We start from the raw sequence: 114,283 nt of genomic DNA on the forward strand, positions 1-114,283 counted from the left end.
ATGTGATCGCCGAACGCTTACTCGGACTACCACGAGGAGATCGCTGACATGAGGTTCCTCCTCGAAGAAGAGCACCACGACCTGGCCGCATCCATCGACTCGATGCTGGCCAAGGCCGATCTTCCCGGCGTCATCCGCTCGTGGAATGACGGCGACACCAAGCCCGGCGAGGTCGTGTGGTCCAAGCTGGCCGAGACCGGTGTCAATGCCCTGCTCATCGGTGACGAACACGGTGGTATCGGCGCAGGCGCCGTCGAGATGGTCGTCGCGGCGCAGCAACTCGGCCGCCATGCCGTACCCGGACCCGTTGCCGAAACCATTGCTGCCGTGCCGATTCTGCTGGCTGATGCCGGCGCCGTCGACCGGTTGGCAGCCTTGGCCGAAGGTGAACTCGCCACCGTCGCCTTTCCTCCGCTGGTGCCGTACGCGGTCGATGCCGCGATCGCCGGGCAGGTCTACGTGGTCGGCGACGGCATTCTCAGCACCGGCGTCGCCAGCAACCCAAGGCCGTCGGTCGATCTCGCGCGCACACTCTCGTCCGTGGACGTCGATACGGCAATCGGTCCGGTCGATCCCGGTCGCGGCTTCGACTTCGGCGCTCTGGCCACTGCCGCCCAGCTGATCGGGTTGGCCGATACGATGCTCGAACTCACCGGCGAGTATGCCAAGACCCGCAAGCAGTTCGGCCGGGAGATCGGCTCGTTCCAGGCGGTCAAACACCACCTGGCCAATGTCGCTGTTGCAGTGGAGATGGCCCGACCGCTGATCCACGGTGCCGCGCTGTCGCTGGACGGTCAGGTTCCCGATCCGCAGTTCGCCTCTCGGGATGTCTCGGCGGCGAAAGTTGCTGCCGGGCAAGCGGCCTACCTCGCTTCGCGGATCGGACTGCAGGTCCTCGGCGCGATCGGTTACACCCAGGAACACGACCTGTCGTTGTATCTCACCAAAACGCGAGCGCTGATCACGGCCTGGGGTACTCCGGCCGTTCATCGCGCGCGGGTACTGGAGGCGATCACCGCATGAGCATCTACTCCCCCGGTGTCGACACCGAAGAACAGGCAGCACTGCGTGATTCGGTAGCGAGCCTGCTCCGGCGAAGCGGTGATTCCGCCGCGGTACGGTCGGCGATGGAATCCGAAGGCCGAACCGATCGGGCGCTGTGGACCACACTCTGTGAGCAGATCGGCGTCGCCGCACTGTCGATCCCCGAAGAATTCGACGGTATCGGTGCCTCACTGACCGAGACCCATGTGGTGCTCGAAGAACTCGGTCGCACACTGTCTCCGGTTCCGATGCTCGGCTCGGCGGTTCTGGCCACCCAGGCCCTGCTCCTCAGTGCGGACACCGACGCCTGCGCCGCCACACTCCCCGCCCTCGCGTCCGGCGAGAAGACTGCGGCACTGTGCTGGGCCGATGCCGACGGATGGAATCGGCCGGGCGTCGAGGCAAGCGCCGGTATCTTGTCCGGCGCTGCCCACTATGTACTCGACGGTGAAACAGCCGACGTCCTGGTGGTTTTGGCCCGCAGCGGCAGCGTCGTCACCCTGCATGTCGTCGATGCCACCGCGGACGGCATCAGCCGTTCGCCGCGCCCGACGATGGATCCCACTCGACCGTTGACCAGCATCACCTTTGACGACGTCGACTCGACCGCCATTCCTACACCGGCTGATCTGGTGGACAGGCTGCGCGCGATCGCATACGTCGCACTGAGTGCCGAACAGGTCGGCGCTTCACGCGCAGCGCTCGATCTGACGGTGGAATACACCAAGTCCCGCAAGCAGTTCGGACGTGTCATCGGATCGTTCCAGGCGCTGAAGCACCGGATGGCCGACATGTATGCGCTCACCGAGATCGCACATTCGATCTCATACGCAGCTGTCGATGCACTCTCATCCGGTTCCGACGAAGCCCTCGACCTGGCCGCCGCGGCGCGCGTGTACTGCTCGGATGCGTTCTCACACATCGCAGGCGAGACCATCCAGCTACACGGCGGGATCGGCATCACGTGGGAACACGATGCCCATCTCTACTTCAAGCGAGCACACGGCAGTGCCCAACTCTTCGGTCTGCCGCATGAGTCACTACCTCGTTTGGCCACCGCAGCCGGCCTCTGAACTCCCTGCCGTTACCGCCGACCGAGCTCTTGCGACCAGCGGTCGTCAGGGGCCCGGTCAGCGGGACTGTAGACGCACCTTGGCGCGTTGAACGTGCTGCTCGTCCATCGGCGGCTCGACGATCTGCTCGGCGCCGGGACGTAGGCCGGCGATGGCAAGCGCAAGGTGCCGCCGCCACGCGGTATCGCTGACGCCCCTGGTGGTTTCGATGACTCCACGCAGCGCCCAGAAGATGACGTCCACGTCCGACTCTGCGGCGTCCTCGCGGATACGTCCGTGTTCTTTCGCCGATGCCAGGAGCTCCGATGCGATCCGCCGGTACTCGTTCTTGAGCGCCGTGGTCTCGTCGTCGTTCCACATGCGCGAGATGCAACCCCTGTGCGATGCCTGGATCTCGCCGGTCCCGTACATGACCTGTTCGAGACCCGAGCCGTCGGTCACGTCGAGGGCCTTGGTGGCGATCGCGACCAGATCGCTCAACAGCTGCCGAACGAGTTCGCTGATCAGTGCATCCTTGGTGGGAAACCGGCGATATAGCGTGCCGGTTCCGACTCCGGCAACCCGTGCGATCTCGTCGACGCTCGCGTCGAGGCCGCGTTCGCTGAAGACGGTTGCCGCCGCGTCCAGCAACCGTTGTCTGTTCTCGGCAGCGTCGCGCCTGAGCACTTTGTCACCGCCGGATGCCTCACGAACACTCACATCGGACCTCACTCGGATTTGTCGCCCGCCAGAGTACCGCCGGCAACCATTGCAAGCTCGGGATGCGAGAGTTCGGCAGTGTCTTCGAGATGGGTCGTCTTGTTTCGCTTCACCGCCGGGATGAACAGCGCGGCAACAGCCGCCAGACCGCCTGCGATCCCCAGCATGACAAATCCGTTCGTGTAACCGGATTCGGTCGGGACGCCCGCCGACGATGCGCCCGCAGCGACAACGCTGGCCATGAATGCCGCGCCCAACGATCCGCCGATGGTGCGGATGTTCGCATTCATTCCGCTGGCGACGCCGGTTTGGTGCGGCGGCACAGCGGCGACAACAACATTCGACATCGCCGCAAAGGCCAGCCCGAACCCGATCCCGTTGACGGCCATCGCCACGTAGATGTCGATTTCGGCCGAATGAAGAAAGGCGATCATGAAGTAGGACGTCGCGCTGATCAGCGATCCGACGATCAGAAGATTCTTGGAGCCGAAACGAGCTGCCAGACGGCCCGAGAAGAGCCCGACGGTAAACATGCCGACCGCGTTGGGCAGCAACATCAATCCCGATTCCGTGACGGTCGCACCGAATCCATACCCTGCCGAGCTGGGTGCCTGCAGGAACTGCGGCAAGAAGCCGAGTCCGGCGTACATCCCGATGCCCATCAGCAGTGCAATCAGGTTCGCAGCCCACACACTGCGGATTCGCATCATCGTCATGTCGATCAGCGGATTCGATGAGCGGGATTCGGCGATGATCCAACCGGCCAGCACAGCGGCCGCGGCCACCAGCATGCCGATCACCTTCGCCGATCCCCAACCCCACGAGGGCGCCTGACTCACGGCGAGCAGAAGCGCAACAAGCCATGCGGACAACAAAAACGCGGTGAACCAGTTGATCTTTCCGGCCGACCGGATCGGCGATTCCGGTATCAGGAAGAATGCCGCCACACCGGCGAGGCTGGTGATGATCAGTGGAATCCAGAAGAGCCAGTGGTAGCCGAGGAGGTCGACGATCGGACCGGCCAGCACGATACCGATGCCGGCCCCGACGGACACCAGTGCAGCGATCAGACCAACCGCTCCGGGCACCTTCTCTTTGGGGAACTCGTCACGGATGATGCCGAAGGCCAGGGGCAGGACTCCGCCGCCGATCCCCTGAATGGCCCGCGCAATGATCATCATCGACAACGAAGTGGCCATCGCGGCCAGGAGCGATCCGAGCGCCAACGCGACCATCGCGATCACGAACATGCGCTTCTTGCCGTGCATGTCACCGAGTCGACCCAGGATCGGTGTGAAGATCGATGCCGACAGCAGGTAGGCCGTCAGCACCCACGTGACATCGGTCTGGTTGGTTCCCAACGCCGCCTCGACGGTCGGCAGGACCGGCATCACCAGCGATTGCAGGAGGGCGAAAGCCGATACTCCGACGGTGAGGACGGCAAAAGTCACTTGATGATGCGCCCGGGCGGGTGCGGTTTCCATTCATTCTCCTGAAGACAAAAGCGGAGACGGCACTCCGGATACTGGAATGAATCTAGCACCCGAAGCGGAGACGTCGCTCCGCATAACATCAAATCAAAGGATCACAAATGGACACCCTCAGGAATCAAATGGGCCCGTTCGAGGGGTGTGGTCAGGCGAAAGCGGCGTTGACCTCGCCCTCGGTCAGGCCGTAGTCCGCCAGCGAATACTTGTGCACCGGCCGACGGTCACCGGACTGACTTTCTTCGTCAAGGGCTCGCATCGCCGCAGACGCCTCATCGCTGAAGTCCAGCCCGAATGTCCGATAAATGTCCTCCATCGTTCCCAGCGGATCTGTTCGGAAATCGCGGAAGTCGACATCGATGAATTGGGCCGGATCGTATTTGGCGCGGGCAGTGTTGAACTGGCGCAACCCGCGCGACCACAACTCCAACTGGGTCTTGCCGATCAACTCGCCCTTGAACACGGTCGACCAGCCGTCCCCGGCAGCGTCGGCCAGACTGCACATCGACGGGATGATCGTCGCCGGCGGCCGGTGCGTCTGGATGATGAGTGCGTCGGGATAGACCGCCATCAATTCGTCGAGCGCGAACAAGTGGCTGGGATTCTTCAGGATCCATCGATGCTCGGGCTCGTTCACACCGACCAACTGCAAGTTCTTCTTGTGCCTGGCGTAGGCGTTGATCCAGTCCTGCTGCTGCAGCCATTGTGAATACGTCGGCAGATATGCCAACGACTCATACGAGATCGACTTCATCGTCTGCCGGAGCAACTGCCAGCATTCCTCCACGTCGGAGGCGCTCATGTAGTGCAGGCCCATGAACTCAGGATTCTCAACGTGGTGCTGCTCGAGGCCCGACTGGATCTGCTGGAAAACCGGATTCGACTCCCAGCCCTCGCGCGGGGGTCGCGGTTGCGGGAACTCGGCGAGCCACATCTCGAGTCCCTGATGACCCGGATCGGCGGTCAGCATCCGATGCAGCGCGGTGGTGCCGGTACGCGGCAGTCCGGTCACGAAGATCGGCCGGTCCACGACGACAGAGCTGTACTGCGGGTTCGCCTTCCACGATGCCTCACTGAGCAGCCGGGCGACCAGTGCTCCGCGCAGGAAGAACCGATTCATCTTGCTCCCGAGCTCGGTCAGCCCGGCGTCGCGGACATACGATTCGAGCAGCACCCCGAGCGCCTCGGTGTAGTCGTCCTCACCGAAGTCATCGAGACCACAGGCCTTGGTCGCCGAAGCCTTGAGATCTTCGACAGTTCCGACATCAGTTCTCGTGGTCACAACAACTCCCTACACGTGGTACTCGCCGCAATTGACATCGAGCGTCTGGCCGGTGATCGCACTGGCCCAATCGGACGCCAAAAATACTGCGGCCCGGGCGATCTCATCAGGTTCAGGGAGCCTTTTGAGATCAGACTTCGACGCAGTCTGCTCATAGACCTGCTCCGGGGTGATGCCGTACTTCTTCGCGACCTCACCGAAATACCATTTCAGCTGGTCGTCCCAGATGTAACCCGGTGCGACGGTGTTGACCCGGATGCCCTTGTCACCCAGTTCCGTGGCCAGCGTCTGAGACATCGCCAGCAGCGCCGATTTGGCCAGCTTGTAGCTGCCGTATCGGGGCTCGGAATGACGGATGACCATCGAGTTGATCATCACCACCGACCCCGAGGTCTTCTCGAGTTCGTCGGTGAACGCCTTGGTCATTCTCAGCCCGCCCAGGATCGTCAGATCCAGGCTGGCCCGGATGTGATCGAAGTCGGTGCGGGCCAACGGTTTCATCGATGGCAGCGCGAATGCGTTGTTGACGAGCACATCGACTTTTCCGAACTCGGAGACGGTCGCGTCGACGAGACCGGTGACCGCGTCATCATCGGTGATGTCCGTCGGAACCTGCAAGGTGACCCCACCGGACGCGGTGATCTCGTTCGCGATCTCCTCGAGTCGCGACGCCGTGCGGGCCGCGAGGACAACCCTGGCGCCTGCCGCGGCCGCCTGCAGGCAGATCGATCGGCCCAACCCCGGTCCGACACCACCCACGACAACAACCTTGCCGTCCAGCAATCCGGTTCCCGCAGTGGCCATTCCAGAAGTTGTCATCCGAGCATCCTTTGTCCAAACCCTCGCTGGCGCTCTGCGATCCGTTCTCGCCATTGCTCGTCCGTCACGACGTTCGATTCGTGATACGGCAGATGCGCAGGCACATCGGCGATGTCGATGATCGCCACCGACGGACCGTCGGAAGCCGTCAGTGTCCGGCTGACCCGCTGCCACCGGAACTGCGCGATCCCCCGCTGCCGCCCGGTCGTCTCGATCCAATTCGCCACACCCGGACTCTTCGCGCTCACGACAAGCCGGATCATGCCGTCGGGGTCGACCTGCGCCTGCGCGGCATTCAGGCTGGTCTGATGATTGACATAGTCGAGCGAGATGTACCACATACTGCCGAGCTGAAATCCTTGATACGGCGCATCAGATTTCGGCACGGTGATGAGCATGGCCTCGTCATCGGCGAGTTCGTAGTGTCCCACCGATGAGAACTGAGTGCTCAGTCCGCCAGGGGTGAGCCGAGGCTCGGTGAGCGTGTTGACGGGGAGGTCGAGGTAAAACCACTTGGGAAAGTTGAACCAGGTGTTGATCCGCGACAACAACATCTTGCCCGCGATCTCATAGCGGCGCTTGATCTGCGCCAGTCCGGGTTCGTCCGGTGCGGTACCGACGGAGTCGACCCGTTCGATCCGGATGGACCCTTTGCGCTGATCCCAGCGGTTGTACACCTCACGGACCGCCAGCATCGACGATCCCTCACCGAGGACAAAGTAGTTGGGGCCGGGATCGGCTTTCGGTGGCCCGAAGCGCAATTCGAATGAACCGTCAGGCTCGATCTGCAGGCGCCGGTCATCAAAAGCGTCGTCTCCGCCGGGAACGTTGGCCGAGGTGTAATCGCCCTTGAGGACCTGGAAGCTCAGATCCACTGTGTCACCGCGCGTTCCGGTGATCACATACTCGGCATCAGGCACCACATTGGCGTGGTAGTACAGCGTATCCGGATTGTCGAGGCCCATCTTCGCGTAGGGACCGGTGGACGTGACCAGAAATGGATGACTCTTCGCATGCGCCCAGGCCATCTGCAGGCTTGCCTTGATACTGCCTGACAGATAGTCGAACCCTTCGGCCAGATCCTGCTCATTCCGAATGAATTCGGCTCCGGCAATCAGCTTTTCGGCCTCGGTGATCGCCTCCCTGAAGGGACCCGTCACGTCGGGGGCGAAAGGTTGTGTCATCTCTCTCCTTTGAGAAAACCCGGACACCTACAACCAGGTGTCGCCACCGTTCCAGGTCAGGAAGTTCTCCAGCTCGGCCTGCGCGGGCGTGACCCGCGGGTGCTCCGTGGACAGGTATCCGCCACGGTAGAACAACAAGGGCTTGTCCTGCAGCACTTCTCCCAAAGTCTGCACCCGCCCGATCGCGATGTAGTGGTCGCCGCCGTCGTCGACACGGTCGAGTGTGCAATCCACCCACGACAACGAATGCCTGATGACCGGTAGCCCCAGGGGCGACGGCTCCCATTCGATACCGGCGAACTTGTCGTCGCCGGGCGCACCGAACGCGGCGCTGACGGCCTGCTGACTGTTCGAGAGGACATTGACGCAGAATTTCTTGCTCTGCTCGATGGCCTTCCAGCTGCGCGACGTCTTCATCGGACAGAACAGCACCAGCGGCGGATCAAGCGACAACGCGGCAAAGGACTGGCACGCGAAACCTACCGGTGTGCCGTCGTCCGTCACCGTGGTGATCACCGTGACGCCGGTACAGAACTGCCCCATGGCGGTCCGGAACTGCCGCGCATCGAAATCGTCGGTACCTCGTGGGTGACGCAAAATCGATCGAGCTCCGCCTTCGGCTTCGTCTCCAGCCATATCAGGCGTTCTTGAATCCGATGGAGAAATCGTGGCCCCACAGACTGACGGCGGTACTCTCCCGAGCAACCCAGTCGTGATCGTCGACCTGGCGCCCCTCACAACCGAATTCGATGTCGAAACCACCCGGGGTCTTCATGTAGAACGAGTACATCAGATCGTTGACATGACGGCCGAGCGTTGCCGACATGGGCACCTTCTTGCGAAGGGCCCGGTCGTGCGCCAAGCCCACGTCGTCGGTGTTCTCCACCTCGATCATCAGGTGCACGATCCCGGTGTCATTCGGGAAGGGCAAGAACGCCAGGCTGTGATGGCGCGGGTTGCAGCCGAAGAACCGCAGCCACACCGGCGGGCTACCCGGTTCACGGCCTGCGATCTCTGCGGGCAACCGCATCGAGTCGCGCAGCCGGAAGCCGAGTACGTCCCGATAGAACTCGAGCGATGCGTTGTCGTCGTCGGTGGTGAGCACCACGTGACCCAGGCCCTGTTCGCCGGTGACGAACTTGTGCCCGTACGGACTCACGACCCGGCGGTGTTGCAGTGCCACACCATGAAACGCTTCGAGTACGTTGCCCGACGGATCGGAGAAGACGATCATCTCAACCACCTGACGGTCGGCGAGTTCGAAGTCCTTTGCCTCCCGGAATATCACACCCGCCGCCGACAGCCGATCCCGAACATCCTGCAATGCAGCAGCATTGGCGCACTCCCAGCCGGAACTGGCCAGGTGGTCGCGATCACCCGGTACGATCACCAGCCGTGCCGGGAAGTCGTCCATCCGCAGGTACACCGCACCTTCGGTGAGCCCGCTGCCCTCCGACATGCCGAGGACCTTGAGTCCGTAGTCACGCCAGGCGGCCACGTCCGTGGCCTCGATACGCATGTACCCCAGCGAACGAACGGGGCCGAAATCTTGCGTCATCGTCGATCTGCTCCTTGTGCGAGAGTTGCCGAATGTGGGTGGCTCATCAGACCATCGTGTCGCCGATCGGGATGCCGAACTCGCCGTTTCCGAACGCGACGTAGGCCCTTTCGGCATCGTTGGCGGCGTGCACGCGTCCGGCATGGGCATCGCGCCAGAACCGCTGGATGGGTGTGCCGAGATCGAGTGCGTGCGCACCCGAGTTCTCGAAGAGCCTGTCGATCGAGGCGATGGACCGACCGGTGGCCCGCACCTGATCGCGACGGGCCTTCAGCCGCAACTCCATCGGAACATCTTCGCCGGCCACCAGTAGGTTGTACTCGGCCTGCAGGTTGCCCGAAAGCTGCGTCCACGCCGCGTCGATATCACTGGCCGCCTCGGCGATCCGGACTTTGGCGAACGGATCGTCCTTGGCCTTCTCCCCCGCATACGCGGCCCGGACCCGCTTGCCCTGATGTTCGACGTGCGCTTCATAGGCACCGTAGGCCATCCCGACGATCGGGGCCGAAATGGTACTGGGATGGATTGTTCCCCAAGGCATCTTGTATACCGGCGCGGTGTTCTGCTCCAGGCCAGGGGCCGCCCCGGTACTCATCGCCCGGAAGCTGAGCATCCGGTGGTTCGGCACGAAGACATCCTTGACGTCGATCGTGTTCGAGCCGGTGCCCTTGAGTCCCACCACATTCCAGACGTCCCGGATCTCGTAGTCGGATCGCGGGATCAGGAAGCTGACAAAGTCGACCGGCTTGCCGCTCTTGATCACCGGTCCACCGAGCACCACCCAGCTGGCGTGGCCCGATCCGGACGACCACGCCCAGGACCCGTTGACCTTGTAGCCACCCTCGACGACCTCGCCCATACCCATCGGCGCATACGACGACGAGATCCGGACCGAAGGGTCCTGACCCCAGACGTCTTCTTGCGCCTGCTGCGGGTACAGCGCCAGATGCCAGTTGTGGACTCCGATGATGCCCGCGACCCATCCGGTGGATCCACACGCGGACCCGAGACGGCGCACAGCCTCGTAGAAAGTCACCGGATCGGCCTGATAGCCACCCCACTGTTCGGGCTGCAACAGCTTGAAGAAGCCGATGTCGACCAGCGATGCGATCGTCTCATCCGGGATCTGGCGCAGATCCTCTGCTTCTTGTGCGCGTTGCGCGATCTCGGGTAGCAGGGCACTGATCTTTTCCAGTACCTCTGCCCCTGCGTGCCTGCCGTCACTCATCGAGCAACTCCTCGCTGTCGTTCCACGTCTACTCAAACGAGACTAGAACACGTTCTCATTTATGTCGAGTACTGCGCGTTTACCTTGCTTTCCTGCACCGTTTCGCCAATTCCCCTGGCATCGAACCGCACTTTTTTGTAACATGTTCTACTAAGCGCCTGCGCTTAAGCGCGAGAAGCCTGTGGATACAGACAGGGTGGGCAAGCAAAAGTACGAGGGAGCAGCAGATGACCGACATCGATGGCGGCGCGATCCGCGAAATCGACACCGGAACCCCACCGACCCGCTTTGCTAGGGGCTGGCACTGCCTGGGTCTGCTGTCCGATTACGACGACGGAAACCCGCATTCGGTTCAGGTCTTCGGCACCAAGCTGGTGGTCTGGGTATCCGAAGGTGAACTGAAGATCCTCGACGCATACTGCAGGCACATGGGCGGCGACCTGTCGCAGGGATCGATCAAGGACGGCAATGTCGCTTGCCCGTTCCATGACTGGCGATGGAAGGGCAACGGCCGCTGCGCCGGCGTGCCCTATGCAAAACGCGCGCCCAAGCTCGCCAAGACGCGTTCCTGGCCGGGCATGATCCGTAACGGACAGATTTTCGTCTACAACGACCCCGAGGGCAATCCGCCACCAGACGCCGTCGTCATTCCCGAACTCGACGAATTGAACAGCGACGAGTGGACCGGCTGGACCTGGAACAAGGTGGTCATCGAAGGTTCGAACTGCCGCGAGATCATCGACAACGTCGTCGACATGGCGCACTTCTTCTACGTGCACTACTCGTTGCCGGACTACTTCAAGAACGTCTTCGAGGGTGAGACCGCAGCACAGTACATGAACTCGCATGGCCGTCCGGATGTCGACATCATGACCGCGTACGGCGACACCAAGCTCGAATCCATTGCCGCGTACTACGGTCCGGCTTACATGTTGAATCCGATGGTGCAGTACTACGGCGGTTACGCCATCGAGACGATCCTGACCAACTGCCACTACCCGATCGACAACAATTCGTTCGTGCTGATGTACGGCGTGATCGCCAAGATTCCCGAGGGTCTCACCTCCGAGCAGGCGAGCAAGATGGCTGCCAAGATCACCGCGGGCATCGAGGTCGGCTTTCTGCAGGACGTCGAGATCTGGAAACACAAGAGCCGTATCGACAATCCCTTGCTCGTCGAAGAAGACGGTCCGGTCTACCAGTTGCGCCGCTGGTACGAACAGTTCTACGTCGACAATGCCGATGTCACCGAAGAGATGACCCAGCGCTACGAGTACGAGATCGATACCACCAAGGCTGTCGAGAACTGGAATCTCGAAGTCGAAGAGAATCTGCGACTGAAGGCAGAGCGCGAGTCGGCGGGATCAACTGCCGCCGACCAGGATGCCGCAGATTCGGTATCGGCGACCTGATGTTCGATCGGTCATGAGTGCGAACTGGTCCAAAGCTCCGGATTTCACCGATCCGGAACGCAGGGCTGCAGTCCGCGCCGACACGTCCCGCGACAAGGAGCACTACCTACGCGGCGGCCTGACCGAAATCGAGTGCCGCACATGCCATGCTCACGTGCTGGTGAAGAAGTACAGCCCCCATCACACCAGCGTGCAATGGACCGCGCAGGCACGCGAACAATGCCCTGAACTCGAGGCGATTCGCGCCAAGGGCGGCAACCCGGCGATGCACCCGACCTGCCCGCGACTATCCGCGAGTATCGATCACGGCGTCAGCGAGGGCATCGTCGCCAAGGAGTCACCCGACGTCGACCCCGACGGGTATTACTGACTCCACCCCGGAAAACCAAACGCCATCCCCGCAATCTGATTGCGGGGATGGCGTTTTCGGATGGTTCGGAAGGGTTACTGCTGCTCGTCTGGTCCCGGTTGCTGACCTTCGGGATTCGGGTACGGGTTCTGACCTTCGGGAGTCTGGTTCGGATTCTCAACAGGATGTTGACCGGAGTTCTGCGGCTGACCGTAACCTTGTTGCGGCGGAGCGTATCCGCCGGGCTGCTGCGGCGGGCCGTAACCCTGTTGTTGCGGCGGACCGTATCCACCGGGCTGCTGCGGCGAACCGTATTCACCGGGCTGCCGCGGCGCGTAACCCTGTTGCGGCGGCGGACCATATCCGCCGGGCTGCTGCGGCGGACCGTAACCCGGCTGAGGCTGACCATGACCGGGGCCCTCAGACCTGACGGGCTTGGCGGTCAGCGCGAGGTAGGTGGCAAGGCCGGCAACAACAAGCGCGACAAATGCGCCGACGGTGACCAGCCACAACCCCCATCCGGCACTGACTTCGGATGTATCACCGGCGTTACCGCTGATCACAGCGGTACCCGGGTCGGAGATGAAGATCAAAGCCATGATTACCGCTATCAACCCGAGCACGGCACCTGCGACCGCCGCAATCCCGGGGAATAGGTTCACGATCAGCGCAGCGCCTGCGCCGACAACAAGCACACCGACAATCATGGTGTAGAGGCCCGGGGCACTCGTGTCGTTCTCGGCTCGGGCTTCGGCCTCTTCGATCTGGCCCGAGCTGGCATCGCTGCCACCGGCATCGATTGACACCGAACCGGTTCCGGTGATGGAGATCCCACCGTCGGCCAGATCCTGCGATGCCCAGCTGAAGAAGCTGAACACCACCATCGCCACCCCTGCAACCACCAGTGCGACACCGGCGAACTTCAGGGTCGGGTTACTGGACGACGGTGCCAGCAACGCAGTCGTCGAGGACTTCTGACCCGCCGGAGCTCCAAACGGTGGCTGGTGACCCGGCTGCTGCGGCGACTGATGCCCGCCGGGTTGGTAGCCCCCTGGCTGCCCCTGATTCGGCTGCCCGCCGGGTTCGTTGGGTGGATATCCACCGCTGTTTCCGGGTGGCGGTCCGTACGTCATGGTGTACCCCTGATCTGTCGTCCGCCCGCCGGCTCGCGGGCACAAATATGCGAAGACGCGAATACTGATCGTAACGCTCCACGACAGATCGTTAAAGGGTCATGCAATTTCCCGAAATGTCGCAAGGTGTCAGGACTTGGTTGTCGGCTCTCGGGGATCCGGGGGCGGGCGGCGACCCGGCGGCGGTGGCGGTGACTGTCGACTGCGCCGGATCGGCGGCAGCCCACGATCGACTCCCGGATTCGGAACCGGGTGCCGAACCGGGGGAAACCCTCGCGAATCATCTTGGGACGCACGCTGGTTCGGACGGTAGCGCGGGCTGGACGCCTGCGACGAGCGGTACGTCTCGGCCCCTGGGTGCGACAGGTGGCCCTCGGACGGACGACGGCCCATCCGGTCTGTCGAACTTGTCGGGCGGGCCCGATAGCCGGGTTCCGGTCGAGGGCCGTTGTTCGGACGCGGAGCGGCCGACCCGGAGTTGTGGTTCGGACGCGGAGCGGCCGACCCGGAGTTGTTGTTCGGGCGCGGAGCAGCCAATCCGTCGTCGCGGTAGCGGGGTGCGGCGGCGCGAGGACCCGCGTGCACAGGCGATTTCGTCGAGTCCCGACGAGCCGATCTGTCTGCGCCGTCAGATGTCTTGCGCACGAGCGGCCGTCGCGTGCCGCGCATCGCGACAACAACGGCAGAACACGACACCACCACTGCCACAGACGCACCGAGCGTCACCAACCAGAGTCCGAGTGCGGCAAAACCGATCCCGGCATCCCCGGTGCCGTCGAGTACCGCAGTGCCAGGGGCGAACAGATATTCAAGGGACATGAACAATCCGATCAGTGCCGGCACGGCACCTGCCAGAGCCCCGATCCCGGGGTAACGGTTGACCAACAACATCGCCCCCGACACAACAAGCAGCGCTCCGAGGCCTGCGGTGACGATGCCGGGCGAATTGCTCCGTTTATCCAGTTCGGCAGCCACCTCGGTCGCCTCGCCCAGCGTCTGGGCCCGGACGTCAGAGATCTCGAGCGTCACCGAGCCCATGCCGGTCACGGAAATGCTGAGGCCATCGTCCGAGGCAGCCGTCCAGGTGAAGAAGCTGAAGACCACCATCAGCGATCCGGCAGCCGCAAGCGCGACGCCCAGAACCCGCAGGCGCCAGTCGCTCGAACGTGCCGCGAACAACCCACCGTCACTCGGTTGCCGGCCTTTCGCAGCGCGTCCACGCGTCTGCCCCACCTCGACCGGTGCCGATCGAGGACGAGGCGCCGACGACGCCCTTCCACCGACATCTGCACGTGTCCGGTCGTACGTCATCTGCGCCCTCGTGATCAGCTCGCACTGCAGCCGACCCACGCCGGAGTCGCCAATTCGGACAGATCGTAACCCGCAAGCCCGCCGACAATGCTGATCAGCGCGCCCTTCGGTCAGATTCCGGCGTTGGCGTCCTGCTTCTTCTTGAGTTCCAGGGCTATATCGATCAGCTGGTCTTCCTGGCCGCCCACGAGTTTGCGGCTTCCGGCCTCGATCAGGATGTCGGCGGCACTGACGCCGTACTTGTCGGCATGCCCTTCAGCGTGCTTGAGGAAGGAGCTGTAGCAACCGGCGTAGCCCATCATCATCGCCGGACGATCGACCAGGCATTCAGTGGGCATAACAGGCCGGACGACGTCCTGCGCGGCATCCGCGATCTTCATGAAGTCGATACCGGTGGTGATTCCGAGTTTGTCGCACACCCCGACAAATGCTTCCACCGGGGTGTTGCCCGCGCCCGCACCGAAACGGCGCACCGAACCGTCGATCTGCTGAGCGCCTGCCCTCACGGCCGCAATTGAATTGGCCACCGCGATGTCGAGATTCTCGTGTCCGTGGAATCCGATCTGCGCGTCTTCGCCGAGCTCTGCTCGCAGCGCCGAGACCCGATCCGACACCTGTTCGAGCACCAGGGCGCCTGCCGAATCGACCACGTAGACACACTGGCAACCGGCGTCGGCCATGATCCGTGCCTGCTTGGCAAGCACTTCCGGTGGCTGACTGTGCGACATCATCAGGAAGCCGACGGTCTCCAGACCGAGCTCACGGGCGAGGCCGAAGTGCTGAATCGACACATCGGCCTCGGTGCAATGGGTGGCGATCCGGCAGATCTGTGCACCGTTGTCCTGCGCGGCGCGGATGTCGTCCTTGATGCCCAGGCCAGGCAGCATCAGGAATGCGATCTTGGCGGACTTCGCCGTCTCCACCGCGGCCCTGATCAGTTGCTGCTCCGGTGTTTTCGAGAAACCGTAGTTGAAGGAAGAACCGCCGAGACCATCACCGTGCGTCACCTCGATGACCGGGACCCCGGCGCCGTCGAGAGCGCCGACGATGTCGCGGACCTCCTGCTCGGTGAACTGGTGCCGCTTGTGGTGGCTGCCGTCACGCAAGGACGAGTCCGTGATGCGGATGTCGAGGGTGTCGCTGTACTTACGAGGATCGTTGATACCGAACATTACTCAGACCCCTACCTTTTTCTGTGCTGCGGCCAGTTTCAGTTTCGCGATCTCTTCGCCGACCTTGGTGGCGGCGGCGGTCATGATGTCGAGGTTCCCGGCGTACGGGGGCAGGAAGTCGCCGGCACCTTCGACCTCGACGAAGATCGACACGCGGGCCATCCCGCCGTTGCCGACACTCGGCGCATCGAACTGGGGATCCTGCAGCAGCCGATATCCCGGCACGTACTCCTGGATCTCCTTCTCCCGCTTGTGAATCGCCTCGGCGATCGCGTCGATGTCGGCGTCTTCGGGGATGGCACAGAAGATGGTGTCACGCATGATCATCGGCGGATCGGCGGGGTTGAGGATGATGATGGCCTTGCCGCGTTCGGCACCACCTATCGTCTCGATGCCGCGGGAGGTGGTCTTGGTGAACTCGTCGATGTTGGCGCGGGTACCCGGGCCTGCCGACTTCGACGACACCGACGCGACGATCTCCGCGTAGACCACCGGGACCACCGACGAGACGGCGTGCACCATCGGGATGGTGGCCTGTCCGCCGCAGGTGATCATGTTCGTGTTCGGTGCATCGAGATGCTCGCGCAGGTTGGCAGGCGGCACCACCGCGGGTCCCACCGCCGCGGGCGTCAGGTCGATGGCGGTGATGCCGGCGGCCTCGTACTTGGGCGCGTACTCGCGGTGCACGTACGCAGACGTGGCCTCGAAGATGAGGTCCGGCTTCTCGGCCGACGCCAGTAGTTCGTCGGCGCCTCCCGACATCGTGATCAGCCCATGGTCGGCGGCCCGTTTCATGCCTTCGGACTCGGCGTCGATACCCACCATCCACCTGGGTGAGATGACCTCTGAGCGTGCGAGTTTGTACATGAGATCGGTGCCGATATTGCCCGATCCGATGATTGCGGCGGTGATCTTGTCAGCCACGTGTACTCCTAACGTTGGACTGTGTCGGTGGCGAAAATCAATCGGCGATGTCGCATCTTTCTAGCTGAAATCCAAAGTCACACTTCCTAACCCGACAAAGTCGGCAACAAAGTGATCCCCGGAACGAATATCGATCGCACGGGTCGCGGTTCCGGGCAAGATCACATCACCCTTGCGCAATCTGACCCCAAAACTCTCGACCTTCCTGGCCAGCCACGACACCGCGTTGAGCGGATGCCCGAGGACCGCACTGGAATTGCCTTCGGCGATCAGCTCGCCGTTGCGGTGCAGGGTGGCGTCGATGTTGCCGGTGTCGATATCTGCAATCCGAACCCGCTGCTCACCGAGTACCCAGCCGCAGGAGGAGGCGTTGTCGGCGATGGTGTCGGGTAGGGAGATCTTCCAGTCCCGGATCCGGCTGTCGATGAGCTCGATGGAGGGAACCACCCATTCCACCGCCGCGATCACGTCTTCATTGGTGCATCCGGCGCCGGGCAGATCTTCTCCGAGGATGAACCCCACCTCCACCTCGACACGGGGGTAGCAGAACTTCGTCGCGTCGATCGGCGTGTGCTCGTGGTACTGCATCACGTCGAGCAGATGTCCGTAGTCGGGCTCGTCGACCCCCATCATCTTTTGCATCGCCTCGGACGCCAGCCCCACCTTGTGCCCGGCGATCGTGGCACCGGCGGCCAGCCGCTTCCGAATGTTGATCAGCTGGATCTCGTATGCATCGGTCACGTCGAGATCCGGGTACGCCGCGGCCGGTGGATCGATGGCGGCAGCATGCAGCTCGGCGTCCGCCAAATCGTCGGCGATCTGCTGGCGCAGCCGGTCGGAGATCGTCACCACTTGCCTCACTTCTGGAGTTCGAGCGAAATAGAACGTGTTTCGGTTTTGACCCTCTGAAGGCCTCGCCAACCCATTCCGGGCTGGTATAGCCTGCCTCTTGAGGCAGTTTATAACGTGTTCTACCTTGCGGGTGGAAGTCGGCGATGCGCGAAGGGGCGAATCATGAGTGGTCCGGAAAGCGGACGAGGTGACGGCAGCGTGCCGAATCCGGGGGACGAAACGTATGACGTGATCGTTGTCGGCGCCGGCGGTGCGGGCATGAGCGCCGCCATCACCGCCGCGGCACACGGTCTGAGCACGATCATCGTCGAGAAATCCGCCTATTGGGGTGGGTCGACGTCCCGCTCGGGCGGTGGCGTGTGGATTCCGGACAACCGACTCCTGAAGCGCGACGGCGTGAAGGACGACCGCGAGGCCGCCCGCACCTACGTTCGATCGATCGTCGGAGATGTGGTCGCACCAGATCGGATCGACGCCTACATCGATAGAGGCCCCGAAGCGCTCGAATTCCTGATGGAGCACTCGCCGCTCGACCTCGAATGGGTCAAGAACTACTCGGACTACTATCCGGAGGCACCGGGTGGGCGCGTCCATGGACGGTCCTGCGAACCCAGGCCCTTCGATTCACGCAAACTCGGCAAAGACTTCAAGACGCTTCACCCGCCGTACACGAAGTCCCCGTTGAACGTGGTGGTGATGCAGTCGGACTACCGCTGGCTGAGCACCGGTCTGCGGCATTGGAAGGGCCCGCTCCGGTTCATGAAGGTCGGAATGCGGTTCACCTGGGCCAAACTCACCGGCAAGAAGCTGATCGCGATGGGCGCCGCCCTGATGTCGGAATTGCTGCTCGGTGTCCGGCAGGCCGGAATTCCGTTGCAGCTGAACACCGGACTCGTCGACCTGGTGACCGAGGGCGACCGGGTCGTCGGCATCGAGGTCGAATCCGACGGAACAAGGCGCACGCTCCATGCCCGCCACGGTGTGGTGCTGGCTTGCGGTGGTTTCGAGCACAACATCGAGATGCGGCACAAGTACCAGCGTCAGCCCATCGGATCCCAATGGACCACAGGCGCCGAATCCAACACCGGTGACGGCATCAATGCGGGGCTCAAAATCGGTGCAGCCGTGAGCTTTATGGAAGATGCCTGGTGGGGCCCGACCATCCCGCTCCCCCGCGGCCCCTGGTTCGCCCTGTCGGAGCGCGCGCTACCGGGAAGCATGATGATCAACGACCGCGGTCAGCGATTCATGAACGAGTCGCTGCCGTATGTCGAAGCGGTGCACCAGATGTACGGTGGCGAGTTCGGCCAGGGTGAAGGCCCCGGAGAGAATCTGCCGTGTTGGCTGGTTTTCGACCAGACCTACCGCAACCGGTACATGTTCGCCTCGGTGTCCGGACGGCAACCGCTGCCCGGCAACTGGTTCAAGTCGGGTGTGATCACCAAGGCCGACAGCATCGAGGCACTCGCGGAGCAGATCGGCGTACCGGCCGATGGCCTTGCCCAAACCACCAAGCGGTTCAACGAGTTCGCGGTGAAGGGCATCGACGACGACTACGGCCGCGGGGTCAGCAAGTACGACCACTACTACGGCGACATCACCAACAAGCCGAATCCGAGCCTCGGCCCACTCAAGAAGGGTCCGTTCTACGCGGTCAAGATGGTGCCCGGCGACCTCGGAACCAAGGGCGGCATCAACACCGACGCCGCCGGACGCGCACTTCGCACGGACGGTTCTGCCATCGACGGCTTGTACGCCGCGGGTAACACCAGCGCACCGGTGATGGGCCACACTTACGCGGGCCCCGGCGCAACCATCGGTCCGGCAATGGTTTTCGGCTACCTTGCCGCTCTCGACATCGCCGCACATGCACAACAGGATCGAGTGAAGAAGGAGAAGGCAAGCTGATGGCGATCGATCCGGATATCGCGCTGGGCGCGGTGGTCTCGAAGGAGTCCTACAGCTGGAATGCCTCGGATGTCGCGCTCTACAACCTCGGGGTGGGTGCAGGCGCCGATCCGCTGGACCGCGCAGCACTTCGCTATTTCGACGACAACCACCCGAAGGTGTTGCCGACGTTCGCGACCGTGGCCGCACATTTCCATGACACAGAACCACCGAAGGTCTCCAAGCCCGGCGTCGAGATCGATCTCGCAAATGTCGTCCACGGTTCGCAGGAAGTGCTGGTGCACAAGCCCATTCCCGCATCAGGATCGGCAACCACCACGGTCAGGATCATCGAACTGCAGGACAAGGGTTCGGCTGCGGTGATCATCGAGGAGTTCACCACCGTCGACGATGCGGGAGAGCCCCTGTGGACCGCACGTTCCTCGATTTTCGCCAAGGGCGAGGGCGGTTTCGGTGGCGAACGGGGCAATTCCGAGAAAGTCGTCTACCCCGATCGCGAACCAGATCACGTCATCGAGGCAAAGACACTTCCGCAGCAGGCCTTGCTCTACCGGCTGTGCGGCGACCGCAATCCGCTGCATTCCGATCCGGAATTTGCCGAGAAATCAGGTTTCCCGAGGCCGATCCTGCACGGCCTGTGCACCTACGGGACGGTGTGCCGCGCTGTTGTGGACACACTGCTCGACGGTGAGGTGGATCGGGTCGAACGGTTCGGCGCCAAGTTCGCCGGAGTCGTCTTTCCTGGCGAGACGCTACGAATCAGGGTGTGGGAGGACGGATCCCGCCTCCTCATCAGGGCGACGGTGGCCGACCGCGACGACGCGCCCGCGCTGGGCGATGTCGTGCTGACGACGTTTCGTCACGAGGACTGACGAAGCCTGCTCGAACTGGGGTCAGGCGGCACTCATGAAGATGGCAACCAGGCCGACGAAAATCGCGGCCAAGGAGCCCAACAGTGTGAGGACTCGCCAGATACGTAGTTTGATGACGGGTGTGTCGTTGACATGCGTTGAGGCCATTGGATTCCCTCTCTAATGAACATGGCCAGCCCGGCTGGGTCGGTCGTCACCAGCAACATCGAAATGTTGTGTTACCAGCGGGACAAATGTGACACACGTGACAGGTGATGCACGTCAGCCACACCGATCATAGTGATAACGATTACACAACACGAACAGCTGGATAGAACACGTTTCACTCGCCTAAATTGGATAAATGGACTCTTCTGGGGGCACCCCGACGCGCGATAAGCTCGGCTTCCGCGCAATCTGGCTCATCGTGGTCGCCTGCGCTGCACTGAGCCTGGTCATCGCCGCGATGGCTTCCCTCAACACCGCGATTCCCGACATCGCCCCGGCCGTCGGCGCCAACTCCAATCAGGTGACCTGGCTGATCGACGGCTACACACTCACCATCGCCGCCCTCTTGCTTCCAGCCGGAGCCATCGGCGACCGGTACGGCCGCCGCGAAGTACTGATCGGCGGGCTCGTCGTCTTCACCATCGGCTCATTGCTCCCGATCTGGGTGTCCAATCCCGATCAGTTCATCGCCGCCCGTGCACTGACGGGCGTGGGCGCGGCATTTGTCATGCCGGCGACACTGTCGGTCATCACCGCAGGCGTACCCGAATCCAAACGCCATCTCGCCGTGAGCATCTGGGCCGGCGTTGGTGGATCCGGCGGCATTGCAGGCTTTTTCGTGACCGGTGTGCTTCTCGAGTTCTTCAGTTGGCACTCCATATTCGTCACGTTCGGCATCTCAGCGGCCGTCACCGCGGTGCTGGCCTGCACGATCCCGACGTCCAAGGACTCGACCACGCACCGATTCGACTGGATCGGGTCGATCACCTCGGCCTCCGGCATCGGACTACTCGTCTACGGCCTCATCGAGGCACCGCATCGCGGCTGGCTCGACCCGCTGTCGCTGCTGGCGCTGATCGGCGGTCTCCTGCTCATCGCGGCATTCTGGTTCTGGCAGCGGAAGAACCCGGAACCGCTGCTCGACGTGCGTCTGTTCAACAACCGCGCATTCTCTGCAGGCACACTGAGCATCACGGTGCAGTTCCTTGTCGTCTTCGGGATCTTCCTGGTGCTACTGCAGCAGTTGCAGTTGGTCTTCGGATACTCACCGCTCAAAGCCGCAGTCGCCCTGATGCCGATGGTCGGTCTGGTGATGGTGTTCTCGCTGATCGGAAACTGGCTCACCACCCGAACGAGTCTGCGGACCATTCTGGTGTTCGGCATGGCCGCGATGGGCGTCGGTTCGATCTATCTCGGCGCCGTCAACCTGGACAGCTATCAGACCATCGTCGTCGCAATGATCATCCTGGCAATCGGATTGGGTATCGCCACGGCGCCGTCGACCACCGCAATCATGATCAACACACCCACCGACAATCAGGGCGTCGGATCTGCGGTGAACGACACCGCCCGCGAGCTCGGTTCAGCGATCGGAATCGCTGTCGGCGGAAGCCTGTTGGCCGCCGGGTATACCCGGAACATCGAACCGGTTGCCGCCGACGCCGAGGCATCGATGCAACAACTGTCCACACAGCTCGAAGCCGCCGGGCAAACGGATCGCGCACAAGAGGCCGCGACCGCTGCCGACTCCATCAGCGAGCACATCACCAACACTCTTGCCGAAGCGCTTCAGGTGGCAGGCCAACTGTCCCCCGTCCAACCGGAGCTCGCCGCGCGGATCAGCAAGGGCGCCATCGAGGCCTTCGAAGGACCGATGGGCACCTCATGCCTCGCCTTGGGCGGCGTATGCCTGGCAACGGCCATCGGCCTTGTCTTCCTCACGCCCAAACAGATCGACGACGGTGCGGCAGAGCGTGCCGACGCCAAAACCAAAGCGGGCATCAGCGACTGACGTCAGCAGACGCGTTGCACCGTCTGGAGATGTCGGTGAACGTGCCCGCTCGATGCTGCCGCCACAGCTCGTCTGGACGGCAGCATCGTGCGTTTTCACACTATGGAGTTGTCAAAGATGCGTGCGCGGTCCCGACAAGATCTCGGGTGCGCTGGTGGTGGAAAGTTGGTTCAGGCGGCGAGCGTCAGGGTTCGTCTGTTGTAGGCCGGTAGTGGTCTTCGCTGCGGATCGATATCGGCGGGCGGAATCATCCACGGGTGTCCGTCGGAGCCCATGATCACGTCCCACCCGGTGTTGTGAACCGCCATGTGACAGGTGCGGCACAGCAAGCACCCGTTGTCGAGGGTGGTGGCACCGCCATCAACAAAGTGCACGATGTGGTGACAGTCCGACCAGCCTGCCTTGGCACCACATTTCACACAGCAGGTGTCGCGGATGATGATCGCTTTGCGCACAAGCCCTTTGAACAGCCGTTTCGGTGGACTCATATCGACCGGGACGTCCTGCCCGTCGAGGGTGATCGAGGTGATTGATGAATCGCAGGCCAACGTTGCGGCGGTCGCTTCGGTGATCGGACCCATCCACGGCAACGTGGCAGCCTCGGGATGATCGGCGGGCACGGTGACCATCACTTCGGTTCGCGGCGCCGACACCAGCGTTTGCTCGCCACCGCCGCAATCCAATAACTGGTGCAGCGCATCAGCCCGGCGTTGGGTGGGGCTTCGACTGTCATCCGAACCGTCCGGTTCGGGGCGTGCTTTGGACCAGAAGTCCAACGCGGAGAACAACTTTTCCCCGATCACCGCATCCACATCGAACGTGCCGACACAGCGACCTTCACGGACTGCATAGTCCAGGCTGTTCAGTGACCGGTCTTCAGCCGGCGGTGGACCGCCGGTGTCCTTCGCCACCTCATTCCCCAGCGTTCGGGCCGCCGCGCTGATCTCTGCCGGTGGTGCTCCGGAGATGGCGTGGTTCAACAGTTTCCGTTCGAACTCGATCTGCTGCTCAGCGGTGATCGGATCCTCGGACCGCCCGAGGACATGCGCAACACCTTTGACCACCGCATCGACATGCTCGGACGACAGAAACCCGTCCCTCGAATACCCGGCAGTACGATCCAGACCGGCGAGGCCCGGTCCGACGCGCAACCACCGATACGCCGATACCGGTGCCGCACCATTGGCCTGCAACAACTTAGACGTGGTCGATCCCTCCTTACGGGCGATACCCGACCCGTCGATCACCGCGGCGCACACCGCTAGTTGATGCTCGGCGGCGTTGCGCAGGGTTATCAGATCCTTCGCCATACCCAGCGTGGCAGTTGGATCATCCGGTAAGACCAGGTCGACCAGATCGTCAACCATCTCGAGAAGTCGCATAGCACAGCACCTTCCAAGGACAAGAGCAAACCGGGAGGTCGACCGGATGTGTCTGCGGGGAAGGCGTCAGATACGTCGTGCTTGTGGCCGATTGATTCCACTGTACCTACTCGAACACATGTTCGCAAGGGTGTTGCTGGGCCAATTCGACTCAGCTGCAGCATCTTTCGATAGTCAGGCGAAACAACTAACGCGAACCCGGCCGATGGCTGAATAGCCCTTGCCGATCAGAAGTGCACACCAACCACCCCCACCCCCGAACCGAGCAGTCAGTCGATTCGCGCGGAGGGTGTGCCGATGCCGCGGAGAATGTTGTCGACCAGAGCGTCTGCGAAGGCGACGGTCAGCGGTTGCGCCGGGAGCAACAGCCGGTGGTAGGCCGCGCCCCACAACTGGTCGACCACGACTTCGAGGTCGATATCGTCGCGAAGCACACCCGCCTCCTGCGCCAACCGAAGACGGTCTACCGCAAGTTGACGGCGCGGCCGCGTGTACGTCGTCTCGATCGTTGCGGCGAGCGCGGGATCCGATTGGGAAAGTCCCACCAACTCTGCGATCACGCGACCTCGAGGGGTGTCGACGAGTAGGTGGATGAACGAATGCAACTGCGCTTTGAGGTCGCGGCCGAGGTCGCCGGAGTTCTCGAAACCCAGCTCCACCTCGACGGCGGAGAAGTACGCCTCGAGTGCGAGCGCCCCTGGGGACGGCCACCATTTGTACAAGGTCATCTTGCTGACGCCGGCGTGAGTTGCGACCTTGTCGAAGGTCACGGCCTTGATGCCACCGGAGAACAGCAGCTCCGTCGTCGCGGCGAGAACAGCCTGGTGCACTTCCGCTGCGGCGCGGCGCCCTCTTCCGGCGCGCAACTTGATGTCCTTCTCGGCGGGCAACCTGTCCGTCGTCATTGACCTCACCCCTTGCCTCATATGTACAAGTAGTCTACATTTCAGTTTGTGTACAACTAGTCCACTTATAAGCGAGTTGGCCATGGTCAGCAAGAATCACAATGCCCGCACCGCGATCGTCTTCGGTGGCTCCGGCGGGATCGGAAGAGCGGTCGCCGAACGCCTCGCAGCCGACGGAAACAACGTGGTGGTCCACTACGCCGGACGGGCGGCGGCAGCCGATGCGGTGGCCAACGGCATCACCGCGAACGGTGGGACGGCCATCACTGCAGGCGGCGACGTTGCGGACGAGACCCAGATGGAGCGTGTCTTCGATCAGACCGCCGAGCAGTTCGGTGGTGTCGACATCGTTGTCAACACCGCGGGCATCATGCTGCTCGCGCCTGTCGCCGACATGAATCTCGACGACTTCGACCGAATGCACCGGACCAACGTCAGAGGAACGTTTGTCGTGTCCCAGCTCGCGGCCCAGAAACTGCGTCCGGGCGGTGCGCTTGTCAACTTCTCCACCTCGATAACCCGTCTGCAACAACCGAATTACGCCGCGTATGCCGCAACCAAGGGGGCCGTCGAGGCGTTGACCCTCATACTCGCGCGCGAACTACGTGGGCGCGACATCACCGTCAACGTGGTCGCACCGGGCCCGACCGCGACACCGCTGTTCCTCGAGGGCAAACCGAGCGAACTGATCAACCGGCTGGCAAGCGCAGCCCCGCTAGAGCGACTGGGCGAGCCCGAGGACATCGCAGAAGTCGTTGCATTCCTGGCAGGTCCGGGACGGTGGGTGAACGGACAGACCCTGTACGCCAACGGAGGAATTGCCTGATCGCTTGCAGCGCAACGACTCCGGCCTATCTCAGCTGCTCACCGCGCCCGAAACCGATGTGCCGAGTGCGGCATCCTTGGCCCACCGGTAGTCGGCCTTACCGGCCGGGGTCCGCTTGATCTCGTCGACCAACACCAGCAGACGGGGAATCTTGTAGCCCGCCAGCATCGTTCGGCAATGCTCCTGGATTTCGTCGAGCGTCGGCGCGGTCTGGTCCGGGCGGACCGCTACCACGGCCGAGACCTTCTGGCCCATACGTTCGTCGGGGGCCCCGACCACCAGTGCGTCGGCGACCGCGGGGTGTGCGTGCAGGCAGGCCTCGACCTCTTCGGCAAACACCTTCTCACCACCGGTGTTGATGCACTGCGAACCGCGTCCGAGGAAGACGATGGTGCCGTCGGCCTCGACGTGCGCCATATCGCCGAGCACAGACACCCGGGTGCCATCGGGCAACGTGGGGAATGTTCGCGCCGACTTCTCCTCATCCCCGTAATAGCCCAGGGGCACGTTCCCGATCCGGGCGATCATCCCCACCTCACCGGAGCCTGGTTCGATCGGCTCCAGCTTTTCGTCGAGCACCGTCATCTTCGAAGACGGCGGCATCGCCAGCGTGCCGTCCTCCCGAACTTCAAAGGCACCGTCGTTGCCGGACTCCGAGGCCCCGAAGTTATCGCGCAGCAACAAATCAGGCTTCGCCGCGACCATCCGATCTCGCACACCGACCGACCAGATCGCACCGCCGGAGGTGATCGAGAACAGGGCCGACATGTCGACCTCGTCCTTCAGCTTGTTCATCGCATCTGCAAGGGGCGAACCCATACCGTCGCCGACGATCAGGATCACGTTGACCTTGTCGGATTCGATGGAGCGCACCACTTTTTCGGGGTCAAACGTCCGCATCAATACCAGGCGCGCACCCAGGGTCAAGAACGTGAACAGCGAATACAACGCCGCGCCGTGCATCAGCGGTGCCGCGATCAGGAAGGCCAGATCGGGGAACTCCTTTGCCGCTGCGGCAACTTCGCCGAGGTTCTTGCGTGGGTTGTTGTCCTCGTACGGGTTACCGCCCGACAACGGCTTGTGGAAGAAGTCGTCGTGCCGCCACATCACCCCCTTGGGGTAGCCGGTGGTGCCGCCGGTGTAGAGCACCCAGAGCTCATCGCCCGTCCGGGGTTCGAAGTCCCGCGCATCCGAATACCCCTGCGGCGCAAAGGGAAGAACACTCACACCGGCCTCCGTTGCGGCATCGGCCAGCGCTTGGGAGACCTCCCCGATCACCAGCACCGTCCGCAGGGTCGGGATCTGTCCGATGATCTGTGCCAGGTTCTCCTGATGTTCGAGTTCTTCGACAACTATCGCCACCGAGTCGGAGTTCTCGAAGATGTAGAGCAGCTCTGCCGGTGTGTAGCGATAGTTGATGTTGATGGGAACAGCACGCAGCTTGATGACACCGAGGATGGTGGTGACGTGCTCCAGGCTGTTCTTGAGGAACAGCGAGACATGGTCGCCGGCACCGATTCCCGCGGCCGACAACATGTGTGCCACCTGATTCGACTCGCGTTCGAGTAAGCGGTAGCTGTGATCAACACCCTCGTAGGTCAACGCAATCCGGTCGGGAACCGAGTCGGCGACGGTCTCGAATACATCGGCAAGGTTGAAGGCCATCTGAGAAATCTCCTTTGCGACGAGAATGAGGGCACGAACTATGCGGTCAGGACAAGACCACTGGTCGGGACTCCGGTGCCGGCGGTGACCACCACTGCACCTGCGCCGTCGACCTGGTTGACCGAGTCACCACGAAGCTGTCGGACAGCTTCGGCGATGCCGTTCATCCCGTGGATGTACGCCTCCCCGAGTTGCCCACCGTGGGTGTTGAGCGGCAGCCTGCCACCCACTTCGAGTGCACCGGGTTCGCGGACAAGATCTTTCGCCTCACCGCGACCGCAAAATCCGAGCTCCTCGAGCTGCATCAACGTGTACGGCGTGAAGTGGTCGTAGAGGATCGCGACATCCATGTCGTCGGGGCGAAGTTCCGACTGCTCCCACAACTGCCTGCCCACCAACCCCATCTCGGGGAGTCCGGCGATGTCGTCGCGGTAGTAGCTGGTCATTATGTACTGGTTTTCACCGCTGCCCGATGCAGCACCAGCGATGACGACCGGCGTATGCGGTAGATCCTTGGCGCGCTCGGCCGACACCACCACAATCGCCACCCCACCATCGGATTCTTGGCAGCAATCAAGGAGATGGAGGGGCTCGGCGATGTACCGCGAGTTCTGGTGATCGTCGAGCGTGATGGGTTTGCCGTAGAAGAAAGCCTCGGGATTGACCGCTGCATGCTTGCGATCCACCACCGCGATCTGGCCGAAATCTGCACTGGTGGCGCCATATTCGTACATGTATCGCTGGGCCACCATTGCCACGAACGCAGCCGGGGTACTTAGCCCATGTGGATAGCTGAAGGCGTTGTCGGTGCCCGACGAGTTGTCCTGCGCGACCAGCGAGGTGTTCACCTGGCCGAACCGCATGCCCGACCGCTCATTGAAGGCCCGGTAGGCCACCACCACATCGGCAACCCCGGTCGCCACCGCCATCGCCGCCTGCTGCACGGTGGAGCACGCTGCTCCCCCACCGAAGTGGATGCGAGAGAAGTACTTCAACTCACCGATGCCCGAGGCGCGGGCGACCGCGATCTCGGTGTTGGTGTCCATGGTGAACGAGACCAGTCCGTCCACGTCTGCCGGTGTCAATCCGGCGTCCGCAAGCGCCGCGGTGACAGCTTCGGCCGCGAGCCGCAGTTCGCTGCGTCCCGAGTTCTTGGAGAAGTCGGTGGCGCCGATACCGACAATCGCTGCCTTACCGGACAACCCGCTCATCGGCTCGCTCCCGCTTCACTTTTTCCCGCCGGTGCACTGACGTTCGTATGGTCCATCACCAGTGTCACCACCGACGTCACGTGGTTTCCGAGGCTGTCCTTGCCGACCACGTCGACCGTCACCAGACCGTCATCCACCGCGCTCACGGTGCCGGTGAGCGTCAAGGTGTCGTAGGCATACCAGGGCACACCGAGTCGTAGCTTGATCGACCGAATCTGCGCGCGCTGCCCGGCCCAGTCGGTGATGTACCGCTGCACCAGTCCGGTGTCGGTGAGGATGTTGACAAAGATGTCCTTCGACCCCTTCTGGTGAGCGAGGTCGCGGTCGTGGTGGACATCCTGAAAGTCCCTGGTGGCCAAGGCCGTCGAAACCACGAAGGTCGGTGTCGCGTCCACTGTGAGAGTCGGCAGTTCAAGACCGACTACTGCTGCGGGAGGGTTGGCGGGCGGGACAACTGTGGGTACCGCGGGGGGAACATTCATTGCTGCACTCCTGTTCCGGCGGGCTGCCACGCATACAGCGTCCAGGCGGCGGCATCGTCGACCGCCGGGAAGTCAAGGAATTCAACACGTACCGGAAGCCCGATCTCGACCTGCTCGGGTTCGACCCCGCGGAGCTCGCCCAAAAGCCGTACACCTTCGTCGAGTTCGACGAGCGCGATGACAAACGGCAACTTTCGGCCCGGAACCTTCGGGGCATGGTGCACCACGTAGCTGTAGACACTGCCCAGACCGGTGGCGACCACGTAGTCGGTCTCCTCGCCCTTGGCCTTCCAGATCGCCGGCACCGGCGGATGCCGCAGCGATCCGTCCTCGAGTTTTTGGATGCGCAGCTCGTGCTCGCGTACGCCGTCCCAGAAGAACAGCGTATCCAGAGATGGGGTGGGACGCATCATCTTTGCCGGATCGAAATCGTCGGCCGGTGAACCGAGTGATGAGATCACCGCGCTGTCGGCCGCGGGTGGCCCAGGATCCCTATCCGAAATCGGATCCTTGGCGGGCGGTCGGAACTTGAGGATCCGGAAATCCATCTCGGCGACAACTTCGTCGCCGACCTTCCAGGTGTTCCTGGTGGTGAAGAACCAGCCTTCGCCGAGGCCGGTCTGCTTGGGCCCCACCACATCTGTCAGGGCGGCCTCGATGGTCACCTCTTCACCAGGCTTCGTGTACCGGTGGTAGGTCGAATCACAGTTGGTCGCGACAACTGACGTGTAGCCCGCGTCGTCGAGAATCTGTGTCACCTGACCGAGTGGGTCGTCGTCGGCGCGCACCCTGGCCAGTCCCCGCATCGTCCACACCTGCGCCATCGCCGGAGGAGCCACGATGCCGTCGTATCCCGCAGCGCGGGCGGCATCGTCGTCGACGTAGATCGGGTTGTTGTCCCCGATGGCCTCGGTCCAGTTGTTGATCATGGCTGTGTTGATGGGGTCGCGGCCTGCCACCGGAGCGCTGGTGCCCGCAGCCCGGACGCGGTCGGTGGCCGCGATGATCGTCGACGTATCAACAGTTGTCATGGAATGGCTCCTCTCAGCGCTTTCCGCGGGGTAGACCGAGCCCGGCGGTGGCGATCATCTCGCGCATCACCTCGTTGACACCGCCACCGAAGGTGATCACGACGTTGCGTTTGGCCTGGACGTCGAACCAGTCGGCGAGCGCGGCGGTCTGCGGGTCGGAGAAATCTCCGTGCCTGCCCAGGATCTCGTCGATCAACCGGTGGACGTGCTGTAGCCGTTCGGTGGCGAAGACCTTCGTTGCCGCGGCATCGGCCATCGAGATCGAATCACCGCCTGCTGCCACCTGCCAGTTGAGCAGCTCGTTGATCCGGTAGTAGGCATGCAGCTCTGCCAGAGCACGTTTCACGTCCGTGTGCTTTGCCGGAACGGTGCCGTCGGGGCCCGGGCGCTCCGCCCACTCGGTGATGCGGGCGAGGAGCCCGTCGAGTCGTCCGGCGGGACCGAGCATGACGCGCTCGTGGTTGAGCTGTGTGGTGATGAGCCGCCATCCGCCGTTGACCTCACCAACCACCATGTTGGCAGGCACCACCACATCCGAGTAGTACGTGGCGTTGACGTGATGGGCATGGTCGGCGGTGATGATCGGGGTCCAGCTGTATCCGGGGTCGGTGGTGTCGACGATCAGGATCGAGATGCCCTTGTGCTTGGCGACGTCCTTATCGGTCCGGCAGGCCAGCCACACGAAGTCGGCGTCGTGGCCGCCGGTGGTGAAGATCTTCTGTCCGTTGACGATGTACTCGTCGCCGCTCTGGACCGCGGTGGTCTTGAGCGATGCGAGGTCGGTGCCGGCATCGGGTTCGGTGTAACCGATCGCGAAGTGGACCTCACCGGCGAGGATCGCAGGCAAGAACCGTTGCTTCTGCTCCTCGTTGCCGTAGAGCTGCAGAGTCGGTCCGACCGTCTGCAGCGTCACCGAAGGCAACGGGACATCGGCGCGAGCGGCCTCGTTGACGAAGATCTGCTGTTCGATGTGGCCAAATCCGCGGCCACCGTATTCCTTCGGCCATCCGACACCGAGCCAGCCGTCCTTGCCCATCTGCCGGATCACCTTGCGGTAAGTGGGTCCGTGTCGCTCGGTGAGCATCACTTCGGCATCGGTCTCGGAGACCAGCGTCGAAAAGTATTCGCGCAGCTCCGCTTTCAGGCTGCGCTGCTCGGGGGTGAGATCGATGAACATCGGGTTTACGCTCCTGCCTCTACCTGCTCGGCCAGTGCATCGAGGCGGCTGGTGGGTCCACCCACCAGACGCGCGAGATCCTTGGCGATCGAGAAGTACCGGTGCAACGGGTACGTGAGGTCGACACCGATGCCGCCATGGAGGTGGACCATCGTCCGCATCGTGGCCGGGACCTCCTGCGCCAGCCAGTACGTGGCCACCGCCAGATCCGGGCCCGCATCAAGACCTTCGGATAAACGCCAGCCGGCCGCCGTGGTCGCCAGTGTCATCGACCGAGCCACCACGTAGATGTCGGCGAGTTGCTGCTGTACGGCCTGGAACGTCCCGATGGGCTTGTCGAACTGGACTCGCTCGGTGACGTGGGTGGCCGTCAGCTTCATCGCACCGGCGACCAATCCGTCGGCGTAGGCGGCGATGCCGAGCGCGTGGTGCTCGATGAGCCAATCCGGATCGCCCTCGAGGATGGTCCGGACCGGCACGTTGTCGAATTCGACTGTGTACTCGCCCCATCCGCACGACGAGGTCGTCCTGGTGATGGTCACTCCCGGGTCATCACCGGCGACGACAGCTACGCCCGCGTCTGCGGCGACGAGCAGGGCGCTCGCACCCTCGGCATGCAGCACACCGGTTTTGGTCCCGGTCAACTTTCCGCCCGACACCGAGGTGTGCGGTGTGGCCGTCATCGCCGCGCCCGGCTCGTTGATGGCCGCAGCCAACCAACCACCCGATTGCACTGCGGCGCCGAGTTCGACCGCCACGTCGGGAGCCCGGGCGGCCAGTGGCGCCAGCCCCGAGATCAGGGTCCCGATCGCGGGTGTCACGGCCGCGGACCGTCCCAACGCGGTGGCGACGGGGAGCAGCCCACCGACACCGACGTCATCGCCGCCCTGGCTCTCCGGCAATGGCAGCGCCAGAACACCGCCACCGGCCAGCGCCGACCACAACGTTGTCTCGAACCCCCCGCGATCTGTCAGATTCGCGTCCCAGACCGTCTCGTGCCGTTCCAGCACCGAGTCCATGACATCGCTCACAGTTTGGGCGGTGGAATCCAGCGTGAAATCCACGTTCTACACCCCTCCAAAGAATTAGAACTTGTTCTAGTTGTATCAGACGAACACGGTGTCCGTTTCGACTTGCGCCAAGCTGCGGCCGCACCTCACCGGGGCAGACCCAGCAGCCTCTCGGCCGTGGCCGTCAGCAGGATCTGGGTGGTGCCACCCGCAATGGACAGACACCGGTTCAGCAGGAACGTGTCGGCAGCCGCGGACAAGGCCAGGCCTTCGGTACCACGGCATTGTTGCGCGAACTCGGGCACCGATTGCCGATGCCGAACCCCGATCAGCTTGCGGACACCGGCCACCGCCCCCGGATCCGTCCCGTTGATCGACCCGAGCACCGTCCGCAGATCCAGGACCTGCCCGAGCTGCGCCTGCACGATGAGATCGCCGAGACCTTCGGTCTGCGCATCGGTCAGCACCGAGTCACCGATCTGCTCGAGAAGCGCTTCCATCTCCTTGCCGAGGGCCGAGCCACCCATCGCCACTCGCTCGTTGGCCAGCGTGGTGCGCGCCAGGCGCCAGCCGTTGTCGACCTCCCCGACCACACAGTCGTCGGGGACGAACACGTCATCAAGAAAGACCTCGTTGAACAGTGACCGGCCGGTCAACTCGCGCAGCGGCCGCGTCTGAATGCCTGCCGACTTCATGTCGACGAGGAAATACGTGATCCCCTTGTGCTTGGGGACATCAGGATTGGTTCGCGCCAGGCAAATCGCCCAATCGGCATCGTGCGCGTGCGACGACCAGACCTTCTGACCCTGCAGCCGCCAGCCGCCGTCGACCTTCGTGGCCTTGGTCCGCAGCGAGGCGAGGTCCGAACCCGCCCCCGGCTCGGAAAACAGCTGGCACCACAACAACTCGCCGTCGAGCGTCGCCCGCACAAAGCGTTCGCGCTGCGCGTCGGTGCCGTGCGCGACGATCGTCGGGATCGCCCACCCCGCAATCACCAGGTCCGGACGACGGACGCCCGCTCGTTCCAATTCGGAATCGATGAGCACCTGATGCGACGCGTCGGCGCCGAGTCCGTACGGCGTTGGCCAATGTGGCGTCAGGTATCCGGTGGCAGCAAGTGCCAGGCGCTGATCCGTCGCGGCCGCAATGGACTCCGCCTGCTCCCGAACCTGCGGGCGGTCGCGCTCGGCGTCCCCCAGATCGATCGTGAACGTTCGACGGACCCCGGACCGGTTCAGTTCGGCAACCTGCCTGCGCCACCACCCCGGGCCCCCGAGCTGGGCCTGCCAGGCCAGCGCCCGACGCAGGTAGAGGTGCGCATCGTGTTCGAAGGTGAACCCGATCCCGCCGAGTACCTGAATACAGTCCTTGGCGTTCGCCACGGTCAATTCGGCGACCACCGCCGCTGCCGCCGCGGCGCTGATCTCCAGCTGCGCCGTCGCCGCCTCGCGGTCGGCACTGTCGGCTTCGGTGAGTTCGTCGATGGCCTCGGCGAGGTCCCAGGCCGCGGCGCCGACCAGTTCGCTGCGACAGAGCATTTCCGCGCAGATGTGTTTGACGGCCTGAAAGCTGCCGATCGGCGCGCCGAACTGTTCCCGCACCTTGGCGTACTCGACGGCGGTGTCGAGGCACCAGCGGGCAACTCCGGCCGCCTGAGCGGCGATCCCGGCGATGACCGTGGCCCGCACAAACGAATCCGAGACGTGCAGGACCTCGTGAGCGGGGATCCGGACCTGTTCGAACCGGACCCGAGCGAGGTCCATCGAGAAGTCGATGCCCTCGACTTTGTCGGCGACCACACCCGGCGTTTTCGGTTCCAGCAGCACCCACCGCCGGCTTCCCGCGATGTCCACCGGCGCCAGCAGCGCGACACCATCTGCGTACCCGGCGACCAGTCCGAGGTCACCGTCGGCCGACAGGACGCCGCGTTCGGTTTCGGTCGACAGGACCACGCCACCGCCCGTCAGCACAGCCGTTGCGATCGCGACGCCGACCTCACCGGCCAGCAACTGCCCGAGTAACGCGTTCTCATTCGGTGCGCCTGTCACCGCTGCCAGCAGGGCACCGATGGCCGTTCCGGCTACCGGACCGGGGACGAGTCCGTAGCCCGTTTGCTCGAGCATGACGGCGAGATCGATGAACATCGCGTCCATTCCGCCCTGGCTCTCCGGTACCGCGGCCGCGAACACCCCTAGACCCGCCAGTTCGGGGAACAGTGCAGGCCAGGCATCGGCCTGCACGTCGGATCCGGGTTCGGCCGCCCGGACCGAGGTGATTGCCGACACCTTTTTGGACCATTGACCAATTGCATCGGCCACAGCGGTATGTTCTTGAGTGGTAGCGATCGTCATGGGCCTGGACATCCTGACTACTCGGAGTTGTCGGTGCGTAGTAGAACCTGTTCTAATATTGCACGTTCGAGGCGGCAGAATGAAAGGGGCTGCGGCACGCGGCCTCCAAATCGCATTTTCGGTGCCAGCGATTAATGTGTAGTTGACCACCTGCAAAAACGGTCAACCACAGAAACCAGGGCCCACTGGGCGCAGAAACGAAAGAGGTCGTCCACTGATGGCAAGCCCGAATCCCACCGGCGGTTCGGTCAGCGATGCTGCCGTCGGTACCGAGATCGACCTCGGCTCCAACGCCCAGCGTGAACGTAGACGCCGCATCCTCGACGCGACGCTTGCCCTCGCGTCAAAGGGCGGCTACGACGCCGTACAGATGCGCGCCGTCGCCGACCGTGCCGACGTTGCCGTCGGAACCCTTTATCGTTATTTCCCCTCGAAGGTGCACCTACTCGTCACCGCCCTGGCCCGCGAGTTCGAAGGCGTCGAGGCCCGCGCCGACAAGACCCGCCTCCGCGGAGACACGCCACTCGAGCGTCTGCGCCACGTCCTGGACATGATCACCCTTGCCATGCAACGTGATCCGCTGCTGACCGAAGCAATGACCCGCGCATTCATGTTCGCCGATGCATCGGCCTCCGCAGAGGTCGACAAGGTCGCGAGGATCATCGACCGTCTGCTCGCCAATGCCATGGTCGAAGGCGAGCCCGGCGATCTCGACCTGAAGATCGCCCGCGTCGTCTCCGACGTCTGGATGTCGAATCTAGTGCAGTGGCTGACCCGCCGGGCCTCGGCCACCGACGTCACCAACCGCCTGGAGTTGACGATCACGCTCCTGCTCGCCGGCCGCGACAACAAGGACGCCGCAGCACAATAGCCACAAAAGCACCCGTTCCAGTCAAAAACACTCGTTGCAACGTGTGTTTTTGACCGGAACGGGTGCTTCTGTCTGTGCCTGCAAAAAGAAGGGGCGCAACCACTTTCGTGGTTGCGCCCCTTACTTTCTATCGACTATTTCTCGGAGTCGCCGGTCTTGGCCAGTTCCACCGGGGTGTCGGGAAGCGCGATCGGCTTCTTCGAACCCTTGAAGGTGAACTTGGCGTCTTCGCCCTCGTCTTCGCCGTCCCAGTTCTCGACGTCGACGAGGATGATCTCGCCTGCACCGATCTCGTTGAACAGGATCTTCTCGGACAGCTGATCCTCGATCTCACGCTGGATGGTGCGACGCAGTGGCCGCGCACCCAGGACCGGATCGAAGCCGCGCTTGGCGAGCAGGGCCTTGGCCTTGTCCGTCAGCTCCAGAGCCATGTCCTTGTTCCGCAGCTGCGTCTCGACGCGGGCGATCATCAGATCGACCATCTTGATGATCTCGTCCTTCGTGAGCTGATGGAACACGATGACGTCGTCGATACGGTTGAGGAACTCGGGCCGGAAGTGCTTCTTGAGCTCGTCGTTGACCTTCTGCTTCATCCGCTCGTAGTTCGAGCCCTCGGCGCCGGACTGGGAGAAGCCCAGACCCACGGCCTTGGAGATGTCGCCCGTACCGAGGTTCGAGGTGAAGATCAGGACGGTGTTCTTGAAGTCGACCGTACGACCCTGACCGTCGGTGAGACGGCCGTCCTCGAGCACCTGCAGGAGCGTGTTGTAGATCTCCTGGTGTGCCTTCTCGATCTCGTCGAACAGCACGACGGAGAACGGCTTGCGGCGCACCTTCTCGGTGAGCTGGCCGCCCTCTTCGTATCCGACGTAGCCGGGAGGGGCACCGAAGAGCCGCGACGCGGTGAACCGGTCGTGGAACTCGCCCATGTCGATCTGGATGAGCGCGTCGTCCTCGCCGAACAGGAAGTTCGCCAGCGCCTTGGACAGCTCGGTCTTACCGACACCGGACGGGCCGGCGAAGATGAACGAACCGGACGGACGCTTGGGGTCTTTCAGACCGGCGCGGGTACGACGGATCGCCTTGGAGACGGCCCTGACCGCTTCGGTCTGGCCGATGATCCGCTTGTGCAGCTCGTCTTCCATACGGAGCAGACGGGTGGTCTCCTCCTCGGTGAGCTTGAAGACGGGGATACCGGTCCAGTTACCGAGGACCTCGGCGATCTCGTTGTCATCGACCTCGGCAACGATGTCCATGTCGCCACTGCGCCACTGCTTTTCACGCTCGGCGCGCTCGGTGACGAGCTGCTTCTCCTTGTCGCGCAGGTTCGCGGCCTTCTCGAAGTCCTGGGCGTCGATCGCCGATTCCTTCTCTTTGCGGGCGTCGGCGATCCGGTCGTCGAACTCGCGCAGGTCTGGCGGTGCGGTCATCCGGCGGATACGCATCCGGGCGCCGGCCTCGTCGATCAGGTCGATCGCCTTGTCCGGCAGGAAGCGGTCGTTGATGTACCGGTCCGCCAGGGTGGCCGCGGCCGTCAGTGCACCGTCGGTGATGGAGACGCGGTGATGCGACTCGTAGCGGTCCCGCAGACCCCGAAGGATCTGGATGGTGTGCTCGACACTCGGCTCGCCGACCTGCACCGGCTGGAACCGGCGCTCGAGTGCGGCGTCCTTCTCGATGTACTTGCGGTACTCGTCGAGGGTGGTCGCACCGATGGTCTGCAGCTCACCGCGGGCGAGCTTCGGCTTGAGGATGCTGGCGGCGTCGATGGCGCCTTCGGCAGCACCTGCGCCGACGAGCGTGTGCAGCTCGTCGATGAACAGGATGATGTCGCCGCGGGTGTTGATCTCCTTGAGAACCTTCTTCAGGCGCTCTTCGAAGTCACCGCGGTAGCGGCTACCGGCAACCAGCGACCCGAGGTCGAGGGTGTAGAGCTGCTTGTCCTTGAGCGTCTCGGGAACATTGCCGTTCACGATCGCCTGGGCCAGGCCCTCGACGACAGCGGTCTTACCGACGCCGGGTTCACCGATGAGCACCGGGTTGTTCTTGGTGCGGCGGCTCAGCACCTGCATGACGCGTTCGATTTCCTTCTCGCGCCCGATGACCGGGTCGAGTTTGCCCTCGGCAGCAGCCGCGGTCAGGTTGCGACCGAACTGATCGAGGACAAGCGAGGTCGACGGCGTACCGGCCTCCGTGCTGCGACCGCCCGTGCCGGCTTCCTGAGGCTCTTTGCCCTGGTAGCCCGAGAGGAGCTGGATGACCTGCTGGCGCACCCGGTTGAGGTCGGCGCCGAGCTTGACCAGCACCTGGGCCGCTACGCCCTCGCCCTCGCGGATGAGGCCGAGCAGGATGTGCTCGGTGCCGATGTAGTTGTGGCCGAGCTGCAGGGCCTCACGCAGCGAGAGCTCGAGGACCTTCTTCGCGCGGGGAGTGAAGGGAATGTGACCGGACGGTGCCTGCTGACCCTGGCCGATGATCTCCTCGACCTGGCTGCGTACGCCTTCGAGCGAGATCCCCAACGACTCGAGCGACTTGGCGGCAACGCCTTCGCCCTCGTGGATCAGACCCAGCAGGATGTGCTCGGTACCGATGTAGTTGTGATTGAGCATCCGCGCTTCTTCTTGAGCCAGGACTACAACCCGACGAGCGCGGTCGGTGAACCGTTCGAACATTGTTCTCCCTTACGTTTCAATGGGTCGAGCACGACCTGCAGCTTCGGGTCCAGTCTGACTGGTCCACAGGCGTCCATCTTCCCAGGGTGGGCCTATGCCGACGGCAACATCCAAACGTCACCCTCAGCGGCCTTGGTCTCAGTCTAATGGCCGCAGGTCACCGGCACCGCAGATGTGTCGGCCTACGCCCCCGGCGGGCCCGGTTTCGGACCCTTTAATCCATCAACACTGCAGCTCGGGCGGGTATTCGCCATGCGATACGCCGTCAGCGAACGCGGTGCAGGTCATTCGATCGTCGTGGACTTAATCAACCGGCGGGTGAAATAGGGCATCTCGCGGCGTGCTTTGCGGGGCTCGGCAGAGCGCTCCCATATAAACCCCGGACTGCGCGGCGATCCCCTGGAAGGATACCCATCATGGCAACCGTCGAGACCACTCTCGGGACCATCGAGTACACATCCGTCGGCCCCGACGACTCCCCTTTACCGCCGGTGCTGTTCATCCACGGCGCGTTGGTCGACGCCGAACTGTGGCGCGACGTCGCAACCGGTCTGGCCACTGCGGGGTTCCGATGTCATCTGCCAACCCTCCCACTCGGTTCACATCGGATTCCGATGAAACTCGATGCGGACTTGAGCCCCGCCGGAATTGCCGGCCTGATCCGCGAATTGATCGTCGGCCTCGACCTCGACGATGTGACGCTCGTCGGCAATGACACCGGGGGTGCACTGTGCCAGTTCACCGTGGACGCCCACGGCGAGAACATCGGGCGGCTGGTGCTCACCAATTGCGACGCCTTCGACACCTTCCCGCCGTTTCCCTTCAATGCCATCTTCTCGCTCTTGAAGGTGCCCGGCGTACTGTCCCCCGCATTGAAGCTGATGCGGTCCAAGGCAATTCGCCACTCACCGGCGGGGTTCGGCCTGTTGGCGAAGGATCTCCCGCCCGACCTCACCGAACGCTGGGTGGCACCGGCCCGCGAATCCGCGCAGATCCGGCGTGACATCAGGAGATTGTTCTCGAACATCCGCCCATCCGAATTGAACAAGGTGACCGGGCGGTTGGGTGCCTTCGACAAACCGGTGACGCTCGTGTGGGGCACCGCAGACAAGTGCTTCACACCCGCCCTCGGCCGACGCCTGGCCGCTCAGTTCCCCAAAGCGCGATTCGCTGAGGTTCCGGGCGCGAGAACATTTGTGTCACTGGATGATCCCGCCGCAGTGGTCGACGAGATCACGAGAATCTCGACGCAATCGCATAACTGACGCCTGCGCGACGCTCAGCCGCAGCGCCGGAGGGCAGGGCTCATCTCGACCAGGCTTCGAACCCCGGCACCCACTCGACTATCGCGTCACCAGACCGGTGACGAGCACCGCCAGTGCACCGGTGTTCACCACCGCCCGGACGATGTTCCACCGCACCCAGGGTTCCTCGAAAGCCACCCGGACCGCGCGTAGGTCGCTGATCCGATCGGGATCTCCGGCTGCGGCGATCTGATTGTTGAGCGGGATGTTGAAGGCGGCGGTGGTGATCAGCGTCAATCCGTAGAGGACCGCGCCTGCCACGATCCACCACAGCAGCCGGTGGTCGCGGTAGAGCACGGCGGCGACCACTGTGAAAGCCAGGCCACCGAAGAAGACCAGCAGGAAGATCGGATTGACGATGGCGACGTTGATCCGTTGCATGACCGCGACAAAAGATCTGTCGTCGACGCGCCGCAGACCTGGCATCACGGCGCAGGCGAAAGCCGAGTACAGCCCGGCCATCAGGCCCACCGCCACCACTCCGAGGACCAGCACCGACTCCCGGACCATCGCCATCACCAAACTCCTTGTATGGACGCCTTTTTCACCACATCGGAGAAGTCGCCGGGTTCGCGTCCGAGGATCTCGAAGACGCCGCCGGTCACCGATTCATTGCGGCCGTCGAACAACGTTCCGAACAGTGCCATCACCATGTCCGCGTACTCCGAGCCGATGCCTTCGGCCAGCATCGCGGCGCGATAGTCGCCATCGGGAACCGTCAGGAATGCGATGTCGCGGCCGAGTATTTCACCGATCTCTGCGGTGGCGTCGGCAAAGCTGAGCAATCGCGGGCCGGTCAGCTCATAAACATGGCCGGCGTGGCCGGTGCCGGTCAGTGCTTCGACGGCGGCGTCGGCGATGTCGTCGGCGTCGATGAACGGCTCACCCACCGGTCCGACGGGCAGCACCACCACACCTTCGCGGATACCGTCGACGAGGAATGCCTCGCTGAAGTTCTGCGCAAACCAGCTGCACCGCAACACTGTTGCGGGGATGCCGGCGCGTAGGACGATCTGTTCACAGGCCTGCGCCTCGGGTTCACCGCGCCCGGACAACAGGACGAGCCGGTCGACACCGGCCTCGCCGGCCGCGGCGACAAAGGCGGTGATGTCGTCGACCGAGGCAGGCACGATCAAATCTGGCTGGTAGGTGATGTAGACCGCGCCTGCACCTTCGAGCGCGGACTTCCAGGTTCCGCGGTCGGTCCAATCAAAATGTGTGGTCGATGTGCGGCTTGCCCGCCGGACCGGCAGACCCGATCGTTCGAGTCGATCTGCCACTCGCCCACCGGTTTTGCCGGTTGCGCCGACAACCAGGACGGGACGTTGATGTCGGGGTGTTGTTGTGTTTGTCATGTGAACCAGTACAGGCGACCAATACGAGCGTTTCCATGGCTTATCCGCTTGATTTCATGTGTAATCGTCTTGTGGATGCGCTTGGCAGTGTGCTCAACGGACCCCGCGCGAAGGATGCGTTCCTGTTGCGGGTGGTGATGTCGCCGCCGTGGTCTGTCCGGATCGAGGACAAGGCTCCGCTGACGGTGGTGGTGACCGTATCCGGGACCGCGGCCATCGCCTTCGACGACGGTGAACAAGCGGACCTGCGTCCCGGCGACGTCGCGATCATCCGCGGCCCGCACCCGTACACCTTCGGCGACGGCAGTTCTGCGACCACCGCGATCATCGGAGAAGGCCAGCACTGCGTCAGCGACGACGGCGCAGAACTGGCCGACGAAATGTGCCTCGGTATCCGCAGTTGGGGCAACAGTGCCGACGGCGAATCCGTGTCGCTGGTCGGCACATACGGCGTGGCAGGCGAGGTGTCCGCCCGACTCCTGAATGCACTCCCCCGACTGATCATCGTGCGTGACAACAGTTCTCCGCTCCTCGGACTCCTCGCGACCGAGATGGTGCGTGACGCCCCTGGACAAGAGGTGATGCTGGATCGACTCCTCGACCTGGTCTTGATCGACTCACTGCGGTCCTGGTTCTCCTCCACCGAGTCGTCGGGGTCGAATTGGATTGCCGCCGAGTCGGATCCGGTGGTGGGACGGGCACTGACCCTGATCCACAACAATCCACAACATCCATGGACCGTCGCCGCGCTCGCGGGGCAGTGCGCGGTGTCGCGAGCCGTGTTGGCCAAGCGGTTCACCGAGCTCGTCGGCGAACCGCCGATGGCCTATCTCACCGAATGGCGCCTGTCGATGGCAGCCGACCTCCTGGCCGGCGGGGACCTCACGCTCGATGCCGTTGCGGCGCAGGTCGGCTACAGCGGCGCCTACGCATTGAGCGCGGCGTTCAAACGAGTTCGGGGTATCAGCCCCCGCGACTACCGCAGGTCCCTGGCGAGCTGAACCCCGTGATTGGATGAGCGACATGCTCAAAGGCCGGCCCGCGCCGGGAATCGGATTCGTCGTGTTCCTGCTGTCGATCATCATGGTGGTCACGGTCGGAGCGGTGTTGGCAATGGATACACCGCCCGAGGACACGTCCGAGTACGAAAGCGGCACGCTCCGGTCGTATCCGAGCGAACCCCGGGAGCGCTGGAGCCTCGACCTCAGCGACATGCGCACGTATGGTTCCGGCGCCACCCCGCTGGTGGCGGGCACCTACCGGGACACCTGGCTGATCTCCTACCCATCGGGTGATGGCACCACCTACCTCGCCATCGATCGCGGTAACGGAGATCGGCTCTGGGCGCAGCCGATCGATGCCGGGCTCGGGAGCTGTGCGCTCAACGACAAAGGTGAGGTCGGCTGCGCGGTGCGTCTGGCAGATCAGCCGGACGGCTTCTACATCGCTGATCTGGAAACCGGAGAACTCGGCTCCGTCTCAGGTCTCGACAACACCCAGGCCGTCACCGGATACGGACCCGACTTTCTGCGGGTCAACAGCTCCGGCTATCAGGTCAGCCGCAATATGGCGGACGGCACAGAGATCTGGGCCCGCACCTTTGCCGGCGCCGCCGCGGTCGAGGTGAACGGCACCGTCGCCATCGTGCGGGCGTCGGACGGCACGCAGCATCTCATCGATCCGGACACCGGCGACGACAGGTTCGGATGCGCATGCGATCTGGTGGTCTATCCGACCGGCATCGCGGCCCAGTTCACCGAGCGCGGTGCCCAGCGAGTCGAGTTCCTTCGCACAGACGGCACCCGGACGTCGAACAACGACAAACAACAACTGGTTTCGGGTCCATCGACTCTTCCGGTCACCACGGGCGCAGGCAGCGAGCAGATCTTCCAGACCCAGGGCACCTACGCCGCGTTCGATCCGCAACAGAAAACGCGGCTGTGGCAGGTCACCGACCCCGAGTTGTCCAAGGTCGGCGCGCGGCCCTGCGGTACGACGGTCGCATTTGCCCGCAAGGACGGCACCCGGTCGGTCCTCGATCTCGTCTCGGCGGACAAATTGGGGGAACTCCCCCGCGGTGAGGCGATGGATCCATCCGCCAACATCGACATCCTCGGCTGCATCGGGCAGGGCGGGAACATCATCGTCTTCGGTGGCAACTCCCAGCTCACGGCCTACGACTTCACCACGGGAGACCTCGCGTGGCAGCGGTCGGTGGTCGGCGGACAGCCTGCTGTGGTCGACGGATACATCGTGCTCGAGGAGGGCACCACACTCTCGCTGCTCGCACCTTCGTAAAAGAGTTCTCGGGTTGGGCGTCGGAAAACCGCCGCTACCGACGACTATGAGGATGTGAGCAGCTCAGCGGGTGGCAACACCCACAACCCGTCCGGTCCCGCGCCGGCAGGTACTGCGCTGCTCGCCCTGTACGACGAGGCATTGCCTGCGGTGTACGGGTACCTGATCCGGCGGGCCGGTGACAAGAACGTCGCGGAGGACGTCACCTCGGACACGTTTCTGGCCGCCATGGACCGGGCGCGAGGCGACGATGCCGTCGATCCGTCGATCCCGTGGCTCATCGGCATCGCACGACACAAACTGGCCGACCACTGGCGCAAGATGCAACGCACGCCGACCCCGGTGGAAGAGATCCCGGACCATCCGGCCGGCGACGAATGGGATGTCCACCTCGACCGAATGCTCGCCGAGTTCACTCTGGCCCGGCTGTCGAGCACCCACCGCGCCGTTCTGACGCTGCGGTACGTCGACGACTGCACCGTTCCGCAGTGCGCCGAACTGCTCGGGCGCACGGTCATGGCCACCGAAGCACTGCTCACCCGGGCCAAGCGGGCGTTCCGCGCGGCCTACCCAGACAACACGATGCCCATCGCGAAGGGAGGCTAGTCATGAACGGACCGAACCCATTTGACCCGTTCACCGTGCTGGCCACAGCCGATGTGCCGGTGTCCCCCGACGCCGACTTCGCACGTCGCCTGCGTACCCGCCTGGAGCGTGGACTCGAACTACCCGAAGGAGTCACCATGAGCACCGACATCGGCTCTGCGCCGTCGGCCGAGAACCTTTCGTCGCAGATCCTCACCACCGTGGAACGTCCCGGGGCCCTGCCCTACCTCACCGTCGCCGATCCGGCCGCGGCCATCGACTGGTACGTCACGAATTTCGGCGCCCGACTGCGGGGCGAACCGATCATGATGGAAGACGGCACCATCGGGCATGCCGAACTCCTCGTCGGCGGCGGCGTGATCTACCTGGCCGGGGAGTTCCCCGATCTGGGACTCAAAGCCCCGCAGCCACAAGCAGTTTCGGTGTCGTTGATGTTGCCGGTGCCGGACACCGACACGGTCATGCGCCGCGCCAGCGACGGTGGCGCGACGGTCCAGCGCGAGCCCTACGAAAACCACGGCGCTCGAACCGGTGTGATCGTCGACCCGTTCGGACATCGATGGATGATCACCGGGCCGGTGACCGGGGCGAAGGTCGAACAGATCCACCGCGGCGACATCGGCTACTGCTCACTGTGGACCACGGACGTCGACCGCACCGCCGCCTTTTACGGGTCGGTCCTGGGCTGGGAGTTCAACGCTGCCACCAACCAGGTCACCAATCTGTCCCATCGCCTCGGGATCTACTCGGTTCCCGGCGATCCGACCATGCTCTGCGTGTACGCAGTCGACGACATCGACGCCGCCCGTTCCGCGATCCTCGAGGCCGGCGGTACACCGAACCAGGTGCAGCAGTTCGGATTCGGCGAGCTACTCGACGCCGTCGACAACCAGGGTGTGGCATTTTCGGTGTACCGGCCGACGGCGCCGGATCCGCGGCCGCCACTGCACGCCACCGCCCACGGCGAGCTCACGTACATGACCCTGTACACACCGGACAGTGAACGGCTTCGCGACTTCTACGGCCGAGTATTGGGATGGACCTTCAACGCCGGGCGCGTCGACGACGGCTGGGAGGTGGACGGCATGCATCCGATGACCGGTATCGCAGGCGGCCAGGATCGTTCGGTGGCGGTCCCGATGTGGGTCGTCGACGACATCGAGGTCGCGGTGCAGCGAGTCCGCGACGGCGGCGGCACCGTAGTCAGTGGACCGTCACAGCAGTCGTACGCCATCTCCGCCGAATGCCTCGACGATCAGGGCGCGCGCTTCTACCTCGGCCAGTACTGAGCTCCCCGCCCCGGCCCCCGCACTCCGATGATGTGCCCTTTTGGCGAACAAAAGCCCAGGTGGGCATCGCCAAAACGGCACATCATCGGGTTCAGGGAGCGAGGAATGCGGCGAGGGCGGCGGAGTACATACCGACATCGGCGCTGCCCATGACCTCACGGGCACTGTGCATCGCCAACTGCGGCGCCCCGACATCGACCGTGTTGAGTCCGGTACGGGTTGCTGTCAGCGGACCGATCGTCGAACCACACGGCAGATCGGCCCGGTGAACGTAACGCTGGAGCGGAACCCCGGCCTTGTCAGCCGCGACCGCGAACAGGGCTTCGCCTGCCGCATCGCTGGCGTACCGCAGGTTCTGGTTCACCTTCAATACCGGGCCGCCGTTGATGGCGATCTGATGTGCCGGCTCGTGGCGCTCGGGATAGTTCGGATGCGTCGCGTGGGCCATGTCGCCCGACGCGCAGGCACTCATCGCCATCGACCGCAGGTAATCTTCCCGAGAACCGCCGCCCGCCAGCACAATTCGTTCGAGCACGGTACCGAGCAGATCCGACGACGCACCACGGTCCGAACCGCTGCCGACCTCTTCATGATCGAAGAGCGCCAGCACAGGGATGGCCGCTGAGGATTCGGATTCGATGGCGTCGATGAGCGCGCGGGTACCGGCGTAACAGGTGCCCTGATTGTCCAGACGCGGTGCACTGACGAGATCGCCGTCGACACCGACGACTCGACTGGGGGCCAGGTCGTGGGTCATCAGTTCCCAGCCGAGGACCTGATCCGGCGCGACATCGGCGCGTGCAGCAATCCATTCCATGAATCCCGGACCGTCGGCGCCGACACCCCAGACGGCATTGACATGGCGCTGCGGATCCAATGACACCCCGCCGCGATCCTCCGAGAGGTGGATCGCCAGCTGCGGGACCCGCAGTATCGGTTCGTCGATCCGGATCAGATGTTCGCGCAGACCGTCGGGCTCACGGATGGCCAGCCGTCCGGAGATCCCGAGGTCACGATCGAGCCAGCTGTTGAGCCAGGCACCGCCGTACTTCTCCAGCCCGACCATTCGCAGTCCGGCCGACCGTAGGTCGGGGTTCTGCTTGACCCGCAGGTTGGGGCTGTCGGTGTGTCCACCGACGATCCGGAAACTGCGACCACGAGCAGTGCTGTCCCACGCGACAAGCGATCCGCCGCGGATCACATAGTGCCGACCCGGCTGCGACGGCCATTGATGCTCTTCTTTCAGTTGCCGAAAGTCGTTTGCTTCCAGAACCTTTGCCACCGATTCACAGACATGGAACGGCGACGGAGAGTCATCGATGAAACTGCAGAGGCCGACAGCATCGGCGGACGTTGTCACCATGTGCGCCTCAGGCGTTGGTGAGCACGGCATCGAGGGCCGAGTAGAACAGGCCCAGACCGTCGTCGCTGGGACCGGTCAATGCTTCTGTCGCGTGCTCGGGATGTGGCATCAGTCCGACGACCTTGCCGTCGGCACTGGAGATACCGGCGATGGACCGCATCGAACCGTTGGGGTTGTCACCGGCGTAGCGGAAGACCACTCGGCCCTCACCCTCGAGCTCGTCGAGCACAGCTTCAGACGCGACGTAACGTCCCTCGCCCGACTTGAGGGGGACCAAGATCTCGGCACCCTGCTCGAAGCGGGAGCTCCAGGCCGAGGTGTTGGACTCGACGCGCAGCCACTGGTCGCGGCACATGAAGTGCAGCCCCTGGTTGCGTGTGAGCGCACCCGGCAGCAGCCCGGCCTCACACAGCACCTGAAAGCCGTTGCAGATACCCAGGACCGGCATACCCTTGCCCGCTGCCTCGACGAGCGAACCCATCACTGGCGCGAATCGGGCGATGGCGCCGGCCCGCAGGTAGTCGCCGTACGAGAATCCACCGGGCACGATCACTGCGTCGACACCCTTGAGGTCGCCGTCACCGTGCCACAGGTCAACCGCTTCGCCGCCTGCCAGGCGCACAGCCCGGGCGGCGTCGACGTCGTCGAGTGTTCCGGGGAACGTGATGACCCCGATCCGCGCTCCGGTCACGACGATGCGCCCTGTACCCGGGTCACCGAGTACTCCTCGATGACGGTGTTCGCCAGGAGCTCGGAGGCGATCCGGTCCAGGGCCTCGTCGTCGACGGAATCGTCGACCTCGAGTTCGAATCGCTTGCCCTGTCGGACATCGGCGACACCGGCGAATCCGAGTCGACCCAGGGCGCCACTGATGGCCTGCCCCTGTGGGTCCAGGATCTCGGCTTTGGGCATGACGTCCACTACGACTCGAGCCACTTCGGAACTCCTCTTCAGCTGCGGTTTGCTGGACGTAACTCTACCGGCTGAGCGCAGGCTTCCCGGCGGGCGGACCCGGATCAGGCAACGCTCCGGGCAGCGAGCGGCTCCAACATCCGGTAGGTCGTCGGCCAAGCTCCTTGCAGCAACGCAAGATCCACGCAATTGATCAGCGAATTGGCCGCGATCGGAGTGTCCAGATGCTTGGCCGCCACCGAGAGCCGGACGATTCCGCCACGGCGGGCCACACGCACAGTGTTTGCGATCAGCAGCCTGCACCACCAGGCGTCGGTCCCGAATCCTTCACCGATGCCGAGGACCCGGGCCCGGAGGCGACGACCGCTGACCAGGTCGTCGATCGAGGCCGGGCCCAGGTCAGTCCGAAAACCGCGACCGGGCAGCGCCTGGCGGGCACCGGGCGAGGAGTTCCATCGGGGTGCGGCAAATATCCGCGTGCGCAGACCCATTCGTTCGAGGACACGGTCCGCGGCGAGTAGTCGCAGGTCTGCCTCATGCGCTCCCAGCACTGCGAACTCGGCGCGCCGCCTGCGAACCGCCGCCTGGTCGTATCCGTGGAGCACGATCGCGTCGTCGCCGGCTCGTCGCTCGCGGAGCCATTCGCAGGTAGCGGCGTCGTCGACCAGCCGGTACCCGCCCGCCAGACGTGGGGCGACCAGCAGCGACACCGGTACGTCTCGTGCGGCGAGCCGCTCGGTGAAGGCCGCGGCCGTCGCCAACGTTTCGGTCCTGATGCCCGAGATGGACACGATCAGTTGTCCCGTCACAGCCATCAGTATCGCAATCGCACATGGTCAGGCGGTTGCACAGAGGTGGATGGTAGGCAAAGTCTTCACTCGGACAACAGGTTCAGTGACGGCGCTCACATCTGCAATTTGCTGTAACGGAACACACATTCCTTGCGTTGGCATCAATAGTTGCGTTGGCATTACCGTTAGCCAGTGTCAACAACAGATGTGGTCGAGCAACCCTCTTCGGAGCGTGCGGAGGTCGACGAGGCCTTCAAGACCGTCCACGATTTCATGTCCCGCCTGATGGCGGCCATGGACGTCGACGCGATGGACGACATCATCGACACCGAGCTGGGATTCACCCATTTCAAAGCTCTGCTGATCCTCAGCCGGCACTGTCGGCCACTCTCGGTCAACGAACTGTCCGACGAGCTACGCCTGTCACTTGCGGCCGCCGGACGTGCAGTCGACAAACTGGTCGGCCTCGAGTTGGTCACCCGACGTGAGGACAAGTTCGACCGCCGCATCAAGCGGGTGTCCCTCACCGACTCCGGCGAGAAAGCAGTTGCCGTCGCAATCGACCGAGGGCAGGATGCGATCCGGAGCCTGGTCACCTCGCTGCCCGGCGACCTGCGGACCAATCTGAACAACGCACTCGTGCCGGTGTTGTCCAGCGATTACCTCGCTCCCTCTCCGTGCGTTGACAACCAGGCGTCCATGTAGAAACTTGCGTCGGCAGCGCCCGACGAAGCGAAGACAACAGTGTTCCAACCCTTTTGCAGAAAGCGTCTCTTTCATGACCTCAACCGACAAGGCCGCGCCGCCAAGTCAAAAGCTCGATCCGTCGATCCTGAAGATTGCCGTGGTCGTGGTGCTGGGCGCCATCATGGCGATCCTCGACACCACCGTTGTGTCGGTGGCACAGAACACATTCCAGGATGAGTTCAGCACCGACCAGGCCGGGGCCGCCTGGACCATCACCGGCTACACCCTGGCGCTGGCCGCCGTGATCCCGCTGTCCAGTTGGGCTGCAGCACGATTCGGCACCAAGAACGTCTACCTGACGTCGCTGGTGCTTTTTGTCATCGGTTCGGCACTGTGTGCGCTGGCCTGGGACATCACGTCCCTGACCGTGTTCCGCGTACTGCAGGGTCTGGGCGGCGGCATGCTGATGCCCGTCGGAATGATGATCCTGACCAAGGCGGCCGGCCCCGCCCGCGTGGGTTCGGTGATGGCCATGCTCGGTATCCCGATGCTGCTCGGCCCGATCATGGGCCCGATCATCGGTGGCGCACTGATCGAATACGCCAGCTGGCACTGGATCTTCCTCATCAACGTGCCGATCGGCATCGTTGCCTTCTTCTACGCGATGGCAGTTCTGCCAGGGCAAGAAGAAAAGGCCCGGCCGACATTCGACTTCCTCGGACTGCTCCTGCTCTCGCCAGGCCTGGCCCTGTTCCTCTACGGCATCTCACTGAGCGCTGAACACGGGACCTTCACCGACACCCCGGTCTGGCTCACCGCCACCGTCGGCCTGTTGCTGATGATCGCGTTCGTCTTCCACGCGCTGCGGCACAAGAATCCGCTGCTCGATCTGCGTCTGTTCAAGAACAGCAAGCTCTCGATGGCCGTGATCACCATGACGTTCTTCATGATCGCGTTCCTCGGCGCCGCTCTGCTGTTCCCGCAGTACTACATCGGTGTGCGCGGCGAGTCGACTCTGATGACCGGGTTGTTGCTGGCACCACAGGGTCTGGGCGCAATGCTGACCATGCCGATGTCCGGCAAACTGACCGACCGGCAGGGTCCGGGCAAGCTCGTCATGGGTGGCATCGTCCTGATCGCACTTGGCATGGGCTTCTTCATATTCCTCGGTGCGGACACCTCGTTCTGGCTGCTGAGTATCGCTCTGTTCGTTCAGGGTCTCGGTATGGGTATGACGATGATGCCGATCATGTCGGCCGCGTTGGCAACACTGTCGGACAAGCAGGTTCCCGACGGTTCAACGCTGATGAATGTGGTTCAGCAAGCCGCCGGTTCCATCGGCACCGCGATCACCTCGGTGCTCCTGGTCAACAACCTCAAGGACGCAGAGACCCTGAGCGAGGCGGCAGATGGCTTTGCCAGCACCTTCATCGTGGTCACGGTCCTGATCGCACTCTGCTTCATCCCGGCGTTCTTCTTGCCCCGCAAGCCAATCGCCAAGCCCACCGATGCCGAAGGGCAGCCGGTGCCGGTGATGATGCACTAGCGATATCCGGTTCCACAAAAGCAGCGCCGCCCGAGAGATTCTCCCGGGCGGCGCTGCTGCTTTGTCAGGTTGTGGCGCAGGTCAGACGGCGCCGGTCTGCCGCAGGACCCAGGCGTACTCGAAAGCAACCTCTTCCCACTGCTTGTAGCGTCCGCTGACCCCACCGTGGCCGGCCTTCATCTCCGTCTTCAGCAGGATCGGGGCATCGCCGGTCGTGTTGGCCTGAAGTCGGGCAACCCATTTGGCCGCCTCGGTGAACAGCACCCGGGTGTCGTTGAGCGAGGTGACCACCAGGATCTCGGGGTACGGCAATGCTTCGACGTTCTCATACGGCGAATACGACCGCATGTAGTCGTAAACCTCTTTGTCGGCGAGAGGATTTCCCCATTCGTCCCATTCGATGACCGTCAACGGGAGCGACGGATCGAGGATGGACGTCAGCGGATCGACAAACGGCACCACGGCCAGGATTCCGTTGAACAGTTCCGGTGCCATGTTGGCGACCGCACCGACCAGCAGTCCGCCTGCACTGCCGCCCTCGCCCACGAGGTGATCGGTGTCGGTCACACCGGTGTCGATGAGATGCTGTGCCGCGGCGACGAAATCGGTGAAGGTGTTCTTCTTCGTCAGGGTCTTGCCGTTGTCGTACCAGTGGCGTCCCATCTCACCACCGCCGCGAATGTGAGCGACCACGAATACGACGCCGCGGTCGAGCAGTGACAGCCGCGAGATCGAAAAGCCCGGGTCGTTGCTCGATTCGTACGAGCCGTAGCCGTACAGCAGCGTCGGGGCGGGCCCGGAATCAGCGCCGCGCCTGCGGATCACCGACAACGGGATCTTGGTGCCGTCAGGTGCGGTGGCCCAGTCCCGGCGTTGCTCGTAGTCGGCCGGATTGAAGTCACCGAGCACCTGCTGCCGCTTGAGCAGCGTCCGCTCACCTGTTGCGACGTCGAGATCGAAGATCTCGGTGGGGTTGATGAAACTCGTGTAGCCGATGCGAAGGCGTGGAGCCGCCCACTCGGGGTTGGCCCCGAGCCCGGCCGAGTACAGCTCCTCGTCGAAGGTGACCTCGGTGAACACGGGTTCGCCGGTTGTCAGTGGAGCGATCGAGAGTCGCGGCAGCGCTTCACGGCGGTAACTCAGGACCAGTTGTCCGGCAAAGGCGTCGACATCCTCGAGGCGCACCTCGGTGTCGTGTGGAACCAGGATGCGTGTGGCCGTGGGGTCGCTGATCGGGGCCTCGAGCAATTCGAAGTTCTCGGCATTTGCGTTGTGCAGGATCAGGAAACGATCCTGATCTTCGATGACGGCATGTTCGACGCCGTACTCGACGCCCTCTTCGCGCGGCCACACCACCGTGAACTCGCCGGTGGGATCTCCGGCGTCGAGGACCCAGACCTCCGAGGTGATCTTCGACCCGACCGTGATCATCAGGTACTTGTCGCTGCGGGTGCCGCCGATACCCACCCAGTACTGCTCGTCCGGTTCGTGGAACACCTTGACGTCGGGGGTGCCTGCACCCAGATCGTGCCGCCAGACCGTATCGGGGCGCCATGCCTCGTCAACGGTCTGATAAAAAACGTGACGGCCGTCGAGCGACCACAGCGCACCGGGCGCCGTGTCGGTGATCTCATCGGCGAGCAGGTCGCCGGTACGAAGGTCCTTGAACCGCATCGTGTACCGCTCGTCACCGGTGCTGTCGACGCTGTAGGCCAGCAGCGTGCCGTCCTCGCTGACCGACAACGCGCCCAGACTGAAGAAGTCGGTGCCCTCGGCCTCGACGTTCGAGTCGAGCAGGATCTCTTCACCCGGAACGGGCTGTCCGGGCTCGACTTCCGGTGGCGTCCAGTCGTCCGGGCCACTGATCGGGCACCGGGCGCTCAGCGAATACTGCTTGCCTTCCTCGGTGCGGGCGTAATACCAGTACTGGCCCCGCCGCGTGGGCACCGACATGTCGGTTTCCTGTGTGCGACTTTTGATCTCGGAGTAGATGTCGGCCCGCAGATCGGCGAGTTCAGCTGTCTGGGCAGCGGTGTACTCGTTCTGTTGCTCCAGGAACGCGATGACCTCGGGATCCTCTTTGTCACGCAACCACTCGTACTGGTCGATCACGGTCTCACCGTGATGGGTGCGCTCGAATGGAATCTGTTTTGCGACGGGCGGCACGATGGCTTCGGAATCCTGCGAGGTGTCGGTCACTGCTCTCCTTTCGGCCAGTCATCGAATGACAGGCCTGAAATACGTTCGTACGCTTCGATGTAGCGGGCGCGAGTGCGTTGCGCGATGTCGTCGGGCAGTGCCGGTGGCGGTGTGTCGCCCGCTCGGTCCCAACCGGATTCGGGGCTCAGCAGCCAGTTGCGGACGATCTGTTTGTCGAAACTCGGCTGCACCTGGCCCGGGGTGTAGGTCTTCGCATCCCAGTAGCGCGAGCTATCCGGGGTGAGCACCTCGTCGGCGAGTACCACGGCGCCGTCGTCGTCGAGGCCGAACTCGAACTTGGTGTCGGCCAGGATGATTCCGCGCTGCGCCGCCAACTCCGAGCCGCGCGAGTAGATGTCGAGGGTCAGGTCCCGCAGGCGGACCGCCAACTCTTCGCCGACGGTGGCCACGACCGCATCGAAGCTGACGTTCTCATCGTGCTCGCCGATGTCCGCCTTGGATGCCGGTGTGAAGATGGGTTCGGGCAGTTTGCTCGACTCCCCCAGCCCGGCGGGGAGTTCGATCCCGCAAACCGATCCTGTGGCGTTGTAGTCGAGCAGTCCCGACCCGGTCAGGTATCCGCGGGCGACGCATTCGACGGGCAACATGTCGAGCTTCTTGACCACCAGCGCCCGGCCGAGCAACTCCGCCGGGATCCGGGGATCCTCGGGCCCACCCGCGAGGTGATGCGGAACGCCCAGTGCGCCGAAGTAGTAGACGCTCATGGCGGTCAGGATGCGACCTTTGTCGGGGATCGGCGTCGACAAGATGTGGTCGAAGGCCGAGATCCGGTCCGAGGCGACCATCAGCATGGTGCCCTCGTCGATCGAATAGAGGTCCCGCACCTTCCCGGCTGCGAGATGTTCATAGGAGTCCAGAGCAGGGCGCATATCTGTAGAGGTTAGTGGCCCGACCATCGCCCGCCGTTGTCAGGTGCCCGGGCGATGTGATCATCAGGACCCGATCGCCCTTTGGCGCATCCACCCTGTTCCCGGGGCCGACTGCGACAATGACCCGGTGATTGAATCGAAAGCTGCCGTCACCATCACCTACTGCACACAGTGCAACTGGGTCCTGCGGGCGTCTTGGATGGCCACCGAACTGCTCAACACCTTCGGCACCGAACTCGGCTCGGTCACGCTGATTCCAGGCACGGGCGGTGTGTTCCACATCGAGGTCGACGGCACGCTGATCTGGGAGCGCAAGCGTGACAATGGCTTCCCCGACATCGTCACCCTCAAGAAGCTCGTCCGGAATATTGCGGTTCCAGATTGGAACCTCGGCCACGCGGACGGCGTCAGCGCCGACTGACACCTGTCAGGACTCGCCTCGCACTCCCGCGGGCGCAGCGCCGGGAAATCTGGTCTCGAAGTCGAGTACACCCACCCAGGACGGCGTCACCGCGATCCGGTGCATCGTCGCGCCGTCTGCCCGAAGTCCGGCGAAGTACGCGTCGGCGGCCTCGGCGGGCATGCCGCGACGCATCATGAGTTCGTACTCGGGCACCAGGCCGTCGACATCGGTCACCACGGCTTTCCCACGGATCTGCAAGACGTGCGGCCGCTCCTCGGCGGTGTCGATCGTCAGCGCCACCGCCGGCCGCCGGCGCAGCGCCCGCACTTTCGCGGCACCCGTGAACGTCGCCATCACCAGTTCGGTGCCATTCCACCAGTGGTTTATCGGCAGCACCCGGGGAGTGCCATCGGATGCGGTGTAGGCCAGCCGCGCCGGGATGTCCATGTGCAGCAGTTCTTGCGCCACCTCCGTCTCGAGGAGCGCCGGATCACCTTGCGCCAGGACCGTACTCATGACGTCGCCACCAGAGACTCCAGCTTGTTGAAGCTGCTGTTCCAGCCGCCTCTGGCGCCGTCGTCCGGACTCAGTGGCCCGGGGGCGAGGAAATGGAAGGTCATGGTGGTCGTGCCCGGTGCAGACTCGGCAAAGTTCACCGTGATGGTCGAGAAGCTGCCAGGGGTCGTCGGATCGCCCCACGTGAACACCAACCGGTCCGGACGGACGACCTCCTGATAGACCCCGCTCGACGAGTGCTCGGTGCCGTCGGGCAGCACCATCACCCCTCCGTACTCACCACCCGGCCGGGCCTCGCCGTACATACGATCGCGGGGCATCGTCACACCCTCCGGGCCCATCCACTGGGCTGCCTGGTCGCTGTCGACCCAGGCGTCGAACACCACTTCCGGCCGGGCCGCGAACTCGCGGATGATCGTGAACTCTCGAGTTGCCGTGTCTGTCATGACTTCTCCTCCGTGTTGCCGGACTCGGTGATCCGGTTGATGTGCTGTTCGAGTCGAACGAAGCTGTCTTCCCAAAAGCGGCGGTAGTCGCCGAGCCACGCGCTCGCCTGCTGCAAGGGCCTGGCTTCGAGCGAACACGGACGCCACTGGGCGTCACGCCCGCGGGAGATGAGACCGGCCCGCTCCAGCACCTTCAGATGTTTGGATACCGCGGCCAGGCTCATGTCGAACGGTTCGGCAAGCGCGGACACCGTTGCCGGGCCGTCAGCCAGTCGCTCCAGCAGTGCCCGCCGCGTCGGATCGGCGAGCGCTCCGAACACGGCGCTGAGTTGATCGGCCACTTGTACACGCCTCGGCTTTCCACCCTGTCGGGTTATTCAACCTATTGGTTATCAACCAATGAGTTGAATAGTAGTCCGAGCCGTCAATTCGTCAACCCCTGATTGCCCGGCCGGTCCCGCCTGTGCCGAGAACGCCCTGATACCTGTCAAATAAGAAGGCACCGAGGGAGATCTACCCTCGGTGCCTTGCTATAGGACGGTTTCCAGGGATGTAACTAGAGAATCGGCGACGGCGCGTATCCGGCGGCGTCCGGGTACTGGGCGACCAACTCGGCGACCTGCGCGACCACTTCGGCGACCTGATGCTCGGCGGCACCGATGAAGGCCGACTTGTCGGCGAGTGCGGCGTCGAGTGCTGCCCGATCCAGCGGCAGACGGTCGTCGGCGGCAAGCCGGTCGAGCAGGTCGGGCTCGCGGCCGTCTTCCCGCATCGCGAGCGCCACGGCCACCGCGTTCTCCTTGATCGCCTCATGGGCGACCTCGCGTCCGACCCCGGCACGCACTGCTGCCATCAACACCTTGGTGGTGGCGAGGAACGGCAGATAGCGGTCGAGTTCCTTGGAGATCACCGCGGGGTACGCACCGAACTCGGCGAGAACGGTCAGGAAGGTTTCCATCAGACCGTCGATGGCAAAGAACGCATCCGGCAGCGCGACGCGACGGATCACGGAGCAGAACACGTCGCCCTCGTTCCACTGGGCGCCCGCGAGTTCGGCGGCCATCGACCCGTATCCACGCAGGATGACCTGCAAGCCGTTGACCCGCTCACAGCTACGGGTGTTCATCTTGTGCGGCATCGCCGAACTGCCGACCTGTCCGGGCTGGAAGCCCTCGGTCACCAGTTCGTGCCCGGCCATCAGCCGGATGGTCTGCGCCAGCGACGACGGTCCGGCAGCCACCTGCACCAGCGCCGAGACCACATCGTGGTCGAGCGAGCGCGGGTAAACCTGGCCCACCGACGTCAATGACTTCGAAAAGCCAAGGTGCTGAGCAACTTTTGACTCCAGCTCCGACAGCTTCTCCACGTCGCCGTCGAGAAGGTCGAGCATGTCCTGACTGGTGCCCATCGGGCCCTTGATGCCACGCAGCGGGTACCGGTTGATCAACTCGCGCAGACGGGTCAAGGCGATCAGCAACTCATCGGCGGCGGAAGCAAAACGCTTACCCAGCGTCGTCGCCTGCGCGGCGACGTTGTGGCTGCGTCCGGCCATCACCACCGACGAGTACTCCGCGGCGCGATCGGCCAGCCGGGCCGCGGTGGCCACACCATGGGCATGAACGTGTTCGAGGGAGCGCAGGATCTGCAGCTGTTCCACGTTCTCGGTGAGGTCGCGGCTGGTCATGCCCTTGTGGATCTGCTCGTGTCCGGCGAGCGCGTTGAACTCCTCGATCCGAGCCTTCACATCGTGTCGGGTGACCCGTTCGCGCTCCGAGATCGACTCCAGATCGATCTGGTCGAGCACCCGCTCGTAGTCGGCGATGGCCTCAGGCGGAACATGGATACCGAGTTCGCGCTGGGCCTTCAGGACCGCGACCCAGAGCTGACGCTCCAGCACGATCTTGTACTCGGCCGACCACAACCTCACCAGGTCGGCGGACGCGTAACGCGCGGCCAGAACGTTGGATACGCGGGGCTTGGTCAGGTTTTGCTCGGTATCAGACACCGGTACATTATGCCCCGCCGCGAAACGTCCTCCGCAGCCACTGCAGGTCAGCCCACCGCGACCGGTGTCACCGGCGCTACGTGGTCGATGACCTCGGACAGCGCAAACTTCGCCGCGGACACAACATCTGCGACCGAATCGGCCAGTGCCCCGATCACCACACCGTCCTCGACGGCCATCAGTTGCGCGATCCCGGACAGGTCGGTGCTGCGTCCGGACTTCTCCAGGACATCGAAGTGGACATTCCGGATCCGGTTCCGATGGTCGGCGAGTATCTGGTGCAGCCGCGGCATCCGTGCACACAGAATCACCGTTTCGTACCGGCAGGTCAGGGCGGTCCGTGGCGTGTTGTCCCCGACGAACACCTCGGCGAGCGCTTCGGCGGTCGCCTCGGCACCCCGCCGCCGCCGCGGTAGCGCCCGGCTCCGCGCGGCGATCGCGGTCTGGTCGTCGTCGCAGACATGCTCGACGGCTTCGGCGACCAGATCTTCGAGACAGGCGAAGTAATAGGTTGTCGACGCCAGCGGCAACCCCGCCCGATCGGCGACCGCACGATGTCGGACCGAGTCAAAACCACCCTCCAATAGCAACTCTCCCGCGGCGGTGATCAGCAGCGCCCTGCGCCGCGCACCTTTAGGAGTTCCTGCGGAGTTCACCCCGCCATGGTGGCAAAGGCCGCGCGACGATGGGTCATTTCGGCCAAATACCGGCTGCAGACCGGCATTTGCGCTAGAACACCGGGGCTAGGCGCTCCAGTGCCAGCGCGATGTCTTCTGTGGCGCCTGCGAAACTCATCCGGACAGTCCGATTTCCGTGGCGGGTATCGAAATCGAGCCCGGGTGCCATCGCCACTCCGGTCTGTTCGAGCACTCCCTCGCACCAGCCCAGCGAATCGTCGGTGCGATCACCTAGGTCGGCGTACACGTAGAACGCTCCGTCCGGCGGGGCGATGTCGTCGATACCCAGATCGGCCAACCCCCCGAGCAAAAGCTCCCGATTCCTGGCATACCGCGTCACGTGACCATCGAGCTCGACCTTCGACTCCGGACCGAATGCGGCAACCGCCGCGTACTGACTGATGGCAGGCGCGCAGATCGTCAGATTGGCCGTCAACCGCTCGACCGGGCGGCGCAGCGGCGCGGGCACCAGCATCCAGCCGAGCCGCCATCCGGTCATGCTGAAGTACTTCGACACCGATCCCATCACGACCGATTGCCGTGACGTGTTCCAGGCACACGATGTCTCCCGGCCATAGCTGATGCCGTGGTAGATCTCGTCCGAGATCAGCAGTGTGCCGTGGGCGTCGCACCAGCGCGCAAGGTCCGCCAATTCAGCCGGATCCAGGATCGTCCCGGTCGGATTGGCCGGGCTCGCGACGATCAAACCCGCAGGCGGCCGGTCCAGCGCTTCGAGCATCGCCACCGTCGGCTGGAACCTCGTCTGTGGCCCACAATCGAGTTCGACGACCTCACAACCCAATGCCGCCAATGTATTTCGGTAGGCGGGATAGCCGGGACGAGCCATCGCGACGGTGTCCCCGGCGTCGAACGCGGCCAGGAAGATCAGCGTGAACGCACCTGACGATCCGGTGGTCACCACCACGTCGTCGGGTTCGACCGGAACGTCGTAGCGCTCGCGGTAGTGGCCGGCGATCGCTTCGCGCAACGGCGCGATCCCCAACGACTCGGTGTAGCCGAGCAAGGATTCGCCCAGCGCCTTTTTGGTGGCTGCCAGGACCGGGACCGGGGCCGACGTCGACGGCTGACCGGCCGCAAGCGAGATGACGTCGAGGCCACGGGCCCGCCGCGCAGCGATCGCGGCCTGCACGTCCATCACGTGAAACATGTCGACTTGAGATCGTTGAGATTGCGAACGCATACCTCGAAACTATCTGCTCCCGCCCGGTCCCGATCGATCAACCGCATCGACTGACATTCACGTGCCGCTCACAGGTACCGTTGTCTCGCAATGACTACCTCCGCGAACCGGGCGCCCTCACCTGGGTCCACCGGCAACCCTCCCACCCGCGGCGGCCCCGTGACCGGCCGTCGCGCCTTGCTGGGTGCCGGACTCGCGGTCGGCGCCCTCGGATTGCTGTCGGCATGCTCGGACGAAGAGCAGAAGCGAGTCGCCCCGCAAGCGGTGCGCGCGGATCAACCTTCGACCCGGCCGCAGGAGGCCACCGCCCCCGTCGGCACGGCGGAAATCTTCACCGGTAGTTTCGAATCGGCGAAGATGCTCGGACGCCAGACGAACTGGATGGTGGCCCGGCCTGCCGGGGTGACCGGCGAACTCCCGGTTGTTGTGGTCCTTCACGCGCTGAACACCGATCAACGCGCTGCGTTCACGGGCGGACTCGAGATGCAGAACCTGATGCAGGACTGGGCAAGCCAGGGCAACGCCCCGTTTGCGCTGGCCTCCGTGGACGCCGCCCGCAGCTACTACCACCCGCGGACCGACGGCACCGACGGCGGCGCGATGGTGCTCGACGAGTTCCTCCCGATACTCGAAGGCGACCCGGAGCTGGGTCTACGCACCGATCGCATCGGCTTGTTCGGCTGGTCGATGGGCGGATACGGCGCACTGCGTCTGGGTGCGATGCTCGGCGCTCCACGCGTTGCTGCGATCGCTGTCAGCTCACCAGCATTGTGGGGCGACCCCGCGAACTTCCCACCCCGCGCGTTCGACAGCACCGCCGACTACCAAGCCAATTCCCTCTTCGGACAACAGGATTCGTTCACCCAGATACCACTGTTGATCGAATGCGGATCCAGCGACCAGTTCTTCACCTACACGCGCCAGTGGATGGCAGGCCTGCGGCCACCGCCGGCGTTCGGGACATCGCCGGGTGGACACACCAACCGCTACTGGCGGGGTGTCCTGCCCGGACAGATCGCCTTCCTCGGTCGCAATCTCGCGGACTGACGCACTCCCTCAGATGCTGATGCGACCCTCTTCGGCGGCCAGTCCGATGTCGGTGCGGAAGTGTGAACCGGTCAGTTTGACGGTCTCGAGCCGGCTGTAGGCCTGGGCGCGGGCGGCAGCGAGATCTGCGCCGACGCCGACAACGCTGAGCACGCGGCCACCGTTGGAGACCACGGCACCATCGGCAATCGCGGTACCGGCATGCAGCACACCTTCGGCGTCGGAGCCGGTGATCGGATCGCCGGTACGCGGGCGTCCCGGGTAGTTCTCGGCGGCCACGACCACGGTCACGGCGGCGCCATCTTCCCATTCCAGGGACGGCAGCTGGTCGAGTATCCCGGTGGCCGTGGCGTTCAATGCCACACCGAGCGGCGACTTGAGCAGCGCGAGCACGGCCTGGGTCTCCGGATCACCGAAGCGACAGTTGAATTCGACAACGGCAGGGCCGTCGGCGCCGATTGCCAGTCCGGCGTAGAGCAGGCCCGAGAACGGGATGCCGCGGGCCACGAGCTCGGCCGCGACCGGCTTGACGACCTCGTCGACGATCCGTGTGACCATCTCATCGGGCAGCCAGGGCAAGGGTGTGTAGGCGCCCATGCCGCCGGTGTTGGGTCCGGCGTCGCCGTCGCCGACCCGCTTGTGGTCCTGCGCAGGCAGCAGCGGAACGACGGTGTCACCGTCGACCAGGCAGAAGAGCGACACCTCGGGACCGTCGAGGAAGGACTCCAGCAAAACCGGATGTCCGCTCTCGAGGAGGTCGGCGGCGTGGATCCGGGCGGCATCGCGGTCGGCGGTGACCACCACGCCCTTGCCTGCGGCCAACCCGTCGTCCTTGACCACCCAGGTCGGCCCGAAGCGGTCCAGTGCGGCGTCGAGGTGTGCCGGGTTGTCCACGATCTCGCTGTGTGCGGTCCGCACACCGGCGACCGCCATCACATCTTTGGCAAATGCCTTGGAGCCCTCGATCTTTGCCGCTTCGGCGCCGGGGCCGAACGTGGCGATGCCGGCTGCCCGCAGCTCGTCGGCAACACCGAGTACCAGGGGCACCTCGGGGCCGATGACCACCAGGTCTGCCTCGATCGATGCGGCCAGGGCCACAACGGCAGCGGCCGACACGACATCGACCGCATGGTTGGTGGCCAACGCTGCGGTGCCGGGGTTACCCGGGGCCACATGTAGGTCGGTGACAGACGGGTCGCGGTTCAGACCCAGGACGAGGGCGTGTTCACGGCCGCCCGATCCGATGACGAGTACTCGCACGTGCCTGACCCTACCGCCCACCGCACCGGGCACATACCTACGCCTCCAGCACGTCCAGTGCCTGACGTCTGTGCTCGCTGCCCACGGTCTCGTCGACCACAACCGCCAGGGCCGGTGCCAGGGCCACGATAATCAGACAGGTCCCAACCGAAACTCCTGCCGCGGCAAGCACAACCGCCACTGCGAGTATCACCGCCATCCCGCCCAGTTCGGCCAGGTGGACGCGGTTGAAGCCGAGCAGAAAGCCGTAGAGCGAATAGATGCACGCAAGGTAGGTCCCCACCGGGATGATCACCGAGACTACCGCGGCGGTCTCGCTGATCGTCGCCTCGTGTTCGAGGTAGAGCGCAGCCACGTGCAGCCCGGCACCCATCATCGCAATGGACATGAAGATCAGGATGTGGAAGTAGCCGAAGATGAACGCCCGGCCACGGCGCACGTGCAGTGCCCGACCGGACGGGACCACGAAGTAGATCCACCACATGCCGAAAGTGATCCCCACTCCCGCCAGACCGACCACGGCGGTCTCGAACGTCCAGCCCTGCAGGTGTACCACGGCTTGGAGAGCCACGGTGGTCCCGAGGATGCCTTCGCCGAGGGTGATGATCGCCAGCAGGCTGTACCGCTCGGCGATGTGATGCGCGTGCCACGGCGTGGGTCCTTCGTTGCCCAGTTTCTCGGCGATCACCGGAACGCACATCTCGGCGGCCGCGAGCAGTCCGATCACCGCCATCGTCTGGTAGAGGCCGGTGTCGAGGAATATCGCTGCCACCCAGGCGATCTGCACGATGCTGATGCCGACCGCATAGACCACGCAGGTGTGACGGTAGCCCGGACTGCCCCGTGCCGCGCGAAGCCATTGCACAACCATCGCCAGCCGCATCACCACATATCCGAGGACCATCACGCGGTTGTTGACCACGCCGCCGGCATCGATGGACTCGAACACCGGCTCGATGCCCAGCGCCAGGATCAGCACGCCGATCATCTGCACCATCGTGGTCAGGCGGTAGACCCAGTCGTCGGTGTCGAAGGCCGAGGCGAACCAGGTGAAATTGATCCACGCCCAGATCGCGGCGAAGGTGGTGAAAACGAATCCGAGCACCGCCGTCTTGTAGTGCCCCTCGGCCACGTAGTGCGAGACCTGCAGACCGGCGAACGAGAACGCGACCACAAACGTGAGGTCGAAGAACAACTCCAGGTTGGTGGCGGCCCGACCGCCCTCGTGGGGGTCGCGGCCCACCATGCGGGTCACCCGATGTTTGAGTCCGTTCACCGCCGCCACCGCCGCCTGCGGTCCGCCACCCTGCATGTCGGTCATGTTAGGTCAGCACATGATGGAGCGTGGATCAGGCGGGTTCGGTGAGGTCATACAGGGTTACCGAACCCACCGTCGTGCTCGAGAAGTTGGCCTCGACCCACTCGGTGATCTCAGACGCGGTGCCGCTGCCACCGCCCCCCATCTGGCCGCCACCGGCGATGAAGTAGTGGATCTTCCCCTCGTGCACATACACCTGGAACTCGGTCAATGTCGGCGACGGATCACTTCCGTTGAACCCGCCGATCGGCATCACCGAATGCTCGGTGGCCAACTGATAGCCCGACGCGCTGTTCGAGCCGATGGCGGCCGCCACCCAGGTGAACTGGTCGGCGTCCTCGTTCAAGGTCGCAACCATCTCGCCGGTTGGCGTCGATCCGGAGAGCAGTCCGCCACCGGCACCGCCCATCTGACCGGCCTCACCCATCTGCGCCCGGCCATCTGTGCCGCCACCCGGTCCCGGCATCGCACCTTGGCCGCCCGGTGCGCCTCGCCCGTCGGTCATGCCGGGCATGCCGGGCATGCCGGGCATGCCTTGCTGCCCGGTCATCCCGGGCGGCACCATGTCGCCGGTGCCTGCGGTCATCCGACGCATCCCACCGCCCGGCCCGAAACCGCCGTCGGACGACGGCCCGGCAGTCGGAATGGATCCCGACCTGGTGGACGAGACCGTGTCGATCGCATATGCGGCCGGACCCACCAATCCCAGGGTTAGTGCCACAAACGCTGCGACGAGTGCGACACGCCGCAGTGCCGGTCTCGCCAGATGTGAGAATGCCACAACGACCGCGGCGACGACCGATCCGATCAACACGACATAGCGCAACCACGGCACGAAGTCCGGTGAACGCCCCAGGAGTACGTAAGCCATTGTGCCCGTTGCCAGAATCGCACCGGCCAACACCAGACGCACCCATAACCGATCACGGCGCTGCCAGCACTGAACCGCCCCCGCACCCACGAGTGCGGCGATCGCCGGCGCCAGCGCCACCGTGTAGTAGGCGTGGAAGATCCCGGCCATGAAACTGAACACAGCCATCGTGGTGACCAGCCACAGTCCCCAGACCACCAGCAGTGCACGTTTGCTGTCGGTCCGTACCGACTTGCCGCGCAGAATGATTGCGGCGACACCCAAGATGAACGCGGCCGGGATAAGCCAAGCGACCTGACCACCCTGCGATGCGTCGAACATGCGCGTCCAGCCGGTATCACCCCACATACCGCCCCCTCCCCCGCCACCGGGACCGGCGGGGAATCCCCCAGCGGGGAATCCCTCAGCGGCCAAACCTCCGACGCCCTCGCCGGCGGCTCCACCACCCCCCGGCGTGACGCTGCCCGTCTCGTTGCCATTGAGTCGACCGAATCCGTTGTAGCCCAGGGTCAGTTCGAGGATCGAGTTGTCCTGTGATCCACCGATGTACGGGCGCGAGCCGGACGGCCACAATTCGACGGCCAGAACCCACCAGCCCGCGGAGACGATCATCGCTCCGAGCGCAGCGAACAGATGCCCCAGTCGGGCGATCCAGGTTTTCTGTCCAAACGCGATGTAGGTCAACGCCAGCGGTGGGATGACCAAGAACACCTGCATCTGTTTGGTCAGAAACCCCAGTCCGACAAACACACCCGTCAGGATCATCCACCGGATCCTGCCGTCGTCGATGGCCTTGAGAGTCGCCCAGACGGCGGCGATCATCAACAGCACCAGCAACGCGTCGGGATTGTTGAAACGGAACATCAATACCGCGACCGGGGTGAGTGCCAACCCGACACCGGCGATGAGTCCGGCGACGGGACCAAAACGTTTACGGACAATCCAGTAGAGCAACGCCACCGATGCCACACCCATCAACGCCTGCGGCACCAGGATCGCCCACGAGTTGAGACCGAAAAGTCGCACCGAGAGCCCCGGAATCCACAGCGACATAGGCGGTTTGTCCACCGTGATCGAGTTCGCCGCATCCGAGGACCCGAAGAACCACGCCTTCCACGACTGCGATCCTGCCTGAATTGCTGCCGAGTAGAACGAGTTCGCCCACCCGTTGACACTCAGGGTCCACAGATACAGTCCCGCGGTGGCGACCATGAGTACGGCAAATGCCGGCCACTCCCAGCGCGGCCGGGGCGCTGACATCGGGGCTGGTTCCGGCGATGCCGGCTCCGGCTCGGCCGGTGGACGATCGATCAGCACCGTCATGCCGATACCTCCTTGTTGTGATGAGACGTGCGAAATACCAAGCGAAACCCGACAAAACGAAGAACGGTGGAGATCAGGTTGGCCACCACCAACACCGTCAGCTCGACGTGCTTGGAGACATCCGGCGCCCAAAGGTGCAGCAGTATCAACGATCCGGCGGTCAGCACCCATCCGAGTGCAAATATCGCGATGCCCTGCAGCTGATGCTTGGCGGCGCCACCGCGACCGCGCACACGAAATGTGAACGCCCGGTTGGCGGCTGTGTTGAACACGGCGGTGATGAGCAGTGCGAGAAAGTTGGAGATCTGGGCGCCGACAATGGAATGCAGCGCAAGATAGAGCACCGCATAGGCGATCGTCGAGGCCACGCCGACCAGACAAAATCGAACCAACTGGCCGACCAGACCGCGCGGTACACCGGCCACCTGCGGACCGATTTCGCTGCGGCCCAGGCTTTCTCTGAGCTCGGCAACCGGCAGCCTCCCGGAGGCGAGTGCCCGGCCGACCCGCCAACACCCCTTGATGTCTTCCGTCGCGGTCGCGACGATGTCCACCTTGCTGTGAGGATCATCGACCCAATCGACCGGAACCTCCGCGATCCGCAAACCCGCCCGCTGGGCGATCACCAGCATCTCGGTATCGAAGAACCAGCCGGTGTCGTCGATCATCGGCAGCAGCCGGCGGGCGACATCGGCCCGAACAGCCTTGAAGCCGCACTGCGCGTCGGAGAAGCTCGCACCCATGGTGGTGCGGAGCATCAGGTTGTAGCCACGGGAGATGAACTCCCGCTTGCCACCGCGGACAACCCGCGACGACCGGGTGAGCCGGGTACCGATCGCAAGGTCGGAATGTCCGGAGACCAGCGGGGCCACCAACGGCAGTAGTGCGTTCAGATCAGTCGAGAGATCCACATCCATGTAGGCGACCACCGCGGCATCGCTGTCACGCCAGATGCACTTGAGCGCACGACCACGCCCCTTCGCATCGAGATGGACGACCCGCACACGGCGGCCGTTCTCGATCGATGCGGCGAGTTCCTGCGCGATCGCCAATGTGCCGTCGGTGCTGGCGTTGTCGGCGATGGTGATCCGTGCCGGATAAGGCATGTGGGCACCCAGATGTGCGGTGAGCCGGTGGATGCACGACGCCAGGTCCGCTTCCTCGTTGTAGACCGGGACAACGATGTCGATCATCGGTGCCGCGGGTGTGAGATCGACGACGATGGCGGCAAGCTCGGCCGGGACCTCGTCCATGGTGTCTGCGCTCATGCCAGTCACTGTGGAATCCCAGCCTGTCGCAGAGCTGCACCGCCGCTGTCAGGTTCCTGCAAGCGCTGCGACCAGCGGACGGGGATAAGGTCGAGACATGGCATCGGTTTTCACAATGATCATCAACGGCGACATCCCCGGACGCTTTGTGTGGAAGGACGACGACGTCGTGTCGTTCCTGACCATCAACCCGGTCACCGACGGGCACCTGCTGGTTGTCCCGCGACAGGAGGTCGATCACTGGGAAAGTGTCGATCCCGCACTCTTCGGCAAGATCAGTTCAGTCGCGCAAACCCTGGGACTGGCCGTCAAAACGGCGTTCGACGCTCCGCGGATGGGTCTGCTGATCGCCGGACTCGAGGTTCCCCACCTGCACGTCCACGTGTTCCCCGCCTGGCAGCTGGAGACCTTCGACCTGGCAAACGCACAGAAGGAACCCGATCCGGCGGCTCTGGACGCCGCCGCCGACAAGATCCGGGAGCAACTACGCGCCCTTGGTCACGGCGCCTACGTCAGCGACTGATCCGGTCCCGCGGAATCCGCACCCAGAACGTCGCACCTTTTCCGGGTTCTGATTCGACACCGACGGTGCCTCCGTGCGCGGCGACCAACGCCGCGACGATCGACAGGCCAAGGCCACTGCCCGAGGAATTGTCGGTGCGATGGCGCGATGAATCGGCGCGGTAGAACCGCTCGAACACCCGCGCCCGGTCCTGCGCACTGAGCCCCGGACCGGTGTCGGTCACCGACAACACCGCATCGTTGTCGACGGTGCCGACCCGAACGGTGATCGACACGTCGTCGGGCGTGTGCAGGATGGCATTGCCGACGAGGTTGCTCAACACCTGCGCGAGCCTGGCAGCATCACCGGAGACCTCGGGAACACCCGGTCCGTCGAATACCTCCACCGAGATGTCCCGGTCGGGGGCCGCCGCTCTCGCGCTGTGCACCACGTCGGATGCCAGCGCCAACAGATCGACCGGCGCCCGCTCGAGTGGTCGCTGGGCATCGAGCCTGGCGAGCATCAACAGGTCTTCGACCAGCAATCCCATCCGCTTGGCCTCGGTCTCGACCCGCGACATCAGTACCTCGGTGTCAGTCATCGCACCTTGCCGGTACAGCTCGGCGAATCCCATGATCGACGTCAGCGGGGTGCGTAGTTCGTGGCTGGCGTCGGCCACGAACCGGCGCATGTTCTCTTCGGAACGGCGCGCCTGCTCCTCCGAGGCCGCCGTCGCGGCGAACGCACCCTGAATCTGATGCAGCATCGAGTTGAGCGACTCCGCGAGCCGCCCGACCTCGGTGTTCGGTGCCGCCGGGGGAACTCGTTGATCCAGATCCCCCGCCGCGATCGCCTGCGCCGTCTGCTCCACCCGTTCCAATGGCCGTAAGCTGGTGCGCACCAACAGATATCCGAGCGCACCGATCACCACGATCACACCGGCACCGATACCGACCTGCAACCAGATCAATCGGTTCACCGTGTCGTCGACGTCGGTCAATTCCACCGCGACGATCGCGCTACCGTACGGCGAGGACGTCTCGACAACCCGCCATCGCGGTCCGTCGCCAACCGACTTCACCGTGACCGGGTCCGTGCCAAAACTGTTGGCGTCGGACAGATCCGGCTCCGCCGCGTTGTCGTTGACGATCATCGTGCTGCCGTCGGACCGCTGGATCTGAACGTAATACGGTGTTGGCGGACGGCCGTTCTCGACGTCCTGGGGGTCCATTTGTGGGGGCGGCAGAGCCCGCGGTCTCGCCCACCCCGCGGCCGCCTCCCGCAATGAACTGTCGGTGCGGTCCATCAAGTTGTTCCGCATGGCCGACGTGACCGCGACCCCCGACACCAGAAGCCCCATGGTGACCAGGACCAGCGTCAGCGCCACCAACGACACCCGAAGCGGGACGCCCCGGCGAACTCTCGCTGCGATGGTGACCTCGGGAGTGCTGGTCACCGAGGCTCGCGCATCACGTATCCGACACCGCGCAGGGTGTGGATGAGCCGCTTCTCGCCGGTGTCGACCTTGCGCCGCAGATAGGACACATACGACTCGACGACGTTGACCTCTCCGCCGAAGTCGTAATTCCAGACGTGATCCAGGATCCGGGGCTTCGACAGCACGGTGCCTGCGTTGATCATGAAGTAGCGCAGAAGGGTGAACTCGGTGGGCGACAGCGACACGAGCTCGCCGTTCTTCCACACTTCGTGGGTGTCGTCGTCGAGTTCGATGTCGGCGAACTTGATTCGCGAACTGGCCTCCGGCTTCTCGCCGAATCCACCGCGCCGCAACAGCACCCGCAGCCGGGCGACAACCTCTTCGAGACTGAATGGCTTGGTCACATAGTCGTCGCCACCGATGGTGAGCCCGGTGACCTTGTCCTCCACCGAATCCCGCGCCGTGAGGAACAACGCCGGCGCCTCCACGCCATCGGCACGCAGACGACGAAGCAGCCCGAAGCCGTCCATCCCGGGCATCATCACGTCGATGATCAATGCGTCCGGACGGAACGTGCGGGCAATGTCGAGAGCGCCGGGTCCATCTGGCGCTGCCTGCACCTCGAATCCCTGGAACTTCAGTGAGACCGACAAGAGCTCGCGAATGTTCGGCTCATCGTCGACCACCAGCACCCGCGCACTCTGATCACTCATGTCTCACACCCTGCCTGACCGTCTTATTCAGAGTCTGCCAGCAACCTGGGAGGTTCCTGTGAATGACGTTCAAATCGACCCGATCGAGACCGTCCTTCCGATTTCATCGTCCCCACCTGCATCTTCGATCTCCCCCTCGAACATACATTTGAGTCTAAACGAGGGGTAGACATTGGATTCTGCGAAGGCAACCGATACCGGTCAGCCGTCGAGTGTGCGATGAAATGGCGCCGGATACCCGGGCTTGGGTCGGTGATCGCCGAGCCAGTCACCGAGTTCAACGGCCCGACGGCCGATCGCGGTTGTGGCGGCGCGATTCAACTCCTCCAACAGATACGTACCGATGGACCCATCCGGCCGCTGATGCCATCCGCCCACGACCCGTCCGTCCCACCAAACAGTTTGTCCACCATTGCCGTTCGAATCGAACAGATGCGGCGAGTGCGGCCCGAGATACCAGTCCCGCTGTTTCCATCCCATCAATGTCGGATCGAGTTCGGGCAGCAGCAGTGCAGTCGGCGGGGCGGCCTCCACGTCGTCGAGATCGTCAGGCAGGACGTACCCGATCGATCCGTCGCCGAGGTCGACCTCGACGACGTCGAGAGCCGAGAGCGCTTTTCTCACAGCGGTTTTTGTGGATCCCAACCACCAGACGATGTCGGTTTCGGTGCCGGGACCGAACTGACGCAGCCATCGCCGGATCAGTTCACGGTGCCCGGTGTCGGGATCTTCCACCGGCAGCGGCTCGCCGAGCCAATCCGACATCGCTGTCCACCTGGGCCGCGAACGCATCCAGTTACCGTCGTTGGGTCCGCGGACGATCTCGCCGGCGGCGCTCATGTGGTTCAGCACCCGTGGCCCCATCTGAGCCACGCCGGCCCACGACTTGCCTTCACCGTGCGAGATTGATCCGGCGAGCTCTGGCAGTTCTTTGCGCAATTCGGTCGACGTTGCCGTCCGCCCGTCGACCAGCGCACCGGACACTGCTGCCCGCGCCTTCGCGATCCAGCCTTCGGGGTCGGGGAAATCGTCGCTGCGGCGCAGATCCCGCAGCATGTTCGTGCGTTCACTGGCGGCGACCCGCTGCCCCACCGCACTGACCGCGTCGGCCAGCGCGGGCCGGGGAAACGCGAACAGCGTGCGCCGCATCGCGAGCTGTTTGATCAGTGTTCGGTCGTCATACAGCGCCCGATCCATGTCAGAGACATCGAAGCCCGGCATGCGCGCCCATGCCGATAGATAGACCGTCGCCGGGGTGGTCGCGTGAAGCGCGACAACCGCTTCGGCGGCCTCCACCGGAGTTGACGCCGCGGACTCGGCGATCAGCCGATGACGGCGCAACAGTCGTGCTCGGCGTTGCTCGGTGCTGATCGCTGGGCGGGTCACGACTTCATGCAATCAGATCAGCGCGTCTCCAGCGATTCGAGGTGCCGCAGCCAGCCGCCATAGTTGAGGTCACAGATGGCAGAGCGAGCAGCATCACGCACTTTCCGGCGCCAACAACCGTGCACTCGACGAGGGCAGCACCGGTCCTGGATCTTCGTCGACGACCCCGACTTCGAATCGAAGCCGGCCGGGTACTCGGTCTCTACGCACGAACCTGGGAGAGGGAACCATTGGGCGACAACGACTATGCAATTCCTACGGATGAAGACACATCCATCCGGGCCCACACCTACCATCACCTGGCGGCCAACGACGCGCAGCGGCCACGACGTTCGGTCGCTGCGAGAACACCACCGGCACAGAAGAGTTCACGAAAATCGCCGAACAGGTTATGGCGATCGGCCCGCCGCACAGTTCCCGAGGCGATCCTGGTGCATACCCCGCGGTGCACACATCCTGGCTCAATCAGGTCGAGATCTTCTTCTTTGTACGCTCAACGAAAGATATTCTCGCCCAACGATTTCATCACACCGACACCCAACCCGACCCGACAAACGCCGACCAGCAGATGAGCCCTACCCGACGAACTATGGGCGAGACCACTAAGTAAGCCGCACGCATCCCACACACAATCGCCAATTGTCGGACACTCAGGTTCTTCTCAGCTACGCTCTGCGCTGGTCGGCGCCGTCGGCAGTTCAGCAAAGGAGATCCTGTGCAACTCACGCTCTTTCGGCCCTATGTCACCGCTGGTATATCGATGGTCGGCGCCGCCGTCATCGCGATCGGTCCGATGAGTCCCGCCGCAGCCTCGCTGCCGGACATCCACGTGCCGGCGATTCAAACCTCCTCGGTGGGGGTGCAACTCGCCGCTGCCTTCAACCCCACCGCCGACCCCCTCACGGCGTGGGCCACCACCGCCATAAACACGTTCGAAAACACTGTGGCGCTCGGCGGGCAGGTCATCGGTAACGGCGCGCCAGTCTTGACCCAGATCCTCGCCAACCAGATCGGCTACGCCAACCTGATCGGCACATCGCTCCAGAACACGGCCACTGGATTGGAGGCCTGGGCGAGCGACACTTTGCCCTTCTACCTGCAGTATGCTTCCGACCTGTTCCAAGAGGGCCAGGTCGGGGAAGCGTTCAACTGGCTTGTCTACGCCGCTGCCAGCGTGGCATTTCCCTTGTTCCCGATGGTCGATATCCTCAGTATCCCGGGTGCCATAGCGCTGAACTTCGGAAATGTCGTCGCTCAACTAGGACCTGTCGTCATGGGACTTGGTCTCAGCGCCGTCACCGCGATCGAAGATCCCTTTCTTGCGTTTGGGAATCAGCTGCAGGCCTTTGCTGACGCAGTGAACGCCGGCGACCCACTCGCCGCAGTGAACGCGGTGCTGAACGTTCCCGCCGCGATGACAAATGCCTTCCTCAATGGGCAGGTGTTCACCGGGGTACTCGGCCCGTACAACACGATGTTCGGCACCGGCTTTCTCGGCGCTCTATTGGTAGGCGTGCCCCAGCTGATTGCGGATGCGCTCACGCCGCCCGTGCCTTCGCCTGCGCGCAGCACGGTGGTGACCGACCCGCCGAATACCAACGCACCAGCCGCCGCGAAAACGTCGGCCGTCGAGGCCGGCAACACCACGCCCAACGGGTTGCCCGCAACCACGGACGAAGCGCTCGCTGCTGCCGTCAGCTACAACTCCGGTCCCGTCGACAGCCCCTCGAGCATCGCGATACCGCAGATGAATACGGCAGAAAATGTGACGTCGTGGCTCCATCCGAAGCCTGAGACGGCCGAGATTCCGGCGGCCGGCGAGCCTTCCGGCAGCGGCAACGAATCATCCGGCACGAATGGCGGCGTCGACAGCTCGCCAAGCACTGGCGCCGACGACGATTCAACGGACGCGGCGGGCGACAGCTACCGCAGCCTCCAGCCGCTGGCCGGTTCATAAGTAACCCCGCCCACCCCGGCGGTTCACTCGGTCGCCGCACCACTCACAGTTTGAGAGGTGCGGCGGCCCACCGCACTCACCGAGTCGGTCGGCGGGGCCCGCGAAACGAGCAGATTATGGCGCCGGGATCGCGGCCACAGCTTCGATTTCGACCAGCTGATCGTCGTATGCCAGCACCGAGACACCCAGCAGGGTGCCTGCCGGCTTGTGGTCGCCGAAGACCTCGGTCACCACGTCCCACGCGACAACCAGATCGGCCTGCAGGTGCTCGGCGACATACACGGTGACCTTGGCGACATCGGTCAGTGACGCGCCCGCTTCGGTCAATGAGAGTTCCAGGTTTGCCATGCACTGACGGGTCTGTTCACTGACGTTTCCCGGCGCGACCGTCACCCCGTCCGCGTCGAGCGGCGCGGCCCCGGCTGTGAACACAAGACTGCCGGGAGCAATCGCCGCGCTGCGCGTGTGACTGTTTTCCGGTCGGTTGATCTGCACTGATGACATGACGCAATCCTAGGTGGTGCGACATCGACGTCACGTGACCCCGCGCGGTTTCCCGCACTCGACCGGCAGCACTGGCACAATGCCGTCATGGGACCTGGTGTCACGCCGCAAAGCGCCTATTTTGTTCTCGGGATGCCCGACCATGCACTGGTCGGCGCCGGACTCGACATCAGCCAGGCCGAGGTGTTCTTCGACGAAGAAGCTGCGCTGGCCTCGGTTGATCACCACTACACGCTCGCCCGCGACATCGCGTCCGACAAGGTGCTGGCATCAACCGATTGGTTTGTCCTGACCGCACTGGTCGGCGACGGCGTCAGCCCGGCCTACGGTGATCACTTCTTCGCCTACGACGAAGACGACCGGCCGTGGGCGATCGCAGGCGGCTTCACCCGCGCCGAGGAGATGACGGACTGGCTACCGTTCATCTTTGCCGTCGAAGACCTGCACGAACACTGGTCACCGGGCGGGGTCGACGAACATCTTGTGCCATTCGAAACCACCCGCGATGCGGACATCGACCTCTCACGGGTCTGGTTTGCACCGGTGATGGCGCAGCGGGTGTACCCCGGCGTGACCGACTGATATCCGAGCACGATCGCCCCAACCGTGACGCGGCTGATCCTGCAGATAACGCCTACGTTGATGTTGGACATCGTCGATGATGGATATGTGACCCAATTCATGGATGAGATCGACAACGCGATCCACGCGCTCAGGGAGCGACTGGACGCGCTGCAGGCGACCATGACGTACGCGCCCAATCAAATGACGCCGTCAGCGCGCGAGAAGCGCATCAAACTCGACGAGAGCATCGTCGAACTTTTCACGATCAAGGCGCTGGTCGCGCCTCCCAATACGGATCCGCCAAGCAAGGAACTGCGGCAGCGTCTGCACCACGTGCTGTGGTTGAACGGTCTCCTCGACCCGAAGACTCCCCGCCCATAACGTCCGATGTGCCCCGCCCTTTCCGCTGGGCGTGGTTGCGCATCGCATGTACCGGGCTATGGCGCTGATCTGTAGCACCGAGCCAACCCGCCGGAACCGGCGAGTTGACCCTGAACTCTGTGGAGCCCCCTGTCAGGATTGAACTGACGACCGCTCGCTTACAAGGCGAGTGCTCTACCACTGAGCTAAGGAGGCAACTGCGTGCGTGAGTATATCGCGAGACTTCCCCGGCTCCTCGCCGGCAGTCGTCGAGCGACGATCGACACCATCGAACCATTCGAACCGGCGATATCTCCCCGACAGCCGATCGATCTCACCGACGATGCCGCGGTGACCGAGGTTCTGGACCTTGCGATCCAGGTAGGCGCGGTGTTGCTCGACTCGGGCACCGGTGCGATCGACACGCAAACGCAGGTGCGGTTTGTGGCGAGCATGTACGGCGTCGAGAACTGCGACGTTGATGTGACGTATAACACCATCTGGGTGAGCGCGCGTCGCGGTACCTCGATGACACCGGTCACCGCCATGAAGGCGGTGCACTACCGATCGCACGACTTCACCCGCCTGGCAGCCGTCGACCGGTTGGTCCGGAAGATCCGCAACCTGGCGATCGACCCCGGCGAAGCCCATACCGTCATCGACGCCATCATCTCCGCACCGCACCCCTATCGGCGCTGGATCGCGACGCTCGCGTGGTCGACGATGGCCGGCGCATTGTCTGTTCTGCTCGGTGGCGGCTGGCTGGTCGCAGTGGTTGCCTTCTTCACGACTGCGGTGATCGACCGAACCAACCGACTGCTCAACAAGATCGGCACACCGCTGTTCTTCCAGCACATGACCGGCGGTTTCATCGCGGTGATACCTGCGGCGGTCGTCTACGAGAACAGTGAGGCCCTCGGGGTCGACATCAAACCGTCACTGGTCATCGCGGCCGGCGTGGTGGTGCTGTTGTCCGGGCTCTCGCTGGTCGGTTCGGTGCAGGACGCGATCACCGGAGCCCCGATCACCGGCGGCGCACGTTTCTTCGAGTTGCTCATCATGACCGGCGGCATCATCAGCGGCGTGGGTATCGCCATCCGGTTGATGGAGGCCACCGGCGTCTATCTGCCGACAATCACTTCGACCACCGCATTCGACCTCGCCAACACACCGGTACGGGTGGTCGCCGGTGGCACGGCCGCCGCGGCGTTTGCCGTCGCGAGTTATGCGGAGTTCCGGGCTCTGCCGACAGCGTTCATCGGAGGCGCGATGGGTGCCGCCATCGTCGCAACGGCCGGCCACTACAACTTCGGCCCGGTCATCTCGGCCGGGCTCGCAGCCGCCATGGTCGGCCTCGTCGGTGGTCTGCTCGCCCGCCGCGCGCTGACGCCACCACTTGTGGTCGCGGTCGCGGGCATCACGCCGCTGCTGCCCGGTCTGGCCATCTATCGAGGGCTCTACGGATTGATCGGCGGTCAGACCATCGACGGTCTGACCGCGATCGGATCAGCACTCGCTGTCGGCTGCTCACTCGCAGCCGGCGTCACCCTCGGCGAGTTCGTCGCCCGGACGCTGCGCCGCCCCCGGATTGCGACAAAGCCGACCCGAGCGCTTTTGACCGCACGCTCGTCCATCCGCCCTGGTCGCATGACAGGTGAGCCCGAGGTCGACTCCGAGGCAGAGACCCAGCCACTGCGGAAGTCGGACCTGCGCGCGGGCCTCACCGATAGACGAGTATGAGCAGGTAGAATGTTCGCCATGCCTGCCAAGACCAGTGACAAAACCGATATCGCCGAAGAAGATCTGGAACCCGTCGCCGACGAGACCGCCACCTCCGCGCGCCGGGTTGTCGCTGCTTATGCAGTCGATGCCGACGAATGCCGGATGTTGCTGGCAATGCTGGGAATTGCTCCGGGCGAAGCCTGATCTGTGGCAACCAAGCGATCGAATAAGTCCGACCCGCGCGCCGATTTTGTTGTGGTCGCCAACCGGTTACCGGTTGACAAGCAGGTACTCCCCGACGGCAGCGTCCACTGGCAGCGAAGCCCCGGCGGGCTGGTCACCGCCCTCGAACCCATTCTCCGGTCACAGACCGGTGCCTGGGTCGGTTGGTCCGGCCTGCCGGATTCGGCGGAGCATCCCGAGGTAGAAGGGCTCCAACTCTTTTCGGTGCCGTTGTCGGCCGACGAGATCGCCGAGTACTACGAAGGCTTCTCCAACGCCACACTCTGGCCGCTCTACCACGACGTCATCGTCAAACCCGAGTATCACCGCGAATGGTGGAACTCCTACGTGGCCGTCAATCGACGGTTTGCCGAAGCCGCGTCGAAGGCGGCCGCCGAGGGCGCGGTGGTCTGGATCCAGGACTACCAACTGCAGTTGGTACCGAAGATGCTCCGGATGCTGCGTCCCGACCTGAAGATCGGGTTCTTCCTCCACATCCCGTTCCCCCCGGTTGAGCTGTTCATGCAGATGCCGTGGCGGACCGAGATCATCGAGGGTCTGCTCGGGGCCGATCTGATCGGATTCCACCTGCCCGGTGGTGCCCAGAACTTCCTGTATCTGGCCCGCAGGCTCGCAGGCCAGGCCACGTCCAAGGGACAGGTCGGTGTCCGCGCCAAGTTCGGTGTCGTGCAGGTCGGTTTCCGCACGGTCCGTGTCGGCGCCTTCCCCATCTCCATCGACTCGGGCGAACTCGATGCACGCTCGAAGTCCAAGGAGGTCCGCAAGCGGGCCGCCGAGATCCGCCAAGAACTCGGCAACCCGAAGAAGATCCTCCTGGGCGTCGACCGCCTCGACTACACCAAGGGCATCGACGTCCGATTGCAGGCACTCGCCGAACTCCTCGAGGAGGGTCGGGTCAATCCCGACGACATCACGATGGTGCAGCTGGCGACGCCCAGCCGTGAGCGGGTCGACAGCTACATCAAGATGCGCGGCGACATCGAACAACTTGTCGGCAACATCAACGGCAACTTCAGCGAAGTCGGACATCCGGTGGTGCAATATCTGCACCGCCCGGTCCCCCGCGACGACCTCATCGCGTTCTTCGTCGCGGCCGACGTCATGCTGGTCACGCCGCTGCGAGACGGCATGAACCTGGTCGCCAAGGAGTATGTCGCCTGCCGCAGCGACCTCGGTGGCGCATTGGTACTGAGCGAGTTCACCGGCGCGGCAGCCGAACTCCGGCAGGCATTTCAGGCCAATCCGTATGACACCGACGGGGTGAAGCAGGCCATCGCCGATGCCCTCGAACAGGATCCCGACGAAGGCAAGCGCCGGATGCGGGCCCTGCGGCGGCAAGTCCTCACCCACGACGTGCAGCGCTGGGCGAAGAGCTTCCTCGGTGCCCTGGGTGCCGACACCGAAACGATGCCGAGCGAGAACCGTGGACTTGACATTGTCTGAGTGCCGATGGACCGGCAATTCGCCGAGTCCGGACCAGAAGTCTGTGATGAGCACTGCAATTACGCCCGCCTTGCGCAGTGGATTGGACTTCGCCGGGGTGCACAGACTTAGACTCTCGTAGTGAGTGCACAAGACCTGGCTCCGGAACTGCGGCGCGCCCTCAAAGCCATCGCTCGTATGCCCAGGCTGCTCGTTGCCTCGGATTACGACGGCTGCATGGCCCCCATCGTTTCCCGACCTCAAGATGCACGACCCAACGTCGATTCGGTACGGGCCATGCGGGCCCTCGCCGAACTCGACTCGACCACCGCGGCAGTGATCTCCGGGCGCGCGCTGCGCGACCTGGCGACCCTGTCGCGTCTTCCGGCGGAGGTTCACCTCGTCGGAAGCCATGGCAGCGAGTTCGACGTGGGCTTTGTCCACGAGATCACCCCCGAGGCCACCGAACTCCTCGAAACGTTGATCGTCGAACTGCGCGCCATCGCTTCCGACTTCGACAACGTGACCGTGGAGACCAAACCGGCCAGCACCGCGCTGCACGTCCGGAACGCGACTCCGACCGACGCCGACGCAGCCTTGCGCCGGGTTCGCACCGGGCCGGCGACCTGGGACGGCGTACAGGTGACCGAGGGTAAGTCCGTCATCGAGCTCGCGGTCATCAAAACCGACAAGGGCCAGGCACTCGACATCCTGCGCCACGAGGCCGGGGCCAGCGCCGCCATCTTCTTCGGCGACGACGTCACCGACGAAAAAGCCTTCCACCGCCTGCACGGACCCGACTTCGGTATCAAGGTCGGCGAGGGCGACACCCTGGCCACCTATCGGGTCGACGACACCGAACAGGTTGCCGCCGCATTGGCTTTCCTCGTCGAGGAACGTCGCACCTGGCTGAGCGGCGACGCCGCCGTACCCATCGAGCGGCTGACGATGCTCGCGTCCCCGCGCACCGTCGCACTGGTCACCCCGGAAGCCGACATCTGCTGGATGTGCCATCCCGAGCCCGACTCCGCGGCACTGTTCGCGAACCTGCTCGGCACCGACGAGGCAGGCGAGTTCTCGATCAGCCCGATCGTCGAGGGAGACAAGAAGCCTCTCCCGCTGAGCCAGCGCTACATCGACGGAACGATGACCGTCCGGACCCGGTGGGCCGGACTGGAGGTCACCGACTACCTGCCGCACGACGTCAACGTCGGCCGCACCGACCTGACCCGTGTGATCCGCGGAAGTGTGAAGGCTCGGGTGCGGTTCTCACCGCGTCCGGAGTTCGGCCAAGCCGCCGTACGCATCGAGGTGTCCGGCGACGGGCTGCGGGTGTCCGGCTCCAACGAGCCGATCGTCCTGCGCGCTCCGGGGGTCACCTGGGAAATCGAAACCGACCGCCAGCACCAGATCGCGACCGCGGTGATCCAGCTCTCCGAAGAGCCGGTGGTGCTCGAACTCCGCTGCGGGTCCGAAGACCTCGAGCCCTCGTCGGTTCCGGAACCCGAGCGCCGCGCGGAGGCCGAACGGTACTGGAGTGAATGGGCCGCAACGCTGGACCTCCCCGGCATCAAGCGTGACCTGATGAAGAGGTCGGCGCTGACGCTGCGCGGACTCGTCCACAGCGACACAGGTTCGATCATGGCCGCGGCCACGACCTCATTGCCCGAGGAAATCGGCGGAGTCCGCAACTGGGATTACCGCTATTGCTGGCTGCGCGATGCGGCCATGACCGCGTCGGCGCTGGTGTCCGTCGGCTCGTTCAAAGAAGCCGAGGACTACCTGGGCTGGCTACACCGAGTGCTCGGCACCGTCACCGGCCCCGAGTGGCTGCATCCGCTGTACACACTGGCAGGCGGTGGGCTTCCGCCGGAAGCGGTCATCGACTCCCTGCCGGGATATGCCGGTTCGCGTCCGGTCCGGGTCGGCAACGCGGCCAACCAGCAGGTCCAGCTCGACGTCTTCGGACCCATCGTCGACCTGATCTCGACCCTGTCCCACGCCCGCGCCGCCGCAGGCCACCCGGATCCGCTGACGGCCGCCGACTGGGAACTGGTGCAGGACATGGTCTACGCGGTGGAACGCCGCTGGACCGAGCCCGACCACGGTATCTGGGAGATCCGCGGCAACCCCCGCCATCACGTGTACTCCAAGGTGATGTGCTGGCTGACCGTCGACCGGGCACTCAAACTCGGCAAGGAGTTCGGCCGCGAGACCGAACTCGGATGGCCGGTGCTTCGCGACACCATCGCGCGCCAGGTCCTGAGCCAGGGCTGGAACGAAAAGGCCAACTCCTACACCGCCGCCTACGACGGCGTCGACCTCGATGCCGCGACACTGCAGATCGGATTGTCGGGACTCATCGACCCGTCCGATCCGCGGTTCACCGCCACTGTCGTTGCGACAGAGGCCGAACTCCGCAGCGGCTCAACGGTGTATCGGTATCACCACGACGACGGTCTGCCCGGCGACGAGGGCGGCTTCCACCTCTGCGCCGCCTGGCTCATCGAGGCCTACCTCCTCATCGACCGGCGCAACGATGCAGAAGCGCTGTTCGACCAGATGGTCAAGGTGACCGGTCCGACCGGACTGATCTCGGAGGAATACGACCCCATCGCCGAACGGGCCCTTGGCAATCACCCTCAGGCCTACAGCCACATCGGATTGCTCCGCTGTGCACGGCTGTTGGGCGAGTAGCACCCGGGCACCAAGCCCTCTCCAAGTGGACACCAAGGGCCGCCGTGGACAGTGTTCACATGAACTACCAACCACGACGCGGGAAGAGTTTCACGTGGATCTGCTTGACCTGCACACCGACCCCGGAAGCGCCGCTGCCCCCGCAACGTTCTGCCGCGCCACAACGATGCACCACCCCACGGCCCTGGCGTTCGTCGGTCCGTCGTCACAGCCTGTGATCTGCTAACGCAGCTGGACCTGCAACGACGGATCGTCGATCGGTAGATAGCCGGCCACAATCGCCCCTACCTGATAGCTGCGCAGGACGACGTCGCCGCCGTGGCTGTCGAGAAAGGCGGTATCGGCGGCATCCCGACCAGAGGCGATCCGGACCAGCGATTGACGTGGCGCCAGCCCCGTGGCGTCCACGACCACCCACCGGCCGTCGATCAACGCCTCGGCGACGGCATGAAAATCCATCGGGTACAGACCCGGGGCGTACACCGACACCAGGCGGGCCGGAATTCCCAAGGCACGCAACAGCGCAACCACCAGATGTGCGAAGTCCCGGCAGACTCCGGCCCCCGACAGCAAGGTGTCGACTGCGCCGTCGATGGGATCGCTGGCACCGAAGATGTACGAAAGTCGCTGCCGGACAAAGTTCGTGACCGCCACCAACTGCTCAGCCGCAGGCATACTCGTATCGAACTGACCCGCGGCGAAGCCGAAGAACTTGTCGGCCTCGGCATACCGGCTCGGCCGGAGGTAGAGCGAACGGTCGAATTCGGCCACTTGCGCCGGATCAGCCGGCGTCAGGACACTCGCCGAGTATTCGACGTAGAGCTCACCGGACTCCACCTGCAGCCAGTGAATACGACTACCGCTGGCCGTCACGATCTCATCCGGGACAATTCGGTTGCCATCCAACCGAATTGACAGATTCTCGTTCAGTTCCGTACCGGGGAGACGGGCCACTGCGATCTGCAATTCGATATCGGTGGCCTTGTTCACCAGTACGTCGAGTACAGCCGAAACGTCACGTTGAGCGGTTTGCCCGAAGTCACCTGACATGGATTGGACGATCCCTTCCCCGAATGGTTTGCCGAGTCAGGAACTCGAGTTCTGCAAGGCCCCGATGGGATCAGCGTAGAGCGCTCCGAGCGATACCACCACGGCTGCACCTTCCTGGACACGCGCACCGAACCGCGGCGGCGACAGTTCCATCGGTCCCAGCCCGCTGGCCGCATCGAACGCCGCCTGCACCGGAGCCAGACCATGGCGATGTTCGGCAAAGACATGGCCGGCCAGGACCACCCGATCAGGATTGATCAGATCGCGCACCAGAGCCACCATCTCGCCGAGTACTCGTGCTCGTTCGTCGTGCAACGCACCCGGATCGCCTCCGGCGGCCACCGCATCGTCGAACACCTTGCGGCCGACAACATCCTGCAATAGCGATTGCGCCTGCCCGGTCAACAGCGGCGCGTGCACCGGCAGATGGCCGATATTGCCGGGCCGCTCCTGCACTCTGCCGTCGATCGTGATTGCCAGGCCGACCGTCTCACGAACGTAGAAGAGCAGATCGGTGCCGGTGGTGTTGTCTGCACCGGCCAGGAGCAACTCGGCCGCCGCCATCGCCTGAACGTGCTGACTGACCGATACCGGCAACGCCAATTCGTTCTCAAGGGCTTCACCGACCGGTGCCCGCCGCCAGCCGAGTTGAGCATGGTCGACGCTGCCGTCCTCGTAGACCGTGCCACCGACAGCGGCACCGGCCCACAGCGGTACCCGCTGGGTGAATGATTCGGCGACCAACGCCGCCCGCCGCGCGATCAGCCGGAGAGCCTCCTCTGCAGGCCCGACCGGCGTCGACATCGCGACGGTCTGCAACGGTCGGCCACCCAGGTCCGCAACCATCAGCAAGGTCGAACGGGCACCGATGTGCACGGCGATCACACAGAACCGATCGCGATCGAGGGTCAACGGCACCTTCGGGCGACCGATGGCTCCGGACGCAACAAGGTCCGGACGTTCCCGTACGAGCCCGAGCCGATCGAGTGCCTGCAATTGCCTGTTGACGGTCGCCGGAGACAAGCCTGTTGCCGCAGGCAGGCGGTCCCGCGTGACGGGTCCCTCGGTGCGGACAGCCCGGAACACCACCGCGGCGGCGCCATCACCCCGTTCAAACGACACGGTCCGTGATTCACCGGATCGGGCTCGCGGTCGAGATCCGCCTGCTACTTCGTCAGACCCCATGGTGGAAAAATCTACCGGTCGCAGCGCACCTAGACTGCACACCATGACAATTGCAGCCAGCGCCGCGTCCAATACTGGTGATCGCAAGGTCGCCGTTGTAACCGGGGCCAGTTCGGGTATCGGCGAGGCCACAGCCAGAGTTCTTGCTGCGCAGGGCTATCACGTTGTGGTCGGCGCCCGCCGCATCGACCGCCTCGAGAAACTGGCCGCCGAGATCAACGGAACGGCCCTCCCCCTCGATGTCACCGATGAGGAATCCGTGCAGAAGTTCTGCGCACAGATCCCTGCGGTCGACGTCCTGATCAACAACGCAGGCGGCGCGAAGGGGCTTGCCTCCGTCGCCGAGGCAGACCTCGACGACTGGCGCTGGATGTGGGAGACCAACGTCCTGGGAACCCTGCGGGTGACCAAGGCGCTGCTGCCGAAACTCATCGACTCCGGCGACGGACTGATCGTCACCATCAGCTCGATCGCCGCCATCGAGGCCTACGACAACGGGGCCGGCTACACGACGGCCAAACATGCTCAAGCGGTTCTGCACCGGACACTGCGGCCCGAGCTTCTCGGCAAGCCGGTCCGGCTGACCGAGATCCAGCCGGGCATGGTCGAGACCGAGTTCTCACTTGTTCGCTTCGAGGGCGATGCCGAGAAGGCCGACAAGGTCTACGAGGGACTGACACCGCTCACAGCCGAGGATGTGGCCGAAGTGATCGGTTTCGTCGCCAGCCGCCCGCCTCACGTCAATCTCGACACGATCCTGCTGATGCCCCGGGACCAGGCCTCCGCCCGCCGAAACATCAAGACAGGCTAGACGTTTTCGGGTGTTCCTATGTTCGTATGAACATCCCAGGGTTTGGTAACACATCGCGCACCCCGTTCGAAGTCCAGACATAATCCTTGAGCGGGTAACCGGTCCCCCACCACGGCGGGCCAGGGTCCGCACCGGACCTTGGAGACTCGAGTGAGCTATCCGTACGACGCTGCATCCACCGGACCGATCTCGACTCCACCCAACGACCGCAAGCAGATCGTCATCGTGCTTGCGGTCGTTGCGGCATTGCTGCTGACGTTCCTCGGCATCGGTGCGGCATATCTGTTCACGAATTCCGGAAGCAAGGTCAAGGCAACGACCGCGCCAGAGCTCGTATTGGAAGCGGCCAACAGCACCGGCACCGACCCCTTCACACCGTCGGTCGCGGTCAGCAACCGTCCTCTGGACCCGGCCGTGACCGGACTCGCTCCCGCGGGTGCGGTCACCGTCCGCGGTGTCGAAGGGATCGACGGCACCACCAGCGGTCTCTACGGCGCCGATGGTGACGCGGTCTGCGACGCTGCGGCGTTGGCCAACCACCTGGCCAACAATCCGGCCAAGGCCGCCGCTTGGGCGAGCGTGTTCGGGATCAGCACCGCTCAGATCCCGTACTACCTCGACACACTCACCCCCGTTGTCCTGACCCGCGACACCTGGGTCACCAACCACAGCTACTCGAGTTCCGGCGCGTACGCGTTCCAATCGGTGTTCGAGGCAGGGACTTCGGTACTCGTCGACGCGTACGGCGTTCCCCGTGTTCGCTGCTCGTGCGGCAATCCTCTTGCGCCACCGGCAAGTACACCGGTCGCCGGATATCGAACAGTCGGCGATCCGTGGCCGCGTTACGCACCCCGGCAGGTCGTGTACGTGACCTACAACAACGAGCACACGACGATCGTCAACAACACCACGACCGTCGTCCCGGCGCCCAACCCGGCACCGACACCGGTCGCACTGACCCTGCTGGATCTGAAGACGCTGCAACCACTGATCCGCGCGGTAGGCGGCATTCTGAACCTCGAAGGCCTTCCGCCACTGACCGAACCGTTGCCGTCACCAGCCGCCCTGAACACTCCGTTCACGTCCGCTGATCCAGACCAGCAGGCGGCCAACGGGATCCAGGCCGACGGGCAGCCGGCTCCGGAGGTCCGGCGTCGCGCGGCCGCTGAAACATCTGAGTCGTCGACAACCGACGTGCCGGCACCACAAGCTGAGGTTCCCGCCGAATCAACGGTCCCGGCAGCTCCGGTGTCGTCCGATCCGGCAGTGCCCGTAGCGCCTTCGGCCCCCAGCGCACCTGCTGCCCCGCCTGTCGACGAGGTTCCGGCTGCACCGGCGACGAGCCCCAGCGTGGCCCCGACGCCGACCGTGTTCACCGGCAGCGGTGACATCATCTCGAGTTTCACCTTCACCGCCGAAGACGCATCGGTCACCTGCACGGTCCCCGATCCGACTCAGACAACAGCAGAACTCAGCTGTACAGACGACGTGAAACGAACGGTGTCGACGAGCTCGCTGGCTCAGCCGTCGGTGACCTCGTCGACGGACAGCCTCGGGGTCTGGGCGGTCAAGCTGACCGACGTCACCGATCCGGAGAACCCGACGACCGAGACGGCAACGATCTCAAAGGCGGTGTGGACCCTCCTCCCGACTGCCACCGTGGCACCGCCGGAACCCGAAGTCGCCCCGGCGGCCGAGACTCCGACCACTGAACCCCGGACGGTCACCAGTGAGCCCACCACCGCATCATCGGCACCCGCGGCGGGCTGACAGCCAGAACACAGAGATGCCCCGGAGCCGAAGCTCCGGGGCATCTCTATGTGGTCGCTGCCGCAGATCAGACTGCGGCGTAACGCAATGGTGGACGGGGCCTCAGCCGACCGGCGCTCGGGGAGCCCCAGAGTTCACCGGCGTCGTCGGGATGCCGGACACGTCCGGAGCATTCGTCGGTGTGGCAGGCGCCGACTGCACGTCGGGCGCACCACCGATCGCCGACAACGACTTCCAGGTTTCCCAGTCGTAGATCCAGTCGAAGATGTCACCGTCGGCCTCGGACAGTGGGACCCGGGTGTTGATGACCTCGACCGGGTCGCCGTACATCGCGGTGTTGAAATACTGCTCCGCGTCTTCGAGTGAGAGGTTGACGCAGCCGTTGGTGACGTTCGAAGATCCTTGGACGCCAAGGGTTGCCGGGTTGGCGTGGATGAACTCACCGTTGTTGGAGATCCGAACCGCAAAGCGCTCGAGCACATTGAAGTAGCCTGCGGCCGGGTTGCTCATGTAGAACTGCTCATGCTTTTCGCTGACGACATGGATGCCGGAGCGAGTGACGTTGCGGTCGAGGTCACCTTCGCCGTAGCTACACGGCAGCGTCATCAGCGTGTTGCCGTCGTTCTGTACAACTATCTGATGTGAGTCGGCGTCGGCCTTGACGATCTGGTTGCGCCCGATCACGAAGTCGCTTGTGACGTCGGCCTCGCCATAGCTGCCGTCGCCGTAGTCCACGCCGTAGAGCTTGCCGACCATCGACACCGTGGTGCCCGGTTGGTAGTAGTCCTTGGTTCGCCAGTGCACCCGGGACCCACCGTCTTCGCCCAGCCAGCCCCAACTGCCCTCGGTCGCCGGTGTGGTGGTGACCGTCAGTGCCTTCTCGACGGCTTCCTTGTCTGTCACGACGCCGTTGAACTTGAGCATCAGCGGTGCGGCGATCCCGACTTCTTGACCGTCGGCGATGTTGATCACCAGACCGATCTGGCTGTCCGGGGTGAGTGTGCCGAAACCACCGGTGATCGGGACAGCTTTGCCGTCCTCCCCCATCGCCGAACCCGCCCACGTGTACTGGCCGCCGTAGCCCAGGGGTTCGGTGATCGTGAAGGTGGTGCGGTCGGCCGACAGTTCGCCGGACACCACCCGCCCGTTCGCATTGGTCAGTTGCACATCGGGATTGAGCACGCCGTCGGAGACCTTGACCGACACCACCTCGATAGGTGAGGCGTCGGTCACGTCGAGGGCCGGGCTGTACGAGATATCGGCTTTCGGCTCCGTAGGCGCCTTGCTCCCGCCGGCACCACCGGTCGAGTCGTCGCCGGTACTGCAGGCCGCAGCGGTCACCCCGGCCGCACCGACGGCTATCGCCGTGAGGGCCGCGCGCCGAGACAGCAGCAGACGGTCACGGTATTCAGTCATGCGCCAAACAGTACCTGCGTCGCTGGTCGCCACCGCCTGTCGCACCGCGTACCTGTGCCACAGTGTCACCTGAACGAACTACAACGAACAGCCGACCAACACCGGTTCCGGCTCGAGCCACAGACCAAATTTCTGCTGCACGCCACCGCGCACCTGGCGAGCCAGGTCGATGATGTCTGCGCAGGTGGCCTGCCCCCTGTTGGTCAACGCCAATGCGTGCTTGGTGGACAGCCGGGCGCGCGCATCGGCGTCGGGATAACCCCGCGCAAAACCCGCCCGCTCGATCAACCATCCGGCCGAGAGTTTCACACCGTCATCCGCAGGGAACTGCGGCACGGTCGCCTCCGAACCGAGCTCTTGGACGATCTGGGTCAGGACCTTGGGCAAATACTCATGCGGGACAATCGGATTGGTGAAGAACGAGCCGACGCTCCAGGTGTCGTGGTCGTCGGGGTCGAGGACCATCCCCTTGCTCGCCCGTAACGCCAGCACGGTCTCGCGCACCTTCGGGGCCGGCGCTCGCGCCCCGTCTTCGAGGCCGAGAACCCGAGCCAATTCTCCGTAGCGGATCGGCTCACTCTGTCCGTCGTCGCGGAGCCGGAACGAGACGCGAACCACCAGTTCGTCATTGCGATGTTTGAGTCGGCTGGTGCGATATCCCAGGCCCAGGTCACCCGAGTCGACCCAGTTGAGGGCGCCGGAGCGGCGATCCAGGATCTGCACCGACCGCAGCAGCGAACCGACCTCCACCCCATACGCACCGACGTTCTGGACCGGTGTGGCACCGGCGGCGCCTGGAATCCCGGACAGGCATTCGAGCCCGCCGAATCCGCGCTCGACGCTCTCGGCCACCAGCGCATCCCAGTTCACACCGGCATCGGCGACGACATGATCGGAGCGCCAGTCGAGCTCGGTGTTGTTGATCCGGACCACTGTTCCGTCGAATCCGTCGTCACCGACCACCAGGTTCGACCCGCCTCCCACCAGCAGCACCGGAGTGCCTGCGGCATCGAGGCGTCCGACGGCGTCGACCAACGACTCGGAGTCGCCGCAGTTCACGACGTCGCGGGCGGGACCGCCGACGCGCAAGGTGGTGATCTCGGACAGCAAGAGGCGGTCATGTGTTTGTGCGGCCACCCCGCAACGGTAGCCTGCACTCATGGCGACCAAGCTGCAGCATTCGATCGACTTTCCGTGTCCCCCGGCCGACTTCGCTGCGGCGGTCACGTCCGAGCAATACTGGAATGACCTGGTGGCCAACGTTGCAGCCGACGTTTCCGAGCTCGAATCTTTCAAGGCCACCGACGACGAGGTCACCGTGGTCCTGCAGCAACGTGTCCCCGAAGACAAACTGCCGTCAATTGTGACCAAGGTCCGTCCCGGCGACCTCCACATCGCCCGCACCGTCATCTGGTCGATCACCGACGGCGCCATCTCCACCGGCACCTTCGCCGCTGTGGTCGAAGGCGCACCCGCCAAGGTCAACGGCACGCAGAACCTGACCGCCACGGCATCGGGCAGCACGGTCACCTTCGAGGGCTCCGCCGACGTGGCAATCCCCTTTGTCGGCGGCAAGGTCGAGAAGGCGATCATCGAGAACATCACCGAGTTGATGGCCGCCGAGCGCGACTACACGATCGAATGGCTCAACGCGCGCTGACCAGCGCCGCACTGCCCCGAGCGCGAGGCGGATCCAAGGCCTGATGTTCCAACGGGTTACCCTGTGCCCATGGCACGACGTCTGTCCTACTCCGCCCGGTACCACCATGCCCCGAAGAAGGTGTACGAGGCCCTGTCCCTGCGGGAGTTCTGGGACGCGCAGATGGAAGAGTTCCGCAAGCTCACCCCGCAGTCGGAGATCGATTCCTACATCGTCGGCGACAACGGGGTCGATGTCGTCCTCAAGCAGGTCCTTCCGCGCACAGAATTGCCGCCGATCGCACAGACGGTGATGGCCAAGGACATGGTCATCACCCGCACGGAGTCGCTGGGTCCGTTTGATCCGGACAGCACCAAGGGCACCTATGCGGCGTCGATCCCGGCCGGCCCCGGCAGCCTGACCGGCGTGCAGGAGTTGTTCCCGACCGAGACCGGCTGCACCATCCGCCGGACCACCGAGGTCAAGGTCTACATCCCGTTCATCAACGGCAAACTCGAACAAATGATGCTGGTCAACCTGGTCGATCTGTTCCGAGGTGAAGCGGAATTCACCTCGGGGTGGATTGACGCCAATCTCTGAGCGGCGGCCGGAAGGGACGATCACCCGCGGTACAACCGGTATCAACCGGCTCCGTCGTGTCGATCGCTGGATAGCCCACCACCGGCCGATACTCGCTGCCCTGGAGTCGGCACGGCAACCGCTGGCCGTCGACCTCGGCTACGGCGCCCGTCCGGACACCGCGCTCGAACTCGCGGCACGGCTCCGCGCCGTGGTTCCCGGTACCCAACTCGTCGGACTCGAAATCGATCCGGCCCGGGTGGTGCCGCCGCAGGACGGGGTGCGATTTGCCGTCGGCGGTTTCGAACTGGCCGGACTGCGACCTCAACTGGTCCGTGCCTTCAACGTGCTGCGGCAATACGACGAGTCACAGGTCGACGCGGCCTGGGCGCGCATGCAGCAACAGCTTGCACCGGGCGGTTACATCGTCGAAGGAACGTGCGACGAACTCGGTCGCCGGTGCTGCTGGATCCTGCTGGACGCGCACCATCCCTTGACCTTCACGCTGGCGTGGGATCCCGCGCGCAGCGCACGTCCCTCGGACCTGGCCGAACGCCTCCCCAAGGCGCTCATCCACCGCAACGTACCCGGCGAACGGATCCACAACCTGCTGGCCAGTCTGGATCGCTGCTGGGACATCGCAGCGCCGTTTGCACCCTTCGGTCCACGCCAACGTTGGCACCACACGCTGGAGTTGTTGTCCACCTTCGGTTTTGCCCCGACGCCTGATCGTCGGCGCCATCGCGACAACATCGTCACCGTTCCCTGGGATCAGGTCGCACCCGGAATCTGACCACCGGTCGTAGGGTGGACGTCATGCGTATTGCCATCGCCCAGATCAGCAGCGGATCCGACCCGGACAAGAATTTGGCGACGGTTTCGGAGCAGACCTCGGCCGCCGCAGCGCAGGGCGCGGAACTGGTCGTCTTCCCGGAAGCCACGATGTGCCGCTTCGGGGTGCCCCTCGGTCCGGTCGCGCAACCTCTCGACGGCCCGTGGGCGACCGCGGTCGGCAAACTCGCCGCCGAACACCAGATCACCGTCGTCGCCGGGATGTTCACCCCCGGCAGCGCCGATCGGGTGCGCAACACACTGGTCATCGCAGGCCCGGACGGCCAGATCACCGGGTACGACAAAATCCACCTGTACGACGCGTTCGGATTCGCCGAGTCGAAGACCGTGGAACCCGGTGACCACACGGTCGCGTTCGACGTCGGAGCGGTCACCGTCGGCACGGCCACCTGCTACGACATCCGTTTCCCACAACTGTTCACCACGCTGGCCGACCGCGGTGCGACCCTGATCGTCGTCCCCACGTCATGGGGCGCCGGTCCGGGAAAGCTGACGCAGTGGCAGACCCTCGCAGCGGCCCGCGCACTCGACAGCGGCTGCTTTGTCGCCGCTGTGGGACAAGCGGTTCCGTCTGATCCCGCGGTCGCCGAATCGACGACGCCGACCGGCATCGGCCATTCGATCCTGGCGGGACCATTCGGAAACGTGCACGTCGAACTCGGTGAGGCGCCCGAGCTTTCGGTCATCGACCTCGACTTCGACGAAGTCGACCGGGCCCGTCGTGCGATCGCCGTTTTGCCGAATCGTCGCGACATCAATTCATTGGCCTCTACCAGCGTCGATACCGAAACACAGTAAACTCTTAGGCGCGGTTGCGCGCCGACCATGCATCATCGTTGGTGATGAACAATCGCGACGACGCCGAGTCGACACCGGACGACGAAACCCAGCCTGCGCCCCCGACTGAGGGTGCGCCGTCGCCCGCTGTGTCCGAGAATGCAACCAGTGATGACCTCAACTCGGACACCGACCAGTTCCCACCGGTTCCGTCCGGCCCTGCCCCCGAGGCCTATTCGAGCGGTCGCCAGGACACCGCGCAGCTCGAGGTGCCGCCGGACGGGTTCGAGCCGTACTCCGGTTCTGGTGGGCCCCCGCCCGCAGGCCCGGCATACGGTCCGCTATCGCCGGAACGGCCCAAACGTCGGACCGGCATGATCGTCAGTGTTGTCGCACTCAGTGTCGTGCTCCTGCTGGTGATCATCGGGGTGGGCAGTGAGCTGGTCATCCGCAACAAGGCCCAGGACTGCCTCGAGCAGTCGTTCGGTGAACTCACCGGCGCCTCGACGTCGGTCTCGTTGAGCAAGCGGCCGATGTTGCTCCAGTGGGCCTCCGGAACGGTTCCCTACGTCCAGGTCGACACGAGCAACGAAGGCGACTCGTCAATGCGCCTGCACGCCCGCGGCGACGACATCCAGAGCGGCGACAACGAAACCACCATCGGTGAAATCCAGGGCTCGGGCTACGTGCCGTTCGCCCGCATCATGGAACTGAGCCAGACACCCCAAGCAGAACCCACCGAGCCGTCCGAACCCTCCGGCGGTGGTCTGAGTGGACTCCTCAGCGCGATGGGTGGCGGGATGACCGTGGACAGCGTCACCGGCAATGCCGCCGCAGGCACGATCACCGTCAAAGGCAACTTCCAGCTGCTGATGCTGCCGATCCCGGCCGAAGCAGAGCTCAAGCCGGTCACCCAGAACGGCAAACTCACGTTCGAGGTGGTGCAGGCCAGCGCCGCCACCCTGGGCATCCCGAACTCCTGGGCCCAGGCCCTGGTCGATCAGATCAGCGCGGGACTGTTCCCACCGCTGTTCAACGAGCTCACCTTCGAACAGCTCACCGTCTCCGACAAGGGTGTCGAGTTCGCGGTCTCCGGCAGCGATGTCGCGCTGAACAACCAGACGACCGGCTCGAACGAGTCCGGTGAGAGCTGCACCGTCCTCTGACGACCGGGGACCGCTCGATCAGCTGAAGACGACCGTCTTGTGGCCGTGCACCAGCACCCGGTCTTCCAGGTGCCACCGCAGTCCGCGAGCCAGCACCAGCTTCTCGATGTCGCGGCCCTGCCTCACCATGTCGGCCACCGAGTCCGAATGATCGACGCGGATCACGTCCTGCTCGATGATCGGTCCGGCGTCGAGTTCGCCGGTCACGTAGTGGCAGGTGGCGCCGATCAGCTTGACGCCCCGCTTGAAGGCCTGGTGGTACGGCCGCGCTCCGATGAACGACGGCAGGAAACTGTGGTGGATGTTGATCGCCTTGCCTGCCCAGTGCTCGCACAGCCCTTCGGGCAGGATCTGCATGAACCGCGCGAGCACCACGGCGTCCGGATCGTGTGAGTCGACAAGCGCCTGCAACTCTTCGAATGCGCCGGCCTTGTCCTTGTCGAACGGGATGTGGTGGAACGGCACACCCAAGCGGGTGCTGAAGTCCTCGAGGTCTCGGTGATTGCCGATCACGGCGCTGACCTCCGCGGGCAGCTCACCCCGATACGAACGGCCAAGCAGATCGCCCAGGCAATGACCCTCTCGGCTCACCAGCAGGACGGTTTTCTTGGGGACGGCCGAATCACTCACGCGCCACTCGGTTTCGGGGCCCAGTTGCGCCACCACTTCCGCTTCGAAGCGGGCGCGCAGCTCCTCGAACGTCAGCGCCACCGAATCTGCACGGACAGCCTGGCGGGTGAAGAACCAGCCGGAATCGGGATCGGAGTGATAGGCGGCCTCGACGATCCAGGCACCGACCTCGGCCAGAAAACCTGAGATGCGGGAGACGATTCCCGTGGTGTCTGGGCATCCGAGCGTCAGCACGTACCGATGGCCATCTGGCGGCGAGAATGTGGTCACAACTGTCCAGTGTGCCAAGCTCGATTCATGCCCGACACCCCGACCGGTCCACAGCTCACCCGATCAGTCGTCGCCGCCATGGTCGACCACACACTCCTCAAGCCCGAAGCGACCCGCGCGGACGCTGCAGCGACGGTCGCCGAGGCCAACGACCTCGGTGTGCTGGCCGTCTGCCTCTCACCGTCGATGCTCCCCATCGACACCGGAACTGCGCTGAGCTGCGTTGTGGTGGGCTTCCCGTCGGGTAAGCACCATTCGCTGATCAAGGCCACCGAAGCGAAACTGGCCGTCGACTCCGGCGCGCAGGAGATCGACATGGTGATCGACGTCGGCGCGGCGGTCGACGGCAAGTTCGACGAGGTGTTCACCGACATCTTGACCGTCCGCGAAGGGATCGGCGCCGGGGTCACCTTGAAGGTGATCATCGAATCGGCGGCACTCCTCGCCCTCGCCGGACCGGAAACCGTGACGGCGGTCTGCAAGGTCGCGGTCAAAGCCGGTGCGACGATGGTCAAGACCTCGACCGGCTTCCATCCGGCAGGCGGTGCCAGCGTCGAAGCCGTGCAACTGATGTCGGCAGCCGTACCCAAGCATGTCGGTGTCAAGGCCAGCGGTGGTATCCGAACTGCGGAGTTCGCAGCCGAACTGATCGCGGCAGGCGCCACCCGGCTCGGGTTGTCCGGATCTCGGGCCGTGCTGGATGGTTTTCCGGAAGCCTGAACCTGGATTACGTGGTTGTCGCCCGCACGACGTGACTCATCCTGTCGCGTCCGGCGGGCGTCCGTGCAGGCGTCGGCTGTCACTGTCCCGCCGTCCCGAAAGTCGCTTGTGCAGAAGGGTTGACCACGACGGAGGCAGCACGCCGGGCTCGTCGAGAAGTCGCCGAATGGCAGGCGCATCCCCGCGGTCGATGTTGAGTACGCGGTGAACCTCGGCGACCGTGATGCCGTGCCTGGGAGCATGTTGCAGGACCAGGCAGTCGCCGGATGAAAGACGACCGGGCACAAGCACTCTCAGATAGAAGCCGGTCCGCCCCGTGCGCTGGGTCACCACTGCGAGGTCGTCGATGCCATGGAAGGCTGCGAGTTTGAAGCACGGGCGACGGGGCTGGCTCACCTGTACGGTCACACTTCCGATGTTGAACACCGAGCCGATCAGGGCATCGGTTTCGAGTAGCCCGGTGATGGTGAGGTTCTCACCGAAGGCGGGGCGCCCGAAGGTCTCGAGCGCGTCGCCCCAGGCTTCGTAATGCTCGTTCGGGTAGGCCAGAATCGCTTTGTCGGGTCCGCCGTGGTTTCTCCGGTCGCCCTGTTCGTCACCCACCACACCACGTTTACCGACAGTGACCGGGCCCGATACCGGCACCTTGGCGATCGCAGACGGGACGGCACGTCCATGCCACCGCAATGACTGCACGCCACCAACCGACACGTAGAGCACGCGCGGGCCCGTCATCGTGCACTCTCCCCCGCCAGGTCGGCGATGACGGCGTTGAACCGGTGCGGTTGCTCCCAGTTCAGTAAATGTGTTGCATTTCGCCAGGTTTCGAGCCTTTCCAGGGAACCGGCACGGCGCAGGGCCTCGGCGAGTGGAACCGCAAGCCGGGGCGGCGTGAGTCGATCGCGGCCGCCGACGAGAACGGCGACAGGGATCGCCATCGCCGACAGGCCCCGTGCCACGTCCAGGTTCTCCAGGCAGCGTCCGACCTTTTCCCTCGTGCGCCAATCGGTGTCACGCAAGATCTCGCCGAGGAAGTCGAGTTGCGCCCGGGTCGCTCCGGGGAACACCGCACCGGCGGCCACCATGCCGGATCGCATGAGCAGGTCACCGCCGGCCCAATGGATGGCGCTGAACGTCAGCCATGCCATCTCGTATTGGACGCGTCGAAGGAGCGTGACCGGACTGGCCAGGCGGACAGGACCTTTCGTCACCGGCGAGGTTGCCGACGTACCGGCGAGGACAATCGACCTCGCGTAGCGCCCGACCTCGGACGGGTACTGCGTGGCCCAGCTCATCACCGACATCCCTCCCATGCTGTGCCCGACGATCACAGCGGGCCGATTGTCGGCCACAGTGTGCTCGAGCACCGCCGAGAGGTCTTGCCCGAGGTGTTCGTTGGTCATCGATCCGCTGCCGAGTTCAGATCGGCCGTGCCCGCGCTGGTCATAGGTGATCACCCGGAATCGATCGGCCAGGCCGTTGATCTGCGGATGCCAGTAGCGAGCGCTGACGGCGAAGCCGTGCACGAGCACCACCGGATCGCCGTCGGCCGGACCATATTCGTACACGGCAATCGAGGCGCCCCCTGGGCGGTCGATGACGGTGTGCCGCATGTCGATCTGCGGGGCCCGCAGCAACGGCTGCCCCCGAGACATCAGCCGGCCGTTCGATCCAGCAGATCGGTCAGCAGCGCGTTGTAGCCAACCGAGTTCTCGATACTGCTCATATGCCCGATCCCCGGCCACACCACCAGGTCGTCGAGGTGGCCGTGGCCGCGCAGCGCGGCGGCCATCGATTCGGCGTGGACGGCCGGGGTGAGTTTGTCGTCGGCGCCGACGACCACGAGTGTCGGCACCACGAGCGCGTCCAGACCGCCCGATACGTCGAGGTTGACCAGCGCATGGCCCCACTTACCCCGCGACCGTCCCGGACAGGCCGCCACCATCTCGTCACAGAAGTCGACATGCGATCCGCGTGAGGTCGTGTTCAGCGCGATGTACTGGGTGACCTTGCGCGACACCTTGGTTCGCGGGAGGTGAACGGTGGCGCCGGCGACGAGACGACTCGTCAGGTACTCGATCGGCGAGAGTGCGTCAGGCAGGTCGAGCGGAATGAGACCGAGATTGGGCAGCAGATGCTCGGCGCAGGTGGAGGTCAGCACCACGGCGCGCGCCACCTCGGGGACGCTGCCCGGAAACTGCTCGGCCCACGACAGAATTGTCATTCCTCCCATGCTGTGACCGGCTATCAGTGCTTTACGGCCTTGCGGGACAACCGCACTCAGCACGGCCTGCAGATCCTGACCCAGGAGATCAGCGGTCAGCTTCGAGGTTCCGCGCGGCGAACTGCCATGCCCGCGCTGGTCATAGGCGACCACGCGGTACCGGTCGGAGAAGGCATTGATCTGCGGGTACCAGTATTGGGTGCTGCAGGTCCAGCCATGCACGAACACCAGCAACTCACCATCGGGCGGCCCGTAGGCGAGCACATTGAGTTCGGTACCGTCACCGGCCCGAACGGGTATCCGCTCGGGTTCCGCAGCGGGTGTGGCCAGGAGCGGATCCGGCTCGTCCTCAATGGGATCCGGCGCCAGCAGTGCCGCGCGAACAATCGATCCCAGGAACGTTCCGGTGATCGCAGCACCGGCCGCGACCACACCGCCTGCGACGATCGCTCCCCCGAGCGCGATCTTCTTTCCGTTCACACTTTTCCCCTCATGCCTGTTTAGTGACTTTCCACATCGCCTGTGGCGACCGGCTTTTCATCGTCAGAGGCCATCATCAACTCGGCACCGCGATCAAGAGCCTTGGAGATCTCGGCATCCATGGCTTTGCTGAAGGCGACTTCGACGATGTCGTGCGCCATCGGGCGAACGGTCTGCACCAATTCGGCGAGCCTGATCACCTCGCTCTCCTCGAGTTCGAAGGGTTCTCCTTCGACGAGGTATTTGTCGGTGACAATCGAGACGAAGCTCGCGGCGATGTCCTGCAGGTCATCCTGGACGCGTTCCCAGCGGTCGAGCAGGACTTCCAGGTCGATTCCGGCTTTGACCAGAACCTCGGCGCCTGCCAGGACCTCCGGGTTGGTGACGGCATATCCGGCGCCTTCTTTGACCAGCAGACCGAGACGCTGTCCCAGCGCGATGCTGCTGTCGGTGGCTCCGAGACCTTTACGCAATTCCGAGATCGTGATCGTGGCGACGCGGCGAAAGTTCTTCCAACGGCTGCCACGTTTGGGCTCGCCTTCGAGTACGTGCTCGACCTTGAGCCCGTACCGCGCCGCCATCAGCAATTCGCTGATGGTCGCAAACGTGTAGCCACGCTCGAGCATCTGCGAGATCATCTTCAGGCGACTCAGGTGCTCGGAGGAGTACCACCCCGTGCGTCCCTTGATCTTCGGCGGAGGCAGCAGCCCGCGATCCTGATACACCCTGATGTTGCGAACGCTGACGCCGGAGATATCCGCGAGCTCGTTGATCCGGTATTCAGCCATCTGCTCATTCTAGGTCGACCACCAGCGGTTCTCGGCGATGGGACCAGCGTGCTATATGACACCAGACATTGTCAAGGTCTGACGCCTCAAGGGGCTCGACGGCGTCGACCCCACGACGACGGCGCCGATCAGACCTTGCGGAACCACGACTTGTTCTGGATCGAATCGACCCGCGGGCGAACATCCACGATGTACACCAGCGTCGCGACCACACCGACGATCCCCAAGATGCCGATGGCGCCAAAAAGCCAGATGAACACCGTTGCGGCGGCCAGTATCGACACCCAGATCACCTTGCTCTGGCGATCGACTGCCGGAAACGCATCCGGCCGCTGGACCGCGGCATGCACCAACGAAACCGCCGCCGCGATGCCGGCCACAACCGTCAGAGCGAGAAGGACAAAGCTCTGCGCGTAACCCATGAAAGATAGAATGTCCACGAGTTCACCTTACTGTCCAATTCACCTGACGGTCGCAGCGTCGCATCGCAGCGGCCGGTTTTGAAACCCCGAGCCTGACGTGTTGAAGCCCTTACTTCGGCGGGGCCTTCTTGGCCGGAGCCTTCTTCGCGGGGACCGCCTTCTTGGCCGGAGCCTTCTTTGCGGGGGCCTTCGCGGCCGGAGCCTTGGCCTCGGCGATCTTCTTGGCCGGGGAGTCGCTTGCGGTCCTAGCCTTCGCCTCTACGGTTCCGGCGGCGCCTGCGATCTGTTCGGAAGCCTCCTCGCTGGCGTCCTCGATCTTCTCCGATGCCTCGTCGATCTTGGTCGAGGCGATGCCCGCGAGCTTGGCCGCACGCTGACCGACGGCCCGCGTCTGTGACGAGATGGTGCCGAGGGTGTCCTCGGTCAGGTCGACGGCGTCGCCGTACGCCTTCTCGACGCGGCTGAGCTGCCCTTCGACAGCGGGAGTGGCACGCAAGCGCTCCACGGTCTCTTCGCCGCGCTCGGCCAGCGAGTTGTAGATGTTGGTCGCGACCTCGATGTAGGCCTCGGCGACCTTGCGTAGTTCTTCGGTGGTGAACTTCGAACGCAGCTCGTCGATATTCGACGGAACCTCCTCCGGCAGAGCCGAAATCCGCTCGCGAGTCTCGTCCAGACGACTCTGCGCAGTGGTGCGGGTCTCTTCGAATCGAGCCTGGGCTGTCTCCGTGGCGGTTTCGGTGCGCTCACGCAACTGCGTGATCACGTCATTCACCTGCTTCAGTGCCAGATCTCCGGCACCAACAGCGGCATACAGTGGGTTTGCGAGATTGCGGTCAGCTTTGGTCATCATGTCCCTCCAGCGTGGACTTTAAAGTGGTTTGTGTTGCGCTCGTGCCACTTTCGACCTCGGCCCGGCTCTCTTTACAGAACGAATCGTAGATCTCGAGCAACACTTGCTTCTGGCGTTCGCTGATGACGGTGTCTGCCATCAGCGCGTCGCGCACCGGGCTCGCAGGACGCTCTTCGAGAATCCCGGCCCGCACATAGAGCACTTCCGCCGACACACGTAGGCCCTTGGCGATCTGGGCCAGCACGTCGGCCGAAGGCTTGCGCAACCCTCGTTCTATTTGACTGAGGTACGGATTGCTCACCCCTGCGCGCTCGGCGAGCTGGCGCAGTGACACCTCGGCGGCAATCCGCTGAGACCTGATGAAGCTGCCTATATCTTGGGCTGCAGTGGCAACGTTGGCACTGAGGTCCTGGGCGATGTCCTGGGCCGCGTTCGCAGCGGCCGCCACCGGCCCGTCTTCTGGATCAGTTGGCATTGGAACCATCGGTGACTCCTTCAGGTTTCGAGACCCATGGTGCCACGTCTGCTAGCAATTGCAAGCAATGTGCTAATTCGTGACGAAGGCCACAAACAACCTGTCCTTTTTGGGTGGTTTGTTCAGTTGAAAAGCAGCACGGACACGGTGTAGATCGCCAGCCCGGCCAGCGCGCCGACAACGGTGCCGTTGATGCGGATGAACTGGAGATCGCGTCCGACCTGCAGTTCGATCTTGTTGCTGGTGTCGTCGGCGTCCCACCCACGGACGGTCTCGGTGATGACCGAGATGATCTCCTGCGAGTAGTTCTCCGACACGTGCCGTGCCACCCGCACCATCAGCAGATTCATCTTGTCCTGCAGTTCGTGATCATCCCGGATCCGCACGGCGACTCCGATGACCGAATCGGTCAGGGTCTTGCGCAGGGTTCCATTCGGGTCGGCGAGCAGCTGCTCGATCAGTGCCTTGCCCGCATTCCAGGCCGTCGAGGCCGCACCGGTCACCTCGTCGCGCTCCAGCAGCTCCGACTTGATCGCCTCGAGCCGCTCGATCGTCGCCGGGTCATGCTGGAGGTCGTCGGCAAGTTGCACCATCATCGTCGTCATGGCAGTCCGCACCTGATGGTGAGGGTCGGTCTTGACCTTGAACGAGAACTCGACCAGCTCTCGGTAGATCCGATCTCCCACAAAGTGATTGACGAACTTGGGCGCCCACGCGGGCCCGTCCTTGTCGATCACGCGGTCGATCAACTCCTCACTACCGAGGGCAAAGTCATGCGCACGATCACAGACGAGCTGGATCACCGGTTCGAGCCGGTTCTCGGCGATGAGTTGTTCGAGTACGCGTCCGGCCGGCGGACCCCATTCCGGTTCGGCAACCCACTTCATCCCCGCCAGGATCAGCTGTTCGATGTCTTCGTCATCGAGCATCTCTGCGGCAAACGCGATCCCGCGTGCGGCCTCCGCGCCGACGCGCGGCGCATTCTTCGGATCGGCGAGCCACGACGACACCCGTTTCGGCAGAGCCAGCTGGGCAACCTTGTCCTCGATCACGTCCGGTGTCATGAAGTTCTCTTCGATGAACTCCCCCAGCTGATCGCCGATCTGATCCTTCTTCTTACGGATCAGTGCGGTGTGCGGGATCGGAATGCCCAACGGGTGCTTGAAAAGCGCCGTGACAGCAAACCAGTCGGCGAGCGCACCGACCATGCCCGCCTCGGACGCCGCCCGCACGTAGCCGACCCAGGCTGCGACGTTCTCCCCGTCGCGGTCTTCGAGCCAACGGCAGAAGAAGTAGATCACCGCCGCGAGCAGCAGAAATCCGGTCGCGACCATCTTCATCCGCCGCAATGCGGCCTTACGCTGCGCGTCAGCACCCCCGATCCCGGAGATGTTCCGCTTGGGCGCGGGCGGCACTACCGGTGGCGCCTGTGTCGTTTGCATTCATCCAGTGTTACCGAATCTCGGCCGTTCAAGCGGGAAGGCATAAGCGACCCTGCTCTCAATGCATTGCCCGCGTGCCGCGGAACATATGGTGAACGGGCAACTACCGGCAACGAAGAAGAGACTTGTGTGATGTGCCCTCGACCGAATCCGGCAGCAGCCGCGCGCGCTGCGGTCGCAGCTGCTGCGACGGCCGCCGCCAAGGGCGCGTCGTTGCCCAACGCCATCCGCAGTCAGGTGGGCATCGACGAGGTCAAGACCGACGGCCGAAAGCGTCGTTGGGAGGGCCACAAGGAGGCCCGGCGCACCGAACTGGTCGACGGAACGCTCGCTGCGGTCCGGACACTCGGGCCCGACGCAGGCATGGACGAGATCGCCGCCGAGATCGGGGTCTCGAAGACCGTCCTCTACCGATACTTCAGTGACAAGAGCGACCTGACCACCGCAGCGATGATGCGTTTCATCGAGACGGTACTGGTCCCTCGGCTGAGCAGTGCGATCAACGAGGACCTCGAAGAGTTCGACCTCACCCGGATGGTCATCTCCGTGTACGTGCAGACCGTCGCCGATGAACCGCAGATCTACTCGTTTGTGACGGCGGGTGGTTCGGGCGCCCAGGTTCTTGCCGATTCGCAGAAGCTCGTGGCGCAGATGCTCGCGTTCGTGATGATCAACCGGATGGTCGATCAGGGATCCGAGACCGCAGGCGTGGAAACGTGGGCCTACAGCCTGGTCGGCGCAATCCAGCTCGCGGTGCACTGGTGGATGGTCGAACAGCGACTCGGCAAAGAAGAGCTGATCAACTACCTGACGATGTTGGTTTGGTCGGCGATCTCCGGGATCGCGGCGGCAGGCGGTTCCAGCGAGTTTTTCAACGCTCAAGAACATCCCCTCCCCGAGGCGCCTTCACCGATAGATTGACGCCCATGGGTGAGGACAAAACAGCGGCTCCGGTCGCACTGGTGACCGGGGCGAGCCGCGGTGTCGGCAAAGGGGTGGCGACCGCATTGGGTGCGGCCGGCTGGACCGTATACGTAACCGCGCGTGGGGGCACCGGACCCGAGGATCGTCTGGGTCAGACCGTCGCCGCCATCAACGCCGCCGGTGGCACCGGGTTCGGCGTGCGCTGCGACCACACCGACGACGAAGCGGTGGCCTCCCTGTTCGAGAGGATCTCGGCCGAACAAGGTCGGCTCGACCTCCTTGTAAACAACGCCTGGGCTGCGCCAAAGGGTTTCGGTGGTTTCAGTGACAAGTTCTGGGAGCGGCCGGTCAGCGACTGGGACACCCTGATCACGGTTGGTCTTCGCGCGCACTACGTGGCGTGCGTCCACGCGGCGCAGCTCATGGTGCCGCAAGGGCATGGGCTGATGGTCAACATCTCGTCGTTCGGAACCCGCGGCCACCTGCATACCGTGCTCTACGGGATGAGCAAGGCCGCGCTGGACAAAATGGCCTTCGACATGGGCCACGAGCTGGCCGGAACCGGCGTGAGCGCGATCTCCCTGTGGCTGGGCCTGATTCAGACCGAGCTGTTGCTGTCGCTGGGTATCGACGAATTCGCCGGTTTCAAGATCAGCGAAGCAGAGCACCCCGAGTTCGTCGGACGTGTGATCGATCGGCTCTGGCGCGACCCGAATCTACAAACCCACAACGGGCACACACTGGTGACCGCCGAACTCGGCGCCGACTACGGATTGTCGAACAACGACGGCATCGCGCCGAAATCACACCGGGCCCCGTTCGGCGGCGGACCGCTGTTCCCACCGAGTCACTGAAGGCCGCCCACCGGCCATCAGAATTGCTCCACTTATCGACGTCCGCGCCAGTTGCAGCGGGAGTGAACGCACGCAAGTGGAGCGAACTTGGGTGGATGGCCCGGTTAACCGTGTAATGGGGTCGTATGAATTTCAACGAATTTCCATAACAGGTCAATACCGCTCACACAAGCCCCCACTTCAAGGTCGCATAAATGCACTAACAAGGATTAGACAGGCGGGCTTTGTCCAGGACAGCAAACCTCACACGGCGGCTTTACCTACCCAAAATCGGACATAAAGGCTGCTCAAACCCCTTCCGGCGCACTGTTTCTCGAAATGATTAGCGGATCTCACTGATCGGCGTATCGAACATTCTCAGATTTAGAACCCTTGCTAAAAGTCGAATAATTGAAGGAAATCGACGTTTGCATTCACCCATCTAACAGTTGTTAAGTTGACGTGACACCAACGCAACAAACAAACCTTTTGGGGGTCGATTCACAGCTATGAACCGTACTTTTGTTCGCGCAACCACCGCTGCCGCCGCAGTCAGCGCCGCCGCTCTGTTCTTTCCCGCCGTGGCTTCGGCCGCGCCGGTGACGGGCTCCAACTGCTCGACCGTTTCCACCGGAACCGACGCCAACGGATGGGGTAACCCGTTCCCGGAAGAAGCGGGCGCCAAGTACAGCGACTCCACGCTTCTCGATGCAGACGGTTCGCTCGTGCTGGCCACCGAGGCGTCCGCGGCGCGGAAGGCGTGGTATCACCCCGCGGGTGGACTGAAGGCCACGGACATCGACGGGGCCCTGACGTTCAAGCAGACCGAAGGCAATGTCAACTGGCAGATCCGGGTCACCGGTGCGGACACAGTAGGCGCTCCCGAGTCCGAAGGCGGCTTCGCCACCTTCGCCTGGGCGAGCTCCGGTACTGCCGGCACTCAAGATGCAACCAACGCAGCCAACTGGTGGTCAACCCGGAATCTGCCCAACATTCCCAAGGGCACCCCATCAACGCTTGATGCCCTTGTTGCAGCTGCCGGTGCAGCAACTGTTGTCACCCACTACGGAGTTTCGGCACAGCCGAGCGTGCCCGGCGAAACGGTGCACGTCGACTCGGTCTCGTTCAACGGTTGCACCACCAACTTCAAGGCCACCGGCTCTGCGGGCGGCGACAGTAGCGGCTCACTCGGCGGTCTCGGATTGGGCAACCTGATCCCCGGACTGTTCCCGTAACCCCTACGCACGAACAGCAACATTTCCAGGAGTGCCCTTCCCATCACGGGAAGGGCACTTCTCGTTGCGGTGTCTCAATATGCGACGACAGTGCTCACTCCCCCGATACCTGCCAGATGCCGGCCCGCACCACTAGCATTTTGGGAGGTGCACCCGTAGTCGACATTTAAGGAGGGCGAAGTGATTTTCATCGTGGTGAAGTTTCAGGTGAAGCCCGAGTGGACCGAGAAGTGGCTCGATCTGGTCGGTCCGTTCACGCAGGCAACGCGGAATGAGCCCGGCAACAAGTGGTTCGAGTGGTCGCGCAGCGTCGATGATCCCAACGAGTTCGTGCTGGTGGAAGCATTCGACGATGATGCGGCGGGCGCCCACGTGAACAGCGACCATTTCAAGAAGGCCACGCAGCAGGACATGCCGCAGGCCCTGATGGCCACACCCAGGATCGTCAGTCAGCAGATCGAGGCCGACGATTGGTCAGAGATGGGCGAGGTCACGATCGACTGACGTTCCCCACCCCAGACGGATCAGGAAGTGCCGGCCGCCTGTGCCTGCCGGGCCTCGACCTGGCGCCGTTCGCGCCGTGCAGCGGCGACCATGTTGCGCAACGCCGGCTCCAGTTGCCAGTAATGCCTGGTCTTGAGGCCGCCGTCCGGATTCACCCACAGTCGATCGGGATCGATGGCCTGTGCTGCCCGCTGGATCCGTTCGTCGATCTCGTCGATGTCCGGGATGGCCGCGCTGCGGCTCTCATAGACTCCGGGACCGACCTCACGTTTGATGGACGTTCCCGAGGCCACGATCTGATCCAGCACCCAGTCGATCGACCGGGTCGCCACGATCGAGGTGACGTCGGCGTCGAGCGCGTCGAACGCGTCGACGACCTTCGCGATGCTGGAATAGCCGATGTGCGTGTGGATCTGGGTCGCAGGCTTGGCACCGCCGACCGCCAACTTGAACGCCGCGACCGCCCAGTCGAGATAGCCCTCGCGACCACGTTCGCGCAGCGGCAACAACTCTCGAATAGATGGTTCATCCACCTGGATGATCTTGATCCCGGCCTTCTCGAGGTCGGCGACCTCGTCACGGACGGCAAGGGCGAGCTGCTCCGCCGTCTCATAGAGCGGTTGGTCCTGGCGCACAAACGATCTCGCCAGCATGGTCACCGGGCCGGTGAGTATGCCCTTCACCGGCTTGTCGGTCAGAGACTGCGCATAGGTGATCCACTCGACGGTCATCGGGCCTCTACGTTTGATGTCGCCGTAGAGGATCGGCGGTCGCACACAACGCGAACCGTAAACCTGCACCCAACCGAAATGTGTTGTGGCATAGCCGTCCATCAATTCGGCGAAGTACTGGATCATGTCGTTGCGCTCGACCTCACCGTGCACCAGGACATCGAGGCCGATGTCCTCCTGCAGGTCGATGACACGTTTGATCTCGTCGAACAGCAGCTGCTTGTACTCGTCCCAGGTCACCCGCCCCTGCCCGTAGTCGTAGCGCGCCTGCCGGATCTCTGCGGTCTGCGGAAACGACCCCAGTGCGCAGACCGGAATCAGTGGAAGTCCGATGGCCTGCTGCTGGGCCGCCCGGCGGACGTCGTAAGGAGCCCGCTCGCGCTGATCCGGGCGGATTGCCGCAACCCGCTGGCGCACATCATGCTTCAGCTTGAAGTGCACCGACTTCGGGCGGTTGTACCAGCGTTCCGGCGCGCCGTGGGTGACCGCCTTGGCGAGCGCCACCACCTCGCCGACCTTCTGCTTCGCGAAAGACAACCGGTCGGCAACGTCGCCGGGGATGTCATATTCGATGAGCAGGTCGACGGGGACGTGCATCAAGCTGCACGACGTCGACACGACCACGTCCGGAATCACCGCTTTGATGGCCAACAGGTAGTCCAGTGTCTGAGCCTTGTCTGCCTTCCACACATTCCGGCCGTTGATCACACCCGCGTACAGGCGCTTGCGCTTCAGACCCGGGATTTTGCCAAGGGCGGCGGCGCTGATCGGCTCCGACACCAGATCCACACCGATGGCCTCGATCTTCGTCGCCGCCAGGATCGGCAGGGCCGCACCGAGATCGCCGTACTGGCCGGTGACGAGCAGACGCGGTCGCTGGCTCACCGCGGACAGCGCGTTGTACACGGTCCCCAGTAGTGCCAGCTCCTCCTCGGAGCGGTCACTGGTGAAAGCCGGCTCGTCGAGCTGGACACATTTGGCGCCCTGTGCGGCCAGGTCCTTGAACAGCTTCAAGTAGACCGGGATCACCTCCTCGATCTTGTCGATCGGCGAGAAACCCTCGGGCGCATCAGGGCCTGCCTTCGACAGCAGCAGCAGCGAGATGGGTCCGAGGACCACCGGACGCAGCTCGATAGCGTATTCCTTGGCCCGCTTGTGCTCGGCCAGCAGCGATTCGGCGTGCAGAGAGAACTCGGTGTCGGCACTGATCTCGGGCTGGCGGTAGTGGTAGTTGGTTCCGAAGAACTTCACCAACTCCAGCGGCGGGAAATCCGGTTTGCCCCGGGCCATCGTGAAATAGAAGTCCAACGGATGCAGCTCGCCTGCCAGCGGCTTGAACCGGTTGGGAACGGCACCGAACATGAGCGCATTGTCGAGCACGTGGTCGTAGAAGGAGAAGGTGTTGCCGGGAACCTGCTCGAGCCCGGTGGCCGCGAGCTCCTGCCAGATGCTGTCTTGCAACTGTTGCCCGGTGGCGATCAGATCGCCCACCGAACCGCCGTTGTGCCAATGTCTCTCGAGCGCGCGTTTGAGTTCACGCCGGGCGCCGATGCGCGGATACCCCAGGATCGAGGACCCGTATTCGATCTTCTCTGCGGGGCTGGTCATGTCCGCGCCCGTTAGTTCTTGACGCCGGTCTTTGCTGCTTCGTACTGGTAGAAGCCGTGGCCGGACTTCTTGCCGAGCCGGCCGGCCTCGACCATGCGCAGCAACACCGGCGGCGGCGAGTAGAGCGGTTCCTTGAACTCTTCATACATCTTGTCGGCGATGGCCTTGACGGTGTCGAGGCCGACCAGGTCGGTGAGCTTGAGCGGCCCCATGGGGTGCGCACAACCGAGGACCATGGCCTTGTCGATGTCCTCCACGGTGGCAAATCCACTCTCCACCATGCGGATTGCCGACAGCAGGTACGGAACCAACAGTGCATTGACCACAAACCCTGAACGGTCGGACGACCGCACGACCTGCTTGCCGAGGATGTCGCGGGCGAACTCTTCGGCGCGGGCGGTGATCTCCGGGGCGGTCATCAACGTGGTGACCAGCTCGACCAGAGGGAGCACGGGTACCGGGTTGAAGAAGTGCATCCCGACAACGCGATGTGCGTTGGCGGTGGCCATCCCGAGCTTCATGATCGGGATGGACGAAGTATTGGAGGCGAGCACCGCATTGGGATCGGTGACCACCTTGTCGAGCTCTTTGAAGATCTCGGTCTTGACCGCTTCGTCCTCGACGACGGCTTCACACACCATCTGCCGGTCGGCGAAGTCGCCCAGGTCGGAGGTGAAACGCAAACGCCAGGAGGCCTGTTCGCGTTCCCGCTCGGTGAGCTTTCCACTGCTCACACCGCGGTCGAGCGAGCGCAAGATGCGCGAGCGTCCGGCAGCGGCAAGCTCGCGAGTGGTCTCGTAGACCAGCACATCCGCGTGCGCACGCGCACACACCTCAGCGATGCCCGCGCCCATCTGCCCGGCACCGATGACACCAACCCGCGTGATCTTCTCGCTTGCCATGACAACTCCTTGAAAACTACGAAACCGCACTATCTTTGAACCAAAAGGAACCAACACAGAAGGGGTAGATGAGGGTAACCCTGCTCGGGTACGCCCAGAAGCCGGTAGAAAACCAGCAGGCGGCCCGCAACGGTAGTCGCGGACCGCCCTGCTTGTTCGCTTAAGTCCCGGGGTGGCGGACTAGCCGAGTCCTAGTGGAACTGGCCTTCTTCGGTGGAGCCCTTCAGAGCAGTGGTCGAGCTGTTGGGGTCAACGGTGGTGGCGATGCGGTCGAAGTAGCCGGCGCCGACCTCACGCTGGTGCTTGACGGCGGTGAAGCCGCGCTCGTCGGCAGCCTTGAACTCGCGGTTCTGCAGGTCGACGAATGCGGTCATCTGCTCGCGGGCGTAACCGTAGGCAAGGTCGAACATGCCGTAGTTCAGGGCGTGGAAGCCGGCGAGGGTGATGAACTGGAACGTGAATCCCATTGCGCCGAGCTCGTTCTGGAACTTGGCGATTGTGGAATCGTCGAGGTGCTGGCTCCAGTTGAACGACGGGCTGCAGTTGTAAGACAGCAGCTGGTCCGGGAACTCGCTCTTGACGGCTTCGGCGAACTTACGAGCCAGTTCGAGATCGGGGGTACCGGTCTCCATCCAGATCATGTCGGCGTACGGCGCGTAGGACTTCGCACGTGCGATACACGGCTCGATGCCGTTCTTCACGTGGTAGTAGCCCTCGGCAGTGCGCTCACCGGTGACGAACGGCTGGTCGCGCTCGTCGACGTCGGAGGTGATCAGGGTGGCGGCCTCGGCGTCGGTCCGGGCGATGACCACGGTCGGCACGTTGGCAACGTCAGAGGCCAGGCGAGCCGAGCTCAGGGTGCGGATGTGCTGCTGGGTGGGGATCAGCACCTTGCCACCGAGGTGGCCACACTTCTTCTCCGAGGCGAGCTGATCTTCCCAGTGGGTTCCGGCGGCACCGGCGGCGATCATGGCCTTCTGCAGTTCGTAGACGTTCAGTGCGCCACCGAAGCCGGCTTCACCGTCGGCCACGATCGGCACAACCCAGTTGTCGACAGACTTGTCACCCTCGACGTGAGCGATCTCGTCGGCGCGCAGCAGAGCGTTGTTGATGCGGCGAACAACCGAGGGAACCGAGTTCGCGGGGTACAGCGACTGGTCCGGGTAGGTGTGTCCGGACAGGTTCGCGTCACCGGCGACCTGCCAGCCGGAGAGGTACACAGCCTTCAGACCGGCGCGAACCTGCTGCACAGCCTGGTTACCGGTGAGAGCACCGAGGGCGTTGATGTAGCTGCCATCACCCTGCGTGACACCCTCCCAGAGGATTTCGGCGCCACGACGTGCAAGTGTCTGCTCTTCGACGACGCTGCCCTGCAACTCGACGACCGACTCAGCGGTGTAGTCGCGGGTGATGCCCTTCCAACGAGGATTGGTATCCCAGTCCTGCTGGATCTCGGCGGCAGTCCTTGGTTTTCCGACGGTGCTCATATTCTCGCACTCCATATTCGTTGAGCTTGTGCTGTGTGGCGGGTCCGCCCGAGTTCGGAAGAACCGAACCCGTTCGGGACGAGTTAGCAATTTCGTATCCCCGGAGGGCCCCTGCTTCACCGAGAGTGCCACAGGCAAAGCTGCAGGTCTACACGCCGCAGGTGTGAATTCAGGCCAGGTTTTCACCGGGGTTTGCAAATGTTGCGAAGATCGCGGTGTAAACAACTTCCAGTTAGTTACCGGTGAGTACGCCAAAAAGTACGCGCGTACTGCAACTTTACGGGTTGGTCATCCACAGAAGCGGTGTTGCGTGCGGTCCACAACGACACCCGGGTTTCCAACTCCAGACGCTGACGCGGTGAGCAGAATCACAGCGATCTGCCCGCTGATCACTTGGTCGCGGCGTCCACCCGGCGCACTGCTTCGGCGAACAAATCAGCGAATTCGACTTCACTGAGGCCCTTTTCGGTCGAGTTGGCGACCAGTTGCACGCTGATCCCGTCGACCACGGCGTAGCCGGCCACCGTGTGCGACGCGGTCGTCCGTCCCCCGGGATATGTGGTGGTCACCACCGAACTCACCATCAGCGACAGTGAGGTGGGCAGGGCCGGGGGCGTCAGTCGCCGGTTCTGGGTGAGCACGGTGGTCCCGGCCGTACTGCCCTGTGTGATCGTGATCGTGAACTGTGCACATTCGCCGACGCTGACCCGCACGTCGGCGTCGATATCCCGGGGCACCGTGGTCACCAATTCGGTGATGGTGCCGCCCGTCGGTGATTGCCATGCCGATACCGCCGCGTTGGAGACGTCGAGCTGGTCATTGAGATCGGCATCAGCGGTCGGGCGGCACTGCGGCGGGTCGAATAGTGCCGAGCCCGCCGATTCGAGGGCGGACGCGTTCTGCCTCTGCAGGTCGATGATGCCCAGTTCGGCGGGTTGATAGCCCTTGGGAAACTCGCGGGCGGGTAGCAGGAGTGCAGCGGGTGTGTTCGACGAGGACTCCGACGGTGGCGATGATTCCGACGCAGGCGAGGAACTCTCGGAACATCCGGTACCCACCAGACACAGGGATGTGAAGACGATCGCCGTTACAGACAGCTTCCCGCGCATTCCCACACCCTAGACAGCGCCGTCTGCGGTGTTCGATCGGCGACCTGCGCTGGTCCCGGGCCGCACCCGCATACCCTAGGAGCATGTCCAAGACCTACGTCGGCGCACGTCTACGGCAGTTGCGCTCCGAGCGCGGCATGTCGCAGGTTGCGCTGGCGCAGTCGCTCGAGATCTCCCCGTCCTATCTGAACCAGATCGAGCACGATGCCCGGCCGTTGACGGTTCCGGTCCTGCTCAAGATCAGCGAGGTCTTCGGGGTCGACACCGGGTTCTTCAATTCTCAGGACAACGCCCGGCTCATCGCCGAGATGCGCGAAGTGATGATGGACGAGGACCTCGACGCGAATGCCGACGCCCAGGAGATCACCGACCTGGTGACCACTCATCCGGATATGGCAAAGGCCATGGTCAACCTGCATCGCCGGTATCGGATCGCCACCGAACAGCTCGCTGCTGCCACCGACGAACGCGGCGACGGCACCATGAGGGGTTCCATCAGCGCGCCCCATGAGGAGGTTCGGGACTACTTCTATCAGCGCCGAAACTATCTCCACGAACTCGATGTCGCAGCCGAGGAACTCACGTCCCGGATGCGGATGCACTCCGGTGACGTCCGCAGCGAGATCGCGAACCGTCTGCAGACCGTCCACGGCGTCCAGATCGTGCGACGCGTCGACCTCGGCGACACGGTTCTGCACCACTTCGACCCCGAGACGCGGCGCCTGGATATCTCCGGCCACCTCTCGCAGGGTCAGCGGGTGTTCAAGATGGCCGCAGAATTGGGACACCTCGAATGCGGTGACCTCATGCGACAGATGGTCGACGAGGGCAACTTTACGTCCGACGAGGCGCGCGCGCTGGCACTGCTCGGAATGGCGAACTACTACGCCGCCGCCGCGGTCCTCCCCTACTCCCAATTCCATGGCGCGGCCGAGGACTACCGATACGACATCGAGCGGCTGTCTGCGTTCTACGCGGTCTCGTACGAGACGATCTGCCATCGCCTGTCGACGCTGCAACGGCCCAACCTGCGGGGCGTCCCGTTCACGTTCGTCCGGGTGGACCGTGCCGGAAACATGTCAAAGCGGCAGTCCGCCACCGGTTTCCACTTCTCCAGCAGCGGCGGCACGTGCCCCCTGTGGAACGTGTACGAGACCTTCGCCTCGCCCGGCAAGATCCAGACCCAGATCGCACAGATGCCCGACGGCCGCAACTACCTCTGGGTGGCCCGCACCGTCGAGCGTCGCGCGGCGCGCTACGGCCAGCCCGGTAAGACCTTTGCCATCGGATTGGGTTGCGAGCAGCGCCATGCCGCGCGACTGGTCTACTCGGACGGTCTCGAGATCGGCCCACAGGCCAACGTGACACTCATCGGCGCAGGTTGCCGCGTGTGCGAACGGATGAATTGCCCGCAGCGTGCGTTCCCGGCACTCGGGGCAAAACTCGACATCGACGCGCACCGCAGCACCGTGTCGCCGTATCTGGTGCGGTGAGGCCGCTAGACCGGATCCAGGATCCGGCGTAGAAACTGTTTGGTTCGTTGGTGTTTCGGCTTGGCGAGCACCTCGGCCGGCGGACCCTGTTCCAGCACGATGCCGCCGTCGACGAATAGCACCTGGTCGGCGACCTTCTGCGCGAAGTGGATCTCGTGGGTCACCACGATCATCGTCCAGCCCTGGGTGGCAAGGTCTTTCATGACCCCGAGGACCTCCCCGACGAGTTCGGGATCCAGCGCGGACGTCGGTTCGTCGAACAGCATCAGCCTGGGCTTGAGGGCCAGCGCCCGCGCGATCCCCACGCGCTGTTGTTGTCCCCCGGAGAGTTGATGCGGGTACTGGTCCCGTTTGTCCGACAGACCGACCTGCAGCAACAATGCCTCGGCCTCGGCCACGACCTCGCTGCGCGGTCGCTTCTGCACGATCACCGGGCCTTCGATGACGTTCTCCAGCACCGTCTTGTGCGGAAACAGGTTGTGGCCCTGAAAGACCATGCCCGACTGCGCGCGGTATTTGGCGAGTTGCGCCTTGGGTACCGGTTTGTCGAAGTCGACGGATACATCGCCGATGGTGATCTGGCCGCCATCGGGCACGTCGAGGGCATTGAGCGAACGCAAGATCGTTGTCTTGCCCGACCCCGACGGACCGATGATTGTGGTCACCGAACCGGGCCGGACGGTGAAGCCGATGCCGCGCAACACGTGGTTGTCGCCATACGACTTCTGCAGACCGGTCACGGTCACGAGGTTGTCCGTCTCACCGGTGGGTGTGGGCTTCTGCGGGGGCACAGGAGTTTCGGTCATTTCGCCACGTACCTATCCAGTCGGATCTCGATGCGGCCCTGTACCGATGACAATACGAGGCACACAACCCAGTAGTACAGGGCCGCGGTCCCGTACAGGGCAAAGAACTCGAAGGTCGGCGCTGCCGCGATCTGGGCGGTGCGCAGCAGTTCTGTCACCAGGATCGTCGAGGCCAGCGAGGTGTCCTTGACCAGCGAGATCAACGTGTTCGACAACGGTGGGACTGCGGTGCGAAGCGCCTGCGGCAAGATGATGCGCCGCAGCGCGACCGGATAGCTCATGCCGATCGTTTCGGCGGCCTCCCACTGCCCCTTCGGGACACTGCCGATGGCCGACCTGATGATCTCGGCGGCATAACCACCGACGTTGAGACTGAAGGCGATTGCCGCTGCCGGGAACGGATCGATGAGGATGTTCAGTTCGGGGAGCGCGTAAAAGATGATAAAAAGCTGGACCAGCAGCGGCGTTCCGCGAATCAACGAGATGTAGACCCGCGCGACTGACGACAACGCCCGATTCTTGGACATCCGCGCCAACGCCACACCCAGCGCGATGATCAAACCGAAAAAGAAGCTGATCGCCGTCAATGGGATGGTCACGGTGATGGTGGCCTTGGCCATCGGCCACAGGTTGTCCGCAATCAGTTTCCACGTACTGGGCCCAGTCTTCGGTTCCGACGTGCCTGCGGCATTGGCGTCCAGATAGGCCTGGGAGATCGCCGCGAGGGTGCCATCGCTCCTGAGCTCTTCGAGCGCGGCGTCGATCTCGTCGATCAGCCCACTGTCTTTGGGCGCCGCGAAAGCCTGCTCGCTCTTCTCCCCGATGTTCGCCGCGATCTTGATGCTCGTGTCGCCGGTGGTCGCCTGATAGGCGAGAACGGACAGGCTGTCGTTCACCGTTGCCTGTACCCGCCCCTGGTTGAGCAGCTTGATGGCCTGGGTGAAACCCTCGACCGACTCGACGTTGGCTCCTGCATCCCGCGCCACCTGCGCCCAGTTACTGGTCTCGGACTGCGCCGTGGTCTTGCCCTTGAGATCGGCAAGCGAGGTGATCGAGTTGTCGTCCGCCCTCGTCACGATCACGCCTTCACCGATCGCATACGGCGTCGACAGATCGTATTTCGCCTTGCGTTCGTCGGTGATCGTGACCTGGTTGGCGACCACGTCGAACCGGTCGGATTCCAGCGCCGCGAAAATGGAATCCCATGGGGTCTCGACGAATTCGACCCGGAGACCCATCTTCTCGGCGACCGCCTTCGCCACGTCGACGTCGTAGCCGACGAGTTGGCCGGTGGCTGGATCGTGATAGCTGAACGGCGGGTACGTACCCTCGGTCCCCACCCGCAGCACGCCCGACTCCTTGAGCCGGTCAATCCCGGTGCCGTCGTCACCACCGCAACTCGCCAGCACCGACATCGCGGCGAGCACACCCACGATCACGATCAGTATCCGACGCACTGATAGGACTTTAGTCCCCCAACGGGCAGGTCGGGGAAGGCCACCACCGACGCGCCGGGCCTGAGGCGGGTGCGGTCGGCGCCGGGTCCGCCGAGCGGTGGTGATCCGGCGTTACTCAACACTCCTTCCGCTAGGTTGACAGACGTGACCACACCACGCATCGACCCCGGCAATTTCCGTCAGCTCGGGCCCTTCAACTGGGTGTTCAGCCGCGGGGCCGCCCGCGTCATCGGAGTTTCGGACGCGCACATCTTTTCGACGCTGGGGCGGGCCAAGGGCCTGTTCCGGGGATGGCTGCATTTCTCGAGCCGGATGATGCCGTTCGGCAGACTTTCTCGGCACCACGCCGAGATGGTGATCATCCGGACCGCCCATCTGCGCAACTGTCAGTACGAGCTCGACCATCACAAGCGACTCGGCCGGCGGGCCGGTATCGACGAGGCCGAGTTCTCACGGCTACTTCAGGGCCCCGAGGCGGGCTGGTCCGGGGTTGACGAGGCCTTGCTCCGCGGCGTCGACGAGTTGGTGGGCACCAAGGACCTGAGCGATGCCACCTGGAAGAACCTGGCCGCCCACCTCGACGAGCGCCAGCTGATCGAGTTCGTACTCCTTGTCGGACAATATGATTCACTGGCCACCACCATCGGCGCCCTGCGGATCCAGCGAGACTTCTGAGTACTGCGTCTCACCTGAGACCAGCGCAGCAGCAGCTCAGCTGATCGCGTGCAGGTTCTTGGCAGTCGGCGACTTTTCGACGGATTCGGGGTCGGGAGCCGTGCGGAGCAGCCGATCGGCAGTCCCGGATGTGGTGACGGTGAACCAGTAATGCTCGCTTTTGTAGTGATGAAACCGGTGATGGCGCCAGGTCGCTTTGTAGAAGCGTGATTTCGGTTTGTAATCGGTGTGGATGAGGTAGTGCGTCCACTCGTAGAGCAGACCGAGAACGCCGAGGGTCACCATGAACGTCAAACCCAATCCTGTTCTGCCGAAGGCAAACAGCCCGCCCGCAACGGCTACCGGCAATATCAGGCACAGGACCTGCCACGGAATGAAGATCAGCGGGATGTCGCGGGGATTGCTGTGGTGCTCGCGGTGTTTGCGCGACAGCAAGGAGTCGACCTTCAGTCCGGCAACGGTCCGGGGCCGCCAGTGCAGGATGCACACGTGAATCACCCACTCCGCAAAAGGAAATGACACGACCATCACCACCGGTACCAGCGCATCGGTCCAGGCGAAGTCGCCGACCGCAGCGCGGGCGATCGTCGAAGCAGTCAGGAAGACAATGATCATCCATGGTGACGGGTGCCTGACGAACTCGCGAAAGGCGCTCTGCAGTGAGACCTTCCGGCGATCCTTCCGGCCGGTCGCCTGATGTTCAGTCGTCATCGGAATCCTCCCGGACCAGCTCTTCCATCTCGGTGAACGCCGCCATCAGCGCGGTGGTCGCGGGTTCGAGCAACACCGTCGCGGCCCGGGCGGCCCTCTGTGGATCGCGCTTTTCGACGGCGTCGACGATCGCGCGGTAGCCGGCCGCATTCCCGACCTCCGCCGACAACACACCAGCCAACGCCGGCAGTGCGGGTTCGTACGCCGCCCGCATCGTGTTGTACATCAACCGGAACGCAATCGAATCGGCGCCGTCGACCAACGCGTCCCAGAAGTCCAGGGCGACCAGCTGCTGCTCGATGGGGTCACCGAGATCAGCGAGCTTGGTCGCCGCGTCGCGCACTGCGGTGATCTGTGCGGTGTTCGCGCGGAGCGCCGCCAACTCGGCCACCTTGGGGCCGATGTGGGCTCTGGCCTCGATGACCGAACGGGCCACCGACACATCGAGTTCGCCCTGACGGATGAGCAGGCGAGGCAGCAGGTCGAGGCCGCCGAACTTCCGCACATCTCGGACGGTGGTGCCGTCGCCCTGCCTGATGGTGACAAGTCCGGCCGCGGCCACCCGCTTCAGCGCCTCCCGCACAGCAGGCCGCGACACACCGAGCACCCGCGCAAGTTCGCGCTCGCTTGGCAACGACTGACCGGGAGCCAGATCTCCGCTGAGCACACCTTCGATGATCTGCTCGAAGACGTCCTCGGGGACGCTGCGGTGTTCGATCGGCTGGAACGGCATGCTTCGACGGTAGGACCGTCAACGGTAAGAGGTCAAGTGGTCTGACCAATACTCTGCAGTACCGTGTGCGCATGGCCGACCGAACCCACGTCCACGCTTTCACCGACGACGCATTGGGCGAGCATGACGCAGTGTCATTGGCGGCCGCCATCGCGGCCGGTGAGATCAGCGCCGGCGAAGCCGCCGCCGCGGCGATCGCCCGCGCCGAAAATGTCGAACCAGACCTCAATGCGCTGGTCATCAAGGACTTCGACCGGGCATTGGCAGCAACGAGAACACCGGCGACCGGAGCGTTTGCCGGTGTCCCCACGGCCATCAAGGACAACAGTCACGTCGCCGGCCTGCCTACCGCATCCGGCTCGCGAGCGGTCCGACCGACACCGAAACCGGCCAACGAACCGTACGTCGACCAATACCTGTCGACCGGTATGACGATGCTCGGCAAAACGCGTCTACCCGAGTTCGGCTTCAACGCCACCACGGAATTCGTCTCTGCGCCACCCACCCGGAACCCTTGGCACACCGGCTACTCCTCGGGTGCGTCGTCCGGTGGGTCG

At 63.9% G+C, this 114,283-nt stretch carries 109 protein-coding genes and 1 tRNA gene (2 of these 110 running past the window's edge); 42 read left to right on the forward strand and 68 right to left on the reverse strand.

The genetic code is table 11. The annotated features are described in order from the left end of the window. The 3 genes in view from AC1TQG_RS23565 to AC1TQG_RS23575 are tightly spaced (at most 1 nt apart) and all read left to right on the forward strand, a layout consistent with a single transcriptional unit that may run on beyond the window. A protein-coding gene (locus tag AC1TQG_RS23565) for an acyl-CoA dehydrogenase family protein (RefSeq protein ID WP_482140769.1) crosses the window boundary here: on the forward strand, window positions 1–47 show its end. It extends 1,129 nt beyond the left edge of the window; only the last 47 of its 1,176 coding nucleotides appear in the window; its start codon lies beyond the left edge, outside the window; its stop codon occupies window positions 45–47. Between the two features lies 1 nt (window position 48). After that, the gene (locus tag AC1TQG_RS23570) at window positions 49–1,023 is read left to right on the forward strand and encodes an acyl-CoA dehydrogenase family protein (RefSeq protein ID WP_482140770.1); all 975 of its coding nucleotides are present in this window, start codon (window positions 49–51) and stop codon (window positions 1,021–1,023) included. Further along, window positions 1,020–2,117 (forward strand): acyl-CoA dehydrogenase family protein, encoded by a 1,098-nt coding sequence (locus AC1TQG_RS23575; protein ID WP_482140772.1) that lies wholly within the window; start codon window positions 1,020–1,022, stop codon window positions 2,115–2,117. The genes AC1TQG_RS23570 and AC1TQG_RS23575 overlap by 4 nt, the downstream gene beginning before the upstream one ends. 57 nt (window positions 2,118–2,174) lie before the next feature. On the opposite strand, the gene AC1TQG_RS23580 is transcribed toward AC1TQG_RS23575, so the two are convergent. The 8 genes from AC1TQG_RS23580 to hsaA form a co-directional block, all read right to left on the reverse strand. After that, a complete protein-coding gene (locus tag AC1TQG_RS23580; protein ID WP_482140773.1) occupies window positions 2,175–2,816 on the reverse strand; it encodes a TetR/AcrR family transcriptional regulator in 642 nt (213 codons plus the stop codon). Between the two features lie 8 nt (window positions 2,817–2,824). After that, complete coding sequence (locus AC1TQG_RS23585; RefSeq protein ID WP_482140775.1) at window positions 2,825–4,300, reverse strand: MFS transporter; 1,476 nt, start codon at window positions 4,298–4,300, stop codon at window positions 2,825–2,827. A gap of 151 nt (window positions 4,301–4,451) precedes the next feature. Continuing rightward, entirely contained in the window at window positions 4,452–5,585 is a 1,134-nt protein-coding gene (locus AC1TQG_RS23590; RefSeq protein WP_482140777.1) for a sulfotransferase family protein, read from the reverse strand. A 9-nt stretch (window positions 5,586–5,594) separates the two neighbouring features. Beyond that, window positions 5,595–6,404: an SDR family oxidoreductase gene (locus AC1TQG_RS23595; protein ID WP_482140779.1), complete on the reverse strand. Its 810-nt coding sequence runs from the start codon at window positions 6,402–6,404 to the stop codon at window positions 5,595–5,597. Next, window positions 6,401–7,588 carry a hypothetical protein gene (locus tag AC1TQG_RS23600; protein ID WP_482140781.1) on the reverse strand — a complete coding sequence of 396 codons (1,188 nt, stop codon included), beginning with the start codon at window positions 7,586–7,588 and terminating at the stop codon, window positions 6,401–6,403. Before AC1TQG_RS23600 ends, AC1TQG_RS23595 begins: the two co-directional genes overlap by 4 nt. Before the next feature lie 27 nt (window positions 7,589–7,615). After that, on the reverse strand, window positions 7,616–8,224 hold the full coding sequence (gene hsaB, locus AC1TQG_RS23605) for a 3-hydroxy-9,10-secoandrosta-1,3,5(10)-triene-9,17-dione monooxygenase reductase subunit (protein ID WP_482140783.1): 609 nt from the start codon (window positions 8,222–8,224) through the stop codon (window positions 7,616–7,618). A 1-nt stretch (window position 8,225) separates the two neighbouring features. Further along, window positions 8,226–9,146 (reverse strand): iron-dependent extradiol dioxygenase HsaC, encoded by a 921-nt coding sequence (gene hsaC / locus AC1TQG_RS23610; RefSeq protein ID WP_482140785.1) that lies wholly within the window; start codon window positions 9,144–9,146, stop codon window positions 8,226–8,228. Between the two features lie 46 nt (window positions 9,147–9,192). Further along, window positions 9,193–10,374 (reverse strand): 3-hydroxy-9,10-secoandrosta-1,3,5(10)-triene-9,17-dione monooxygenase oxygenase subunit, encoded by a 1,182-nt coding sequence (gene hsaA / locus AC1TQG_RS23615; RefSeq protein WP_482140787.1) that lies wholly within the window; start codon window positions 10,372–10,374, stop codon window positions 9,193–9,195. Between the two features lie 227 nt (window positions 10,375–10,601). On the opposite strand from hsaA, the gene AC1TQG_RS23620 reads away from it, so the two are divergent. Then, the gene (locus AC1TQG_RS23620; RefSeq protein ID WP_482140788.1) at window positions 10,602–11,786 is read left to right on the forward strand and encodes a 3-ketosteroid-9-alpha-monooxygenase, oxygenase component; all 1,185 of its coding nucleotides are present in this window, start codon (window positions 10,602–10,604) and stop codon (window positions 11,784–11,786) included. A gap of 13 nt (window positions 11,787–11,799) precedes the next feature. Beyond that, on the forward strand, window positions 11,800–12,156 hold the full coding sequence (locus AC1TQG_RS23625) for a hypothetical protein (RefSeq protein ID WP_482140790.1): 357 nt from the start codon (window positions 11,800–11,802) through the stop codon (window positions 12,154–12,156). 74 nt (window positions 12,157–12,230) lie between these two features. On the opposite strand, the gene AC1TQG_RS23630 is transcribed toward AC1TQG_RS23625, so the two are convergent. The 5 genes from AC1TQG_RS23630 to AC1TQG_RS23650 form a co-directional block, all read right to left on the reverse strand. Further along, entirely contained in the window at window positions 12,231–13,268 is a 1,038-nt protein-coding gene (locus tag AC1TQG_RS23630; RefSeq protein ID WP_482140792.1) for a hypothetical protein, read from the reverse strand. A 129-nt stretch (window positions 13,269–13,397) separates the two neighbouring features. Then, window positions 13,398–14,579 carry a hypothetical protein gene (locus AC1TQG_RS23635; protein WP_482140794.1) on the reverse strand — a complete coding sequence of 394 codons (1,182 nt, stop codon included), beginning with the start codon at window positions 14,577–14,579 and terminating at the stop codon, window positions 13,398–13,400. 110 nt (window positions 14,580–14,689) lie between these two features. After that, the gene (gene dmpG / locus AC1TQG_RS23640) at window positions 14,690–15,751 is read right to left on the reverse strand and encodes a 4-hydroxy-2-oxovalerate aldolase (RefSeq protein ID WP_482140796.1); all 1,062 of its coding nucleotides are present in this window, start codon (window positions 15,749–15,751) and stop codon (window positions 14,690–14,692) included. Window positions 15,752–15,754: 3 nt separating this feature from the next. Then, window positions 15,755–16,675: an acetaldehyde dehydrogenase (acetylating) gene (locus tag AC1TQG_RS23645; protein WP_482140798.1), complete on the reverse strand. Its 921-nt coding sequence runs from the start codon at window positions 16,673–16,675 to the stop codon at window positions 15,755–15,757. Between the two features lie 60 nt (window positions 16,676–16,735). Then, window positions 16,736–17,524 carry a 2-keto-4-pentenoate hydratase gene (locus tag AC1TQG_RS23650; protein ID WP_482140800.1) on the reverse strand — a complete coding sequence of 263 codons (789 nt, stop codon included), beginning with the start codon at window positions 17,522–17,524 and terminating at the stop codon, window positions 16,736–16,738. A gap of 165 nt (window positions 17,525–17,689) precedes the next feature. Between AC1TQG_RS23650 and kstD the strand changes: the two genes are divergently transcribed. After that, window positions 17,690–19,435, forward strand: a complete 1,746-nt coding sequence (gene kstD, locus AC1TQG_RS23655; protein ID WP_482140802.1) for a 3-oxosteroid 1-dehydrogenase — start codon at window positions 17,690–17,692, stop codon at window positions 19,433–19,435. Further along, complete coding sequence (locus tag AC1TQG_RS23660) at window positions 19,435–20,307, forward strand: MaoC/PaaZ C-terminal domain-containing protein (protein ID WP_482140804.1); 873 nt, start codon at window positions 19,435–19,437, stop codon at window positions 20,305–20,307. Before kstD ends, AC1TQG_RS23660 begins: the two co-directional genes overlap by 1 nt. Window positions 20,308–20,328: 21 nt before the next feature. Here AC1TQG_RS23660 and AC1TQG_RS23665 read toward each other — a convergent pair whose 3' ends face one another. After that, the gene (locus tag AC1TQG_RS23665; RefSeq protein WP_482140806.1) at window positions 20,329–20,454 is read right to left on the reverse strand and encodes a hypothetical protein; all 126 of its coding nucleotides are present in this window, start codon (window positions 20,452–20,454) and stop codon (window positions 20,329–20,331) included. Between the two features lie 196 nt (window positions 20,455–20,650). Here AC1TQG_RS23665 and AC1TQG_RS23670 point away from each other — a divergent pair, with 196 nt between their 5' ends. Continuing rightward, the gene (locus AC1TQG_RS23670) at window positions 20,651–22,306 is read left to right on the forward strand and encodes an MFS transporter (protein ID WP_482140807.1); all 1,656 of its coding nucleotides are present in this window, start codon (window positions 20,651–20,653) and stop codon (window positions 22,304–22,306) included. Window positions 22,307–22,476: 170 nt separating this feature from the next. On the opposite strand, the gene AC1TQG_RS23675 is transcribed toward AC1TQG_RS23670, so the two are convergent. Together AC1TQG_RS23675 and AC1TQG_RS23680 are read right to left on the reverse strand one after the other, a co-directional pair. Continuing rightward, entirely contained in the window at window positions 22,477–23,688 is a 1,212-nt protein-coding gene (locus AC1TQG_RS23675) for an HNH endonuclease (protein WP_482140809.1), read from the reverse strand. Between the two features lie 269 nt (window positions 23,689–23,957). Next, complete coding sequence (locus AC1TQG_RS23680) at window positions 23,958–24,593, reverse strand: TetR/AcrR family transcriptional regulator (protein ID WP_482140811.1); 636 nt, start codon at window positions 24,591–24,593, stop codon at window positions 23,958–23,960. An 82-nt stretch (window positions 24,594–24,675) separates the two neighbouring features. On the opposite strand from AC1TQG_RS23680, the gene AC1TQG_RS23685 reads away from it, so the two are divergent. After that, on the forward strand, window positions 24,676–25,419 hold the full coding sequence (locus AC1TQG_RS23685; protein ID WP_482140813.1) for an SDR family oxidoreductase: 744 nt from the start codon (window positions 24,676–24,678) through the stop codon (window positions 25,417–25,419). 30 nt (window positions 25,420–25,449) lie between these two features. On the opposite strand, the gene AC1TQG_RS23690 is transcribed toward AC1TQG_RS23685, so the two are convergent. From AC1TQG_RS23690 to AC1TQG_RS23720, 7 genes are all read right to left on the reverse strand, one after another. Beyond that, window positions 25,450–27,084, reverse strand: coding sequence for an AMP-binding protein (locus AC1TQG_RS23690; protein WP_482140815.1), 1,635 nt, complete (start codon window positions 27,082–27,084; stop codon window positions 25,450–25,452). Window positions 27,085–27,122: 38 nt separating this feature from the next. Beyond that, window positions 27,123–28,295 (reverse strand): lipid-transfer protein, encoded by a 1,173-nt coding sequence (locus AC1TQG_RS23695; protein ID WP_482140817.1) that lies wholly within the window; start codon window positions 28,293–28,295, stop codon window positions 27,123–27,125. Next, window positions 28,292–28,777 (reverse strand): MaoC family dehydratase, encoded by a 486-nt coding sequence (locus tag AC1TQG_RS23700; RefSeq protein ID WP_482140819.1) that lies wholly within the window; start codon window positions 28,775–28,777, stop codon window positions 28,292–28,294. The genes AC1TQG_RS23695 and AC1TQG_RS23700 overlap by 4 nt, the downstream gene beginning before the upstream one ends. After that, on the reverse strand, window positions 28,774–29,808 hold the full coding sequence (locus AC1TQG_RS23705; RefSeq protein WP_482140821.1) for a bifunctional MaoC family dehydratase N-terminal/OB-fold nucleic acid binding domain-containing protein: 1,035 nt from the start codon (window positions 29,806–29,808) through the stop codon (window positions 28,774–28,776). Before AC1TQG_RS23705 ends, AC1TQG_RS23700 begins: the two co-directional genes overlap by 4 nt. Before the next feature lie 13 nt (window positions 29,809–29,821). Further along, window positions 29,822–30,985 (reverse strand): acyl-CoA dehydrogenase family protein, encoded by a 1,164-nt coding sequence (locus AC1TQG_RS23710; RefSeq protein WP_482140823.1) that lies wholly within the window; start codon window positions 30,983–30,985, stop codon window positions 29,822–29,824. Between the two features lie 5 nt (window positions 30,986–30,990). Continuing rightward, complete coding sequence (locus AC1TQG_RS23715) at window positions 30,991–32,049, reverse strand: acyl-CoA dehydrogenase family protein (protein WP_482140825.1); 1,059 nt, start codon at window positions 32,047–32,049, stop codon at window positions 30,991–30,993. A gap of 92 nt (window positions 32,050–32,141) precedes the next feature. Continuing rightward, on the reverse strand, window positions 32,142–34,346 hold the full coding sequence (locus AC1TQG_RS23720) for an acyl-CoA dehydrogenase family protein (RefSeq protein ID WP_482140827.1): 2,205 nt from the start codon (window positions 34,344–34,346) through the stop codon (window positions 32,142–32,144). Between the two features lie 217 nt (window positions 34,347–34,563). Here AC1TQG_RS23720 and kstR point away from each other — a divergent pair, with 217 nt between their 5' ends. Further along, entirely contained in the window at window positions 34,564–35,217 is a 654-nt protein-coding gene (gene kstR, locus AC1TQG_RS23725) for a cholesterol catabolism transcriptional regulator KstR (RefSeq protein ID WP_482140829.1), read from the forward strand. Between the two features lie 134 nt (window positions 35,218–35,351). On the opposite strand, the gene AC1TQG_RS23730 is transcribed toward kstR, so the two are convergent. Further along, entirely contained in the window at window positions 35,352–37,889 is a 2,538-nt protein-coding gene (locus tag AC1TQG_RS23730; protein WP_482140831.1) for an ATP-dependent Clp protease ATP-binding subunit, read from the reverse strand. A 416-nt stretch (window positions 37,890–38,305) separates the two neighbouring features. Here AC1TQG_RS23730 and AC1TQG_RS23735 point away from each other — a divergent pair, with 416 nt between their 5' ends. Next, the gene (locus tag AC1TQG_RS23735) at window positions 38,306–39,154 is read left to right on the forward strand and encodes an alpha/beta fold hydrolase (RefSeq protein WP_482140833.1); all 849 of its coding nucleotides are present in this window, start codon (window positions 38,306–38,308) and stop codon (window positions 39,152–39,154) included. 78 nt (window positions 39,155–39,232) lie between these two features. Here the strand turns inward: AC1TQG_RS23735 and AC1TQG_RS23740 are convergent, their stop codons facing one another. Together AC1TQG_RS23740 and AC1TQG_RS23745 are read right to left on the reverse strand one after the other, a co-directional pair. Further along, window positions 39,233–39,709 carry an anthrone oxygenase family protein gene (locus AC1TQG_RS23740; protein ID WP_482140835.1) on the reverse strand — a complete coding sequence of 159 codons (477 nt, stop codon included), beginning with the start codon at window positions 39,707–39,709 and terminating at the stop codon, window positions 39,233–39,235. Next, on the reverse strand, window positions 39,709–40,548 hold the full coding sequence (locus AC1TQG_RS23745) for an NmrA family NAD(P)-binding protein (protein WP_482140837.1): 840 nt from the start codon (window positions 40,546–40,548) through the stop codon (window positions 39,709–39,711). Before AC1TQG_RS23745 ends, AC1TQG_RS23740 begins: the two co-directional genes overlap by 1 nt. 71 nt (window positions 40,549–40,619) lie before the next feature. Here AC1TQG_RS23745 and AC1TQG_RS23750 point away from each other — a divergent pair, with 71 nt between their 5' ends. The 4 genes from AC1TQG_RS23750 (at window position 40,620) to AC1TQG_RS23765 (ending at window position 44,741) form a co-directional block, all read left to right on the forward strand. Continuing rightward, the gene (locus AC1TQG_RS23750; RefSeq protein WP_482141449.1) at window positions 40,620–41,549 is read left to right on the forward strand and encodes an AraC family transcriptional regulator; all 930 of its coding nucleotides are present in this window, start codon (window positions 40,620–40,622) and stop codon (window positions 41,547–41,549) included. Window positions 41,550–41,562: 13 nt separating this feature from the next. Beyond that, a complete protein-coding gene (locus tag AC1TQG_RS23755; RefSeq protein ID WP_482140839.1) occupies window positions 41,563–42,846 on the forward strand; it encodes a hypothetical protein in 1,284 nt (427 codons plus the stop codon). 117 nt (window positions 42,847–42,963) lie between these two features. Beyond that, a complete protein-coding gene (locus AC1TQG_RS23760) occupies window positions 42,964–43,452 on the forward strand; it encodes an RNA polymerase sigma factor (RefSeq protein WP_482141451.1) in 489 nt (162 codons plus the stop codon). Between the two features lie 2 nt (window positions 43,453–43,454). Further along, window positions 43,455–44,741 carry a VOC family protein gene (locus AC1TQG_RS23765; protein ID WP_482140841.1) on the forward strand — a complete coding sequence of 429 codons (1,287 nt, stop codon included), beginning with the start codon at window positions 43,455–43,457 and terminating at the stop codon, window positions 44,739–44,741. Window positions 44,742–44,832: 91 nt separating this feature from the next. Here the strand turns inward: AC1TQG_RS23765 and AC1TQG_RS23770 are convergent, their stop codons facing one another. The 4 genes from AC1TQG_RS23770 to AC1TQG_RS23785 all read right to left on the reverse strand — a co-directional run bounded on the left by AC1TQG_RS23770 (window position 44,833) and on the right by AC1TQG_RS23785 (window position 47,825). Next, the gene (locus tag AC1TQG_RS23770; RefSeq protein WP_482140843.1) at window positions 44,833–46,104 is read right to left on the reverse strand and encodes a M18 family aminopeptidase; all 1,272 of its coding nucleotides are present in this window, start codon (window positions 46,102–46,104) and stop codon (window positions 44,833–44,835) included. Between the two features lie 7 nt (window positions 46,105–46,111). Then, window positions 46,112–46,795: a phosphoribosylformylglycinamidine synthase subunit PurQ gene (purQ, locus tag AC1TQG_RS23775; protein WP_482140845.1), complete on the reverse strand. Its 684-nt coding sequence runs from the start codon at window positions 46,793–46,795 to the stop codon at window positions 46,112–46,114. Then, window positions 46,792–47,040: a phosphoribosylformylglycinamidine synthase subunit PurS gene (gene purS, locus AC1TQG_RS23780; protein WP_482140847.1), complete on the reverse strand. Its 249-nt coding sequence runs from the start codon at window positions 47,038–47,040 to the stop codon at window positions 46,792–46,794. Before purS ends, purQ begins: the two co-directional genes overlap by 4 nt. Before the next feature lie 80 nt (window positions 47,041–47,120). Next, window positions 47,121–47,825 carry a DUF2334 domain-containing protein gene (locus tag AC1TQG_RS23785; RefSeq protein WP_482140849.1) on the reverse strand — a complete coding sequence of 235 codons (705 nt, stop codon included), beginning with the start codon at window positions 47,823–47,825 and terminating at the stop codon, window positions 47,121–47,123. Window positions 47,826–47,999: 174 nt separating this feature from the next. Here AC1TQG_RS23785 and AC1TQG_RS23790 point away from each other — a divergent pair, with 174 nt between their 5' ends. Both AC1TQG_RS23790 and AC1TQG_RS23795 read left to right on the forward strand, forming a co-directional pair. Continuing rightward, entirely contained in the window at window positions 48,000–48,512 is a 513-nt protein-coding gene (locus tag AC1TQG_RS23790) for a MarR family winged helix-turn-helix transcriptional regulator (protein WP_482140851.1), read from the forward strand. A 73-nt stretch (window positions 48,513–48,585) separates the two neighbouring features. After that, a complete protein-coding gene (locus tag AC1TQG_RS23795) occupies window positions 48,586–50,040 on the forward strand; it encodes a DHA2 family efflux MFS transporter permease subunit (RefSeq protein WP_482140853.1) in 1,455 nt (484 codons plus the stop codon). Between the two features lie 81 nt (window positions 50,041–50,121). Here the strand turns inward: AC1TQG_RS23795 and AC1TQG_RS23800 are convergent, their stop codons facing one another. Together AC1TQG_RS23800 and AC1TQG_RS23805 are read right to left on the reverse strand one after the other, a co-directional pair. Beyond that, on the reverse strand, window positions 50,122–52,239 hold the full coding sequence (locus AC1TQG_RS23800; RefSeq protein ID WP_482140855.1) for a S9 family peptidase: 2,118 nt from the start codon (window positions 52,237–52,239) through the stop codon (window positions 50,122–50,124). Beyond that, window positions 52,236–53,129 (reverse strand): phosphoribosylaminoimidazolesuccinocarboxamide synthase, encoded by an 894-nt coding sequence (locus AC1TQG_RS23805; RefSeq protein WP_482140857.1) that lies wholly within the window; start codon window positions 53,127–53,129, stop codon window positions 52,236–52,238. The genes AC1TQG_RS23800 and AC1TQG_RS23805 overlap by 4 nt, the downstream gene beginning before the upstream one ends. Window positions 53,130–53,256: 127 nt before the next feature. On the opposite strand from AC1TQG_RS23805, the gene AC1TQG_RS23810 reads away from it, so the two are divergent. Beyond that, window positions 53,257–53,550: an Rdx family protein gene (locus tag AC1TQG_RS23810; protein WP_482140859.1), complete on the forward strand. Its 294-nt coding sequence runs from the start codon at window positions 53,257–53,259 to the stop codon at window positions 53,548–53,550. A 6-nt stretch (window positions 53,551–53,556) separates the two neighbouring features. Here the strand turns inward: AC1TQG_RS23810 and AC1TQG_RS23815 are convergent, their stop codons facing one another. The 6 genes from AC1TQG_RS23815 to AC1TQG_RS23840 all read right to left on the reverse strand — a co-directional run bounded on the left by AC1TQG_RS23815 (window position 53,557) and on the right by AC1TQG_RS23840 (window position 58,377). Beyond that, entirely contained in the window at window positions 53,557–54,048 is a 492-nt protein-coding gene (locus AC1TQG_RS23815; RefSeq protein WP_482140861.1) for a pyridoxamine 5'-phosphate oxidase family protein, read from the reverse strand. Then, window positions 54,045–54,494 (reverse strand): SRPBCC family protein, encoded by a 450-nt coding sequence (locus AC1TQG_RS23820; RefSeq protein ID WP_482140863.1) that lies wholly within the window; start codon window positions 54,492–54,494, stop codon window positions 54,045–54,047. The genes AC1TQG_RS23815 and AC1TQG_RS23820 overlap by 4 nt, the downstream gene beginning before the upstream one ends. Then, a complete protein-coding gene (locus AC1TQG_RS23825) occupies window positions 54,491–54,835 on the reverse strand; it encodes an ArsR/SmtB family transcription factor (protein WP_482140865.1) in 345 nt (114 codons plus the stop codon). Before AC1TQG_RS23825 ends, AC1TQG_RS23820 begins: the two co-directional genes overlap by 4 nt. Window positions 54,836–55,050: 215 nt before the next feature. After that, entirely contained in the window at window positions 55,051–56,478 is a 1,428-nt protein-coding gene (gene purB, locus AC1TQG_RS23830) for an adenylosuccinate lyase (protein ID WP_482141453.1), read from the reverse strand. 68 nt (window positions 56,479–56,546) lie between these two features. Beyond that, window positions 56,547–57,155, reverse strand: a complete 609-nt coding sequence (locus AC1TQG_RS23835) for a TetR/AcrR family transcriptional regulator (RefSeq protein ID WP_482140867.1) — start codon at window positions 57,153–57,155, stop codon at window positions 56,547–56,549. 73 nt (window positions 57,156–57,228) lie between these two features. Then, complete coding sequence (locus tag AC1TQG_RS23840; protein ID WP_482140869.1) at window positions 57,229–58,377, reverse strand: aminotransferase class I/II-fold pyridoxal phosphate-dependent enzyme; 1,149 nt, start codon at window positions 58,375–58,377, stop codon at window positions 57,229–57,231. A gap of 90 nt (window positions 58,378–58,467) precedes the next feature. On the opposite strand from AC1TQG_RS23840, the gene AC1TQG_RS23845 reads away from it, so the two are divergent. Beyond that, the gene (locus AC1TQG_RS23845; protein WP_482140871.1) at window positions 58,468–59,424 is read left to right on the forward strand and encodes an alpha/beta hydrolase; all 957 of its coding nucleotides are present in this window, start codon (window positions 58,468–58,470) and stop codon (window positions 59,422–59,424) included. Window positions 59,425–59,433: 9 nt separating this feature from the next. Here the strand turns inward: AC1TQG_RS23845 and purD are convergent, their stop codons facing one another. The 4 genes from purD to AC1TQG_RS23865 are packed head-to-tail and all read right to left on the reverse strand — an operon-like array spanning window position 59,434 to window position 65,449. Then, window positions 59,434–60,684, reverse strand: a complete 1,251-nt coding sequence (gene purD / locus AC1TQG_RS23850; protein WP_482140873.1) for a phosphoribosylamine--glycine ligase — start codon at window positions 60,682–60,684, stop codon at window positions 59,434–59,436. Window positions 60,685–60,721: 37 nt separating this feature from the next. Continuing rightward, on the reverse strand, window positions 60,722–62,005 hold the full coding sequence (locus tag AC1TQG_RS23855) for a low temperature requirement protein A (RefSeq protein WP_482140875.1): 1,284 nt from the start codon (window positions 62,003–62,005) through the stop codon (window positions 60,722–60,724). 28 nt (window positions 62,006–62,033) lie between these two features. Then, window positions 62,034–64,196 carry an ArnT family glycosyltransferase gene (locus AC1TQG_RS23860; protein ID WP_482140877.1) on the reverse strand — a complete coding sequence of 721 codons (2,163 nt, stop codon included), beginning with the start codon at window positions 64,194–64,196 and terminating at the stop codon, window positions 62,034–62,036. After that, complete coding sequence (locus AC1TQG_RS23865; protein ID WP_482141455.1) at window positions 64,193–65,449, reverse strand: bifunctional glycosyltransferase family 2/GtrA family protein; 1,257 nt, start codon at window positions 65,447–65,449, stop codon at window positions 64,193–64,195. Before AC1TQG_RS23865 ends, AC1TQG_RS23860 begins: the two co-directional genes overlap by 4 nt. Before the next feature lie 112 nt (window positions 65,450–65,561). On the opposite strand from AC1TQG_RS23865, the gene AC1TQG_RS23870 reads away from it, so the two are divergent. Next, window positions 65,562–65,987, forward strand: coding sequence for an HIT family protein (locus tag AC1TQG_RS23870; RefSeq protein WP_482140879.1), 426 nt, complete (start codon window positions 65,562–65,564; stop codon window positions 65,985–65,987). Here AC1TQG_RS23870 and AC1TQG_RS23875 read toward each other — a convergent pair. The 3 genes from AC1TQG_RS23875 to AC1TQG_RS23885 all read right to left on the reverse strand — a co-directional run bounded on the left by AC1TQG_RS23875 (window position 65,977) and on the right by AC1TQG_RS23885 (window position 69,503). After that, window positions 65,977–67,422: a sensor histidine kinase gene (locus AC1TQG_RS23875; RefSeq protein WP_482140881.1), complete on the reverse strand. Its 1,446-nt coding sequence runs from the start codon at window positions 67,420–67,422 to the stop codon at window positions 65,977–65,979. The two genes, AC1TQG_RS23870 and AC1TQG_RS23875, sit on opposite strands and share 11 nt — an antisense overlap. Then, the gene (locus AC1TQG_RS23880; RefSeq protein WP_482140883.1) at window positions 67,419–68,117 is read right to left on the reverse strand and encodes a response regulator transcription factor; all 699 of its coding nucleotides are present in this window, start codon (window positions 68,115–68,117) and stop codon (window positions 67,419–67,421) included. The genes AC1TQG_RS23875 and AC1TQG_RS23880 overlap by 4 nt, the downstream gene beginning before the upstream one ends. 201 nt (window positions 68,118–68,318) lie before the next feature. Then, on the reverse strand, window positions 68,319–69,503 hold the full coding sequence (locus AC1TQG_RS23885) for a winged helix DNA-binding domain-containing protein (RefSeq protein ID WP_482140885.1): 1,185 nt from the start codon (window positions 69,501–69,503) through the stop codon (window positions 68,319–68,321). Between the two features lie 715 nt (window positions 69,504–70,218). Between AC1TQG_RS23885 and AC1TQG_RS23890 the strand changes: the two genes are divergently transcribed. Beyond that, window positions 70,219–71,460: a hypothetical protein gene (locus tag AC1TQG_RS23890; RefSeq protein WP_482140887.1), complete on the forward strand. Its 1,242-nt coding sequence runs from the start codon at window positions 70,219–70,221 to the stop codon at window positions 71,458–71,460. A 114-nt stretch (window positions 71,461–71,574) separates the two neighbouring features. Here AC1TQG_RS23890 and AC1TQG_RS23895 read toward each other — a convergent pair whose 3' ends face one another. Then, window positions 71,575–71,964: a RidA family protein gene (locus tag AC1TQG_RS23895; protein ID WP_482140888.1), complete on the reverse strand. Its 390-nt coding sequence runs from the start codon at window positions 71,962–71,964 to the stop codon at window positions 71,575–71,577. 87 nt (window positions 71,965–72,051) lie between these two features. Here AC1TQG_RS23895 and AC1TQG_RS23900 point away from each other — a divergent pair, with 87 nt between their 5' ends. Continuing rightward, window positions 72,052–72,546, forward strand: a complete 495-nt coding sequence (locus tag AC1TQG_RS23900) for a hypothetical protein (RefSeq protein ID WP_482140890.1) — start codon at window positions 72,052–72,054, stop codon at window positions 72,544–72,546. 24 nt (window positions 72,547–72,570) lie between these two features. Beyond that, a complete protein-coding gene (locus AC1TQG_RS23905) occupies window positions 72,571–72,909 on the forward strand; it encodes a hypothetical protein (protein ID WP_482140892.1) in 339 nt (112 codons plus the stop codon). Window positions 72,910–73,029: 120 nt separating this feature from the next. Here the strand turns inward: AC1TQG_RS23905 and AC1TQG_RS23910 are convergent. Then, window positions 73,030–73,104: transfer RNA gene (locus tag AC1TQG_RS23910), tRNA-Thr, on the reverse strand. 6 nt (window positions 73,105–73,110) lie between these two features. On the opposite strand from AC1TQG_RS23910, the gene AC1TQG_RS23915 reads away from it, so the two are divergent. The 4 genes from AC1TQG_RS23915 to otsB all read left to right on the forward strand — a co-directional run bounded on the left by AC1TQG_RS23915 (window position 73,111) and on the right by otsB (window position 78,972). Next, on the forward strand, window positions 73,111–74,628 hold the full coding sequence (locus AC1TQG_RS23915) for a threonine/serine exporter family protein (protein WP_482140894.1): 1,518 nt from the start codon (window positions 73,111–73,113) through the stop codon (window positions 74,626–74,628). A gap of 18 nt (window positions 74,629–74,646) precedes the next feature. After that, window positions 74,647–74,814 carry a hypothetical protein gene (locus AC1TQG_RS23920; RefSeq protein WP_482140895.1) on the forward strand — a complete coding sequence of 56 codons (168 nt, stop codon included), beginning with the start codon at window positions 74,647–74,649 and terminating at the stop codon, window positions 74,812–74,814. Between the two features lie 3 nt (window positions 74,815–74,817). Then, on the forward strand, window positions 74,818–76,296 hold the full coding sequence (locus tag AC1TQG_RS23925) for an alpha,alpha-trehalose-phosphate synthase (UDP-forming) (protein ID WP_482140897.1): 1,479 nt from the start codon (window positions 74,818–74,820) through the stop codon (window positions 76,294–76,296). Window positions 76,297–76,416: 120 nt separating this feature from the next. After that, window positions 76,417–78,972, forward strand: a complete 2,556-nt coding sequence (gene otsB, locus AC1TQG_RS23930; protein WP_482140899.1) for a trehalose-phosphatase — start codon at window positions 76,417–76,419, stop codon at window positions 78,970–78,972. Window positions 78,973–79,194: 222 nt separating this feature from the next. Here the strand turns inward: otsB and AC1TQG_RS23935 are convergent, their stop codons facing one another. Together AC1TQG_RS23935 and AC1TQG_RS23940 are read right to left on the reverse strand one after the other, a co-directional pair. Next, on the reverse strand, window positions 79,195–80,022 hold the full coding sequence (locus AC1TQG_RS23935; protein WP_482140901.1) for a transglutaminase-like domain-containing protein: 828 nt from the start codon (window positions 80,020–80,022) through the stop codon (window positions 79,195–79,197). A gap of 36 nt (window positions 80,023–80,058) precedes the next feature. Further along, window positions 80,059–81,144, reverse strand: a complete 1,086-nt coding sequence (locus tag AC1TQG_RS23940) for an ROK family protein (RefSeq protein ID WP_482140903.1) — start codon at window positions 81,142–81,144, stop codon at window positions 80,059–80,061. 106 nt (window positions 81,145–81,250) lie between these two features. Here AC1TQG_RS23940 and AC1TQG_RS23945 point away from each other — a divergent pair, with 106 nt between their 5' ends. Together AC1TQG_RS23945 and AC1TQG_RS23950 are read left to right on the forward strand one after the other, a co-directional pair. Next, window positions 81,251–82,018, forward strand: coding sequence for an SDR family NAD(P)-dependent oxidoreductase (locus AC1TQG_RS23945; protein WP_482140905.1), 768 nt, complete (start codon window positions 81,251–81,253; stop codon window positions 82,016–82,018). A 150-nt stretch (window positions 82,019–82,168) separates the two neighbouring features. Continuing rightward, on the forward strand, window positions 82,169–83,788 hold the full coding sequence (locus AC1TQG_RS23950; protein WP_482140907.1) for a DUF6777 domain-containing protein: 1,620 nt from the start codon (window positions 82,169–82,171) through the stop codon (window positions 83,786–83,788). A 102-nt stretch (window positions 83,789–83,890) separates the two neighbouring features. Here the strand turns inward: AC1TQG_RS23950 and AC1TQG_RS23955 are convergent, their stop codons facing one another. Together AC1TQG_RS23955 and AC1TQG_RS23960 are read right to left on the reverse strand one after the other, a co-directional pair. After that, entirely contained in the window at window positions 83,891–85,204 is a 1,314-nt protein-coding gene (locus tag AC1TQG_RS23955; RefSeq protein WP_482140909.1) for a L,D-transpeptidase, read from the reverse strand. A 78-nt stretch (window positions 85,205–85,282) separates the two neighbouring features. Continuing rightward, entirely contained in the window at window positions 85,283–86,365 is a 1,083-nt protein-coding gene (locus AC1TQG_RS23960; RefSeq protein ID WP_482140911.1) for a UDP-N-acetylmuramate dehydrogenase, read from the reverse strand. Between AC1TQG_RS23960 and AC1TQG_RS23965 the strand changes: the two genes are divergently transcribed. The 5 genes from AC1TQG_RS23965 (at window position 86,364) to AC1TQG_RS23985 (ending at window position 90,217) form a co-directional block, all read left to right on the forward strand. Continuing rightward, the gene (locus tag AC1TQG_RS23965) at window positions 86,364–86,864 is read left to right on the forward strand and encodes a DUF2505 domain-containing protein (protein ID WP_482140913.1); all 501 of its coding nucleotides are present in this window, start codon (window positions 86,364–86,366) and stop codon (window positions 86,862–86,864) included. The two genes, AC1TQG_RS23960 and AC1TQG_RS23965, sit on opposite strands and share 2 nt — an antisense overlap. A 69-nt stretch (window positions 86,865–86,933) precedes the next feature. Then, window positions 86,934–87,443 carry a DUF2505 domain-containing protein gene (locus AC1TQG_RS23970; protein WP_482140914.1) on the forward strand — a complete coding sequence of 170 codons (510 nt, stop codon included), beginning with the start codon at window positions 86,934–86,936 and terminating at the stop codon, window positions 87,441–87,443. Continuing rightward, window positions 87,436–88,215: a class I SAM-dependent methyltransferase gene (locus AC1TQG_RS23975; RefSeq protein WP_482141457.1), complete on the forward strand. Its 780-nt coding sequence runs from the start codon at window positions 87,436–87,438 to the stop codon at window positions 88,213–88,215. Before AC1TQG_RS23970 ends, AC1TQG_RS23975 begins: the two co-directional genes overlap by 8 nt. Before the next feature lie 23 nt (window positions 88,216–88,238). After that, window positions 88,239–89,072: a carbon-nitrogen hydrolase family protein gene (locus AC1TQG_RS23980; RefSeq protein WP_482140916.1), complete on the forward strand. Its 834-nt coding sequence runs from the start codon at window positions 88,239–88,241 to the stop codon at window positions 89,070–89,072. Window positions 89,073–89,116: 44 nt separating this feature from the next. Beyond that, on the forward strand, window positions 89,117–90,217 hold the full coding sequence (locus AC1TQG_RS23985; protein WP_482140918.1) for an LmeA family phospholipid-binding protein: 1,101 nt from the start codon (window positions 89,117–89,119) through the stop codon (window positions 90,215–90,217). 18 nt (window positions 90,218–90,235) lie between these two features. Here AC1TQG_RS23985 and purU read toward each other — a convergent pair whose 3' ends face one another. Then, window positions 90,236–91,117, reverse strand: coding sequence for a formyltetrahydrofolate deformylase (gene purU / locus AC1TQG_RS23990; protein ID WP_482140920.1), 882 nt, complete (start codon window positions 91,115–91,117; stop codon window positions 90,236–90,238). 27 nt (window positions 91,118–91,144) lie between these two features. Here purU and deoC point away from each other — a divergent pair, with 27 nt between their 5' ends. Beyond that, window positions 91,145–91,837 carry a deoxyribose-phosphate aldolase gene (gene deoC / locus AC1TQG_RS23995; protein ID WP_482140922.1) on the forward strand — a complete coding sequence of 231 codons (693 nt, stop codon included), beginning with the start codon at window positions 91,145–91,147 and terminating at the stop codon, window positions 91,835–91,837. 36 nt (window positions 91,838–91,873) lie between these two features. Here deoC and AC1TQG_RS24000 read toward each other — a convergent pair whose 3' ends face one another. From AC1TQG_RS24000 to AC1TQG_RS24035, 8 genes are all read right to left on the reverse strand, one after another. Continuing rightward, on the reverse strand, window positions 91,874–92,572 hold the full coding sequence (locus AC1TQG_RS24000) for an MOSC domain-containing protein (protein WP_482140924.1): 699 nt from the start codon (window positions 92,570–92,572) through the stop codon (window positions 91,874–91,876). Further along, window positions 92,569–93,492 (reverse strand): alpha/beta fold hydrolase, encoded by a 924-nt coding sequence (locus tag AC1TQG_RS24005; RefSeq protein ID WP_482140926.1) that lies wholly within the window; start codon window positions 93,490–93,492, stop codon window positions 92,569–92,571. Before AC1TQG_RS24005 ends, AC1TQG_RS24000 begins: the two co-directional genes overlap by 4 nt. Continuing rightward, window positions 93,492–94,541, reverse strand: coding sequence for an alpha/beta fold hydrolase (locus tag AC1TQG_RS24010; protein WP_482140928.1), 1,050 nt, complete (start codon window positions 94,539–94,541; stop codon window positions 93,492–93,494). Before AC1TQG_RS24010 ends, AC1TQG_RS24005 begins: the two co-directional genes overlap by 1 nt. Window positions 94,542–94,561: 20 nt before the next feature. Beyond that, entirely contained in the window at window positions 94,562–95,329 is a 768-nt protein-coding gene (locus AC1TQG_RS24015) for a MerR family transcriptional regulator (protein ID WP_482140930.1), read from the reverse strand. 128 nt (window positions 95,330–95,457) lie between these two features. After that, window positions 95,458–95,751, reverse strand: coding sequence for a DUF2516 family protein (locus AC1TQG_RS24020; protein WP_482141459.1), 294 nt, complete (start codon window positions 95,749–95,751; stop codon window positions 95,458–95,460). Window positions 95,752–95,860: 109 nt separating this feature from the next. After that, window positions 95,861–96,598, reverse strand: a complete 738-nt coding sequence (locus tag AC1TQG_RS24025; RefSeq protein WP_482141460.1) for a heparin-binding hemagglutinin — start codon at window positions 96,596–96,598, stop codon at window positions 95,861–95,863. Continuing rightward, entirely contained in the window at window positions 96,585–97,076 is a 492-nt protein-coding gene (locus AC1TQG_RS24030; RefSeq protein WP_482141462.1) for a helix-turn-helix domain-containing protein, read from the reverse strand. The genes AC1TQG_RS24025 and AC1TQG_RS24030 overlap by 14 nt, the downstream gene beginning before the upstream one ends. 122 nt (window positions 97,077–97,198) lie before the next feature. After that, complete coding sequence (locus tag AC1TQG_RS24035) at window positions 97,199–98,518, reverse strand: DUF445 domain-containing protein (RefSeq protein WP_482140932.1); 1,320 nt, start codon at window positions 98,516–98,518, stop codon at window positions 97,199–97,201. Between the two features lie 132 nt (window positions 98,519–98,650). Here AC1TQG_RS24035 and AC1TQG_RS24040 point away from each other — a divergent pair, with 132 nt between their 5' ends. The 4 genes from AC1TQG_RS24040 to AC1TQG_RS24055 all read left to right on the forward strand — a co-directional run bounded on the left by AC1TQG_RS24040 (window position 98,651) and on the right by AC1TQG_RS24055 (window position 102,014). Continuing rightward, a complete protein-coding gene (locus tag AC1TQG_RS24040; protein WP_482140933.1) occupies window positions 98,651–99,439 on the forward strand; it encodes a TetR/AcrR family transcriptional regulator in 789 nt (262 codons plus the stop codon). Window positions 99,440–99,444: 5 nt separating this feature from the next. Continuing rightward, the gene (locus tag AC1TQG_RS24045; protein WP_482140935.1) at window positions 99,445–100,296 is read left to right on the forward strand and encodes an SDR family NAD(P)-dependent oxidoreductase; all 852 of its coding nucleotides are present in this window, start codon (window positions 99,445–99,447) and stop codon (window positions 100,294–100,296) included. A gap of 488 nt (window positions 100,297–100,784) precedes the next feature. Then, window positions 100,785–101,510, forward strand: a complete 726-nt coding sequence (locus AC1TQG_RS24050; RefSeq protein WP_482140937.1) for a hypothetical protein — start codon at window positions 100,785–100,787, stop codon at window positions 101,508–101,510. A gap of 180 nt (window positions 101,511–101,690) precedes the next feature. After that, entirely contained in the window at window positions 101,691–102,014 is a 324-nt protein-coding gene (locus AC1TQG_RS24055) for a putative quinol monooxygenase (RefSeq protein WP_482140939.1), read from the forward strand. Window positions 102,015–102,034: 20 nt separating this feature from the next. Here the strand turns inward: AC1TQG_RS24055 and metE are convergent, their stop codons facing one another. The 4 genes from metE to AC1TQG_RS24075 form a co-directional block, all read right to left on the reverse strand. Next, window positions 102,035–104,353: a 5-methyltetrahydropteroyltriglutamate--homocysteine S-methyltransferase gene (gene metE, locus AC1TQG_RS24060; RefSeq protein ID WP_482140940.1), complete on the reverse strand. Its 2,319-nt coding sequence runs from the start codon at window positions 104,351–104,353 to the stop codon at window positions 102,035–102,037. A gap of 11 nt (window positions 104,354–104,364) precedes the next feature. Next, window positions 104,365–105,255 (reverse strand): 3-hydroxybutyryl-CoA dehydrogenase, encoded by an 891-nt coding sequence (locus AC1TQG_RS24065; protein ID WP_482140942.1) that lies wholly within the window; start codon window positions 105,253–105,255, stop codon window positions 104,365–104,367. 191 nt (window positions 105,256–105,446) lie between these two features. Further along, window positions 105,447–106,742, reverse strand: a complete 1,296-nt coding sequence (gene aceA / locus AC1TQG_RS24070) for an isocitrate lyase (protein ID WP_482140944.1) — start codon at window positions 106,740–106,742, stop codon at window positions 105,447–105,449. Between the two features lie 389 nt (window positions 106,743–107,131). Beyond that, window positions 107,132–107,851, reverse strand: a complete 720-nt coding sequence (locus tag AC1TQG_RS24075) for a DUF5642 family protein (RefSeq protein ID WP_482140946.1) — start codon at window positions 107,849–107,851, stop codon at window positions 107,132–107,134. Window positions 107,852–107,934: 83 nt separating this feature from the next. Here AC1TQG_RS24075 and ramB point away from each other — a divergent pair, with 83 nt between their 5' ends. Continuing rightward, window positions 107,935–109,344 (forward strand): acetate metabolism transcriptional regulator RamB, encoded by a 1,410-nt coding sequence (ramB, locus tag AC1TQG_RS24080; protein ID WP_482140948.1) that lies wholly within the window; start codon window positions 107,935–107,937, stop codon window positions 109,342–109,344. A gap of 5 nt (window positions 109,345–109,349) precedes the next feature. On the opposite strand, the gene AC1TQG_RS24085 is transcribed toward ramB, so the two are convergent. After that, window positions 109,350–110,150, reverse strand: coding sequence for an amino acid ABC transporter ATP-binding protein (locus tag AC1TQG_RS24085; RefSeq protein WP_482140950.1), 801 nt, complete (start codon window positions 110,148–110,150; stop codon window positions 109,350–109,352). Continuing rightward, window positions 110,147–111,565: an ABC transporter permease subunit gene (locus AC1TQG_RS24090; RefSeq protein WP_482141464.1), complete on the reverse strand. Its 1,419-nt coding sequence runs from the start codon at window positions 111,563–111,565 to the stop codon at window positions 110,147–110,149. The genes AC1TQG_RS24085 and AC1TQG_RS24090 overlap by 4 nt, the downstream gene beginning before the upstream one ends. 186 nt (window positions 111,566–111,751) lie before the next feature. Between AC1TQG_RS24090 and AC1TQG_RS24095 the strand changes: the two genes are divergently transcribed. Then, window positions 111,752–112,282, forward strand: coding sequence for a carboxymuconolactone decarboxylase family protein (locus tag AC1TQG_RS24095; RefSeq protein ID WP_482140952.1), 531 nt, complete (start codon window positions 111,752–111,754; stop codon window positions 112,280–112,282). Between the two features lie 36 nt (window positions 112,283–112,318). Here AC1TQG_RS24095 and AC1TQG_RS24100 read toward each other — a convergent pair whose 3' ends face one another. Beyond that, window positions 112,319–112,993 (reverse strand): sterol desaturase family protein, encoded by a 675-nt coding sequence (locus AC1TQG_RS24100; protein WP_482140954.1) that lies wholly within the window; start codon window positions 112,991–112,993, stop codon window positions 112,319–112,321. Next, window positions 112,983–113,726 carry a FadR/GntR family transcriptional regulator gene (locus tag AC1TQG_RS24105; RefSeq protein ID WP_482140956.1) on the reverse strand — a complete coding sequence of 248 codons (744 nt, stop codon included), beginning with the start codon at window positions 113,724–113,726 and terminating at the stop codon, window positions 112,983–112,985. The genes AC1TQG_RS24100 and AC1TQG_RS24105 overlap by 11 nt, the downstream gene beginning before the upstream one ends. 71 nt (window positions 113,727–113,797) lie before the next feature. Between AC1TQG_RS24105 and AC1TQG_RS24110 the strand changes: the two genes are divergently transcribed. Next, on the forward strand, window positions 113,798–114,283 hold the beginning of the coding sequence (locus AC1TQG_RS24110) for an amidase (protein ID WP_482140958.1). Its footprint extends 951 nt past the window's final position; the window shows 486 of its 1,437 coding nt (coding positions 1–486); the start codon lies at window positions 113,798–113,800; the stop codon falls past the right edge of the window.

Source organism: Williamsia sp. Y844 (assembly GCF_056786475.1).

Coding starts and splice junctions, on each gene's coding strand:
- AC1TQG_RS23685 (WP_482140813.1), top strand. CDS start 24,676: ATGGTCAGCAAGAATCACAATGCCCGCACCGCGATCGTCTTCGGTGGC.
- AC1TQG_RS23955 (WP_482140909.1), bottom strand. CDS start 85,204: ATGACTGAATACCGTGACCGTCTGCTGCTGTCTCGGCGCGCGGCCCTC.
- dmpG (WP_482140796.1), bottom strand. CDS start 15,751: ATGTTCGGTATCAACGATCCTCGTAAGTACAGCGACACCCTCGACATC.
- AC1TQG_RS23765 (WP_482140841.1), top strand. CDS start 43,455: ATGAACGGACCGAACCCATTTGACCCGTTCACCGTGCTGGCCACAGCC.
- AC1TQG_RS23805 (WP_482140857.1), bottom strand. CDS start 53,129: ATGCGCCCTGCTCTGGACTCCTATGAACATCTCGCAGCCGGGAAGGTG.
- AC1TQG_RS24005 (WP_482140926.1), bottom strand. CDS start 93,492: ATGTCTCGGGGGCAGCCGTTGCTGCGGGCCCCGCAGATCGACATGCGG.
- AC1TQG_RS23985 (WP_482140918.1), top strand. CDS start 89,117: ATGAACAATCGCGACGACGCCGAGTCGACACCGGACGACGAAACCCAG.
- AC1TQG_RS23795 (WP_482140853.1), top strand. CDS start 48,586: ATGACCTCAACCGACAAGGCCGCGCCGCCAAGTCAAAAGCTCGATCCG.
- AC1TQG_RS23705 (WP_482140821.1), bottom strand. CDS start 29,808: ATGACAACTGTTGATACGTCGACGATCATCGCGGCCACCGACCGCGTC.
- AC1TQG_RS23585 (WP_482140775.1), bottom strand. CDS start 4,300: ATGGAAACCGCACCCGCCCGGGCGCATCATCAAGTGACTTTTGCCGTC.
- AC1TQG_RS23735 (WP_482140833.1), top strand. CDS start 38,306: ATGGCAACCGTCGAGACCACTCTCGGGACCATCGAGTACACATCCGTC.
- AC1TQG_RS24075 (WP_482140946.1), bottom strand. CDS start 107,851: ATGCGCGGGAAGCTGTCTGTAACGGCGATCGTCTTCACATCCCTGTGT.
- AC1TQG_RS23730 (WP_482140831.1), bottom strand. CDS start 37,889: ATGTTCGAACGGTTCACCGACCGCGCTCGTCGGGTTGTAGTCCTGGCT.
- AC1TQG_RS23680 (WP_482140811.1), bottom strand. CDS start 24,593: ATGACGACGGACAGGTTGCCCGCCGAGAAGGACATCAAGTTGCGCGCC.
- AC1TQG_RS24040 (WP_482140933.1), top strand. CDS start 98,651: ATGTGCCCTCGACCGAATCCGGCAGCAGCCGCGCGCGCTGCGGTCGCA.
- AC1TQG_RS23660 (WP_482140804.1), top strand. CDS start 19,435: ATGGCGATCGATCCGGATATCGCGCTGGGCGCGGTGGTCTCGAAGGAG.
- AC1TQG_RS23880 (WP_482140883.1), bottom strand. CDS start 68,117: ATGAGTGATCAGAGTGCGCGGGTGCTGGTGGTCGACGATGAGCCGAAC.
- ramB (WP_482140948.1), top strand. CDS start 107,935: ATGTCCAAGACCTACGTCGGCGCACGTCTACGGCAGTTGCGCTCCGAG.
- hsaB (WP_482140783.1), bottom strand. CDS start 8,224: ATGGCTGGAGACGAAGCCGAAGGCGGAGCTCGATCGATTTTGCGTCAC.
- AC1TQG_RS23965 (WP_482140913.1), top strand. CDS start 86,364: ATGGCGACCAAGCTGCAGCATTCGATCGACTTTCCGTGTCCCCCGGCC.
- AC1TQG_RS23720 (WP_482140827.1), bottom strand. CDS start 34,346: ATGACGATCGCTACCACTCAAGAACATACCGCTGTGGCCGATGCAATT.
- AC1TQG_RS23815 (WP_482140861.1), bottom strand. CDS start 54,048: ATGAGTACGGTCCTGGCGCAAGGTGATCCGGCGCTCCTCGAGACGGAG.
- AC1TQG_RS23675 (WP_482140809.1), bottom strand. CDS start 23,688: ATGCGACTTCTCGAGATGGTTGACGATCTGGTCGACCTGGTCTTACCG.
- AC1TQG_RS24025 (WP_482141460.1), bottom strand. CDS start 96,598: ATGACCAAAGCTGACCGCAATCTCGCAAACCCACTGTATGCCGCTGTT.
- AC1TQG_RS23695 (WP_482140817.1), bottom strand. CDS start 28,295: ATGAGCGGGTTGTCCGGTAAGGCAGCGATTGTCGGTATCGGCGCCACC.
- AC1TQG_RS24020 (WP_482141459.1), bottom strand. CDS start 95,751: ATGGGTTACGCGCAGAGCTTTGTCCTTCTCGCTCTGACGGTTGTGGCC.
- hsaA (WP_482140787.1), bottom strand. CDS start 10,374: ATGAGTGACGGCAGGCACGCAGGGGCAGAGGTACTGGAAAAGATCAGT.
- AC1TQG_RS23740 (WP_482140835.1), bottom strand. CDS start 39,709: ATGGCGATGGTCCGGGAGTCGGTGCTGGTCCTCGGAGTGGTGGCGGTG.
- AC1TQG_RS23920 (WP_482140895.1), top strand. CDS start 74,647: ATGCCTGCCAAGACCAGTGACAAAACCGATATCGCCGAAGAAGATCTG.
- aceA (WP_482140944.1), bottom strand. CDS start 106,742: ATGAGCACCGTCGGAAAACCAAGGACTGCCGCCGAGATCCAGCAGGAC.
- AC1TQG_RS23860 (WP_482140877.1), bottom strand. CDS start 64,196: ATGACGGTGCTGATCGATCGTCCACCGGCCGAGCCGGAGCCGGCATCG.
- metE (WP_482140940.1), bottom strand. CDS start 104,353: ATGACCAGCCCCGCAGAGAAGATCGAATACGGGTCCTCGATCCTGGGG.
- AC1TQG_RS24090 (WP_482141464.1), bottom strand. CDS start 111,565: ATGTCGGTGCTGGCGAGTTGCGGTGGTGACGACGGCACCGGGATTGAC.
- AC1TQG_RS24045 (WP_482140935.1), top strand. CDS start 99,445: ATGGGTGAGGACAAAACAGCGGCTCCGGTCGCACTGGTGACCGGGGCG.
- AC1TQG_RS23630 (WP_482140792.1), bottom strand. CDS start 13,268: ATGACGTACGGACCGCCACCCGGAAACAGCGGTGGATATCCACCCAAC.
- AC1TQG_RS23820 (WP_482140863.1), bottom strand. CDS start 54,494: ATGACAGACACGGCAACTCGAGAGTTCACGATCATCCGCGAGTTCGCG.
- AC1TQG_RS23755 (WP_482140839.1), top strand. CDS start 41,563: ATGAGCGACATGCTCAAAGGCCGGCCCGCGCCGGGAATCGGATTCGTC.
- AC1TQG_RS24015 (WP_482140930.1), bottom strand. CDS start 95,329: ATGGCTGAATACCGGATCAACGAGCTCGCGGATATCTCCGGCGTCAGC.
- AC1TQG_RS24000 (WP_482140924.1), bottom strand. CDS start 92,572: ATGACGGGCCCGCGCGTGCTCTACGTGTCGGTTGGTGGCGTGCAGTCA.
- AC1TQG_RS23635 (WP_482140794.1), bottom strand. CDS start 14,579: ATGACGTACGACCGGACACGTGCAGATGTCGGTGGAAGGGCGTCGTCG.
- AC1TQG_RS23895 (WP_482140888.1), bottom strand. CDS start 71,964: ATGTCATCAGTGCAGATCAACCGACCGGAAAACAGTCACACGCGCAGC.
- AC1TQG_RS24065 (WP_482140942.1), bottom strand. CDS start 105,255: ATGGCAAGCGAGAAGATCACGCGGGTTGGTGTCATCGGTGCCGGGCAG.
- AC1TQG_RS23690 (WP_482140815.1), bottom strand. CDS start 27,084: ATGGCCTTCAACCTTGCCGATGTATTCGAGACCGTCGCCGACTCGGTT.
- AC1TQG_RS23570 (WP_482140770.1), top strand. CDS start 49: ATGAGGTTCCTCCTCGAAGAAGAGCACCACGACCTGGCCGCATCCATC.
- AC1TQG_RS23855 (WP_482140875.1), bottom strand. CDS start 62,005: ATGACCGACATGCAGGGTGGCGGACCGCAGGCGGCGGTGGCGGCGGTG.
- AC1TQG_RS23845 (WP_482140871.1), top strand. CDS start 58,468: ATGACTACCTCCGCGAACCGGGCGCCCTCACCTGGGTCCACCGGCAAC.
- AC1TQG_RS23575 (WP_482140772.1), top strand. CDS start 1,020: ATGAGCATCTACTCCCCCGGTGTCGACACCGAAGAACAGGCAGCACTG.
- deoC (WP_482140922.1), top strand. CDS start 91,145: ATGCCCGACACCCCGACCGGTCCACAGCTCACCCGATCAGTCGTCGCC.
- AC1TQG_RS23710 (WP_482140823.1), bottom strand. CDS start 30,985: ATGTTCATCGATCTCACCCCCGAGCAGCGCAGCCTGAAAGCGGAGCTG.
- kstR (WP_482140829.1), top strand. CDS start 34,564: ATGGCAAGCCCGAATCCCACCGGCGGTTCGGTCAGCGATGCTGCCGTC.
- AC1TQG_RS23600 (WP_482140781.1), bottom strand. CDS start 7,588: ATGACACAACCTTTCGCCCCCGACGTGACGGGTCCCTTCAGGGAGGCG.
- AC1TQG_RS23840 (WP_482140869.1), bottom strand. CDS start 58,377: ATGCGTTCGCAATCTCAACGATCTCAAGTCGACATGTTTCACGTGATG.
- AC1TQG_RS23970 (WP_482140914.1), top strand. CDS start 86,934: ATGGCACGACGTCTGTCCTACTCCGCCCGGTACCACCATGCCCCGAAG.
- AC1TQG_RS23870 (WP_482140879.1), top strand. CDS start 65,562: ATGGCATCGGTTTTCACAATGATCATCAACGGCGACATCCCCGGACGC.
- kstD (WP_482140802.1), top strand. CDS start 17,690: ATGAGTGGTCCGGAAAGCGGACGAGGTGACGGCAGCGTGCCGAATCCG.
- hsaC (WP_482140785.1), bottom strand. CDS start 9,146: ATGACGCAAGATTTCGGCCCCGTTCGTTCGCTGGGGTACATGCGTATC.
- AC1TQG_RS23900 (WP_482140890.1), top strand. CDS start 72,052: ATGGGACCTGGTGTCACGCCGCAAAGCGCCTATTTTGTTCTCGGGATG.
- AC1TQG_RS23770 (WP_482140843.1), bottom strand. CDS start 46,104: ATGGTGACAACGTCCGCCGATGCTGTCGGCCTCTGCAGTTTCATCGAT.
- AC1TQG_RS23865 (WP_482141455.1), bottom strand. CDS start 65,449: ATGGACGAGGTCCCGGCCGAGCTTGCCGCCATCGTCGTCGATCTCACA.
- AC1TQG_RS23595 (WP_482140779.1), bottom strand. CDS start 6,404: ATGACAACTTCTGGAATGGCCACTGCGGGAACCGGATTGCTGGACGGC.
- AC1TQG_RS23700 (WP_482140819.1), bottom strand. CDS start 28,777: ATGAATGTTCCCCCCGCGGTACCCACAGTTGTCCCGCCCGCCAACCCT.
- AC1TQG_RS23935 (WP_482140901.1), bottom strand. CDS start 80,022: ATGTCAGGTGACTTCGGGCAAACCGCTCAACGTGACGTTTCGGCTGTA.
- AC1TQG_RS23665 (WP_482140806.1), bottom strand. CDS start 20,454: ATGGCCTCAACGCATGTCAACGACACACCCGTCATCAAACTACGTATC.
- AC1TQG_RS24050 (WP_482140937.1), top strand. CDS start 100,785: ATGAACCGTACTTTTGTTCGCGCAACCACCGCTGCCGCCGCAGTCAGC.
- AC1TQG_RS23620 (WP_482140788.1), top strand. CDS start 10,602: ATGACCGACATCGATGGCGGCGCGATCCGCGAAATCGACACCGGAACC.
- AC1TQG_RS24105 (WP_482140956.1), bottom strand. CDS start 113,726: ATGCCGTTCCAGCCGATCGAACACCGCAGCGTCCCCGAGGACGTCTTC.
- AC1TQG_RS23745 (WP_482140837.1), bottom strand. CDS start 40,548: ATGACAAACACAACAACACCCCGACATCAACGTCCCGTCCTGGTTGTC.
- AC1TQG_RS24085 (WP_482140950.1), bottom strand. CDS start 110,150: ATGACCGAAACTCCTGTGCCCCCGCAGAAGCCCACACCCACCGGTGAG.
- AC1TQG_RS23945 (WP_482140905.1), top strand. CDS start 81,251: ATGACAATTGCAGCCAGCGCCGCGTCCAATACTGGTGATCGCAAGGTC.
- AC1TQG_RS23670 (WP_482140807.1), top strand. CDS start 20,651: ATGGACTCTTCTGGGGGCACCCCGACGCGCGATAAGCTCGGCTTCCGC.
- AC1TQG_RS23960 (WP_482140911.1), bottom strand. CDS start 86,365: ATGAGTGCAGGCTACCGTTGCGGGGTGGCCGCACAAACACATGACCGC.
- AC1TQG_RS24035 (WP_482140932.1), bottom strand. CDS start 98,518: ATGCAAACGACACAGGCGCCACCGGTAGTGCCGCCCGCGCCCAAGCGG.
- AC1TQG_RS23625 (WP_482140790.1), top strand. CDS start 11,800: ATGAGTGCGAACTGGTCCAAAGCTCCGGATTTCACCGATCCGGAACGC.
- AC1TQG_RS23980 (WP_482140916.1), top strand. CDS start 88,239: ATGCGTATTGCCATCGCCCAGATCAGCAGCGGATCCGACCCGGACAAG.
- AC1TQG_RS24030 (WP_482141462.1), bottom strand. CDS start 97,076: ATGCCAACTGATCCAGAAGACGGGCCGGTGGCGGCCGCTGCGAACGCG.
- AC1TQG_RS24100 (WP_482140954.1), bottom strand. CDS start 112,993: ATGACGACTGAACATCAGGCGACCGGCCGGAAGGATCGCCGGAAGGTC.